Here is a 111,827-nt window from a genome sequence, read left to right as displayed (position 1 = left end):
CCGATACTGTAGTAAAATGCTGGCATCTATCATCTATAATTATGGCAAATTTTATGATGATTTTAAATCCACCCTGAAACTAGGCGCTTACGCAGTTGCAGAGGTTTATGCAGGAATGCATGTAAGAAATGCAACGGCAGACAACTGTATTCCTGTGGCCTTTTCCACATCAGATGCGTCAGAAGAAACACGGCTGTATGCAAAACAGCTGGGTGTGGAACTCATCCTGCCACATGAAATGAGTATGATCATTCAGGCAAAAAAGACAGGCAAAGTATAGTGGCATTGTGGAGCAGATAAGGACATACCTTGGCCTGTTGCATAGTTTGGAAAGATTCATTTTAGGATAGATTGGATAAATATCCATTTCGTTCATGTAACGTCGTGCTTTCCGATGTCCTACATGATATCCTCTAGACTTTAGCTGTGCGGACATTTGTCTTGTACCCCAGGCTGGGTTATCTGTATGGAGATGATCAATGATCTCTTTACAAGCCAGTTCTTCATCGGATACAGGCGTCCTTTGTAATAAATACTTGTACGATTGATATCAAGCAGTTTTGCACCAACAGAAGCGGGTATTTCTTTAGTCGTCAAAAGGTTTTGGACTAAACTTACTCTCGTAGTCAGATCCACAAATTTCTTCAGATTTTTTTGAGCCAGTCAACCTGCATGGTTAACTGACCAACCTTTTTTGCATACTCCGCTTTTTCCTTGCGTTCTTCGGCAAGCTTTTCCTTGAGGTTATCCTCACGCTTGTCATCAAATCCTTTTTCCAGTTGCGGAGCAGATTCGGCTGGATATTATTTTCAACAGCAAGGGTATTGAGATCCTTCTCAAAAGTTCCGTTGCCAAACATAGAAACAGGCAATGACACATAACTTTCAGCGTGCTCTTCCTCCAGTGTGGGCGCCGCAGGAAACAGCACCAAGAAGTGCTACGCTTGTAAACTCTGTCTGAACCTTCTCGGTCTGCTCAGTAGAAATCTGCTGGCCATCATATCTGATCATGCCATTGTCACTCATGGCTAACAGATACTTATATGCAGTTCCTCTAGCAATACCGACCGCATTGGCAATCTCTGTTGTAGACGGTGAGTGGCGATAATTCTTGTAGTATTCCTCTACAAATGCCTTAATAGTACCCATAAGCTCTGTAGATTTATGTCTCATACGCCGCTCCTTTCTAAAGGAAGCAATCTGCTTTCGTTACTTCCTATTTGAAAGTACATCACCACAAACACTTGTTCGCAACACTAATCTACAAAATATCAAAAATATCTGACAGCCGCGAAAATCGTGCACTCCCCCTTTTATGATACCTATGGTAACAAAAAGCCTGTCCTTTTATAGGGACAGGCTAGAACGGCTATGCTATACGATTATCCTTAAACATGTATTGTAACGGGACATTATGATTTTTCGAGTAATTACATATTAGGGCCTTTATATCTTCATCTACATAATCCCAATTAGCATAAACCAATACAGTTGAGAATTTCTCCTGAGCAAGATCTACAGCTTCTTGAATATCCCATATTGAACTAATATTCATATCGTGTACGCATGCAGGCTGCATACGCTTTTCATTCAATTTGCAGAATTTCTCCATTTTTTTGTATTTAAAATGCCTTGTAATTATAGTATCATTTCCCAATAATATTGGAACATACCAATCACCTTTTGCTACTTCCTCAATTGGTTCACAATATTCAAAATCTAAATAATCACTTCCAAAATTATTTGCTATTACATGTTGCTTCGCTTCATTGTAAATCTCCTCAAGAGCGCTAGTCAGTTCTGGAGATGGACTATATATACCATTTATAACTAGCATCAGTTGCCATCTTGATACATTGAATCCATACTCATAACGAAGGACTTTTGACACAAGCTCATAACCTGGAAAAACTATTTTAAATCTGTTTCGTAAGCTCCTATCATTAGCATCGTTCCACCTATAGTCTGATTTAATATTTTTAGAATATACTGGTTCCTTATCATAACGATTTAATACTTCTTCTACATCATCAAGGAATTCACTCGGTGCAATCATTTTTCCATCAAAAACTCTTTTCATATTGAACGGACTAATTTTATATGGACCGAAATAAAAAAGGTAATGTGCCATAAAGAATACATCCAGCCCTAACCTTTTCCTCTTTTCATTAAGAGACAATTGACGTTCAACTATCTTTTTCTTTTCATACTCTGGATCAAATGCCACGCTTTCTGGAATCATAACCTTCTCATATTCAACCGATATGGCATCCAACAAGCATTTTAGCTGTGAAATATTACGAGGGCAATGAACCTTCGTTGTCCAATCCAAAACAGATCTACCAGAAGGCATATTCATTTCATCCTTTTTTGGCAAAGAATCAACATAATTTTGTATACCTTCTTTACCTCGTCTTATATCTAGTTCTGCATTCAAAGCGTCAACATCAATGTAATATGTTATGCCATTATCAATGTAAGTCTTTTCCATAAAATTCATGTCTTATTCCTCCTTCAGATAAAACCCTATCACAAAATCAAGCAAAACATGAACGCGAGATGGTTTTCAAGGAGCGCGACTTACTTTTTTAACATTATTCTAACCTTTTTCATATTTTCCGGCTTCTATTGTTCATCCGAAAAATCAATTTGAAACACGCTATCTATAATTTGATCTAGGCCTTCTATATATTTTTGCTCCTTTTTATCAAATACTCTCATGTATGTACGAATCACCAAGTTGCCTTTTTCATCATGCAGAGTATCCATACTATAATGTACTTCTCGTTCCAAGAGTTTATATAATTCGACGGTGAATATTTTTTCTATATCATTTATAGTTTGATCTTCGCCTCTGTTCTGTTGATATTTTTGTCCAACAAGTGCAAAATGTTCTTTAATCCAGTTCTTATAATTACTGTCTTGTTGATCAATCATTCCAATATATTGGTTCCACTCTTCCGTAATTCCTGAGGCAGTGCTCTTTGCTATTCTTTCATAAATATCCTTATTAAGAATATTCATCATATGAAATTGAACCATTTTATTTAGATAACCAATCAAACCACTATCATCTTTTTCGATTGAATTAATATATGCGAGCGGAGTAATGCTCTTATTTCCAGCTAATAAATTTAACTCTACTAAAAATATTTCAAATGATATAAGAGCATAATTCTCTGTTTTACAAATTGAAATGGCATCTAAATCAGGAGTTCCTAATAAAAGCCGCAGTTGAGATTCTGGAATATTGTTTAACGAAAAGTCCTTCTTATTATCAACTGTAGGTATTTTTTCAGCATATTCTAGCAGTTCAGTTACATACTTCATCAATTCTTGCTTTGAATCATCTGAATTTACAAAAAACTGCAATTGATCATCAACAACAGCTACCGTTCCTCCGCCATCTCGTTTGTTCTCAGAAATAACTTTATCTTTCTCATCTCTTAGTTCTAATACTGTGGACTTCGGCAGATATACATTATTATCGATTAACATCTCAACCGGTACATCTAGTAAAAAAAGAAGGATAAGTGATGAAAACGACAGAATGTAACCTTCCTCATTTATGCAAGCTACATCATTGTCATAATCTATCCATTCTCTAATCAACAATGACGGATCTTTCAAGAATTCATACACTAAAACTATATAATTGGGACGTAAGCTTTGTGATAAAGAAAATAAACTTAATGGTACTTTTGATAAGTCTTTGTAATCTTTAATCAAATCTTGAATCTTGTTATTTCCGAAAGAGTTCTCTTTTAAGAAATTAACAAAGCATTCCCTCATCTTTTCTGGTTCAGAATCTTGAGGTACAGATAGAACTTTTACATTGTCATAATCTATCATTTTTCCAAGACAATATTCGGAAAAACGAGCATCCATAGTTTTTATCTGGACTATATTATACTGAATACTTTCATATTCAATAACCGCCCCAACTTTTTTTCCAATCCAACCTCGCTTTATAGCATTATCTGTTGGTACAATGAATAAATCATCTAAATTAAGCTCTGATTCTAAGTACTCTTTTGAAAGAATTCCCAAGGATACTCTTCTATTACCATCAACTTCATCTGCGATAATACATGTATTTTCATCAGATATTTCAACTACACCATTGCCTTTTATATGATTTGTTGAGAAAAACCAATACGTACCATAAACTTTTGACTTAGTATTTTTATTAAATAATAATGATTTCCAATATATCTTTTTAGCAAGTGCTATATCACCACGCCGTTCATAGGCAACTGCTAAGTAAAGATTAATCTCAGGAGTATTAATCTCTTCTGCTGCTAATAATACCTCCTCAGAAATCTCTCTCTGTAAACCAAGTGAGCAATTTAATATATTGCCCACAACTGCCTTATCCTCCCTACATTCAGGAATAAGCTCATTCAAAATAGAAAGACCTTCAACCGTTCTATCAGTATTTATCAAGGAAAAAGCACGCAGTTTTTTTAATTTATGGTTGACAAATCCCTTAAGTTCCAAGGCCTGAAGAACATTCAGGCACATCTCATATTTTTTCCAATCAAACAAAAGGTGAGCAATTGCTATATCCGTTTGATTAGTAATATAAGACAACTGCCGATTATTCCATTTTTCCACAAGTACTTTCACGTCTTCCTCATCATGAAAAACTTGTATCTTATCAACCAAGAATTCAGCATACCCATTGCACAAAGCTTCATATTGTCTTATTAAAAGCTTTGCTTCATCATATCTATCCTCTTTTAGATAGGTTTCTATGTAAACTATAACTAATTCCGGATTTTGCATAATATCAGAAATTTCACTAATAAGCTGTTTAGCATTATTGGCACTAGTCTTTGCAAAATATGGAATCATAATACGTGGTTTTTTTGTCTTATTCCATATATCAATGACTTCTTTGTTGCTAATGTCTTCTCCATTTTCAAAACGGGCCAGAAAAATACTTTCAGCTAATTCTTCCTTAATTACTTCCGGAATATTTGAAACAATATCATTAACTCTATTGTTGTTACTAACAGATGCTGCTTGTAATAATATACGCCAATAAATCACTTGCAATTCCTTACATGTTTTGACATATTTATTTTTCTCGCCCCGTAGCTTTTCAAATAAAGCTGACGATAGTTTTCTAGCTTCTGTTTCACTTTCACAAGTTATTATAGAATCTTCATAATGCCTAGTATCACTTAACAACTCTACAATAAAATTGGATTCTCTAACACCAATATTATCAATAACCTTAGCAACGCCTAAAATACCCTTGCCAAATATATAAATAATCTGAAGGTTTTTAATCGTCTCATCTTCTTGCTTGAGCCCAGAAAAAGGCGTAATGTTATAGTATTCAACATTATCCTTTACCTCTTTAGACTCACTGAATAGCCATTCATCACCAATACTAATTCTCTCTACTAATTCTTTAAGGTCTCCTGAGACATTGAACGCTTCAATTTCATCTGTTTTTTTGCTCAAATAAGAAAAAATAACATTCTTCCGTACTGCATCCTCTCTTACATTTGGATTTTTTATATCATTTACAGAATGAAAAGTCCTATAGTTTTCACCATTAAGAAGTGCCATATTTAGCACCATATTTACCCAAATATCAAGGCTTTCACTCTTTTCATGAAGAGCAGGTTGTATGCTCTCCAAAATGTAGAATTCGCCGTTCCAAAAACTATCATTAAGAATCTTAAAGATTGCATTCTCTTGGCTAATCTGTAATGATCCCTTGGCGGATATAGCTGCCAATAGTTCATTCTTAGTATCTTCATTTATCGATTCAAAGCTGTTTATAATTTCTTTCGTATTTCTATCATTATTTTGAATAATTTGCTTAGAATCATCAGTCAAACATTTTTCTCTGTACTGCCTATGTTGTAAAAGCAATCCATTTAAGAATCCTCGAATAGCTTTTTTATCTAAAACAGTAATAGGGTATTCTAATTCTTTCTCAATTCTAATCATTTCAGAATTAAGATATTCACTATCAGTTTGATCTACATGCGCTTTCCCGGTATAAATAAAAAGACGTTCTATAGTCTGATCGTTTTTTATGAATTCAGCAAAAACAGGATTAGTTATAACTGTTCCATTATGCTTTATAAAATATGAGTAACAGAACCTTTTTATTTTTCGCCTATGAAATCTTTCTATAACTTTATTTTTAATCTTATTCTTTCCTGATGATATTTCATCATTAAGAAAAAGACTTATTATATTATATGCAATACCTGCAGCCTTACCCCATTCAATAACCAATTTGCGCTCCTCGATTCACTTTATTATTTTTACTATAGTCCTTGTACATACTATATTTTTTCCAAATACCTTACCTTCTTACCATGTGCCTTTGCATAATCAATTTCAGAGCAAGTACTATCACCAATATATCCATTAACATTGATTACAAATATTTCATCTGCCATATCAATCTTGCGTTTATGCATATCATCCAGCATTTCTTTAGTCTTGGTGAGAGTTCCTTCATCCATATTCTCCCAGACTTCCTGATCACCAGAATGTCCAAAGAGACCCACGCTAATAACAATGTTACCTTCCAATGTAAGTCTCTTCTGTGCTTCCATAAACTGTTCTTTAAACCTTGCACTTCCGCAAAGAGTAACAACAGGATACTTACCTTCCATAGCTGTATCTAATCCTCATCAAATGTATCTTTTATGATCTTCTCTATTAGTTCCGTATCTATTCCACCGTTTTCGTCATCATATGTGAAGATAAGATTCTTGCCTTCCACAATGCCATTCTTCTCATAGAACTTCTTCTTATCTTCCCAACGCTTTCTGTACTGAGGATCTGTCATCATGCCGCAATGCTCCCAGTACCAGACAACTCCGGTATCATAATCCTCGACCTTGAAATCAGGGCGCTTAATCTTATCCTCCAGCTTCAATTCGGGCTCGTACTCATAGTCGATATGGTGATAATACAAAGCATTTGCAATAGCCACCTCTGACTTGCTACGTACAAGCTCTCCACGAGCTGTTCTATGAATCAGCTTATCCTCATAGAATTTTCCGGCGACTTCGACAATCTGAGGTCTCAGATCAGGCCCTTCATCCTTAAATACATCAGCAAATAGATCCGTAAACCTTGTAGCTATATCTGAATTTGCATCTGTCGAGTAATTAAGCAGATGATAAGGCTCTTGATTATACAGGATAATAATCTTGTTAAGCTGCCTTGTAAGGGCTGTATAAAGCATTTCCCTTGAAATAATCTGACAGGGTTCAGCCATTACAAGTATGACAGTCTTAAACTGGCTTCCCTGTGCTTTATGCACTGTGAGAGCATATGCAAGTTCAAGTTGTGCCGAGCCACTCTCTTCATCAAAATCCTTCTTGTCAATGGAATACATATATCCAGGCTGTGATGAAAACTCTACATGCATGTAGTTATTCTTGCGTTTCGCAGAATAGTCACCACATGCTATTCCTATTTCACCATTGGCAATATAATTTCTTGCGTCATCATCCTTCGGCCATGCTTCCTTTTGAAAAGTATTGATTACATTAATTACCTTATCACCGTAAACAATACCCTCTGGACCCAGGCTATTAGCAATACGCTTACGCGCTCCCCAGTGTTTTGATACCTCAAGATACTTTTCTCTGTATTTGAGATGAATCAAACGGTTCATATTCATAACGCCCTGAGGCATATTTCTAACCGGAGCCAGAATTTGCCACTTATCAGCCTGCTTTGCCGCGCCAACATTAAAGAATGTGCCATATTCACCGAACTCAGCACCGAGAGCTCTATCAAAGCCTTCCTGATCCTCTACATCTTTCATTCCGATTTCACGAGCCATGATAGATAAGAGTTTTTCTTCCAGTTCCTCTCTGGTGCTCCATTGTTCAAATTCAATATTAGGATTGCCATCACGAAGAATATCCGTAATAACATCGTCATCCGGACGCTCTTCTGTGCTAGTGAACAGCCTTGATAAACGCACATCCATACGGACTTCATCTGCCTTTTGACGACGGTTTACAGTCAGCTCACCATAATGGTCGCAAACCCTCGGAAACCCAGGCTTAAGGTTCATCTTAACCATGTAAACAAGATCTACAAACGGTCTTCCTGCTCCAATCGGAGGAAGCTGGTTTGGATCGCCTACAAAGATTATTCTCTTGGCTCTCTTCAGCGATTGCATCAGAGCTCCAAACATTTCCTCTGTCAACATAGAGGATTCATCTATGATTACGGTATCCGGCACATCCGCAAATTCTTCATCAGACAGAATGTACCGCATATCGCTAAAATCAAATCTTTTACTACGAACTAAAAACTGGGCTACATTAAGCGCTGTGAAGCCCTTACCTTCTTCACCCATGCTCTCTAATAAACGCACTGTTGCCTTACCGGTAGGTGCAAGAAGTAAAACTCCGCCAGCCTTAATATCAGGATGGCTGCACAATACCGAAAGCACTGTTGTCTTTCCGGTACCGGCATCACCAACAAGTACAGATATTCTTGACTGTGCTAGTTCATTCAAAATAGCTGCCTTTTCTTGACGAGCTCTTTCCTCCTGCTCAGAGATAGAAAGAATTTCTCCTGTCTTCTCATCCACTTCATTAAACTTTGAATCAAGATAAGCTCTCCAATCCGCATTAAGTGGAAGTCTCGGAGCATTAAGCCTTCTGCTTATTCTGCGCTCGATAATATCATCGAACTCCTGTATACGAACAAGCTTGTAATACTCAGTTCCATCTTTCATCTCACGCTTCATAATCTCTGGAAGCATGAACTTTTCAACAGCCTTAATAATATCCGGAGTCACTGCGCATTCCGGATCAAGCGTAAGGCTTCTCATTGCGTCAGAGAGATTCGTACAAGGCATAATGGTACTACCATTCTCTGCTGCATTTTCCATTACAGAAACTGCAATAGCACGTACTCGGCGCTCATCATTATCAGAAGTAAGCTTAGAAGGTGCTTCAAGCGGATATTTCACAGCTATTGAAGGGATAGCGAATACCGCTCTATCTACCTTCTTTACAGAAACAAACAATGCTTCCTGTTTTAACCTTGTCTGTTCATAAATGACATACGGGTTCTCTATAATCTCCCTGTCCGAGCAACTGATTCGCTTTTTTTGTCTATCACTTTCTATAAAAAGAACTTTTGCCTGATCAATGCTGATAGACATGCGTGATAACAATCTGAATAAGGTCTTTCTTTCCTCAGACATTGCCTTCCAAGTCTGCTTCATGATGGGCGTAATCTTTGCAAGGTTCTCAGAAAGCACCTTTTCCGGAGCTTCAAACACCGTGTCAACAATATCCCAAATATTATCTTCCTTAGATGCCTGCTCCCTGATCTGCTTGGCAATAAGTACACCAAGCGGTACCTCCATCGCACTAAGCATCGGCCCAAGCCCCGGAAAAGCTCCTCGATCTTCCCATGCTTCAGCAAGTCTTGCATTAAGCCAATCTAGGACATTGGAATAATCTTCATCAAGGCAATCATTAATCTTTTCAAAAGACTTTATGCACGAAAGAATCACGTCAATCATTGCATCATAACTAACGTGTTCAGTTGCATAAGAAAACTCTGCGAATGCATCATCAGGCGCAAACACAGTTATCTCATTTATATCAAACTCGGGATGTTCCTCGGCATATGCCATCATCTCCTGATAAGGGATAACAAATCCGTCCTCATGATCAGGTCTAATCGAATGACATACGTGTGTTTCCCATGTAAGTGAACGAAGTGGCTTTTCATCTGTATGCTTATGCTCTTCAGCTTCAACAATACGCTTAACATGACCCATTCCGATAATTACCCGGCGATGATCCTCTACGAAAGGAACCTGCTTAGAATACGCAACTACAAGAGACTGATCCGGAATCACATCTCCATAAAAATAATCAAATATAGCCTTGTGATTATCTCTTTCCTGAATCCAGTTTGTTTCAAAATTCAACTGAGGCTCTATGCTCTGATCAATCTTTATGCCATAGTTCTCCTGCATGGACTGGATACTGCTTTTCATTAGCCATGCAAAAGGTCTTGATGGGAAAGAGTACGCCGGGTACACAATCTCAGTATCCTGAAAATGACCATGTGTAGCCGGATTGGATTTCTTATACGGATGCACAGTTGTTTTTACAAGGTCTTTGTCAGACATAAAGGCAGAGCCCTCCCCTATACAGGGAAGTTTCTCTTCCAAATGCTCCATGCACTGACCACATATATCTATTTCTTCAGCATCATTGCGATTCTCATAGATATTCTTTAGTCTAAGACATGCGTTATTCTCACCGGGAAACTGGCACACTGTGCCGTTCCATCCATTGTCATGCCATGGTACTCTGACCGATATATGCTGTGCCATACCATTCACTCCATTCTATCAAAGTCCTATAATTTCATATTCCTTACCCTGAAACGTCACTACATCCCCAACTTTATGCCCTTCCAGCGCTTTATGCAGCGGAAACCTATTGGGTTGCAATACATTGTCGTAAATCTCATCATTAGCAAATTTTTTCTTGTAGCTAATAAACTTTCCTGCTACTGCCACATCCTCTTTTTCTGTAGCATCGTCAAACGTTCCTAAATTATTCGGAATATTAAAAGACTCTGCTGCGATAGAATCATCAGTATCTTGAGCTCTCATAGGATGCATCAGTGGGCCGCCAACCTTGCCCTCATTTTCATCCTCTTCTTCTGCAGGCGCTCCATATTCAGCAAGTAGCCGTAATATTTCCTGTATTTCTGCTATATGAGTCTGCGTAAAGTAGAGCGTTGTATCTTCATTAAACTGAATAGAATAATCATCCGAATATTCTTCAATATCAATCGAAAGCAGTGCAGCTCTGATCTGCTTCTTAAATTCTTCCTTATTTCCATCACGCATAGCATGATACTTTGCGGAACATTCTCTGCAGAGACATAGATTCAACTGTGGCATCTCAATTCCAAAATTTGAAATCTGATCAACCTCAATAAATGCTACAGGCTTCCTACACATCTGACATATCTTTGTATTGCTTGAATTGGTATACATACCAATTGCATAAGAACGGTCTGCTTTAGCATTCTTGCTGACACGAATTTGTCTCCATACCTGCTTATAAGTAATAGGATCAGCACAATAGAACTGCTCCTGTACATGACGGATCAGATAATCGATGTTACTAATTCTATTTACAGGGAACTCTTCATCTCTCCAAGCATTTGGATCAAATACTTCTCCGTCGTCATCATCCCAGTCATCATCATCATCATCATTATTCGCTTCAGAAACCTGCAAGCCAAGTTCTCTTGCTAACTGAGTAACAAGAAGCTTCTTGTCTTGTCTATTCAAATTAGCTGCTTTCTGGAATGTTTCCTCAGTCTCATCAGCTTCTTTTTCTATAAAACCAATTATTTCAAAAGCTTTTTTGTCAGCAGTAATATCTTTATAAAGTGCTGTACTAAGTTCAAATCGAGATATATCTTTTGGAACATGAGTTTCAAGTTCGTTATCATATAGCCATTTATATTGGCGAATAATGCCATGTAAAACATAAGCATTTAGTAACTCGCTAGTATACGGAGATAGTTTCCTTAATTTTTTCTTTCCTTGCAGTTTATTAGCTATTTTGGTAACTAAATTGAGTATCTCAACTGACTTTTCTTTTGCTAAATCCTGATCGTAATACTCTTCGATATAAGCAAGGTTCTCTGCAAGTCTGTCGATTCGTATGTTAGGACAAAATTCACCAATAGCATGCCAGTAGGAATCTCCTACTCCATCCTGTGATCTAGCCCCTTCACTAACAGGAGAAGTAATTAATCCTAATTTAGAAAGCGCACTAATAGAAATGCCATTTTCTTCAAAAAAATCTTTATCGATAGCAGACAATCCAAAGTCATCCCAGTTATCAGGATCATCCTGCTCATCATCTTCTACACCTTCTACTAAAATCGGTGCATAATATAATTCCAGATTTATTCCTTCATCAGAAACTGGCACATAACAATCCCCCGGCCTGCAGAAGTTCGCTTTTTCCTCATCCCCTTCAGGCTTTATCTTTATAATAAAAGCTTCCTTCAAAAGTTCTTTTATCCCCGATATATCGCCGGTTTCTTTAATCAACGCAAATATCTGATTGAGATCTTCAACATATTCTTCTGTAAAATCATCATGATCTGCAAATCCAAGGCTATCCTCAATATCAATATATTTCTGTATAACCTTCTCTTTAATGTATTGGAAATTGTTAAACTCCTGGATATGAAATCCGTCCGTCAACACTTTTCCAAACGTATCTGCTATACCTTTGCTTACCAAAGCAGATTGCATCACACTCTTGTATTCACTTGATGCTCCTAGATAAATGGTTGCTTTACCATCTACTTCCGCAGGCACAAGATGGTTAAGGCGATTAAGAATGATTGGCGCCTTTCTAAAAACTTTCCAAGCCTCTTTTAGGTCTCGACGTAATCTCTGCTCATAAGGACCACTTCGCATATACGTAAGTCCGGTATCATATACCGATTCTCTATTATCAGAAAGAAAATCATAGAAATCTTTCAGGTTTTCATATTTTTCTCCAGATGTCGGAACGGTTGAATCGGCAAATACTGACAAATCCGTTGCCAACTCACGTAATCCATAAACCGGTACTTCTAAATCATTTACCAGCCAGCTATAGTACTCGCTGAATTTTGCTTCACGTTCGTTATTAAAAGCCACGAATACCTTATCTCTAAATAGCTGAGAAAAAAGTGGCTTATCTGCAAAATCGGCCATTCGAAAAGGAACCGGAAGAATCATTTCTTCTGGCTTTCTATATGTACCATTTTTATCAGGTAAAAGACCATTCTCTACAATAACATCTGTAATCTTCTCTTTTAATCCTGGAATAGTCTCATTATCCTCTTCATCCTCAAATGCGCCCAGAATGCTTCTTCTCAAGAACACCTGAGTAATCAACTTACGTTCTGCCAAATCCAACATAGATTCCGCTATCAAATCGCCTAATTCATCAAAAAGATCATCATTGAAAGATGAAGGTGACATAAGTTTTTCTCGTGAAACTGCCGTTTCAAATGATCCATGAATCAAAAAAGGTAAATCGGTCTCATCTCTAGTTGGAAAATAAACCCATACCGAAGAACCATCCACCTCATTGATATTATCTGCACGGCTATTAAGCTTATATGCTACGCTTACTTCGGCATTATCCATTTCAGGATGATCGAATACACGCTTAAACTTCAAATAACGTGAGATTTCCTCTTTATCGTCATAATCAGTTCCTTCAATGCGACATGTAATTAACTTCTCGTCTGTTTCATCCTGCTTTAACGTAATATAGGCAAATTTTCCGGTTTCTTTATTTACCCAGTAAAGATTCTGAATGTGCGACAAGAATAAAAGAATCTCGCCATCCAATTCATCAAGCTTCTTTAATACGTCATCTCCGGGAACCGGCACTAATCCGCCGTCCTTACCATACTTTTGAAAAGGAATAACTATCTTGGTTAAATGTTCTTCCTTCGAAAAAGGTACAAATGATCTACCTTCTCCTAATTTACAAATAATGTTCTTCTTTTCGGTCTCATAATCCCAGCCATCTGTAATCTCTACAGGGAGAAGGTAATTTGTAATCTTAAAAGCCTCATCATCAGAATAGATTTCAGGCTGGTAGGTGTATTTGAACACGGACTTAAAGCCCATACCAAATCTACCGATGGTTTGGGCATCATCCCTATCCTTTGTTCCCATGAGCATTGATGAAACGCCCCTAACATCTGCCTCATCAAAAGGCTTTCCGTTATGATAGAACACGAGCTTATCAGGATAATACTCAATAACAACTTTGCTTGCCGAAACTCCTGTACTCTTATCAAAAGCATCTTCCGCATTTTGCAAAAGCTCATATACAAAATGGTTGCTATCTGAATAGTGACCTGCCAAAAGAGCCTCGTATTTCTGAGGATCCTCTGTCATGTCATACCATCCATGTTTGTTTCTATCATAAATCGCTCTATAATCGATTCTTCCCATGGCTACCTTCTCTCCTTATGCCTGGGCTTTACTCAACATGTAAAACACCCTTAACCAGCGGCTGAGTATGAATATCAGCCTTCTGGATTGTTTCTTCCAATACTTTCTTTTGCTCTTCATAATGCTTACGGAGGTTTTCCAACTGAGCATTTCTCATGCGAAGGATTCTTTCATCCGTAGCATTTGCAATCTGTCCCTTAATAATAATTTCACGCTTAGTAGTAGTCTGTCTAAGCTGTTCTACTCTGAAATCACAATCTTCCTTAACCAGCTCTATATATTCTTCCTTTGCAGCCTGCCAGTTTTCGTAATGGATCTTGTCCATGCTATCCCATCTTGCAGAATGTGAAGCATCATCAAATGTAAAGTCAGATGCATACTGCATAAAGTTAAGAACATTATCCCTAACCGCATCATTATCACTTACTGCAATCAACTTAATATCCGGGCGAAGACCCACATATTTCCATGCATAAATTAGAAACTCGTAATCACCTGCAGGGATTGAATCATCGGATACGCTGATTCCAATCTCACAAGGTAACATCTCACTCACATGCTTAGCTGCCTGTAAAACAAGCGGATGCATCTGTGTAAGGAATGTTGTATCTCTATTATCTTTAGCTGTAGTAGCATCATAAGTAATACGAAGCTGTGCCACCGTAGACTTTAGATATGCATTCCAAAGCTTTGTGGCATTATTATTGTTCACAAGCTCCATCTTCTTAAGATCATCAATCAACAGCTGCTTCTTATCCGATGCAATTCGCATGGTTCTAAGTTCATTTTGCTTGTTGGAACGAATGTATTCTCCATCACCAAGGAAATCAATTAAGAATGAATCAACGAGATTGCTAATGCTATCAGGTGTTATCCACTGGCTTTCTGCATCTTGTACATCCTTGTTCTGGATATAATTTGAAAGATCAAAGCCATATAAGGACTTCTCTTCCTGCTCTAAGCGATTCATCTCCTGTACCTTCATGACTTCATTATCAGCCATCTTCTCAATCTTCATTTGACGCTCTTCGTCAGTAAGACCAGGGTCAAGCATAATCTTGAAGATTTGTTCGCTTATATCGCCAAGGATTTCAGCGCAATCACCTATGCTGGCTTCAAATACGCCAATCTTAGAAAGACATCTATCATGAATAACCGCATCAATAGTGCCGTCGGTTATCATGTTGTAAATTCGAACTGACTCACTCTTCTGTCCACGACGATCAATACGACCGATTCTCTGCTCAATACGCATAGGATTCCAAGGTAGATCGTAGTTAATCATGGTATCGCAGAACTGATAGTCCAAACCTTCGCATCCTACTTCGGAGAACAAAAGGACATCCACTGCCTGCTCGTTATCTCTGTCCATGAGAAATCTCTCACGAATCTTGAATCTCTCTTCATCAGGAACAGAACCATCAACCTGCGCAACTCTGTATCCCTTTGCCTGAAGATGCTTCTTTACATAACGAAGCGTGTGACGGAAGGAACTGAACAGAATAACTCTGTTGTTTTCCTCCTTCTGCTTCTGATCAATTACTTCGTAAAGTTTCTCTAACTTAGGATCTTCTTCCTGAAGTGATTCCGTCAGCTTATCCAATTCATCAGCCAGCTCAAAAATAGAGTTTTCAAGTTCTGAGTTCAGATCTATATCTGCCTCGTATAACTCGCCATCTTCCTGAATCTGAGACAGTTTCTTATTCACTATATCCTTTACAAAAGGAGCTAAACCATAAATGCAGCTGGCAGCCTGTCTCATGATGGTACACATCATAAAACGTACAGATCTGCTTCCATGCATCTGTGTAAGAGCATTAGTTTCAAATTCCATCAGGGCATCATATAAATCCTGCTGTGCGCTTGTAAAAGGTACCTTTATCGTCTGTGTGTGTCGGATACAGAAATCCTCAATGTCACGTCTTCTAGTTCGTGTAATCAAACTATTGAAAGAATGTAAACTCTCAATAAGGCTAATAGCCTCTACCTTCTCTTCTCTTGTTATTACTCCCTTGTCAACAAGTTCAAATACCTGTGCGAAGTTCGGATTATGCTGGATTACATTACGTCCCCATGTTGTTTCAAGTATATGAGATATTTCTTCCTTTGCTGTCTCCTGCCAACCCTCTTCCTGATTGCGGACAGCACGAAGCAGACCATTAATATAAGCATTCGGCTCTGCCATGGTCTGAAAAGTATCTTTATCAAGTACAACATCCGGTCTTAACAGGTTCAATAACGTATAGAGGTCATTGTTGCTGTTCTGCAGCGGTGTAGCAGTCAAGAATACAACTGCATCTGCAGCTCTCGTAAAGAGCTCTACACCTTGATACGCCCAGGTGTTTGAGTTACGTATATTATGAGCCTCGTCCACAATAACAAGGTCAAAATGAGGCACAGGATCAAGCTGCAATAAGCCTTTCTGTTTTCTCTTCTTATCACTTGTAGACTCAGTTCCTGCAAGCATATCCTCTCCGAAAAGAGAATATGGAATAATCGTTTTCTTGTGTCGTTCCGGCCATTCGCCATCACGATCTATTTCGGAAATACATTCAAGAAGTTCTTTACCATCAAGCTGCGTAAAGTTTTCATCAAAGCGCTTCATTTCCAGTTCCCACTTACGCTCTGCAACCAGTGGCCTTGGACAGATAATAAGTACAGAATTGATGCTGGAACGTGCTTCCATTTCCTTAAGAATAAGCCCCGCCTCAATAGTTTTTCCAACACCGACATCATCAGCAACAAGGAGTCTTGGGCTGTCTGCTTTAATCATCTTAAGAGCCGGTCTAAACTGATACGGTACAAAGTCAATACGCGCCGAATTAAGCGAATAAAGGTTACTTGAACCCGGATTATTAATCTGATATGCAGTAAGAGCAGAGCGTACTCTTGATAATGCTAAATGAGCATTTGTTACTTCCGGTGCCTTCAGCTGAATCTGCTCACGGTAGAATGTCTGAGGTGCGTTATCCATCCATACAGTAAATTTACCGTTATCTACTGCAATAACAGCTCCTGCTTTAGACGGATCACTAACAAGCGTAACCATGCTACCGGCTACTATATCACCAACTGCAGGAGTCGAATTAGCAAGCGGTACAACGACCTGCTGTACCGATAGTGGAGCTGGCTTATCCTGAATATCCTTGTCTTCCTCAACATCCATGATGAACTGCTCCATATCTCTGGTCTCGCTCATCTTGGCATCAAAGGTCTGCATCAGTTCAATAATGATTTCAACATCACTGATAACCTTTTCCTTGGATAATTCCTCAGAAGAAATGTGAGCCCACGAATTACGAACGCCCATCATATCTCTAATCTTCTGACGTTCCTTGTTATTCACAAACCAAGAGCTTGTAATAACAAACCAGTTACGATCAAACACTCGAAGTAAAGCTGCAAGGTCAAGCCCTTTCAGCTCTGTAATATTCTTCTGATCTACCTGATCTCTCTGTAACTGAGAGAGATTGTTATATACCAAATCTCTCCACCATTCATCAGTCAGTTTCGGCAGACGTGTTCCCAACCATCCGCTCATTTGCTCCGCCAGGCGATGCATAAATGTATTCATTTTCCCAATCATGTAGGAATCGTCCATGACAGCTCCTCCTTCTCTTGCGTAACCCAAGTCTTAGTAAACCATATCTGAGATATCAATATCAATCTCAAACTTATATCTATGCAACTCTTTCTTTTCGTCGTCCTGATCAGCAATAACCAAGAAATACTTCTGATCTCGGCTATAGCGACCACTCTTCAAAGTAAACTTCACCTGAATCAAACGATCCTTTGCATCAGCAGACTTAATGTTTGCCGTAATAGGTACAGGGAAACTTATCTTTGCTCCATCCGCATCTACGAAAAATGCCTGAAGTCTACGAGGTTTAACAGTATCCGTTACAGCCTCCATCTGCATGAAATCAAGCTTAACTTCAATGTTAGTTACTCGGTGATGGAAACTTGAAAGCTCTACATTTACAAGTCCTGTGTCCTGTTTGCCCTTAAATGTATTTACCTTGATAACCGGAACAACCATCTCCTGAAGAGATGATCCCCCATGTACATAATTCTGTCCGCCGCCCGGCATCTTGATAATATCTGCACCGATTGGAGTCGTGACAAAACCAGTATTCAATTTACTGAGGTAAGACATACATCTACTTACAAGTGCGTCATTTAAGATTGGTTCCTCTGACAGCAAATATCGCTTGTTTTTGAAACTTGCTGTAATCTTCTCCATCTTAATCTTGTCGCTTTCAGGTAACTTATCTCGTTTATAGATAAAACCATGATCTGCTGTAATCAGATATCTTGTATTCAAAATATATCCGGTCAGCCTGCGAATCATTGTCTGAATCTCTTCGATTGCCTCCTGACATGCATTAAATACCTCATTGTCAGAGCGCATTCCTTCACCGCGCTGGTCAATCTGGTTCTGATAGATATAAACAAGATCCTTATCCTGAAACATTTCTCGGATTTCAGCCTGTTTTGCCTGCATTACACTGTCAAACTCATAGCAAGCTGACTTTGGCACAACAGTCTGAAGAATCTTCTGTCTCTCAGCTGTGCTGTTTCCACAGTGAAGATCATCAACAAAAATATCAAGATTTCCATCAACTTTAATGGCCTTATTTGGAAGAAGTGACGCCATACCAAGAGTAGTCTCTGAAGGCAACACACTGAGCATATGATCTATCTTTGCATCACACTTCTCATCAAGATCTAAGTTGTCAAGAAGTTCACGTGCACACTCATATCTCATACCATCAGAAATAATTACAACTACTCTTCCACCACCGGATTCACTCATAAATGGTCTTACGAAATGGCTAAAGAACTCTTCCTGTCTGATTTCTGTATAAGCATCATATTCTTCGTCTGTAAGCGACTGATTCCACTTATTTGCAAAGTCAGTAAGATACTTATTTGTGTACATGTTCTCAACAAGGTCTCTAATCTTCTCAATATTCGTATCCATTCCGATACGATCCAAATAGTAATAGAACTTACGGTAATATGTATCAATTAGATATGTTCCACCTACATAATCTTCCACAGCCTCTTTAATAGTAGACTGGTATCTATGTAGTGAAACCTCCTTAAGCACATGATATGCCGCAATGAGCATCTGATATTTTTCTCTATAAACGCTTGAGAAATGATATCCGCTCTTTGAACGGATCTCACAAATTTCCGGTATCGTCGTGCCGGAAATCTTTTCATCAAGCATCTGATCCTCAAGTTTAGCTGCAATCCAGTCAATAATATTGTCATCAAATTCTTTCAGCGCATCTGAAGAAACAACATCAGCAAGCGGAATCTGTGTAATAAGACCAGCAACATTAAGTTCATCAGCAACTTTACTTGCAAATCCGTCATAAAACTCGTTGGATTCCTCATTGTTCATAAGGTTCTTGATGAATACAACAGCGTCATTCTTCTTGCTGGAAACAAAAGTTTTCCATGTCTTAGGCTCGTTGCCATTCATCTGAGCATCCATATAAGTAACAAGCATGGTTACAAGGAACTTCTGAATAGTCGGGTTGGAATCCTTATAACCATACTGCTTCTCGCAGAATCTCCAGAAGACACGGTCGATTTTCTGTGTCTCAAGTTTTTTCATAATGCTGTTATGGTTCCTCTACAGTAACTCCATCAACACCACTCGCACCTTTATTGGCAACTACCTTTTTATAGGCTATGTTCAGATTTTCTTTTGACAAGATCACTTCAATCAATTCCATTGTTGTTACTCCTCTGACTTATCCTAAAATTCATACATAACACCCCTCTAAGTATAAACAGTATTCCTCGGTTACGTTCCTACTTTTCCTGTCCACTCGATTTCTGGCTCATGTATTATTTTAACATAACGATTCGTACTATAAATCGTTTCAGTCCTTCGGCTTTCGCCTACTATGATATCATCTGACTCCCTCTCTAAACCTTTTTCGATCATACCTTTCAGTATGTGAGTAGGGTCTCCCGAGGTAAGACGCTAATCTTTCGTTCCACAACCTCTTGATTTACAACTTTGGTTTATGTTTACCTTTTGGGCTTTGGTTTGTCTAGCAACCTTACCCGCCTTATCAAGTTTCTGTACGTAGGCTCAAGAACTTTGTTACACCACTTCCTTCATCCATACCATTACTGGTACCGACTTGTGGTTCACTACACTTGGCGGTAAATACCCGTGACTGGACTTTCACCAGTAAGATTAGTGCCATGCTCGGCACACTAGAAAATATCAGCCCCATCAAATGATGGGGCTGATATGCAACACGAGCCTAGATCTGGTTCATGTAAATCTGCTTTATTCTGTTATGAGATGCCTCACAACAAAACGACTCACAATAAATTATTTAGCTGCCTTCTCAGCGATTGCTGCCTGTGCTGCTGCAAGACGAGCGATCGGTACACGGAATGGAGAACATGAAACGTAATCCAGACCAATCTTGTGGCAGAACTCAACAGATGAAGGATCTCCACCATGCTCACCACAGATACCAACGTGAAGCTTAGGATTAACCGGCTTACCAAGTTTGATAGCTGTCTCCATTAACTTACCAACACCTGTCTGGTCAAGCTTAGCGAATGGATCGCTCTCGAAGATCTTCTTATCATAGTAAGCATTTAAGAACTTACCTGCATCATCACGGGAGAATCCGAATGTCATCTGTGTTAAATCGTTTGTACCGAAGCAGAAGAAGTCAGCCTCTGTAGCGATCTCATCGGCTGTAAGAGCAGCTCTTGGGATCTCGATCATTGTACCAACCTCGTACTCAAGGTTTACACCGGCAGCAGCGATCTCAGCATCAGCGGTCTCTACTACGATATTCTTAACATACTTAAGCTCCTTAACTTCACATACAAGTGGAATCATGATCTCTGGCTTAACTGTCCAATCTGCATGCTCCTTCTGTACTTCAATCGCTGCACGGATAACAGCCTTTGTCTGCATCTTGGCAATAGAAGGATAAGTAACAGCAAGACGGCATCCTCTGTGTCCCATCATTGGGTTGAACTCATGAAGTGATGCACAGATAGCCTTGATCTCTTCTACTGATTTATTCTTAGCCTTAGCAAGCTTCTCAATGTCAGCGTCCTCTGTAGGAACGAACTCATGAAGAGGTGGATCCAGGAAACGGATGGTTACCGGGCATCCCTCAAGAGCCTCATAGAGAGCCTTGAAGTCAGACTGCTGATATGGAAGAATCTTGTTAAGAGCAACTTCTCTCTCTTCCTCTGTATCAGAACAGATCATCTCACGGAAAGCAGCGATTCTCTCCGGATCGAAGAACATATGCTCTGTACGGCAGAGTCCGATACCTTCTGCACCGAGCTCACGAGCCTTCTTAGCATCAGCCGGGGTATCAGCGTTTGTACGAACCTTAAGAGTTCTGAACTCATCAGCCCAGGCCATAACACGTCCGAACTCACCAGCGATAGAAGCGTCTACGGTTGGAATCAGTCCAGCGTAAATGTTACCAGTTGTACCATCGATAGAGATCTCAGATCCCTCTGTGAATGTCTGTCCAGCGAGTGTGAACTTCTTGTTCTCCTCGTCCATGTTGATGTCGCCACATCCAGATACACAGCAGGTACCCATACCACGGGCAACTACGGCTGCGTGGCTTGTCATACCACCACGTACGGTAAGGATACCCTGAGCAGCCTTCATACCTGTGATATCTTCTGGAGATGTCTCAAGACGTACAAGAACGACCTTCTCTCCTCTTTCAGCCCAGCTTTCAGCATCGTCAGCTGTAAATACGACCTTACCACAAGCAGCTCCTGGAGATGCTCCAAGACCCTTTCCAAGTGGAGTTGCAGCTTTAAGTGCAGCAGCATCGAACTGTGGATGTAATAATGTATCAAGGTTACGAGGATCGATCATAGCAACTGCCTCTTCCGGAGTCTTATGTCCCTCGTCTACTAAATCGCAAGCGATCTTTAATGCAGCCGGAGCTGTTCTCTTACCGTTACGGCACTGAAGCATGTATAACTTCTTGTTCTCAACCGTAAACTCCATATCCTGCATATCATGATAATGGTTCTCAAGAGTCTCACAAACCTTAAGGAACTCAGCATATGCCTCTGGGAACTCCTGCTCCATCTGAGCGATTGGCATTGGAGTACGAACACCGGCAACTACGTCCTCACCCTGTGCATTGATCAGGAACTCACCCATAAGCTTGTTCTCGCCAGTTGCAGGATCACGAGTGAAGGCAACACCTGTACCAGACTGATCATTTAAGTTACCGAATACCATTGGCATTACGTTAACAGCGGTTCCCCAGGAATATGGGATATCGTTGTCTCTTCTATATACGTTAGCACGTGGGTTGTCCCATGAACGGAATACAGCCTCGATTGCAAGCTTTAACTGCTCTACAGGATCGGAAGGGAACTCTGTTCCTAACTGATTCTTGTACTCAGCCTTGAACTGCTCTGCTAATTCCTTTAAGTCTGCTGCTGTAAGGTCAACGTCAAACTTAACACCTCTGTCAGCTTTCATCTTGTCGATGAGCTGCTCGAAGTATTTCTTACCAACTTCCATTACAACGTCAGAGAACATCTGAATGAAACGACGATATGAATCGTATACGAATCTCTCAAACTTTGGATCCGGGTTACCAGCGATCATAGCTGCTACTACATCGTCGTTAAGACCAAGGTTAAGGATCGTATCCATCATACCAGGCATAGAAGCACGTGCTCCGGAACGTACAGATACAAGAAGAGGATTCTTAAGATCACCGAACTTCTTGCCGTTCTCTTTTTCCATCCAAGCTACACCTTCCATAGCCTGAGCCATAATTTCATCATTGATTTTACGTCCATCCTCATAGTACTGAGTACATGCCTCAGTTGTGATGGTGAATCCCTGTGGTACTGGAAGACCAATTTCAGTCATCTCAGCAAGGTTAGCACCCTTACCACCGAGAAGGTTACGCATGGTCATGTTACCTTCTTTGAAGGTGTATACCCACTTGTTTGCCATTTGACAATTCCTCCTAATATTTGTTTATTGTATAAATTCGAAAAACGAATAACATGATCCGTTTTTCATAAAGCTGAGCCGTGAACACAGACTTCACGACTATGCTATACTTATTGTAACACAGAATTCGCATTTCGCAAGCATTTTTTACCATAGTTATGCCCCATGAATCACAGAGCCGGACGCAAACCATCCGTTTTGTAATCCACAGGGCAGACTTTTATTTATGCGATATTAAAATTCAAATTTTTTCTCAAAATATGCATCCAGCTCATCGATTTTAATTCTTTCCTGCTGCATGGTGTCACGGTCACGTACGGTAACGGCTCCATCCTCTTCGGAATCAAAATCATAGGTAACACAGAATGGTGTACCAATCTCATCCTGACGGCGGTAACGCTTTCCGATCGTTCCTCTGTCATCAAACTCACAATTGTATTTCTTTGCCAGCTGGGCATATACTTTTTCCGCACCCTCATTTAACTTCTTGGATAACGGAAGCACACCGATCTTAACCGGAGCAAGTGCCGGATGGAAATGGAAAACGGTTCTTACGTCCGGCTTTTCCTCTGTTCCGATATTTTCCTCATCGTATGCAGCACATAAAAATGCCAGAACCACACGATCAGCACCAAGTGATGGCTCAATAACGTAAGGAATATACTTCTCCCCCTTCGTATCATCAAAATACGTCATATCCTGACCGGACACATTCTGATGCTGTGTCAGATCGTAATCGGTACGGTCGGCAATCCCCCAGAGTTCCCCCCATCCAAACGGGAATAAGAATTCAATATCTGTCGTTCCCTTAGAATAGAAACACAGTTCCTCGGCAGAATGATCACGCAGACGCATCTCGTCTTCCTTAATTCCCAGAGATAACAGCCAGTCACGGCAGAACGCTCTCCAGTACTGGAACCACTCTAAATCGGTACCCGGCTCACAGAAAAATTCCAGCTCCATCTGCTCAAACTCTCTCGTACGGAATGTGAAGTTACCCGGTGTAATCTCATTACGGAAAGACTTGCCGATCTGTCCAATTCCAAACGGAATCTTCTTACGGGAAGTTCTCTGCACATTTTTGAAGTTAACGAAAATACCCTGTGCGGTTTCCGGACGAAGATATACGGTATTTTTTGCATCTTCCGTAACTCCCTGGAATGTCTTAAACATCAGATTAAACTGACGGATGTCTGTAAAATTATGCTTACCGCAGGAAGGACATGGAATGTTATGACTTTCGATAAAATCTACCATTTTCTCATTGGACCATCCATCTACGGATCCGTCCAACTCGATGTTATTCTCCTGTGCAAAATCTTCGATCAGCTTATCTGCACGGAAACGCTCATGACATTCTTTACAATCCATCAGCGGATCAGAAAAACCTCCCAGATGTCCGGAAGCAACCCAGGTCTGTGGGTTCATCAGGATGGCGCAGTCCACACCAACATTGTATGGGTTTTCCTGTATGAACTTCTTCCACCATGCACGCTTCACATTGTTTTTCAGTTCTACACCAAGATTTCCGTAATCCCATGTATTTGCAAGACCTCCGTAGATTTCAGATCCCGGATATACAAAACCTCTTGCTTTTGCTACCTGCACAATTTTGTCCATCGTCTTTTCCATTATGTAATCCTCACATTCTATTATGTATTTTCTGATCCGCCCAAAGGCTGGATCTGAGTTACTTATAAATTATATAGGTATATACCTGACTGAATTCGCCTGTGGCATCATCGGTACTGGTATCTTCCTCATCAAACTGAAACTTCACTTCGGATTCCTGCTCCGTAACATCGATCAGATCGTCATCGGATACCGCTCCTGTCGTTTCCTCAATCTGTGTGCCTGCTGCCTCTGTGGCACTTTCCGTTCCCTCTGTTGTTTTTTCCGCTGCAAGAAGGGACGTTCCTTCTTTGATTGCAATGGTCTGTGCATCCACATAACTGGTATTTGTCGTGGATACATAACAGATGGTTCCTTTTACTTTTACATTTGTATTTCCACGGATTACAACCACTTTGTAGCTGGAGTCATCCAGAAATGCGCTGCTCTCACACGCTTTGATCTTTCCGTTTTTTACGGATGCAAACGATCCGTCAAAAGAATACCCTGCGGCCAGTGCTTCTGCAACACTTCCCGTATACAGTTCCATATCATTAAATTTCTGATAATCTTCGGCTGTACGGTACGCAATGGTAAGCGTTGCCTTTTTTTCTCCTGTGTCGAGTTTTTTCAGCGAAACACTTCCCTTTCCGTTTTTCTCATTATAGGTATCTATTTCATTTTTGACATATTCTTTCAATCCGTCTTTATCATATGTCTTTTCGTCAAAATTTTCCACATCGGTAGACACGATTTTTCCATCTTTCAGTACAAAAACTGTGCTTTCATCCGCTTTGTAAGAAGTGCCGCAACCGGTAAACATTCCTACACTAAGCAGAAATACCAGCACGATCTGACCGAATTTCTTCATGATTTCACAAATCCTCCTCTATTCACAATCCATGATATTATACACTTTTCATATTCCCATTTCAACCGAAAATCGAAAGGGACTTAAAGTCATGATGCACATAATACGCCATATATTCTTTCATAATCATCTTCAGTTCCTTTAGTACTTCCTCTGAAACGGTAAACGAGTATAATCTGGCGACAGGTGTGGATATGATATACTGCATCGTATATCGCGTGGAATCGGAAATATACATGCCCTGTACTTCCTTCGCACAGGTTCTGCAGAAGATGCCTCCCCTTTTCACCGAAAAGAAACACAGGTCTTCTTTCGCATGACAATGCATACAGGCAAACACCTGCGGTCCTTCTCCATTGATGGTTATGGCTTTTAGTTCAAACACTGCACGCACAAGTTCTTTGGAATACCTGCTGTTTTCCAGTGCACGAAACGACTGGTACAAAAGCTTAAGCATTTCCCGCTCATCGTTATTTTCCTGACAATAATATTCCGCGAATTCTGCAAAGTAGAACGCAAGCGATGCAGCATCCAGATCCAAAACCAGTTCACGAAAATAGTTCTGGATGTTTGCTTTGGTAACATTATAGGAATTTCTTCCCTCAAACACTTCGAATTCGCCAAAGGCAAAGGGATTCGTCGCTGCCAGCAGCTGGCTCGACGGTCGTCTGGAACCTCTGGCAAACGCTGTGATTTTTCCCCTTTCCTTTGTCAGAATCGTTATTCTTTTGTCATAATCATTGACAGGCATGGCTGTTAAAACCATGCCCATCACTATCACAGACTGACTCATACTTCTGCTGTTCCTTCTGTCCGTAACCTCCGCCACTTCCTGCGGCATCCGTCACTTCATTCCGATAAGTCAGATAATCGGTAACTTTTCCTGTTGTCCAGAATGTTTCCCAGGTTTTCTCCATTGCACCTTACCTCCATTACTATCGTCTGCAATGGCAGTAATTCTATTCCCGAAAAATATTGGAAACCCATCATCTGATCTTTATCTTTTATTCTTCCTCCCGATACCCGAAATTTTTAATCAGAAAATCACTGTCTCTCCAGTCTTTCTTCACCTTCACCCAAAGTTTTAAATTCACTTTGGCATCCAGCATTTTTTCCATCTCGTAACGCGCATTGGTTCCGATCTTTTTAAGCATCGACCCCTGCTTTCCGATAATAATTCCCTTGTGGGAATCCCGTTCACACACAATCGTTGCGTCGATATCATACATCTTTCCGCCTTTGCGCGGTTTCATCTGGTCGATGGCAACAGCAATTCCATGCGGTACTTCATCGCTTAACGCATGAAGTGCTTTTTCTCTTATGATCTCCGCACAGATCGCACGCTCCGGCTGATCGGTAATCGTATCCTCGTCATAAAACTGCGGACCATACGGAAGATACTTAAAAATAGAATCAATCACGTCATCCACATTCTGTCCGCGAAGGGCGGAAGTCGGAATAATCTCCGCGAAATCATAAATCTTGCGGTAGGTATCGATAAACTCCAGTACCTTGTCTTTTTCCACGGTATCAACTTTATTGATCACAAGAATCACAGGCGTCTGAACTTTTTTCAGCTGTTCTACAATGTGCTGTTCCCCCGCACCGATAAAATTACTCGGCTCCACCAGCCACAATACGACATCCACCTCGTTCAGTGTCTTTTCTGCAACATTTACCATATATTCACCAAGCTTATTTTTTGCTTTGTGAATTCCCGGCGTGTCAAGAAAAACGATCTGTCCACGCTCCATATCCGTATACACGGTCTGGATCCGGTTTCTGGTTGTCTGCGGCTTATTGGATGTGATTGCAATCTTCTGTCCGATCAGACGGTTCATCAACGTTGATTTTCCTACATTTGGTCTGCCGATAATTGTAACAAACCCTGACTTAAAATTTGCTGCTGTCATTTGTATCTCCTTTATCGTGCTATTCGCACAGTCCCTGAATTGAGGTAAACATACCGCTTTCTTCACGGATTGCATGCTCATTTCCCACTACACACAGACACTGATCGGAAAGGATCGAGGCGATCAGATCCGAAAGACTGCGGATATCTGCCGGTGTCGCTGTCAGTATCTCGTCACGCTCTTTCTGGATTTCCTCATAGGTCAGATGTTCCAGATAAGCAGCCATCGAACGGCTTCCCTTTGCTTCCGGGTTTAACGGTGTATCTAAAGCTCCAAACGTGCCAATGATATATTTTGTCATATCACGCTCATCCGGATCAAAGGATGCTACATATTCCGGAATTTTCTCATAGACGGCATTGGTCTTTGCCAGATTCGGGTCCCGGTAAGATACAAAATAACTGTCTCCGGTTCTAAGGAAAGAACTCATACATCCATATGCACCGCCCTTTACACGGATATTCATCCACAGATATTCATAGCTTAAAATCATTTTTAAAATCTTTAAGGTTCCGTGATATGCGTATCCATGGCGGATAAAGTTACCGGATCTTGCCACATACTGGATCTGGGAGGCGTCCGTAAATCCCTCATTTTTCTTAGAAAGCACCGGATGGATTGCAGCCTGCGCCGGTGTTCCTTCCGGAAGTTTCTCCAGATACTTCTGCATGATCGGGGAAGCTTTTTCATAAGAGCCTTCTTCTCCGGTAAAGCTGACGAGCATTCTCTTTCTGACAAATACTTTTTCTATCAGCTGCTGCAGTTTTTCGGCTACCGCCTGCGGATTCTCTTTCATCTGTTCATCCAGTCTGCGGATCATCTGATTGTATGCAATACCAATTGTCGCATCATTATAAAATGCATAAACAGATTCGTAAGAAAGTGCACGCATTGCAGCTACCGTGTGCCCGCTGCTGCTTAAGTTCACCTGCAGTCTGGATTTCACCTGTGCAATCAGTTCAGCCAGTCGTTTGGTATCGTGCAGATCCGAACTGTTTAAGATTTCCTCTGCCAGTTTCATGGCATGCTCCAGATTGCTCTCAAGCACTTTCATGCGGATCTCAAATTTAACTGCCATCGCATCGTGATTTTTCAGATCCGGATACATGCTGACCCCACTGGTAATTCCGCCGGTATAAATATTGATGGCATTTGCAAGATCGGCATAACTGTAGGATCTGGTATTGACATATCCGAGTACCGCGCGCAGAAGTCCAAGGTACGGAACCTCCTCCTCTGCAATGTCATTGCACTCAAACATCAGAGTAATATAATCGATGCCATTTGCCGGTGCCTCATGCCGGACAACCGGAATTTCTCCCATGTTCTCCTCCTTATTGGAAAACGGCATGGCTTCTTTTTTCATATCCTCTCTGCCAAGCATCGGAATTTTCAACAGATCTTCTTCCTTTGACGGTTCTTCCTGATATTCCCGCAGATGTCTGGTCTGGGCAATCAGCGCCTGCACCTCTTCGTCACTCAATCCGGCCTTGTATGCTGCAAGTTTTTCTGCCAGTGCCTGTTCTTTGGCACGGTTAAGCCCCTTCTCCGGCGCAACCACAACCACAGCACCATGCGCATTGTCAAGCAGATACTTCTGAATCAGATCTTCAAAATATCCGGTTTTGATCTGCTCCCGCAAAAACTGTAATGTATCCAGACATTCCAGATGAATAAACGGCTTGGTATCATCAAACAGCCAGCTTTCCATACACTGCAGTCCATACAAAAGTCCCTTCGGAAACTGTCCGTAATCTGCTTCCCGGAACCGGAATTCCGCACTGTTAATTCCTGCAAGAAGGGAATCCTGATTCAGACCTTCCTTTACCAGCTTCTGTAAGGTTTCCTCGATAATCTGCACAAAACGGGTCTGATCAGACTCATCGGCATTCTTAGCGACAATGGAGAACATCGGCTGAAGCATGCCATCCTCAAAAGATCCGTAGACATCTTCCCCGATTCCCGCATCAATCAGTGCCTGGCGTACCGGTGCTCCCGGCGCACTGACAAGGACATAATCCAGTACCGAAAATGCCTGATACAATTCACGGTCAAGAACGGTTCCCACCACTTTATTGTAAGAAAGATACGTGTGCTTCTCCTCCGGTTCATCCTCTGTGATCGGATACGTTCTGCGCTCGGATACTACCGCGTCAAATGGCTTTTGCAACTGGATTTGTGAATGTACTTCCACTTCATTTGCATCATAATGGCTTAAATATTCCTCATCCAGCCAGGTGAGCCGCTCTTCTATATCCATATCTCCGTACAGATAAATATAGGAGTTGCATGGGTGATAATATTTGTGATAAAACGCAAGATAATTTTCATACGTCAGTTCCGGTATTTTTTCCGGGTTTCCTCCGGAATTTTTGCTGTAGGTATTGTCCGGAAACAGTGCTTCCATAATTGCCGTCTCAAGCACTTCATCCGGGGAGGAATATGCCCCCTTCATTTCATTGTATACAACGCCGTTGATGGTCAGCGGTGCATCTTCTGACTCCAGCTCATAGTGCCAGCCTTCCTGCATAAAAATCTCTTTATACTTTGTAATATTTGGATGGAATACCGCATCCAGATATACCTCCATCAGATTTTTAAAATCCCGCTCATTATAACTTGCTACCGGATACAGTGTTTTTTCCGGATATGTCATTGCATTCAAAAACGTATTGAGTGACCCTTTGGCAAGCTCAATAAAAGGGTCTTTGACCGGAAATTTATCCGATCCGCAAAGCGTGGTATGCTCGATAATATGCGGAACTCCTGTCTCATCTTCCGGGGGTGTCCGAAATCCGATCGAAAACACCTTATTGTCATCTTCATTGGAAATGACACACACGCGTGCTCCGCTTTTTTTATGTCGCAGAATATATCCCATGGATTCAATATCCGCAATCTTTCTTACTTCTATTATTTCATATGCTGACAATTTCAATTTATCCATATTTCTCATCCTTCCATTTTTATTTCAACGGAATAGTTTTATTCTTTCCGAATCGATACATCCATCTGTGGGAATGGAATCGAAATTCCATTTTCATCCAGTGCATTTTTCATCTGTTCCAGCAAACGCCACCGCACCGGCCAGTAATCTTCTGTTTTTACCCATACGCGAATGCCCATATCTACGGCACTATCCCCCAGATCCGATACAAAAATATCGACCGGTTCATCCTTTATCACTGCGGTTTCTGTCTTTACCACACCCTTAAGCACTGCTTTAACCTTTGACAAATCCGATGCATAGCCAACCCCGACAGTCAGATCAATCCGTCGCATATCCATATGGCTGTAATTGGTGATACTGCTGTTGGACAGACTTCCATTCGGAATCAGGATCAGTTTGTTATCAATGGTAAGCAGCTTGGTGTAAAAAATGGTAATCTCCTTTACAGTTCCTTCTTCCGATGAAGCATTATCCAATATATAATCGCCTACCACAAATGGTTTCAGCAACAAAATCAGAACACCACCGGCAAAATTAGAAAGGCTTCCCTGCAGTGCCAGTCCCATGGTAAGTCCTGCGGACCCCAGCACGGCAATCACAGAGCTTGTCGTCACGCCAAACTGCCCCAGAATAATCATTGCCAGCACAAAATAGAGCGCATATTTCACAAAAGAACTCAGAAAGGAAACCACACCGGCTTCTACTTTTCCGCGCTCTAAGAAACGGCGCACCATTTTCACCAGCATTTTGATCATCCGGCTGCCTACCAGAAGAATAATCACTGCAATCATCAGCTGAACGAGAAACCCCAGCAGAGATGGTGTCAGATCCTGTAAATATTTCCGGATAATTCCCGGATTTTTCGCCACTTCATTTAACACTTCACTCTCAGTGCTAAGCTGTGTCAGTTGGTCTGTTATTAAAATTCCCAATGTATTTCTCCATTTATGTCCTATAATGCCATTCTTTAAATCTCATGTATGAATAATCCACTGCGGAGTTTCGGCTCAAACCAGGTAGATTTCGGCGGCATGAGACGTCCCGCATCCGCCACAGCAAATAACTCCTGAATGGATGTCGGATACATGGCAAATGCAACCTGGCAGTCCTCATGGCATCTTCTTTCTAACTCTTTCATGCCACGGATTCCGCCGACAAAATCAATTCTTTTATCTGTCTTTGGATCACCGATTCCAAGTACCGGTGCCAAAAGTACATTCTGCAATACCGATACGTCCAGTCCTTCTACCGGATCCTCCGGAACCGACTCCGGGCGCATGGTACAACGATACCATTTATCAGAAAGGAACATGGAAAATTGTCCCTTTTTCACCGGTCGTACATCGTTTCCATTTTCGATTTTCTGCACATCAAAGAGTTCCTGCATTTTTGATAAAAATGCCTCTTCGGTCATACCGCCCAGATCCCGTACCACACGGTTGTAATCCATGATCATCAGTTCCTCATCCGGGAATAAAACGGAAAGGAAATAATTAAATTCTTCTTTTCCGGTATATCCTGGATGTTCTTCTCTCCGCTTAAATCCGACTTTTACCGCAGAAGCAGCTCTGTGATGTCCGTCTGCAATATAGATTTCCCCAATCTGTGCAAATGCATTCCGGATCGTCTGGATATCTTCCGGATCGGATATTACAAAAACACGGTGGCGAATACCATCTTCCGCAACAAAATCATATAAGGCATCCTGTTTCTTTGTCTTTGCCACAACCTCATTGATCACGGCATTGGCACGGTATGCCAGAAAAATCGGTCCGGTCTGTGCACTGCACGTATCTACGTGACGGATACGATCCTGTTCCTTATCCGCACGGGTATTCTCATGTTTTTTGATGACCTGATTCGCATAATCATCAATGGATGCACATGCCGCAATGCCGGTCTGTGTTCTTCCATCCATCGTCAGTTCATATATGTAATAACATTCCCTGTTATCCCGAATAAATGTGCCGTCAGCGATCCAGTCTTTTAACATCTGTGCCGCTTTGGCATATACTCTGTCATCATAGGTATCCACATCATCCGGAAACTGTGTCTCCGCACGGTCAATTGCCAGAAATGATTTTGGATTTTTTGCCACAACTTCTTTTGCTTCTTCTCTGTTATATACATCATATGGTAATGCCGCCACTGCAGATACTACATCTTCTGCCGGTCTGACACATACAAATGGTTTTATGTCTGCCATATTATCCTCCATAAATTGTGCTGGTTTCTATACCTTTCTAGTATAATGGAAAAAATACGTTTATACAAGAAAAAATATGGCGGTTCTTTCGAACCGCCATACAGCAAAATGCTTATCTTTTCTGTTATTTTACAAGGCGTACACGCAATACATCGTCAATTGCCTGCAGTTTTTTCAGCACATCATCGGTAATTTGGGAATCCACATCGATCAGTGCATATGCATAGTCACCCTTTGCCTTATTTGTCATATCTGACACATTGATATCTGCCTCTCCAAGAACGGTCGTATACTGGCCGATCATACCCTTGACATTCTTGTGCAGAATTGCAACACGTCCGGCTGTGGTACATGCTCCCATGTTGCAGTCCGGATAATTGACAGAATGGGTAATATTACCATTCTCCATGTAGTCACGAATCTCACGGACAGCCATAATTGCGCAGTTGTCTTCAGACTCTGCTGTAGATGCTCCAAGATGTGGAGTGACAATACATCCCTTTGCTCCAACGGTTGTAGTATTCGGGAAATCAGAAACATATTTCTTAATCTTTCCTGCAGCCAGCGCATCAACCATTGCCTCTTCGTCTACCAGCAGATCTCTTGCAAAGTTTAATACAATTGCGGTAGGCTTCATCATTGCGATCGCATTGGCATCAATCATCTTTCTGGTAGAATCCAAAAGAGGTACATGGATCGTAATGTAATCGCACTCTTTGTAAATATCTTCTACATTGCTGATATGCTTTACGCTTCTGGATAAGTTCCATGCAGCATTGACAGAAATATATGGATCATATCCATATACTTCCATACCCATATGGGTTGCGGCATTTGCTACGAGCACACCGATGGCTCCAAGTCCGATGACACCTAATTTCTTTCCGGAAATCTCTGTTCCTGCAAAGTTCTTCTTCTGTTTCTCTGCAGTTTTTGCAATGTTATCATCGTTCTGGTTTGCCAGACACCAGTCAATACCACCGACAATATCGCGGGATGCATATAACATTCCTGCAAAAACAAGTTCTTTTACACCATTGGCATTTGCACCCGGTGTATTAAATACAACGATACCTTTGTCAGCACATTTGTCAAGCGGAATATTGTTGACACCTGCACCGGCACGGGCAACTGCAAGCAGTGAATCCGGAAGATCCAGATCGTGCATTGCCGCACTGCGGACAAGTGCTGCATCAGCGCCTGCCAGATCGTCTACTTTTTTGTAATCATCAGAAAATAAATCCAGACCTACCCCAGCGATAGGATTTAAGCATGTATAATTAAACATTTTATGCATTCTCCTTCTCAAATTTCTTCATGAACGCAACAAGCTTTTCTACGCCCTCTTTTGGCATTGCGTTGTAAATGGATGCACGCATACCGCCAACGGTACGATGTCCTTTCAGGTTTACGAAGCCAGCCTCGGTTGCCTCTTTTACGAATTTCGCATCCATATCCTTGTCTCCGGTTACGAACGGTACATTCATCAGTGAACGGTCTTCTTTTCTGACAGTTCCCTTGAACAGTTTGCTCTCATCCAGGAAATCATAAAGGATCTTTGCTTTTTCAATGTTGCGTCTCTGCATTTCCTCTAAGCCGCCCATCTTTTTCAGCCACTTAAAGACTTTACCGCAGATATAAATGCCGTAGCATGGCGGTGTGTTGTACAGGCTGTCTTTGTCTGCCTGTGTCTTCCACTTGAGCATGGTTGGTGTGCCAGGAAGTACATCATCTGTAATCAGGTCTTCCCGTGCAATTACGATTACAACACCTGCCGGTCCGATATTCTTCTGTACGCCACCATAGATGACGCCATACTTTGTCACATCTACAGGCTCAGATAAGAAGCAGGAAGATACATCTGCTACCAGTGTCTTTCCCTTTGTGTTTGGAAGCTTCTTGTATTTGGTTCCGTAAATGGTGTTGTTCTCACAGATATAAACGTAATCCAGATCATCCGGAATATCCAGATCGGAACAATCCGGAATATAAGAGAATGTCTGATCTGCAGAGGATGCAAGCTCAATTGCCTCTCCGTACATCTGTGCTTCCTGATAAGCCTTCTTTGCCCACTGTCCTGTGACAATGTATCCGGCTTTCTTATTCTTCATCAGGTTCATAGGAACTGCTGCAAACTGCTGGGATGCTCCACCCTGTAAGAACAATACCTTATAATTATCCGGAATGTTCATCAGCTCTCTTAAATCTTTTTCTGCATCCTTGATGATGTCATCGAATACTTTGGATCTGTGGCTCATTTCCATAACGGACATGCCGCATCCTCTGTAATCCAACATTTCATCTGCTGCTTCCTGCAGTACCTCCTCCGGCAATACTGCCGGTCCTGCTGAGAAATTGTATACTCTGCTCATTTCAAACTTCCTCCTATATTTTACTATGCTGTTGCTTATTTATTCTTGCTCTCGAAATCTTTTCCATCGAAACATTCATTGATCGGAGCCCCCGGTGCAACCATCGGCCATACCTTGTCATCCGAATCCACAATTGCGTCAATTACAAACGGCGTCTTACTTTCCAATGCTTCCTGAAAAGCTGCGTTAAACTCTTCCTGTGTTGTCACACGCCGGGCAGCTGCGCCCATCGCCTCTGCAATCTTTACGTAGTCCACACCGTCATCTAAAACCGTTGCGGAATAATGCTGTTTATAGAAAAGTGTCTGCCACTGGCGGACCATTCCGAGTACATGGTTATTGACAATCACTTCAATCAACGGAAGCTTTTGTCTGGATGCTGTTGCAAGTTCATTCATATTCATGCGGAAACATCCGTCTCCCGCAATATTGATCACCTGCTTATCCGGATTTGCAGTCTGTGCACCAATTGCAGCGCCAAGACCATACCCCATCGTACCAAGACCTCCGGATGTCAGCAGGGTTCTTGGTTTACTGTATTTAAAATACTGTGCAGCCCACATCTGATGCTGACCGACTTCCGTGACCATAATGGCATCTTTTGCCATCTCATAGATCTTTGCGATCATAAACGGACCACTTAACCCTTCCTTTGGAATGGTCATAGGATACATCTTCTGATAATCCGCAATATGGGAAAGCCACTCGGTATGTTTCTGCTGCTCAAGTTTTTCATTCAGCTTTCCGAGGACGATTGCCACATCCCCGATAATGCTGTGATTTACGATAATATTTTTATTGATTTCTACCGGATCAATATCAATCTGCAGAATCTTTGCCTGTTTTGCAAATTTCTTTGGATTTCCAAGTACACGGTCCGAAAAACGAACACCAACTGCGATCAGAAGATCACATTCACTGACACCGAGATTGGACGTCTTTGTTCCGTGCATTCCAAGCATTCCGGTATAGTTTTCTGATGTTCCATCATATGCACCTTTTCCCATCAGTGTGTCGCAGACCGGTGCATCTGTTTTTTCTACAAATGTCTTTAATACTTCACTGGCTCCGGAAAGGATTGCTCCTCCTCCGACAAATATGTACGGCTTCTTTGCCTTTTCAATCATCTGGATGGCTTTCTTTAAATCATCCTCATTGAATGCCGAACAATCCGGCTGCGGCATTTTTGGCTCTTTCTTTATATACTCTGTTTTGTTGGCAGTCACATCCTTGGTGATATCTACCAGAACCGGACCCGGACGTCCTTTCCGCGCAATGGAAAAAGCTCTGCGAATCGTATCGGCAAGTTTTGTTACATCTTTTACAATAAAACTGTATTTTGTAATCGGTGTTGTGATACCAGCAATATCAATTTCCTGAAAACTGTCTTTTCCAAGGAGTGATACCCCAACATTGCAGGTGATTGCCACGATCGGAATGGAATCCATATACGCAGTTGCGATACCGGTCACCAGATTGGTGGCTCCCGGTCCGCTTGTTGCCATACAGACTCCGACTTTTCCTGTACTTCTGGCATATCCGTCTGCTGCATGGGAAGCCCCCTGCTCATGCGATGTAAGTACATGCCGGATTTCCGGATGTTTGTATAATTCATCATAAACGTTCAGGATTGCACCGCCCGGATATCCGAAAACGGTATCTACACCCTGTTCTTTCAGGCATTCTATAATCACCTGTGATCCTGTCAACTGCATTTTCTAACCCTCTATCCTTTATTTCTCTTCTGGCACTTCCAAGACAGCTCCACGGTTTCCGGAAGTAACCAGTGCAGAATATCTCTTAAGATATCCGGTGGTAACCTTCGGCTCTCTCGGCTGCCATTTTGCACGTCGTGCGGCCATCTCTTCATCCGAAACATCTACGTTCAATGTCATCTCCGGGATATTGATCTTTATGATATCGCCCTCTTCTACCAGAGCAATCGGTCCCCCAACTGCTGCTTCCGGAGAAACATGTCCGATGGATGCGCCTCTGGATGCACCGGAAAAACGTCCATCGGTAATCAGGGCAACGGAACTGCCAAGCCCCATACCGGCAATCGCAGAAGTCGGATTTAACATTTCTCTCATACCAGGTCCGCCCTTCGGTCCCTCATAGCGGATGACAACGACATCACCCTCTACAATCTTGCCGCCCTTGATCGCTGCGATAGCATCTTCCTCACACTCAAAGACTCTTGCCGGTCCTTCATGAACCATCATCTCATCGACAACAGCAGAACGCTTAACCACCGAACCATCCGGTGCCAGATTTCCTTTCAGAACAGCCAGACCACCGGTCTTGGAATATGGATGATCAACCGGACGGATGACTTCCGGATTGCGGTTCACTGCGTTTGCAATGTTCTCTCCGATCGTCTTTCCGGTTACGGTCATACAATCGGTATGTAACAGACCGATATCTGCCAGTTCTTTCATCACTGCATATACACCGCCGGCTTCATTGAGATCCTCCATATAAGTAGGACCAGCCGGTGCCAGATGGCAGAGGTTTGGTGTCTTTTCGCTGATCGGGTTTGCAAAGCTGATATCAAAATCAAAACCGATCTCATGCGCGATCGCCGGCAGATGCAGCATGGAGTTTGTGGAACATCCCAGTGCCATATCTACTGTCAGTGCATTTAAGATGGACTCTTTTGTAATAATATCACGCGCGCAGATATTCTTGCGGAACATATCCATAACTGCCATACCTGCATGTTTTGCAAGTTTGATACGTTCCGAGTAAACAGCCGGAATCGTTCCGTTTCCGCGAAGTCCCATACCAAGAGCTTCGGTCAGACAGTTCATAGAGTTTGCGGTATACATGCCGGAGCAGGACCCACAGGTCGGGCAGACTTTATTCTCATATTCAAGCACATCATCCTCTGTCATGGTTCCTGCTGCGTAAGATCCGACTGCCTCAAACATGGAAGAAAGACTTCTCTTCTTTCCCTGCACATGTCCGGCAAGCATCGGTCCGCCGGATACAAATACGGTCGGAAGATTCAGACGGGCAGCTGCCATCAGAAGCCCCGGTACATTCTTATCACAGTTTGGCACCATAACCAGTGCATCAAACTGATGGGCGATAGCCATACACTCCGTGGAATCTGCAATCAGGTCTCTGGTAACCAGAGAATATTTCATGCCGACATGTCCCATGGCAATACCATCACATACCGCGATTGCCGGAAATACAACCGGTACGCCACCTGCTTCCGCAACGCCGAGTTTTACGGCGTTTACAATTTTATCAATATTCATATGGCCCGGAACAATTTCATTGTAGGAACTTACAATTCCGACCATTGGTTTTTTTAATTCTTCTGCGGTAAATCCGAGCGCATTGAAAAGACTGCGCGCCGGAGCCTGCTGCATACCGCTCCTTGCGTTATCACTTATCATATTATGTTCTCCTTAAACTCTCTCTGCGATCAGGTCGCCCATCTTTGCTGTACCAACCTGTTTAATCCCTTCTGTGCTCTCTCCTGCCTGCGGCATGATATCAATGGTACGATATCCTTCTTTTAATACCTGTTTCACGGCATTCTCAATCGCATCAGCCTCTTTATCCAGATCAAACGTATAGCGAAGCATCATGGCTGCACTTAAAATGGTTGCAATCGGGTTGGCAATGCCTTTTCCGGCAATATCCGGTGCAGACCCGCCACTCGGCTCATATAAACCGAATTTGGTATCATTCAAACTTGCGGATGATAACATACCGATGGAACCGGTCACCATGGAAGCCTCATCGGATAAAATATCTCCAAACATATTCTCCGTCAGAATCACGTCAAACTGTTTTGGATCTTTCACAAGCTGCATTGCACAGTTATCGACAAGCATATGCTCATACGTTACTTCCGGATAATCTTTTGCAACTTCTTCTACGATTTTTCTCCAGAGCCGGGAAGAATCCAGAACATTTGCCTTATCCACGGAAGTTACCTTTTTGCGGCGCTTCATTGCAATGTCAAAACCGCGCTTTGCAATTCTGCGGATCTCATTTTCATTGTAGGTAAGTGTATCGGTTGCTGTCGTCACACCATCTACTTCCTCTGTCTTTCGTGCTCCGAAATACAAACCGCCTGTCAGCTCACGCATAATCATCATATCAAATCCTGTTCCGATGATATCATCACGCAGTGGACATGCAGCCTTTAATTCTTCATATAAATATGCCGGGCGAAGGTTTGCAAACAGATTGAGCGATTTACGCAGCTTTAAAAGTCCTGCCTCCGGACGAAGCTCTGGTGCTAACTTGTACCACGGGGATGTGGAAGTATTTCCTCCGATAGATCCCATCAGTACCGCATCACTTGCTTTTGCTGCCGCAATCGCATCATCGGTCAAAGGAACTCCGGTTGCATCAATCGAGCATCCACCCATCAGGATATCCGTATAGTGAAATGAATGACCGTATTTTTTCCCAATCTGGTCTAATACTTTTTTTGCCTCTGTAACGATCTCCGGTCCAATACCGTCTCCCGAGATCACACCAATTTGACATTCCATTGCTTTTCCTCTTTTCTACTCTGCTGTTTCAAAGTCTATTACCTATTAATATATAGCAACAGGGGCTTCTTTTCAACTAAAAATCCATTTTACTTTTTCATAAATAATATAACCTGAAATTATAATAGATCTTTTTTATTATTCTGAATTGAGAAAGAAATGCAAAAAGGTGCCGCAAATGCGACACCCTCTCTCATGTTCTTTATGATGCAGACTCTGCTTTTTCCACATCTGCAATTGCAGCTTTCTGCATTGGAATACGACAGTTTTTGTTGTTTCCGAACTCTACGATAACGGTATCATCTACAATATCAATAATTGTTCCATAGAAACCGGATGTAGTAAGAACGGTGTCTCCCACAGCTACTTCAGAAAGCATCAGGTCTTTTTTCTTCTGCTCCTTCTTCTGTGGACGAATCATCAGAAAATACATAAATCCGAAGATTACTACCAGCCAGATAATCATACCAAACATGCCCATTCCGCCAGAAGCGGAAGCGCTGCTATTTGCTAAAATTGCGCTCATCAATGTTTCCTCCTATATTCAAATACTAAAACCCATTCTACACAACTTCCGTTCTTTGGGCAAGCCTTTTTGGCTTTTTTAGACATTTTTTATACTTGACTGTCCCATCCGGTACAGTTTTTCTTCTTTGTAGGAAGCAAAATTTCCGGCATCGAGAGCATCCCGGATCTCTTCCATCATGGTATTGTAAAAATACAGGTTATGAAGAACACACAGGCGCATGCCAAGCATTTCCTTTGCTTTTAACAGATGCCGGATATAGGCTCTGCTGTAGTGCCGGCATGCCGGACACTGGCAGCCCTCCTCAATCGGACGCATGTCTTTTTCGTATTTCTGGTTAAACAGATTCAACTTTCCTTCGTTGGTATATACATGTCCGTGGCGTCCGTTTCTGCTCGGATATACACAGTCAAAGAAATCGATTCCGCGCGCTACCCCCTCGAGAATATTTGCAGGTGTTCCCACGCCCATCAGATACGTCGGCTTGTTTTTCGGAAGATACGGAACGGTCTCCTCTATGATCTGATACATCTGTTCATGGGTTTCTCCCACTGCAAGTCCGCCAATTGCATACCCATCCAGATCCAGTTCCGAAATTCTCTTTGCATGGTCCGTCCGGATATCCGAAAAAATTGCTCCCTGGTTAATTCCAAACAACAGCTGCTCTTTATTAATCGTATCTTCCAGACTGTTCAGACGCTGCATTTCTTTTTTGCACCGCTCCAGCCAGCGGGTCGTACGCGCAACAGAATCTTCGACATATCTGCGCTCTGCCACACTCGATGGACACTCGTCAAATGCCATGGCAATCGTCGATCCGAGGTTTGACTGGATCTGCATGCTCTCTTCCGGTCCCATAAAGATCTTTGCGCCATCTACATGGGAATGGAAATATACGCCCTCCTCCTTAATTTTTCGGAGTCCTGCCAGGGAAAACACCTGAAATCCGCCGGAATCTGTCAGAATCGGACGATCCCAGACCATAAACTTATGCAGTCCGCCCATTTCTTTGATCAGCTTGTCTCCTGGACGCACATGCAGATGATAGGTATTGGACAGTTCCACCTGACATTTGATCTCTTTGAGATCCATTGTTGAAACAGCACCCTTGATTGCGGCCACCGTTCCCACATTCATAAATACCGGCGTCTGGATATCTCCGTGCACCGTATGAAACACCGCACGTTTCGCACTGCCTTCCTGTTTTAACAACTCATATGTAGCCATTTTCTGTTATTCCTCTTTCTTTTTATTTACTTTCGAATTCTGCGGATCAAAATACCGTTGGACAAAAGTGTGGAATCTATGTAATGTCGTTCAAGCAGAATTTCTCCCTGCGGCACTACCTCGACATCTTCCTCACAGCAGTTAATCAGCACTTCCACATAACAATCCGGAAAATCCACTTTCTGAAACTGGATCACACGCCTGTACGCTGCATAATCATTCGGAAAATGAAAATTACGGCTTTTTAAGAGCGGTTCCTGCCGGCGCAGATGAATCAGTGTAGATATGATCCTGCTGCGCTCTGCATACTTTCCGGCCTCAATATCCGACCACGGCATACATCTGCGGCAGTCCGGATCATAGCTTCCTTCCATGGCAATTTCTGTTCCGTAGTAAATGCACGGACTTCCCGGCATTGCAAAAAGCACAGCAATCTGTGCAAAATATTCATCCAGATTCTTCACATCCGAGCGAAGCCGCTTGGTATCATGCGAATCGAGCAGATTAAACAGCACATCATTGGTCTGCTGCATATAGCTTGTATAGCAGCGGTTGATTGTATACTCAAAGTCTTCATTCGTCAGGCTCTTATCAATCCAGAAATCCTTGATACTTTGTCCAAGCGGATAATTCATTACCGCATCAAACTCATCTCCGCGCAGCCACGGAAGCGCGTTGTGCCAGATTTCTCCGAGAATATAGATATCCGGGTTGATCTCCTTGACCCGCGCATGCAGTTCTTTGCAGAACCTGTGGGAAACTTCATTTGCCACATCCAGACGGATTCCATCGATTCCGTAATTTTCCACCCAGTTGGCACAAATATCTACAAAATATTTGCGTACTTTCGGATTGTTTGTATTGATCTTTGGCATGGAATCAAAAAAGGCAAATGTATAATACTGTTTCTTCTTTGCCGCCTGCCCGTTTTTATCAAACGGCCATTCATTGATCATAAACCAATCATAATATTCCGACTCCGGTCCCTTTGCAAGCACATCCTGCCACGGTGCGAAATAATATCCGGAATGATTGAACACACCGTCAAGCATTACGCGGATGCCCCGCTTATGCGCTTCCTTCACAAGGTGTTTAAAGGTTTCCTCATCGCCAAAATGCGGATCAATCTTCGTATAATCCGTGGTATCGTATTTGTGATTTGACGGAGCTTCGTTGATCGGTGTCAGATACAGACCGTTGATTCCCAGATTCTGCAGATAATCCAGCTTGTCTGTAATCCCCGCCAGATCTCCTCCGAAACATTCCTCATTGGTCACGCTTCCATGCTCTCTCCACAAAACCACATTCTCAGGATCATTGGAAGGATCTCCGTTGCAGAAACGATCCGGGAAAATCTGATACCATACGGTATCATTGACCCATGCCGGGGTACGCGGTACATCACAGGGATTCATCCATGGGAAAACAAAGCACTGACGGCTTCTGCCCTCCAGATGCATCTGTTCGCTGCTGACAAACCCGTCTTCAAAATAAAACCAGCTTTCCTCCTCTGTCTGAAGTTCAAAATAATACTTCAGACGCTTGTACTCCGGACGCACGGTTGTGGTCCACCAGATCTGATTTTTTAACCGCTTTTTATATATGATCGGCTCCTTTTTCCCATCCCAGTGCTCCCCGCCGCCTAATATTCCCGTGGCAAACGGATCTCCGAGTATAATGGATACCGATTTTACATCGTAACCCGTTTTTATATTGATAATCAGCTCATCCTCATTCAGCGGATAACAGTAATTGTCACTCGCCTGATGATATACTGCGTTAAATTCCATATGTTCCCTCTCTCTTTTTTATGTTTATTTCCTTTAAATATTACCATATCTCTCTTGACTATTCAATGCGATGTTTTTTATAATATCCCTTAGAATATTAACGTTTTTAAGGAGGCATTTATGGCAGGCTCATCATTTGGCAATTTATTTCGTATCACCACATGGGGGGAATCCCACGGCAAAGGCATCGGTGTTGTTGTGGATGGCTGTCCTGCCGGACTCAGCCTCTGTGAAGAAGATATCCAGAAATTTTTAGACCGGCGTAAACCCGGCCAGTCCAAATTTACCACACAGCGCAGGGAAAGTGACACGGTAGAAATCTTATCCGGTGTCTTTGAGGGAAAAACAACCGGTACCCCGATTTCCATGATGGTCTGGAACAAAGACCAACACTCTGCGGATTACAGTGAAATTGCCTCCTACTACCGGCCGGGACATGCCGATTTCTGTTTTGACGAAAAATACGGATTTCGTGATTACCGCGGTGGCGGACGTTCCTCGGGGCGCGAAACGATCGGACGCGTTGCCGGCGGTGCAATTGCGATCAAAATTTTAGAGCAGATGGACATCTCCATACTTGCCTACAGTCAGGCAATCGGTCCGGTGTCCATTGATCCTGCCCGGTTTGATCCCGCAGAAATTTCAAAAAACAAGCTGTATATGCCGGATGCAACAGCCGCAGCAAAAGCCAGCGCATATCTCGAAAAATGTTTACAGGAACAAAACTCCAGCGGTGGCATCATCGAATGTCAGATTTTGGGGCTTCCCGTCGGACTCGGTGATCCTGTTTTTGAAAAACTCGATGCGAATCTGGCAAAAGCAATCCTCTCGATCGGTGCCGTAAAGGGCTTTGAAATCGGAGCCGGATTTGGTGCAGCTACCGCTACCGGGCTAACCAACAACGATGCATTTTGCATGGAGAATGGACATATCTCCAAGAGAACCAATTATTCCGGTGGCACGCTCGGTGGCATGAGTGATGGCTCGCTGTTATTTTTCCGTGCAGCCGTCAAACCGACACCGTCCATTGCAGCAACACAGCAGACCGTCAACAAAGACGGAAAAGAAATTGAGATCAGCATCAAAGGACGACACGATCCGATTATCGTTCCGCGTGCAGTGGTCGTTGTTGAGGCAATGACAGCTATCACGATTTTAGATGCGCTCCTTTCCAACATGACCGCAAGACTTGACCGGATTATTGATTTTTATCAATCTTAACCGAATATTTTTATATATCATTTCATATTTTACGCAAAAAAATCACAGGAGCGCTTTTCGCGTCCTGTGATTTTCTTTTTTAAGCTGAGTATTATTGATTTCTCAATGTCTTTCCCACAGAAACCGTATAATTAGATACAACCGTTGTCTTATCGGAAAGTGTTGTGGTTGCCTGTACAACAACAGAATTGATATTGACAGACATTCCTGAAGTAACGGAATAACTTGCGCCCGGTACACTCGATCCGGTGACGGTACAGTCTGCAATCACTCCGCCATCCATCCCCTGAATGCTCAGGCAGTTCTTTGCCAGATCCAGTGCCGTCTTACAGTTTACGGTAGATACGGTGCGATCTACACTGATCACTGGATTTGCCTGACTGTCGGTAACTTCCAGATATCCCGTAGTTGTAGCCAGTGATGTGCTCTGTCCATCACTTGGATAGAACTTCAGTTCCAGCAGATAAGTACCTGTCTGTGCCTTTGTCACAACATTTCCATTCAGTGAAACCGCAGAAATCGGAATTTCTGATCCACTGCCAATTGCTGCAGGTTCTGTTGAAGATCCACCCTTTGACAGATCACTTCCATAATACTGTCCACCCTTACTGATCCTTACAGATGCAATATTCACATACCGATAGAATACGCCTCCGCGATACTCTGCCAGACGCAGTGTTGTCACTTTTGATGCAAGCAGATCCGATGCAGATGCTCCAGAAGTAATTGCCAGATCAATGACCGGTTTGCTGATATCAACCTTATAGGAAGATGCTCCATTATAAGGAGGAGTCTGTACAACAACGGTAACATTAACGGATGCCTTATGTCCGTTCATTGTCAGGGTCAGGGTATAATTGTAAACACCTGCTGCTCTTCCGGATGCGTCAAATACCATACGGTCGGTTGTCGGATCATAGGTAGCCATAGATACTTTATTGGTACTGTTTTCTACGATCTGGTATGTCTCATTCTCGAGTCTCAGACTCTGTCCATACTGATCTCTTCCCTCAATATTGACATATTCCTTATACCCTGTTGCATAAGCGTTTGACATGGTAATCTGCGTATTATCTGCAGACAATGTTGCAAGGTATGCCGGTTCCGCTACCGTAATCTCGTATACATAAGTGTATTCCTGCTTTGCATAGGTTGCGGTAACGATAATATTTGCGGTACCTGTCTTGATTGCTGTTGCATAAGCAACATTGTTCTTTCCAGGATTTACAAGCAATGTGTCCGGATCGGAAGACTCAAACTTGATGCTGTCATACTTCATCTCGGTATTGTCTGTATCCAAAGCCCGGAAATGTACATAATAATTGCTGCCGGATGCTACATTATGATTGTCCTTGTAATTGGATGCACTGTAATTCGGCACTGCCTCCGAAGAAGTAAGTGTAAGGTTTGTGTTGTTTGACACACTGGCTGCCTTACATACAAAGGTTCCGCTTCCGGTCAGTACCAGATTCGGATCGCTTGCACATTTATAAGTCAGTGTAACCGTTCCGGTATCTCCCACTCCGGTCATATAAATCTTATTATCCTTTGTACGGTAACCATTTGTAATCCGTTCCGTATAAGTAATATCTCCCGGATATGCTGTCTTGACATCAATTCCATTCGCATCAAGAATTTCGTATTCGATTGGTGTCTCTTTTCCGACGGTCACTTCTGTTGTCGCAACTCTAAGGCTGACCGGTCTTCCCACGGATGCGGTAAAGTCATATGTTGACTGTCCATCGGTAACCGTATAGATTGCACCGTCTTTCAGCTGATTATAGGTGGTAAGAAATACCTGTGTTGCGTCATCGGAAAATACAGCCGACTTGATTTCCATCTTTGCACCCGCCTGGGTCCGGATAGAAAAATCTCCTGTTTTCACAAGATTTTTGGCATTTCCGGAATATACAGCCGCTACCTTGTTTGCTGCCATCTGTGCAATTCCGGTCATGGAAGTTGCGACAGTGATAACCTTGCTGTCGGAAACCACTTTATTTCCCGCTTTTGCCTGCACGGTGATGGTATAAGTACCTTCTTTTGCCGGAGTAAATGCACCGGTCTTTGTAATCATGGACGAAACATCATTTCCGTTTCCATCCACAGCAGTCCAGACATTGGTGCTGATGGCATTTGCCGGAGTGATACGGAACTGGAACTGATAGGTCTGTCCCACCTGATATTTCAAGACTCCGTTATCTACAATAGAAATTGTTTTCGGCAGTATTTTAATCTTGGCAGACTTAGTCCTGACCGTGCTCACGCACTTCTTCCCTTTGTAAACTTTTGCAGTTACCATCACGGTTTTATTCTTTGCGGCTGCCTTTCCCTGGGTGCGGATTGTCAGACTGTTTGCAGATGTCTTTCCGCTCACGGATGTCGTTGTTTTCTTCAGCTTTGCATAACTTTTTCCGGTGCCGGAAAGGCTCCATTTTACCCTCTGCCCTTTGGTAAGATTGGTTACGGTATATTTATACACCCCCTTACCGGTGCTGTTTTCATAAAGAACCGTATAATTCTTTACAAATTTCGGTTTTGCTGCCGCATCTGCCTGTACTGGAAATACAGAAATAATCATTGCCAGCGCACACAATACAGCAATCAGTTTTTTGCTTTGCAAACGCATAATCTCTCCTCCTTATCTGGTTCACTCGCTACTTAAGAACAACGTCCTTTTGTCTTATATTAGCACACCCTCTGTGCTTTCGCAATTGTTCAGACAGAGGGTGTTTCTTAAGATTTTTTTAATCCAGGGCGATCGCTTCTTCTTCCCGTCTCCGGAGAATATCATATTCATCCGGTTCCATCCCCAGATCCACATAAAAGATCTGCTGCGGATGCGGACAGGATTCCATCGGCTCTCCCTTTTCATCCATCAGTCCCCGCACCGTAACGGTCACATTGCGTCCGTCCGGTTTCATCACTTCGATCTGTTCTCCGACAGAAAATTTATTCTTTTGTTCCATCCGGTACATTCCCTTTTCATTTTTCGGACCGACAATTCCCAGATAGGTATATCCCTTTTCATACGTGTTGTTATCGTAAATCTGTGTCTCCTCCGAAGGTTTTCCGTAGAAAAATCCCGTGGTAAACTGGCGGTATGTGCAGCTTTTGATCTGTTCGAGATACCATGGCATATTTTCCTGATATTTCTCCGGAGATTCCAGATAATCGTCAATCGCCTTACGGTAAGTACGCGCCACCGTTGCCACATAAAGTGCGGTCTTCATACGTCCCTCAATCTTAAAACTGTCAATTCCTGCTTCCAGAAGATCCGGAATATGCTCAATCATACACAGATCTTTGGAATTGAAAATATAGGTTCCGCGCTCATTCTCATATACCGGAAAATACTCACCCGGACGCTTCTCTTCAACCACAGAATATTTCCACCGGCACGGATGTGTACATGCCCCGCGGTTGGCATCCCTTCCTGTAAAATAATTGGACAGCAGACATCTTCCAGAATAGGAAATACACATAGCGCCATGTACAAATGTCTCTATCTCCAGATCATCGGAAATGTGTTCCCGGATCTGCCGGATCTCCCGCAGGGAAAGTTCTCTTGCCGTTACCACACGGGTAGCACCGAGTTTCTCCCAGAACTGAAATGTTCCGTAATTGGTGTTGTTTGCCTGTGTACTGATATGGCGGTCAATATCCGGGCATACTTCTCCGGCGATCGTAAAGATTGCCGGATCTGCAATGATCAGAGCATCCGGCCGGTCCGGCTTCATGTTCTGCAGTTCCGTAAGATATTCCCGCACACCGTCAAGATCATAATTATGTGCCAGAATATTTGCCGTCACATAAACTTTAACTCCCCGTGCATGTGCAAATGCAATTCCCTCTGCCATCTCTTCCATGGTAAAGTTTTTTGCCTTGGCTCTGAGTCCGAATGCCTCTCCCCCGATGTAGACCGCATCGGCTCCATAAATAACTGCAATTTTTAATACTTCCAGACTGCTTGCCGGAACAAGCAACTCATTCTTTCTCATCGTTTTCTACCTCTACTTTTGTACTGACTGTAATTCCATCTCCCACCGGCAGCACCGCTGTTACCAGATCTTTCCGGTGCGTTAACTCATACAAATATTCCCGCATCCGTTTGTAAATCGTCCGGTTTCTGCGGATCACCGCATAATGGGACTCAATAATGTCTCCATCCTGCAGCACATTATCCGAGACAAGTGTCCCTCCGGTTTTCAGCAGACGCAGAATATCCGGCATAAAATGAATATACTGTCCTTTTGCGGCATCCATAAAGATCAGATCAAACGGCTCGGTGAGTGTCGGAAGGATTTCCGCTGCATCCCCTTCAAGCAGTGTAATCTGCTCTTCTTTCCCTGCTCTCTTAAAATTTTCCCGGGCAATCGGGATTCGCTTTTCATAATTTTCAATCGTGACAATCTCACACGGTACCGGATCATATTCTGCCATCAGAATGGAAGAAAACCCTACCGCAGTACCGACTTCCAGAATTCTTTTTGGTTTTGTCATCGCCAGCAAAAGCTTCAAAAAGCTCTGCATCTCCTTCCGAATAATCGGAACATAGGAATCCAGAGCTTCTCGTTCGACAGCATCCAAAATTCTGGTATTTCCCGTATCCAGGGAATTGATATATGTTACCAGTCGTTCATCTACTATCATATTTATTTCTATTGTGCCTCCGTGCTTTCCACATCCTGCGTATCCGGTACCATCTGCTTTTCTGCAAAGAAACGATACCCGTAATCATAACAGGTCCTGCATAAATGAACGGTTCCATATAAAATCAGCAGGATCAGCATAATAACAAACGCAATTTTAATGAAAGTGAACAAAGCTTTATTCATAATACCCCTATACTTCCATGATAATCGGCATGATCATCGGACGTCTCTTGGTCTCTTTCCAGACGAAATCACCCAGAGCATCTTTTACTTCATTTTTGATCTTGCCCCAATCTGTAATGTTGTGATCCATACAATAATCCATGGTCTTATCGAGAACGGTTTTTGCTTCATCCATCAGACTCTCGGAATTACGTACATAGACGAAACCTCTCGATACGATATCCGGTCCTGCAAGTACCTGTCCGGATCCGTTTTCGAGTGTCATGACGACAATAATAATTCCGTCTTCTGCCAGACGCTGACGATCCCGAAGAACGATATTTCCGACATCTCCGACACCAAGTCCGTCTACCATTACATTGCCAACCGGCACATGTCCGGTCACTTCTGCACCATTCTCATCGATCTCAAGCACATCTCCGGAAGAAAGGATTTTGATATGATCACTGTCATATCCAAGCTCTTCCGCAATCTTCGCCTGTGCAATCAGATGCTTGTATTCTCCATGCACCGGAATCGCGTACAGCGGATTTACCAGAGAATAAATCAGCTTGATATCTTCCTTGCACGCATGTCCGCTGACATGTACATCTTCGAAAATCACATCTGCACCCTTGCGCATCAGTTCATTGATCACACCGGTAACCGATTTCTCATTTCCCGGAATCGGATGGGAACTGAATACAATGGTATCATTTGGCTTAATGGTAACTTTGCGGTGCATGCCGGATGCCATGCGGGACAATGCGGCCATGGACTCTCCCTGGCTTCCCGTTGTAATGATAACCGTCTTTTCATCCGGATAATTTTTCAGCTGATCCACATCAATCAGAATGTTATCCGGCAGGGAAATATATCCCAGTTCCGAAGCGATGGATACAATATTGACCATGCTTCGTCCCTCAATCGCAACTTTTCTGCCAAACTTGTCTGCAGAATTGATGATCTGCTGCACACGATCCACATTGGATGCAAATGTCGCAATAATAATTCTTGTATTTTTATGCTCGGAAAAAATGTTATCCAGCGTTTTTCCTACTGACTTTTCGGAATCTGTAAATCCCGGGCGCTCCGCATTGGTACTGTCACAAAGCAGTGCTAACACTCCTTTTTTACCGATCTCGCCGAAACGCTGCAGATCAATGGCATCTCCAAATACCGGTGTATAATCAACCTTAAAATCTCCTGTATGCAGGACAATTCCTGCCGGGGAATAAATCGCAAGTGCCGCCGCATCCTGAATACTGTGATTCGTGCGGATAAACTCTACACGGAAACATCCAAGATTGATGTGCTGTCCGTATTTGACAACTTTTCTTTTTACTTTTTTGAGCATATCATGCTCTTCGAGTTTGTGCTCGATCAGGGCATTGGTCAGTCTGGTCGAATAAATCGGCACATTGACATCTTTTAAAACATATGGGATGGCACCAATATGATCCTCATGTCCGTGCGTAATAAAAAATCCTTTGACACGATCAATATTTTCCTTTAAATAAGTGACATCCGGAATCACCAGATCCACTCCGTACATGTCATCTTCCGGGAATGCGAGACCGCAATCCACCACAATAATACTGTCTTCGTATTCAAAGGCAGTAATATTCATACCAATCTGCTCAAGACCTCCCAACGGTATAATCTTAAGCTTACTGTTATTCTGTTTTTCCTGTTTTTTCATAAATCCTCCAAATATAATATTCCGCTCTAATATAAAAGCTGTGTTTCTTCATCCGCAAGTTCAGCAAATATTTTCGCGAGTGCAGCAAACTCTGTATCATCATCTACCATCTCGTAAAATACTTCCTCATCCTGTGTCTTTATTTCTTTTAATATATATGCTTCACTGTCCCCGTTTTCATTGCCATCAGAGACAAGTAAGTATCTGATTCCATTCAGCTGTGTCTGTTCTTCCACAGCAAATTCCACCACCTCATTGGTGTCCGGATCTGTAAACTGAATTTTTTCCATTTATTTTTTCCTTGTATTTTTATTTTTCTTCTGGATGATTTGAAAGATAATCCAGATATCCCTGTAATATAAAAATAGCCGCAATTTCATCTACATATTCCTTGCGGTTTTCTCTTCGAATTCCTGTTTCCATCATCGAACGGTCTGCTGCAACTGTTGTCAGCCGTTCATCCCATAAAATAACAGGGAGACCACAGCGTTTTTCAAGCATTTCCTTGAATTCTTTTGTTTTCTCGCAGCGCTCCCCTTCTGTACTGTTCATATTTTTCGGGTAACCGAGCACAATTTTTTCCACCTCGTACTCGCTTACCAGCTGTTCGATCCGCGCCAGTGTCTGCCTGAGCTTCGTTGGAGCTTTCCTTCGGATAATTTCCACTCCCTGCGCTGTAATTAACAGCGCATCACTCACTGCAACACCCACTGTCTTTGAACCGAAATCCAATCCTAAAATCCGCATAATTCTCCCGTACCGGATTATTCCCAGGAATTGTTTTTGATGTATGCACGTAAAACTTCTTCTACAAGTTCGTCCCGCTCTACCTTCATGATCAGACTTCTCGCATTGTTATGACTGGTAATATATGTCGGATCTCCGGACATAATATATCCTACAATCTGATTCACCGGATTGTATCCTTTCTCACTCAATGCACGGAATACGATCTCTAAAACATCTCTTACCTGTAATTCCGGTTCCTTTTGTACTGTAAAATATTGTGTATTATTTAAATTCTCCATATTCGCCGTCCCTGCCCTTGTTCATTCCAACAAGTCCTGTCCCATCTATTGTATACGAAATTGAGGAAAAATACAAGCGCTATAGTTTCATACGGTAAATCTCATCGGTCAGAGCCGCTTCCACTCTTCCCCTTTTCATCACATTATCAAGCGGTTCTTCCGTTTTTGCCGCGATCTTTACATACTCTTTGGTATATCCAGTATACCACGTTTCTCCGTCAACTTCCATTGGTTCCTCAAAGAGTACTTCTTCCTCTTTTCCCACATAATACGCGCGGAATTCCCTCGACATACTTTCCGCAAGTGCCAGCAGCTGGGCACTGCGCTTCGTCTTGATTTCCTCCGGCACCTGATGTTCCATCACTGCCGCACGGGTTCCCTGCCGTCGGGAATATTTAAAAATATGCATCTCATAAAAATGAATGCGTTTTAAATATTCCTTTGTCTGTGCAAATTCTTCTTCTGTCTCTCCAGGAAATCCAACAATAACATCCGTTGTGATTGCCGGATGCGTAAAGTTTTTCCGTAAAATACTGCATGCATTTTCGTATTCTTCCGTCGTATATTTCCGATTCATCCGGGCAAGCGTTGCATCGCATCCGCTCTGCAGTGACAGATGAAAATGCGGACAGATCTTCTCCATCTTTGCCAGTTCTTCTGCAAATGTTTCCGTCACGATTCTCGGTTCCAGCGAACCTAAACGGATACGCCGGATTCCCTCCACCTGATGCACCATCTGGATCAGATGCAGCAGACTTTCCCCGCAGTCAATCCCGTAGGAGCTCAGATGAATTCCGGTCAGTACCACTTCCTGATATCCGGACGCTGCCAGACGCTTTACTTCCTCCAGAACATTCTGAACATTTCTGCTTCTCACCCGTCCTCTGGCATACGGAATAATGCAGTAACTGCAGAACTGGTTACAGCCATCCTGTACTTTTATAAACGCGCGGGTATGCTCTGCTGCATGATCCAGTGTCAGCTCCTCAAATGCCTGTTTTTCGTGGTTAATATCCACCACAGCCTCCACCTTTTCTCCTCTGCCCGCAAAGAAAGCATCCAGCCGCTCTACCAGTTCTTTTTTCTGATTATTTCCGATCAGAATATCAATTGCTTCATCACATTTTGCCTCATCCTCTTTGGTCTGTACATAGCATCCGGCAGCAACAACAGCCGCATCCGGATTCAGCTTTTTTGCCCGGTGCAGCATCTGTCTTGATTTGCGGTCCGCCATATTTGTTACGGAACAGGTATTGATCACATAGACATCTGCTTTCTCCGAAAACGGCACGATTTCGTACCCCGCTTCTTCAAGCATCTGCTGCATAGCTTCTGTCTCATATGCATTCACTTTGCATCCCAGATTGTGTAATGCTGCTTTTTTCATTTTTACTCCTTTATACAATTATCTTCATACATTTCTTGACTTTTCCAATAAAAAATATTACTATCAAAGATATAAACAGCATGAGTTTTTCATGAATATTTTCAAGGAGGTTTTCATTATGAAAACAGTACAGATTTCATTAAATTCTATTGGAAAAGTAAAATCATTTGTTAATACCATCTCTCAGTTTGAATACGATTTTGATCTGATTTCCGGCAGATATGTCATTGACGCAAAATCCATCATGGGAATTTTCAGCCTGGATCTTTCCAAGCCGATTGATCTCGCCATCCATACCGAGGATAATCTGAATGAGATTCTGGAAGCTTTAAAGCCATACATTATTTCCCAGTAATTACTTACAAAATCCCCTGTCTGTATTGCAGACAGGGGATTTTTTGTTTCACGGAAATAATTTTCCAAAAACAGATTATTCTGCATCTACCAGAATCGTCTCTGTCGTATCGATTGCTGTCTGCATCAGTTCGTCTATTTTTTCTTCCAGCCGGCACTCTGATTTTTTAATATGTTTCAGGCTTGGCTTGGTAACCGGATGCTTTGCCACGAAAATCGTACAACAATCCTCATACGGAAGAATGGACGTCTCGTATGTGTCAATTTTTTCTGCGATTGATACAATATCCTGCTTGTCCATGGCAATGAGCGGACGGTATACCGGCATATGACACACTTCATTGGTCACAGCAAGGGACTGCATGGTCTGGCTTGCCACCTGCCCGATACTCTCTCCGGTAATCATACCCAGACATTTTCCCTCTTCGGCAAAATGCTCTGCAATTTTCATCATATAGCGACGCATGATGATAGTCAGTTCCTCATGCGGACATTTCTCATAAATATAAAGCTGGATATCGGTAAAGTTCACCACATGAAGCTTGATCTGTCCGGAATATCTTGCAACTTTCTTTGCCAGGTCAATCACTTTCTGTTTTGCACGCTCACTGGTGTATGGCGGTGCATGAAAATAGGTCGCTTCAAGTGTTACCCCTCGTTTGGATACCATATATCCGGCAACCGGTGAATCGATTCCGCCGGATAAAAGAAGCATTGCACGGCCTGCTGTGCCAAGCGGCATGCCTCCCGGTCCCGGGATCTCTGTGGAATAAATATTGATCATCGGGCGGATCTCGATATGAATCATCACCTCCGGATGATGTACGTCAACGCTGGTTTCCGGAAATGCATCAAGAATCTTTTCCCCAACAGCTGCATTGATCTCCATCGAAGTCATCGGATAATTCTTTCTGGCACGGCGCGCATCCACCTTAAATGTAAAATTTTTGTCCGGATATGTGCGATCCACATAGTCACATACTACTTTTGCCAGGGCATCAAATCCTTCATCTTCAACCAGTACTACCGGACAGATTCCTACGATTCCAAAAATCCTCTGTAATGTTTCTACAGTTTCATCATAATCGTATTCTCCTTCCGTATCCACATAGATACGTCCGTTTTCCTTGCGTACATGGAAGGTTCCCTCTACACGCTTAAGATGATATCTGATATTCTGTACCAGTGCATCCTCAAACAAATAACGGTTCTTTCCCTTAATGGCAATTTCCGCATATTTAATCAAAAATGATTTATACATACTGCTCTCCTTTTTCTAATGTCTTGTATATTTCTGTAGCATCGGAACCAATGCCGCCATCTCTTTTACTGCATAATCAATCTCTTCTTCCGTTGTCTCCACGCAAAAGCTGAACCGGATGGTTGCATCCAAAAACTCTGGCTTTAAGCCAATACTTTTTAGCGTATGACTGACGGAAGGCTTGTTGGAAGAACATGCACTTCCCGCTGACACATAGATCTCTTTATCCTCTAATGCATGAAGCAATACTTCCGCGCGCACACCTTCCGTGCTGACACTGACAATATGCGGTGCATTGCTGCGATCGGTATGGCCGTTGACGTGTACACCCGGAATTTTTGTCACTCCCTCAATAAAATGCTCTCGCAGGGTATACATCCGGTCGATTTTTTCCTCAAAACCAGTATAAATACGTTCCGCTGCTACGCCAAGTCCTGCGATTGCCGGAACATTTTCCGTGCCGGAACGCATTCCCCTCTGCTGTCCGCCTCCGTTTAACAGCGGATGAATTTTCGTCTTGTCTTTGATATATAAAAATCCGCTTCCTTTCGGTCCATGAATCTTATGTCCGCTGACCGAGAGAAGGTCTACATGCATTTTTGCCGGATAAATTCTCATTTTTCCATAGGACTGAATGGCATCCACATGAAAAAGCGTCTGTGGATTACACTGTTTGATCAGTGCCCCCGCTTCCGCGATCGGCTCCACCGCTCCGATTTCATTATTTACCTGCATGAGGGAAACCAGAATGGTATCCGGCCGGATTGCCGCTTTCAGATCGTCCAGAGAAATCACACCATAAGCATCTACCGGAAGATATGTGACTTCATATCCGTGTTCCTCCAGATATGCCATCGTTGCCGACACGGACGGATGTTCAATGGACGTCGTTATCACATGTTTTCCACTTCGCTTGTTTGCCTCTGCCACACCGATAATTGCAAGATTATTGGACTCTGTACCACCTGACGTAAAACAGATTTCTTTTTCCTGTACCTTTAATGTCTTTGCAATTTTTTTTCTTGCATCGTTCATATAATTTTCGGCGATCACGCCTTTGTTGTGCAGGGAAGATGGATTTCCATAATCCTCCGTCAGTAATTTTACCACCAGCTGTGCCGCTTCCTCACAACATCTTGTCGTTGCCGAATTATCCAAATATGCTTCCATTTTTCCCCTTCTTATATATCCAATTCGTATATCAGCATGGAAAGTGTTGCCATTCCTGCTGTTTCTGTGCGCAAAATACGTCTGCCAAGAGAGATCCGATGCATGTCTTTATCCAGCTGCGCAATCTCTTCCGGGGAAAATCCGCCCTCCGGACCGATCATGACTCCGATGGACGCCCCTTCCGGAATCGAGCGAAAGATCTCTCTTGTTGCTTCCATGCCTCTTTCATTCTCATACGGAACCAGGACAACGTCCAGCTCCTTTGCCTCTTCCAATGCCTGTTTCCAGGAAAGTGGCATCTGAATCTGCGGAATCACGGTCCGCTTCGACTGTTTTGCCGCACTCTCTGCAATTGCCTGCCACCGCTTACATTTGCTCTGTGCCTTCTTTTCATCCAGCTTTACCACACAGTTTTTCATGGCAACCGGTATGACGGTATAGACACCAAGTTCCACGGTCTTTTGTATGATCAGTTCCATCTTATCACTTTTAGGAAGACCCTGAAAAAGATACACCTTATGGGAAAACTCTGTTCCCATTTCATCGGTATCCTCTATCTGTGCCCAGACCTCTTCCTCTGTAATTTCCAGAATACGGCAAAAATACGATCTGCCGCTCTGATCGCTGATGCGGATTTTCTCCCCTGTCTTCATGCGCAGCACATGACCGATATGATTGACATCACTGCCCACAATGCAGATCCGATCCTGCTGCACCTGTTCATCTTCCACAAAAAACTGGTACATACCCTGCTCCTACTGTTTCTGTGCGGTAATATTTACCCACTCACCCTGATGATTGATTTCCACTACAGTAAGTCCTGCTGCTTCCATCGCTTCTTTTACTTCGTTTTCCTTAAAATCAATGATGCCGGAAGTGATAAAATAACCACCCTGTTTTAATCTGGCCGGAATGACCGGTGCCATGGCAATGATAACTGGTGCTAAAATATTTGCCACAACAATCTCATATTCCTCTGTCCCAACCTTTTCCTGAAGTTCTTCATCATCAATCAGATTTCCCACATAAAAGGTTCCCAGAGACAAATCGAGATGGTTTACCTGCATATTATCCCTTGTAGAAGTCATGCAGTCTGCATCCAGATCCGTTCCCACGACTTCTCTTGCGCCGAGTTTTAATGCCACAATCGATAAAATTCCACTGCCACATCCCACATCCAGTACTTTCGGATGTTTTCCTTCCACATATTTCTGTAACTGCCGGATGCAAAGCTGTGTCGTTTCATGTTTTCCTGTTCCGAAAGAAATTCCCGGATCGATCTCAATCAGAAATTTATCTTTGTCTTCTTCCTTTAATTCTTCCCAGGTCGGTTTGATTAATATATCATCAATGGTAAAAGAAGTAAAATATTTTTTCCAGTTATTGATCCAGTCAAGATCTTCTGTTTCGGAAGATGTAATGACACCGCTTCCCACTTCCACCATGTCACGCAGTTTCTCGAGTCCGATCTTTACCTGCTTTAAAATCTCCGTCTGATCACTGCCGTCTTCTTCCACATAAAAGCTCACATGGCTGATGCCCTCATCCGGAGGAAGTTCCGGCAGAAAATCAATAAACATATCCGCCTGGTCTTCTTTGGTAAGCGGAATATTGTCTTCAATCTCTATTCCCTCAATGCCCAGATCCATCAGCATGGAACTCATAAAATCCTCTGCTGCGGTCGTTGTCTCAATTGTATATTTTTTCCACTTCATGTTACCATCCTCTCAATTCTACACTAAGGCATACTGTATATATCATACCTTATTTCCAATAAAATTTCAAGAAAACATTGTACATCAAAAAAACCCATGTTATAATATAGGGGTTAAGTTGATAGTTATACAGTTATAGGAGAAAACAATAAATGGATAAACGCAATCTTGTAGAAGGACTTCAGAAAGCATTCAACACCGATGACCGGCAGCGAAATACTTCTGATACCAGTGATGTAGAATATAAAGAGAACACCAATACTCTCTATATCAAAAAACAGAGAACCTACAATATGGAAGAAAACATTCAGTCCGCCACTGCCATGTCAGAGGAGGAGATTTTTAAGCGTCTTCATGAGGAACGACATTAAACATGTTAAACATGCATAAAACAGCCATACGGTCTGCGGACAGACCGTATGGCTGTTTTAATTTTTGTACACAGCACAAAGCTTATGATACTCACTGTTAATTTCCTGAACGGTATTCTTATCCCCATCCAGATTATCCGGATGATAAATTTTGATCAGGTCTTTATAACGTTTCTTAAGAGACTGTCTGCTCTCTACTCCGGAGAAGAACATTTCTCCTCTGATAACAGGCTGCTCTGCTGTCACGGAAAAATCGCTTACCCGCTGATAGAAAGCTTTCTGCTTCTTCACATGTTCTTTCTCTGTTGCAAGTTTCACCAGTTCTTCTTCGAGTATTTTAAATTTCATATTGAAAAGCTTCTGCTGCTGTTCCAGACGGCGGTCTTCAATCTCCACCCGCCGGGTAAATTCCCGCCGTTCACGCTCCAGCGTGCGGCGCTGCTCCTCCAAAGCTTTACGTTCTTCTTCCAGCGTCATCCCCCACATGCCTCCGTATCCGTACACACATGCTGCCAATAATACTAACAGACTCATCATACAATACTTTGTACCAGATTACTATAGGCGATTTGTACTAATGTTCATCGAAAGATTCTTTGATTTTGTCCATAAAACCCTTCTTTTTTTCTTTTCCGGTCTGTGCTCCGCCCTCTTTATTCAGGGAATTTCCCGTCAATTCATCAAATTTACGCAACGCCTCTTTTGCCTCTTTGTTTAAGCCCGTCGGCGTGTTGACAATCAGTGTTACATAATGGTCTCCACGTACTGCCTTGTTTCGGATCGATGGTACTCCTTTGCCTTTCAGGCGGATTCTCGTTCCGCTCTGGGTACCCGGTGCAACGGTATAGATGATATCTCCGTCCACCGTCCTGATACGGATATCCCCGCCCAGTGCTGCAATACCAAAGGAAATCGAAGCATTGGAAAATATATTCATGTCCTGACGTTCAAACGCATTGCTTCTGGAAACAAGAACTTCTACCAGAAGATCTCCTCTCGGACCTCCGTTTCGTCCCGGTTCTCCGTAACCTCTGACACGAACAGACTGTCCATTATCAATTCCGGCCGGAATCTCTACGGTCTTTCGTACTTTCTTTGAGATATATCCCGTTCCCCGGCAATCCGGACATTTTTCACGGATCACCTTACCGGTACCGCCGCAATCCGGACAGGTCTGCACATTCTGCATCATGCCAAACAAAGACTGCTGGGAATATACCACTTTCCCTTTTCCCCCGCACTTGCTGCAGGTTTCCGGTGAAGTTCCCGGTTTTGCCCCGGTTCCGTGACAGGTCTTACATTCTTCTTTATACGGGAACTCAAGTTCCTTAGAACATCCAAACACAGCTTCTTCAAACGTAATACGGACGGTAAGACGTACACTTGCGCCCTGCGCCGGTCCGTTATTGTTGCTGTTTCGTCTTCCGCCACCGAAAAAGTCTCCGAAAATATCGCCAAAGATATCTCCCATATCCATGCCGGAAAAATCGAATCCACCTGCACCGCCGGCGCCTCCATCAAACGCAGCATGACCAAACTGATCATACTGTCTGCGCTTTTCCGGATCACTCAAAACGGCATATGCCTCCTGCGCTTCCTTAAATTTTTCCTCACACTCTTTATCTCCCGGATGCATATCCGGATGATACTTCTTGGCGGTTGTACGGAAAGCTTTTTTTATTTCTGCTTCCGTTGCGGTCTTTGGAATTCCAAGGACCTCGTAATAATCTCTTTTCTCTGCCATAATATTAATCCCTTATAGTACGCATAGGGTTTCCGGAAAACCGGAAACCCCACGCTTTGTCTATTTATTTTCTAAATTAAACCTCTTTGAAATCTGCATCGATGACATCATCATCTGCACCATTTGCTCCTGCTCCGGTGTTTGCTCCTGCTGCAGAACCCATATCAGGACCTGCTCCCGGATTCGGGCCTGCGCCTGTTGCACCCTGTGCTGCCTGTGCCTGCTCATACATCTTTGCAAATACCTTCTGTGCACTCTGTGTCAGTTTCTCCTGTGCTGCCTTTAATTCAGCAACATCTGCATCTGTCATCTGCTCTGCTTCCTTGTGTGCATCCAGAAAAGCCTTTACTGCTGCAACGTCAGCTTCTACTGCTGACTTGTCTGCAGGATCAACCTGATCTCCTACCTGCTTTAATGCATCCTCTGTCTGGAATACAAAGCTCTCAGCTTCATTTCTGGCATCGATTGCTTCTTTTCTCTTCTTATCCTGTGCTTCAAACTCAGCAGCTTCCTTAACAGCCTTATCGATTTCTTCATCTGACATGTTAGATCCGGCTGTGATTGTGATATGCTGCTCTTTGCCTGTTCCAAGATCCTTGGCAGATACATTTACAATACCGTTTGCATCGATATCGAATGTAACCTCGATCTGTGGAACACCACGACGTGCTGGCGGGATACCATCCAGACGGAACTGTCCGAGAGATTTGTTATCTCTTGCGAACTGACGCTCACCCTGTACAACGTTGATATCTACAGCGGTCTGGTTATCTGCTGCGGTAGAGAAGATCTGGCTCTTCTTCGTAGGAATGGTAGTATTTCTCTCGATCAGACGGGTTGCAATACCACCCATGGTCTCGATAGAAAGTGACAGTGGTGTTACATCGAGAAGTAAGATCTCGCCGGCACCTGCATCACCTGCTAATTTACCACCCTGAATAGAAGCACCGATTGCTACACACTCATCCGGGTTTAAGGACTTGCTTGGCTCTTTGCCTGTCATCTGTCTTACCTTATCCTGTACAGCCGGGATACGTGTAGAACCACCAACCAGAAGAACCTGACCTAAATCTGCATTTGTAAGACCTGCATCCTTCATAGCGTTCTGTACCGGTACTGCAGTTCTCTCTACGAGATCATGTGTTAATTCATCAAATTTTGCTCTGGTGAGGTTCATATCAAAGTGCTTTGGTCCCTCAGCAGTAGCTGTGATGAATGGTAAGTTAATATTTGTAGTAGTTGCGGAAGAAAGTTCCTTCTTTGCTTTCTCGGCAGCTTCTTTTAATCTCTGTAAAGCCATCTTGTCGGTAGAAAGATCAACACCCTCTGCCTTCTTAAACTCATCGATCATCCACTGTGTGATCTTGTTATCAAAATCATCACCACCAAGATGTGTATCACCGTTGGTAGATAATACTTCGATGACACCGTCACCGATCTCAATGATAGATACATCAAATGTACCACCACCAAGGTCATATACCATGATCTTTTGTTCTTTTTCGTTATCAAGGCCATATGCAAGTGCTGCTGCAGTAGGCTCGTTGATGATACGCTTTACATCCAGACCTGCAATCTTTCCGGCATCCTTGGTTGCCTGACGCTGTGCATCGTTGAAATATGCAGGAACTGTAATAACAGCTTCTGTAACCTTTTCTCCAAGGTATCCTTCTGCATCAGCCTTTAATTTCTGAAGTACCATAGCGGAAATCTGCTGTGGACTGTACTGTTTGTCATCAATGGCTACTTTATAATCCGTACCCATATGTCTCTTAATGGAAGAAATCGTCTTCTCAGCATTTGTAACAGCCTGACGCTTTGCCGGCTCACCGATGAGACGCTCTCCTGTCTTTGTAAATGCTACAACGGATGGTGTTGTTCTTGCACCTTCCTGGTTTGCAATAACGGTAGGTTTTCCACCTTCCATAACAGCTACACAGCTGTTGGTTGTTCCTAAGTCAATACCAATGATCTTGCCCATTTTCTTTTCCTCCTGCTAAAATTATGATCAAATAAAATTGTTTTGCTAATTTATGATTTACTACTCCATGCGGAATAGGAAATACCTTTATTCGCTGACTACAGCGACCATACTGTGGCGGACCACATTGTCCTTGTAGGTGTAACCTTTTTGTAATTCCTGGGCAACTGTTCCCGGTTCATACTCTTCGCTTTCCACCTGCATAACTGCATTATGGAGATCCGGATCAAATTCCTTTCCCAGTGCCTCAATCGGTTTCACCCCGATGGCATCTAATTCTGTCAGCATCTGCTTATATACTTTATCCATACCGATAACAAAAGCATCATCCTTTTGTTCCTCTGGTACAGCTGCAAGCCCACGCTCGAAATTGTCGATAACCGGGAGAATCTTTTCAATGATTGTTCTTGCTCCCATGTCAAACATCTGCGCTTTTTCTTTTTCCGTACGTTTACGGAAATTATCAAACTCTGCCATCTGACGTTTCAGACGGTCGTTTAAATCTTCGATCTGTTCGTCTTTTTTATCTTTCTTTTTCTTTCCAAAGGCACCCTTTTTTTCGGATTTCTCTTCTTTCTTTGTATCCTTTTCTTCGGCTGCAGTTTCTTTTGTTTCCTCTGCCGCCGTCTCCTTTGTGTCCTTTGTTTCTTCACATGTCTGTTCGGCCTTGGTTTCTTTTGTATCTACTGCCTCTTCTTCCATGACTTTTTTGTTCTCTGCCATGTTTACCACCTTTCTAGGATTGCCCTTTTTCTTTATCAAAAATACCGTCTAACTGGGACTTTAAGTTTTTGAGGTTGTCAACAACATTCTCGTAATCCATCCGTTTCGGACCAACAATTCCGATCGTTCCTTTGACGCCCTCCCCCAGATCATAAGTTGCGGTAACGACACTGCAATCTTTCATCGTCTGTACCGGAGCTTCATTTCCGATATAAACCTGTATTTCATTTCCTTTGCGCTCCCCCTCAGAAAGGGATTCCGTTACCAGATTTACCAGCTCATCTTTTTCCTCAAATGTGGAAAGAAGACCTGCCGCACTCTCTGAATCAGAAAGTTCCGGATATTTCAAAATATTGGTTGCACCGCTTGTGTAGATCTGCAGATCCTCGTTTTCACTCAGCGTCTGTCCCAGTGCATCCAGCACATGGGAAACAATCTCACTGTGCACGCCTGCCTGCTCTTTCAGTTTGGAAATCGTTCCCAGATTGATTTCCTGCAGTGACAGCCCATTCAATGCTGTATTCAGCAGAATGTTCAGTTTCAGTAAAGTTTCGTTGTCGAGCGGTTCTTCCACGTCGATCATCTGATTCTTTACCATGTTGCTGTTCATTACGATAACTGCCAGTATATGTTTCTCATCTACATTGGACAGCTGCATAAACTTTACTTTGTTTCCACTGTAAGTCGGTGCGGAAACAATTGTCGCATAATTGGTGTTGTTTGCAAGCATCTTTGCAACCTTTTTTAATACCTCATCCATCTTCTGGGTTTTTTCTATTACGAAGTCCTTCATTTCTTTGACTTCCCGGTCTTTTTCCTGCATCAGATGATCCACATAAAACCGATAGCCTTTGTCTGAAGGAATTCTTCCTGCTGATGTATGTGGCTGCACGATATAACCAAGTTCTTCAAGATCTGCCATCTCATTGCGGATGGTTGCAGAACTTAAATTCAGATCCGTATATTTTGAAATGGTTCGTGATCCCACAGGTTCACCGGTTGCAAGATAATTACGGATAACTGCATCCAGAATTTTTACTTTTCTTTCATCCAATTCCATATTCTCGTCTGCCATTTTCCCGTCTCCTGTTCCTGAACCTTCACCGGTTGTTTTTGGTTTGTTAGCACTCATTTACTTAGAGTGCTAATATCGTTCTGCTATTAAAATAGCACCAAGGTGTTTTTTTGTCAACACCCTGATGCTATTTTATTTTTATTTTATAATTATATTTTATAAAAGAAACTTCGCCATCACGTAGTTGGCCAGATCCATCCCCTTGTCGGTCAGTGCAATCCTGCCAGCAACCATCTGCAAAAGTCCCTGTTCTTTCAGCTTGCGAAGTGTTTCCAGATACACGGCCTCAATCGGTACCCCAAAGCTTTGCTCAAATGCTGCTCTGGTTACTCCCTCATTCATCCGCAGCCCCAGAAACATAAATTCCTCCATCTGCTCTTTTCTTGTCAGAATCTGTGCCTGTTCCTGTACACAGCTGCCAATCCAGAGATCCTCTGGTACGGCATGCTCCCCGTCTTTTAAAAACTCTGCCGGAGACTTTTCCTGCAGGTGGTCACAAAATTCTCCATACGCATACAGCTGCCGGGTGTTGGTATACCGGACATTTTCCACCAGGGAAGATGCCCCCAGCCCCAGCCCCAGATAATTTTCTCTGGTCCAGTAGCCGATGTTATGTCTGCAGGCATACCCCGGCTGGGCAAAATTGGAAATTTCATACTGCCGGTATCCCGCCTGTTTCAATACATCCTGCGTGGCCTTATAAATGCGGTATACCTCATCCTCGTCCGGAAGAATCTCCGTATGAAGTCCGGCTTCCTGCTTCACTGCGTCAAACTTATACCGTTCATAAAACGGTGTCCCCTTTTCTATGATCAGGGAATATGCCGAAATATGTTCCGGTTTCAGCCGGATCACCGTCTGCAGGGATTCTAAAAATTTGTCCAGCGTCTGGTAAGGCAGACCGCTCATCAGATCAATATTGATATTTTCAAACCCTGCATTTCTCGCCAGCTCATACGTTTTTAAAAACTGATCATACGTGTGAATTCTTCCAAGTGCTTTCAGCTCCTCATTGTTTGTTGACTGCAGTCCGATCGAGAGGCGGTTGATCCCCGCACTCTGATAAACATTCAGTTTCTTTGCCGTCACCGTTCCCGGATTGCACTCGATGCTGATCTCCGCATCCGCCTCCACATGAAAACTCGAAGCAACCTGCTGCAGCACGGTGTAAATCAGATTTTCCTCCAGCCAGCTCGGCGTGCCCCCTCCGATATAAATTGTCGGGACATGATAATCCCCAAGCAGATTTCCGTAATAACGGATTTCCTGCAGCAGGGCATGCACATATCTGATCTGTGTATTGCTGTCTGCCGGAAAGGACAGGAAATCACAGTAATCACACTTTTTCACGCAAAAAGGGATATGAATATATAATTCCAGTTTCTTTTCATTCATAGAATCAGTCTTCATCCAGTTTCAATACACTCATGAATGCCTCCTGCGGCACTTCTACGCTGCCGACCTGACGCATTCTCTTCTTTCCTTCCTTCTGTTTCTCCAGAAGCTTTTTCTTACGGGAAATATCACCGCCGTAACATTTTGCCAGGACATCCTTGCGCATGGCCTTAACCGTTTCACGAGCGATGACTTTTCCGTTTACGGCTGCCTGAATCGGGATTTCAAACAGATGTCTCGGAATCTCTTCTTTCAGACGCTCACACATTTTACGGCCTCTGTCATATGCACTGTCTTTGAATACAATAAAGGATAAGGCGTCCACCATCTCCTTATTAATAAGAATATCCAGTTTGACAAGGTCGGAACGGACATATCCTTTCATTTCATAATCAAAAGAGGCATATCCGCGGGACCGCGACTTTAATGCATCAAAGAAATCGTAAATAATCTCATTCAGTGGCATATCATATTTGATCACGGCACGGGTTGCTTCAATATAATCCATGCTGATATAAATACCGCGGCGTTCCTGACAAAGCTTCATAATTGCCCCGACATACTCGCTGGTTACCATGATCTCTGCCGATACAAACGGTTCCTCCATGTATTCAATCTCCGAAGGGTCCGGCAGATTGGACGGATTGGTCAGGTCAAACACTTCTCCGTTGGTCTTGTGCACCTTATAAATAACACCGGGTGCCGTAGTCACAAGATCCAGATTAAACTCACGCTCTAAACGCTCCTGAATAATCTCAAGATGCAGTAATCCAAGGAATCCGCAACGGAATCCAAATCCCAGGGCAAGGGACGTCTCCGGTTCATACTGTAACGATGCATCATTGACCTGCAGTTTTTCAAGCGCATCCCGCAGATCCGGATACTTGGCAGAGTCTGCCGGATATAATCCGCAGTACACCATCGGATTGACCTTTTTATATCCCGGAAGCGGTTCTGCACACGGGCGGTCGAGCTCTGTCACAGTGTCTCCGACACGTGTATCGCGCACATTTTTAATGCTCGCTGCGATATATCCAACCATGCCTGCGGAAAGCTCGTCACACGGAATAAACTGCCCGGCACCGAAATATCCCACTTCTGTCACCAGATCCTCGGCTCCTGTGGCCATCATTTTGATTTTGGTTCCCACTTTGACGGTACCTTCCTTGATCCGGCAGAAAACAATTACACCCTTATAGGAATCATACAGCGCATCGAAGATCAACGCCTTAAGCGGTGCCTTCGGATCTCCGGCAGGTGCCGGAATCTTTGTCACGATCTGTTCAAGCACTTCCTCAATATTCAGTCCGGTCTTTGCAGAAATACGCGGGGCATCCATCGCCTCGATACCGATCACATCCTCGATTTCCTGTGCGACCTCTTCCGGGCGTGCACTCGGCAGATCAATCTTATTGATGACCGGAAGCACATCCAGATCATGATCCAGTGCCAGATAGACATTGGCAAGTGTCTGGGCTTCCACCCCCTGTGCGGCATCCACAACCAGGATGGCACCATCACACGCTGCAAGACTCCGGGATACTTCATAATTAAAATCCACGTGTCCCGGCGTATCAATCAGGTTAAAAATATATTCCTCTCCATCCTTTGCCTGATAAATGATGCGCACTGCCTGGGATTTGATCGTGATTCCCCTCTCACGCTCCAGATCCATATTATCGAGAACCTGTGCCTGCATCTCACGGCTGGTCAGCGTTCCTGTTTTTTCTATGATTCGATCCGCAAGTGTAGACTTACCGTGATCAATATGGGCAATAATACAAAAATTACGAATTTTGCTCTGATCGATTGACATCTTATTCCTCTTTTTCTTTCTACTATAATTTATCGTTTGATAAGTACGGTCCATCAGATGCTGATAGAACCTACGCAATGTTACATTATACCGAAAACAGGTCTATAAATCAAACATTGACATCCACTTTTTCCATAATACCTGTTTGGTATCATCGTCCGCAAATGCCGAATGCAGCGAAGCCATATAAATTTTCTCACACATCGGCTCTTGAAACATCCCGGCTTCTGCCAGACGCATATACTCATCCGTACAGCTGGTATCGCTGACGGTACGGTTGTCCGTATTGATGGAAAGCAAAATTCCGGCATCGTAAAATTCCCTAAACGGATAGTCTGTAAAATCCGTGACCGCCTTTGTCTGCAGATTACTCGTCGGACACAGTTCCACTCCGATCTTTTTCTCTGCAACTTCCTTCTTTAATTCCTCGTCCCCGCTCATGGCAATTCCGTGACCGATCCGCGATGTTCCCAGTTCAATGGCCGTACGGATTTCTTCCCTGCTTCCACATTCTCCTGCATGGATGGTATATGGCATGCCATATTTTTTTGCAGTGGCAAATACGTCCGCAAACGCTGCTGTCGGGTACGCCTTTTCATCCCCTGCCAGATCACAGGCAACAACACCGTTTCCGAGAAATTCCCGCGCTTCTTTTAACATGGCAATATTTTTTTCGGTTTCCAGATTGCGCATGGTGCAGACAATCATTCCGGTCAGGATGTCCGCTTTTTCTTCTGCTTTTTTCAGGCCATCCCGGACGCTCTCTAAGATTTCCCGGACCGAAAGCCCCTGTTCCATGGAAAATGCAGGTGCAAAACGCACTTCCAGATATTTGACCTGTTCTTTTGCAGCAGAAAGTGCCAGATCCTGTGCTGCTGCCGAAAGCCCCTCCTTCGTCTGCAGACAGCCAAGCGGCAGTTCAAACTTCTCCAGATACTCTGCCAGTGAACTGCAGTCCATCGGTGCCACCAGTTTTTCCCGCAGTTCTTCCAGCCCCAGCGGCTCTTTTTTCTCCTGCTGCATCAGTTTCTGGATCAGGGGCAGGCTCACCGAACCGTCCAGATGACAGTGCAGCTCTATTTTTGGCATATTGTGTGCAATAAATCGATTCATCATCGGCTTTTCCCTCTCTTCTGCAAACTATAACAACGGAAGAAGTGATGTGCCGATCGTATTTGCCGGCATCTGCACTCCAAAATTATCCGCAATGGTCGCCCCGATCACCGCAAATGTATCCTGTGTCGGGAGCGGCCCGCTTCCCTGATCGGATGGCGAATACAAAAGCAGCGGCACCTGCTCTCTTGTGTGATCCGTCCCCTTGTACGTTGGATCGTTTCCATGGTCCGCCGTGATCATCAGCAGATCCTCTTTTTTAAGCAGTGGCATAAGTTCTCCGAGCTTTTTGTCAAACCGCTCGATTTCCTCTCCGTATCCGATCGGATTTCTCCGGTGTCCCCACAGGGCATCAAAATCGACCAGATTGGTAAAGCACAAACCGCAGAAATCGGATTGGGCCAGCGCAATGGTCTGATCCATCCCATGGACACTGCTGGTCGAATGCAGACTTTTTGTAATTCCGTATCCGTCAAAAATATCATGGATCTTTCCGACTGCCAGCACGTCATATCCGGCTTCCTGAAGCGCATTTAATGCTGTTGGCCCGGTCGGTTTCAACGCATAATCCCTGCGGTTGCTGGTTCTGACAAACTCGCCTTTTTTCTTTCCCACATACGGGCGGGCGATCACGCGTCCCACCCTCCACGCATCACGCATCGTCAGTTCCCTGGCAATCTCACAGTAATGATACAGGGTCTCTAATCCCATCGTCTCCTCGTTCCCGCAGATCTGCAGAACCGAATCTGCCGATGTGTACACGATCAGCTTTCCTTCCCTGATTTCCTGCTCGCCGAGTTCCTCTAAAATCTTTGTTCCGCTTTCCGCCCGGTTTCCTATAATTTTTCTGCCGCATCTTTTTTCCAGCTCTGCGATCAGCTCCGGCGGAAATCCATGTTCCGTAAAGGTGATGAAAGGCTTTTTTGTTTCAATCCCCATCATCTCCCAGTGTCCGGTCATGGTGTCTTTTCCGTTACTTTTTTCATTCAGTGCCGCATAATATCCAAGTGGATGTTCCTGCGGCTGTACCTGTTTTAAGGATTTCAGGTTTGCCAGCCCTAAAGATGCCAGGTTTGGAATATAAAAATGTTCCACGGCCTGCGAAATATGCCCTAATGTATCGGCACCTTCATCTCCGAAGCGTGCGGCATCTGCCATCGCTCCCATTCCCATCGAATCGAGTACTATTACAAAAACACGTTTCAATCGTCTGTCCATGATTTACTCCCCTCCCTGTTTCTTAAGATTTTCCGGTCCAAAACTAAAAGGCAGCAGTTCCTCCAGCGTGTGTACTTCATAGTCCTTCTGGGACCTTGCAAGTACAATCTCAAAATCTCCCGGACAGAATTCCCGCATCACCTGTCTGCAGATTCCACACGGACTGCAAAGATCCGTACATTGGTTTTCCTCTGCCGTTTTTGGGTACAAAACACTTCCACCAACGATTGCAATCGCCTGAAATTCCCGCACACCCTCACTGACCGCCTTGTAAAATGCCGTACGTTCGGCACAGTTTGTTGCAGGATAGGAAGCATTTTCTATATTGCATCCCTGATACACAGTTCCGTTTTTGGCCAGAAGAGCCGCACCCACCTGAAAACGGGAATACGGTGTATACGCCCGCTTTCTCGCCTGAAACGCACTCCGGATCAGTTCTTTATAATCTTTCTGCATCTTTATCCTCCTGTATCAGCAATCGAATGGCATCCACAGTTGTAGCGATTGCCTGCGTTGTATCATGCACCTGCACGTTCGGCAGCCCCCTTTTTTCCCGCTCCTGATTGGCAAGGACAAGAAAGCAGGCACCCACACGCACATGCAAAAAACTTCCGGCAATAAAAAGCGCCGCCGATTCCATCTCCGATGCCAGACATCCCATCCTAAGCCATGCCTGCCATTTCTGCGTGAGCTCATAACTTACCGGCATAATCTGTGGCTCATGCTGTCCGAAAAAGGAATCCTTGCTCTGTACAACACCGACATGATGACGTATCCCGCGTTTTTTTGCTGCCTGTACCAGTGCAGTAGTCACTGTAAAATCCGGGACAGCCGGATATTCGACCGGTGCATACTCGCGGCTTGTCCCCTCCATCCGGATCGCTCCGTCTGCAATCACCAGATCTCCGCCAAGTATATTTTCCTGCATTCCGCCGCAGGTGCCTACACGCAAAAACGTGTGTGCACCGCATTTGGAAAGCTCCTCGATGGCAATTGCAGCCGACGGTCCGCCGATTCCGGTGGAAGTCACACTCACCCTGACGCCATCTAACGTTCCGGTGTAAGTCGTAAATTCCCGGTTATCTGCCACCTGCTTTGCATCCGTTAAAAATTCCCCAATCTTTGCACATCGTTTGGGATCTCCCGGCAGGATCACATACTTACCTATGTCCTGCGGTCCCACGCCTGTGTGATACTGTCTGCCTGAGCCTTCTGTATAATCAACCATAAAAATGCCCTCCTCATATAAGTACATTGTAACATTTACAGCCGTTATTTCAACACTTTTGCAAACAGATCTGCAAGTGGTTCCATCGCATTTTTTGCTTCCTCAAACGTATTCGTCTGTGCGCCCACTTCCACCAGCATACTCTTGGGGCAGAAATGCATATTAAAGCGGTACCCTTTTAGATAAATCCGCCTTGTAAAATCCGGATAATATTCCGCAGCGGCAAGCTGCATCTGAAACGAAAACGCCAGATTATCGGAAATATACGGATTTTTTAAATACGGAATATCCCCGGAAGCCGTTGTTCTGCTCAGTCCGTTAAAAAACATGATCTTTGCCATCTTTTTTCCGTTTTGCGTTGTCACCAGACGCGTGTTTTCTCCCACGCCGTCTCTATGTAAATCGATCACTACCTGAATCGATGGATTATCATTTATGATTTTCTGAATCGACGGGGCTGCCTTGGAATATGCATGATCCCGGTCGCCCACATCATATTCTCCTTTATGATGCATGACTTGAAATCCTTCCTCTTCCAACAATTCCGTCAGATAATCTCCCACTCCGACAACACCCGTTTTTTCATCTTTGGAATCGGCATACCGTTCCTGGGAATGGGTATGATAAATTAAAATCTGCGGGCCGTCCACCGACTGGTCAATCCTTAGATCCGGTTTCATCAGCTTATCCACGTCCAGCTGATTTTTCCCGATGGTCGTCGTATTATCAACCTGATAAAAGGTCTGTCTCAGATAATCAAAATCCTGCAGTTTTTTGCGGTTGACAGAAACTTTTTTCCCGGAGGTTTCTGTTTTTTTCTCCGGCTTTTTGGACTCTTTTTGTGTCGGGGTCTCGTCCACATTCTGACTTTCCTGCTGCACTGGCTGTTCCGTTACCGCCTTTTCATTTTCCGCAATGATCTGCTTTGCCTGTTCATTTTCCTCTGCTGCCTGATTCTCATAATACGCCAGGTTTTCCTCCTGTGATTCATACCACAGCCGCTGCTCGTTTTGTGCAATTGCCGGATACATGGAAGCCGTCACATCCCGGTATATATTCGGAATTCCTTCCTCCTGCGCCCCCAATACCCCCGGCACATAGAGATTAAGCACTCCGTTATAAAATTTCAGGGACAGATTCTGCCCCAGAAACTGCACCAGTCCGCCACCCCAGCAATACGCAAAAGCACAGACCAGCACAAAATCTATCGTCACCAGAAAAAGAAGCAATCGTCTCCTCACCCTATCACCACCTTGAGAGAATTATATGCCTTTTCTTTTGTCCCTATTCCTCTTTATCTCCCAGAAGCGCAATATTGAGTCCCTCAGAAATCAGAAAACTTAAATTTTTGATCGAGTCATCAATGTTTTTCGGTGTGACAAAAAGACCATTCAGCTGTGGCGAGAGCAGTTCCCTTGCCAGTTCCTGCCGCTCCCTCTCATCCAGCTTCTGCAGATCCGAAAGCGATAATGCGGAAATAAATTCCGTCATGGCATCCGAGACAATCGTTGCCGCATCCACGACCGTCGGCACACCGAGGGAAATCACGGGAACGCCCACACTTTTGCGGTTGATGGCATTGCGGTGATTGCCGATTCCGCTTCCCGGCGTGATTCCCGTATCCGTCAGCTGGATCGTCCGTCCCAGCCGCCGGATGCTTCTTGCCGCCAGCGCATCGACCGTGATCAGAAAATCCGGTTTCGTCTCTTTTACCACACCCTTTAAGATCTCCACACATTCCATACCGGTCTGCGCCATAACCCCCGGCACGATTCCGCTGACTTTTCCCACATCTTCTCTCTGGAATGCGTACGTTCCGAATTCATTCAGGATGTGGCGGGTGATAAATAAATTATCCACCACTCTCGGTCCCAGCGCATCGGGCGTCACTTCCCGGTTGCCCAGTCCGACAACCAGTGCCGCGACTTCCAGCCCCTTTTTTAAATTTTTTTCAATCTCTTTTCCCGGCAGAAGATTCCGCATGATCTTTGCCAGCTCCAAAGAAATATCCCTGTGGTATCCGGCATCTTCCTCGATCATCTCCGGCGCCTCGATCGTAATGTACGTCCCCTTTGGCCTTCCCATCGCAACAGATGCATTCTCAGTCTCGATCATCACGGTACTGACAATCACTCCATTTTCCCGCCGTTCTTCCAGAACACGGATGCCGCGCATATCTGCCTGGTCTTCCTGCAGCCGCTCCTGTGATTCGAGTGCCAGATCCGTGCGGATCGGATAACTATTTTCCAACATGCCTCTTCCTCCCCTTTTACCATATGCATTTTTGCAGAAATGGTTTCTGGAGATAGTATGTACGGCATAGATTTTTTTATGCCTGAAATTAAAAACCGCAGGGACATTCGTCCCTGCGGTTTATCTGTATTCCTCTGTTTCCGGATCAATTATTTACCAGCGTAAAGAGTTACTAACTTCTTTAAGTGATCATACTCATCCTTAGAGTTCTTCTCAGCCTTTGCAAATAACTCAGCAGCTCTCTCCGGGTTGAACTTCGCAAGAGATGCATAACGGTTCTCGCCCTTTAAGAATGCCTGATAATCGCCTGTAGGCTCCTTGCTGTCTAATGAGAATGCATCTTTGCCTTCTACAGCAAGTGTTGGGTTGTAACGGAAGTTGAACCAGTATCCGGACTCAACTGCTAACTTCTCCTCAGTCTGAGCCTTGCTCATACCCTTCTTGATACCATGGTTGATACATGGAGCGTAAGCAATGATCAGTGATGGTCCCGGATAAGCCTCTGCCTCTGCAAGAGCCTTAACACACTGATTCATATCAGCACCCATAGAGATGTGTGCTACATATACATAACCATAGCTCATTGCGATACCGGCAAGATCTTTCTTCTTTGTCTCTTTACCACCGGCAGCAAACTGTGCGATTGCTCCAGTAGGAGTAGCCTTAGAAGACTGTCCACCTGTGTTAGAGTAAACCTCAGTATCGAATACCATTACGTTGATATCCTTACCAGATGCTAATACATGGTCAACACCACCGAATCCGATGTCGTATGCCCATCCATCACCACCGAAGATCCACTGGGACTTCTTAGCGAGGAAATCTTTCTCCTTTAATACATTCTTGGAAGCGTCACATCCGCAAGCCTCTAATGCTGCTACTAACTTCTCTGTAGCTGGTCCGTTCTCGATACCGGAAGCGAATGTATCATTCCACTCCTTGATGGCATCCTTAACATCAGCCTTATCTGTGTTAGCTGCGATCTCATCCAGCTCGTTCTTTAATCTGTCACGGATTGCTCTCTGAGCAAGTAACATACCATAACCAAACTCTGCTGCATCTTCGAACAGTGAGTTAGACCATGCAGGACCATGACCCTTCTTGTTTGTTGTATAAGGTGTAGAAGGTGAAGAGTTTGCCCAGATAGAAGAACATCCAGTTGCATTTGCAATGTACATTCTGTCACCAAATAACTGGGTAATTAACTTAGCGTAAGGTGTCTCACCACATCCACCACAAGCTCCGGAGAACTCAAGTAATGGCTGACGGAACTGAGATCCCTTAACAGAGTTAAGTTTGAATTTCTCGATAACATCTTCCTTATCCTCAAGAGATACTGCGTAATCGAAGTACTTCTGCTCATCCTCATGTGCCTCGAATCCGGTCATTGTGATAGCCTGTACCTTATCAGGACATACGTTTACACAAGAACCACATCCTGTACAGTCGAATGCGGAAACAACGATTGCGAACTTGTAACCTGGCATCTGGTTGAGATCCTTCATCTGCATTCCTTCCGGAGCCTTAGCTGCCTCAGCCTCTGTCATAGCGACTGGACGGATTGCTGCATGAGGACATACATAAGAACACTGGTTACACTCGATACACTTGGTAGCATCCCATACAGGAACGTCTGTTGCAACACCACGCTTCTCGTATGCTGCTGTACCGGATGGAGTCCAGCCTGTCTCGTATTTCTTAACAACAGATACAGGAATGGTGTTACCCTGCTGTCCGTTGACTTTCTGCTGAATATCCTTAACGAAGTCAACAACTTCCTTGTTGTCTCCCTTAACTTCTACAGAGTAATCATCATCTGTGCAGTTCTTCCAGCTCTCTGGAACATCTACCTTAACGTATGCTGTAGCACCGGCATCGATTGCGTCGTGGTTCATCTTAACGACATCGTCACCCTTCTTAGCATAAGATCTTGTAGCTGCGTCCTTCATAAGCTTGATAACTTCCTCTTCCGGAATCAGCTTTGTCAGAGAGAAGAATGCTGACTGAAGTACAGTGTTGATACGGTTTCCAAGACCGATCTCTTTACCGATCTTTACACCGTCGATGATGTAGAAGTTGATGTTGTTCTCTGCGATGTATCTCTTTACCTGACCCGGTAACTTCTCATCCAGTTCATCAACTGTCCACTGTGTATTGAACAGGAATGTACCGCCCGGTACCAGATCCTGAACCATGTTGTACTTGTAGATGTATGCTGTACAGTGACATGCTACGAAGTTTGCCTGAGAGATCAGGTATGTGGAACGGATTGGAGAATGTCCAAAACGTAAGTGGGAAATTGTAACACCACCGGACTTCTTGGAGTCATAATCAAAGTATGCCTGAGCGTACATATCTGTGTTGTCACCAATGATCTTGATGGAGTTCTTGTTGGCACCTACTGTACCATCTGCACCAAGACCCCAGAACTTACAGTTTGTAGTTCCTTCCGGAGTAGTAACAGGATTTTCCTTAACTTCCAGGGAAAGATTTGTAACATCATCGATGATACCGATGGTAAATCTCTCTTTCTCTGTGTTGTTGTATACAGCGATGATCTGTCCAGGAGTAGTATCCTTAGATCCTAATCCGTAACGTCCGCTTGTAATTGTAACCTGATCGAACTTAGATCCCTTTAATGCAGCAACTACATCTAAGTATAATGGCTCACCAAGAGAACCTGGCTCTTTTGTTCTGTCTAATACTGCAATTCTCTTAACAGTATCCGGAATAGCCTCGATTAAAGCTTCCTTTACGAATGGTCTGTAAAGACGAACCTTAACAACACCGACCTTCTCGCCCTTTGCCATTAAGTAATCGATGGTCTCATCGATTGTCTCACATACAGAACCCATAGCAATGATGACACGGTCAGCATCAGCAGCTCCGTAGTAGTTGAACAGCTTGTAGTCTGTGCCGATCTTGGCATTTACCTTGTCCATATATTCCTGTACGATTGCAGGCAGCTCGTCGTATGTAGAGTTGCAAGCTTCTCTTGACTGGAAGAAGATGTCAGGGTTCTGTGCAGATCCCATTTCTACCGGATGATTTGGATTTAATGCATTCTTACGGAAAGCATCAACTGCATCCATATCTACCATATCTTTCAGATCTTCATAATCCCATGTCTCGATCTTCTGGATTTCGTGAGATGTACGGAATCCATCGAAGAAGTTGATGAATGGAATTCTTCCCTTGATTGCTGCGCAATGAGCAACCGGAGTTAAGTCCATAACTTCCTGTACGGATGACTCACAAAGCATTGCAACACCTGTCTGACGGCAAGCATATACATCAGAGTGATCACCGAAGATGTTCAGTGCATGTGTAGCAACACAACGAGCGGATACGTTGAATACGCCCGGAAGTCTCTCACCAGCTACTTTGTACAGGTTCGGGATCATAAGTAACAGACCCTGGGATGCTGTGTAAGTAGTTGTTAATGCACCAGCTGCAAGAGATCCGTGTACAGTACCGGCTGCACCAGCCTCAGACTGCATTTCTGTAACCTGAACGGTCTGTCCGAAAATGTTCTTACGACCAGCGGTTGCCCACTCATCTGTAGCCTCAGCCATAACAGATGAAGGAGTAATAGGATAGATTGCTGCAACATCAGTAAACGCATAAGAAGCGTGTGCTGCTGCATGGTTTCCATCCATGGTTTTCATTGAACGTTTCATGAATTAGTCCTCCTATTTTTAATTAAAGTTCAAACATAAAAAACATTGAATCAGAATGTCTTCTAACTAAATAATATAGGATGAATGCACCCAAAAATCAAGCGATAGCGACAGCATTTCTTGTTTTTTTACAAATACATCTTTTCAAAGTCGCCAATCGGAACCGGACAATTGCATAAATATCCCTGTCCGCAGGTGAATCCACCTTCTTTGAGGAACTGCTCCTGTTCCTCCGTTTCCACCCCCTCTATAATAATATCTTTATGTAAAATCTTTACCATACGGCCGATTTCGTAAAGAAGATTTTTCTTTTGTTCCGTCATGCCTTTATTAATAAAACTTTTGTCAATTTTTATAACATCTGCAGGCATGTCTGCAAGCACGGAAAGCGAAGAATATCCTGTTCCGAAATCATCAATTGCCACACGAAATCCCATTTCATGCAGCCGGTTCATGCACTTTTCGAGAACTGCTACATTCTTTACCAGTACCCCTTCGGTCACTTCGATCTCTATGTATTCAGGACGTACACTATATTTGGAAAGCACATGCTGGATACGGTTTAAAAATTCCTCCCCATCCGACTCAAAATGACGCCCGGAAAAATTGGTTGAAATCACAATTTTTCTCCGGTGCTGCTTGTCCCATTTTTCGAGAGTTTTTAACACTTCCTCATAAATATAAAAATCAAGCTCTGTGATATATCCTATTTTTTCGAGAGAATCAATAAACACTCCCGGTGGAAGAATCTTTCCATCCGGACGTTTCCATCGTGCCAGTGCTTCTGCCCCATAAACACTCCGGTCACCTAAAATAAACTTTGGCTGCAGATACATCTGGAAATCATCCCGGTATAATGCCTCATAAAATTCCCCGACTATTTTCTGCTCCTCGGTACGCTGGATACGCAGGGAAGGATTATACAGGGTAATATCCCTCTTCCCGGTATTTTTTGCATTTTTCCATGCAAGATTGGCATTTTCGATTGCAAACTCGATGTCCATTTTATTGTCTTCCAGAATATATACCCCTGCCGATACCCCCATTCCACTGTTTGGATACCTGTGATTCTGCATATTGGTAAATCTTTTATTTCTGCTGTGCAGACGATCGATCATTTTTTCCTGACTTTCATCTGCAATCAAAAGCAGAAAAAAATCCGAATACAAACGGCAGCCTGCACGGAAATACTCCTGCACAAAGATATCCTGTGCAAACATTTTAAGGACACTGTCCCCTACTTTATAGCCATAATTTTCATTGATATATCCAAAATTATTGATATCCATATACTCAATGGCATATACTTCATCCGGCTTGGAATGTGCCAGAATTTCAACCACCGCTTCACGGAATGCCTCCTGATTGTACAGCCCTGTCAGCGGATCTTTTTTCTGGATGGAACTGATCTGTTCCCGGCTTTCCGTGACCCGATAGCGCAGGGACACAAAAATAGCCATCATACGGGTCAGTTCCTGAAAAATTTCCAACTCTCCCGGCTGCCACTGCCGTTCTTCGTCCAGTGACACATAAATTACTTCCCCTGTACAGCCCCCAACATATTCAAATTTTCCAACCACAGCAGAAAACGGAGCGTTTTCGTTGTATGTATCCGTTGACTTAAGATAATTTCCCATCCCCGTTGCAAAATTGCTCCGCGAATTTTTAACTATCATATACTCCCCTGGCTGTAGTTCCTTTAGTGAAGGACTTTTCTTTGGAAACGCACTTTTCCCATAAAAAGAGAAATTATTTCCAAAATAATTGGTCATGACCATTCCGTCATTTTCGGTGTTATCCTCAAATACCATAACAAGATCCAGCTGGTATCTTTCCGTAATCCTGTTTAAAAGCATATTCAGCGACCCGTCTATATTTTTGGCGTGCGCCATAAGACTGATGGAAAATGCAAGGAATTCACGGTCTTCTGCGCCCATGTTTTCCCGCCGCTCAATGTTTTTGATTCCGTTTCTGATCATTCCCACATCTTTTGCACCGGCAATCTCATATCCATTTTTGCCCCCCTGCTTGGTACGGTACATGGCATGATCCGCTTTTTCAAACAGGGAACTGTATGTATTTCCATCCCCACCGTTACAGGCGGCCAGACCAATACTTGCCGAGATCCTGTAGTGAATGGAGCCCCCCGTATAAACTTTGCAGAGTGCTTCTCCAAGATTTCCGGCACGTTCCTTTGCCTTCTCGAGTGTTGTGTTCTTCATCAGCACAAGGAATTCATCCCCACCGACCCTTCCGGTCAGATCATTGTTGCGGAAAAAAGATTTGATAATATTTGCAACATCTACGATTACGGTATCACCGAATGTATGCCCGAAATTATCATTGACACCTTTAAAATTATCAATATCAATCAGAAACAATACATGGGTTCCGTCTTCTGCTCCTTCCAGAAATGCATCGGTCTCCCTTTGGATTTCCAGCTTGTTGAGCAGTTTCGTCAGCGGATCTCTCCGCACTTCTTCCTGAAGATTCTTATCTTCATCAATATTAAAACTTCTTCCGATAATCCGGGTGATCCGTCCATTATGGTCTGCAATGCTCTTGTAATAAGTTCTAAACCAGAGATATTTCGGTGTCTCATTTTCCGTATGGATATTAAACCTTGTATCCATACTTCCGGTTTTTTCCTCTGTGGCAGCTTCTTTCATAGCCTTCAGAAAAAGCTCCTGATCCGGTGGACAGAGTGTCAGAACTTCTTCATCCACCGGAAAATATTGTTCGGAATAATCGTATTGTCCCCTCAGTTCCATCAGCCGGTACGAGCGCAGCATCGTCCAGTTTTCCACATCCAGATCAAACGGATATTCCAAAGACAGCTGTTCCATCAGCTCATATTTCTGGTTCAACAGTTTCTGATGTTCTTCCCGTCTTTTTTCCTCATCAATATCCCATAAAAATAAAACCACATATGGTTTTACATCGTAATGTGCCAGAACACTGCACCGCATCTCCACCCACCGGGTTTTCCCATCGGGGCGTACGATACGAAGCTGCATTTTTCCGTTGTCATGTGTCCGGACAACATTTTCCAATACACTGACCAGATTTGCATAATCTTCGTCATATACCATTTTTTGTGGCCTGGTTTCCCGCAGTTCCTTTTCCGTGTATCCAAGTACATCCGTAAACTCTGCGTTTGCCTCTTCCACTCTCCAGTCTGCCCCACAACTGACAATTGCAACTGCGACAGGCAGATCCAACTGTATAAATTCCCTATAATCCATAGCTTTGCCCCAATTTCGTTCAATTCTTTCTTCATTATATCATTATTTCTATACATTTCCAACAAGAAAGCGTTTTTCTTCTTGAAATATTTCCCATGTCATGTTTATAATAGAATTTGTGATTTTATCATAGACAAATTAAGTAAAGCAATGAGGTTTTCGTATGATTAGTGCAAATAACATTACTTTAAGATTAGGTAAAAAAGCCCTTTTCGAAGATGTAAACGTAAAGTTTACCGAGGGGAATTGTTACGGTTTGATCGGTGCAAACGGTGCCGGCAAATCCACCTTTTTAAAAATTTTATCTGGACAGTTAGAACCGACCAGCGGTGACATTGTCATCACACCGGGACAGCGTCTGTCATTCCTGCAGCAGGATCACTTCAAGTATGATGAGTATACCGTACTCGACACGGTTATCATGGGAAATAAACGGCTGTATGACATCATGAAAGAAAAAGATGCCATCTACATGAAAGAAGATTTTTCCGACGAAGACGGTATCCGCGCCAGTGAACTCGAAGCAGAATTTGCAGACATGGACGGCTGGAATGCCGAATCCGATGCTGCCACCCTGTTAAACGGTCTTGGAATTCCGACCGAGGATCACTACACACAGATGGCAGACCTGCCGGGTGCTGCAAAAGTCAAAGTACTTCTTGCGCAGGCACTGTTTGGCAACCCGGACATTCTTCTTCTCGATGAGCCGACCAACCACCTGGATCTTGATGCCATCGCATGGTTAGAAGAATTTCTGATCAACTTTGAAAACACGGTTATCGTGGTTTCCCATGACCGTTATTTCTTAAACAAAGTCTGCACCAACATTGCAGACATGGATTACGGCAAAATTCAGCTGTATGCCGGAAACTACGATTTCTGGTATGAATCCAGCCAGCTTCTTGTCCGTCAGATGAAAGAAGCCAACAAGAAGAAGGAAGAAAAAATCAAAGAGCTGCAGGAGTTCATCTCCCGCTTCTCCGCAAATGCTTCCAAATCCAAGCAGGCAACTTCCCGTAAGCGTGCCCTGGAAAAAATCCAGCTGGATGACATCCGTCCTTCCAGCCGTAAATATCCGTACATTGATTTCCGTCCAAACCGTGAAATCGGAAATGAAGTTCTGACCGTAGACGGAATCAGTAAAACCATTGACGGTGTGAAAGTTCTCGACAACATTTCCTTTATTGTCGGACACGATGACAAAATCGCCTTTGTCGGTGGAAATGAGCTTGCAAAGACAACATTGTTTAAAATTCTCGCCGGGGAAATGGAACCGGATGAAGGATCTTACAAATGGGGAGTTACAACAAGCCAGTCTTATTTCCCGAAGGATAATACCGCCATCTTTGATTCCGATGAGCTGATCGTTGACTGGCTGACCCAATACTCCGAGATCAAAGACGCAACTTATGTCCGCGGTTTCCTCGGCCGTATGCTTTTTGCCGGTGAAGATGGTGTAAAAAAGATGCGTGTCCTCTCCGGTGGAGAAAAAGTCCGTGTCCTTCTCTCCCGCATGATGATCATGGGAAGCAACGTTTTGATCTTTGATGAGCCGACAGACCACCTGGATATGGAATCCATCACCGCATTGAATAATGGTATGATCAAATTCCCTGGTGTCATCCTGTTTGCCTGCCGTGACCATCAGGTCGTACAGACAACTGCGAACCGCATCATCGAGTTTCTTCCGGATGGAAGCATGGTAGACAAGGTTTCTACTTATGACGAATATCTCGAAAGTGATGTTATGGCAAGAAAACGTCAGGTATACAATACAACTGCAGATGAGGAGGCAGATGATTAATCTGTTACCCTCTGTCTGTTTGATAAAAACAGGAAACCCTCTCTGCTGGTCTGTCCAGCAAAGAGGGTTTCCTGCATTTTGAAAACTCATTTTCAACTATTTTAAAACATATCCATAAAAATATTTCCGCTGTTATAATTGTAATTATACGTGCCATTCTTCGTATATGTATTGGATTTTGCGGCTTCTGACTTTGCATAGGACTCTGTCATGGCCGCCTTTGTTGCCACACTGTATGCGTAGGAACCGGTTCCATTGAACAGGTTCTTTATTTTCTCTGTGTCCGCACTCTTAAACGTTGTCTCATCCACCGACAGCTTGCCGGTCTTTTCATCAACCGTAATTCCTATTTCCTTTAAGGCTTTCTCATTGTAAGAAGTCTCATTTTTCATAGAACTTACCGACTGGGAAATGCGGTTCGTCGATGACCTGCCGGCTGTATCCAGCATGGAGTTGTAATCATCCGCAAAACTCTTTACTGCTTTGTAGATCTTGTCCGTATCGTAGCTGCCCCCGGAATCCTTTGTAAACACCTTGTTGTTACTGCGGGTATACAATGCCTTGGCAGAGTCTGTCAGTTCCTTGGCATCGGACTCAATCGCAGCCAGCGTCTTGGTACTGTCTTTTGACGTCGATGTGGTCGTGGCCAGATCCTCGATCGTATTTTTGGTGCTGTCATCCGACTTCGAGGTGCTCTTCGTGGAATCCATTGAAAAATAAGAGCGCATTAATTTGCCATAAGAACCACTGCGAATACTTGCATACTCACTTAAATTGATTCCAAACATGCCGCTTCCTGTGCTTTTCGAAGAACCCAGACTGGAAAATAAAGTACTTACTGACGATGAATCATACATCGAAATTCCTCTCATAGTATCACCTCTTTCACACAATTCTTTCTTTTATCCTATCGCTTTTTCACTGTTTTTACAATACTTTTGTGGTATTTTTCCGTATTTTGGTTATAATTACGAAAAGATAACAATTTCTTTTCGTTTTGTTCATATTTTATTCACAATCAGATGCTATTATAAGAACATAAAAGAAAGCAAAGTTACTAACTTGTTATTTTTTCATAATTCGCCCCATTGTCCATTGGACAATGGGGCACTCCTCTTTTTATTTAAGAAATTTCTTATATATCTTCTATCTGCCAGTCAATTGGCTCGATTCCATGCTCTTTTAGAAACTGATTTGCCTGACTGAAATGTCTGCATCCAAAGAACCCACGATATGCGGAAAGCGGACTCGGATGTGGTGCCTTTAAGATCAGGTGCCTTGGATTTGTAAGCATCGGTATTTTGCTCTGCGCCGGACGTCCCCACAACATATACACAATCGGACGATCCTGCGCATTCACTGCCTGAATGATCGCATCCGTAAACTGCTCCCATCCTCTTCCCTGATGCGAATTTGCCTGATGCGCCCGCACCGTAAGCACGGTATTCAAAAGCAGTACACCCTGATCTGCCCATTTTTTCAGATAGCCGTTGTTTGGAATTTTACACCCCAGATCATCCTGCAGTTCTTTATAAATATTCTGCAGAGACGGCGGAATTTCTTTCTGATCCGGAAGGACAGAAAATGAAAGACCATGTGCCTGATGTTCATTGTGATACGGATCCTGTCCCAGAATCAGTACTTTTACCTCACTAAGCGGTGTAAAATGCAGTGCATTAAAAATATCCTCTGCCGGCGGATACACAACCGTGCGGCTATACTCTTCTTTCACAAACTGATACAGCTGCCGGTAATATGGTTTGGCGAATTCCTCACGGACTGCCGGAAGCCAGTCGTTTGTTATCATTGCCATAATTTCATCCACTCCTATCTACGCACGGAGACACCGCGGTCTGCCAGATAGTTTTTCAGATCCATGATCTCCAGCTCCTTATAATGAAACAGGGACGCTGCCAGTGCTGCATCTGCATGTCCCTCTGTCAGGGCCTCATAAAAATGTTCTTTTGTGCCCGCACCACCGGATGCAATCACTGGAATGGAAACATTGTCTGCAATCTGTCTGGTCAGTTCAATATCATACCCTGCCTTTGTTCCATCGCAGTCCATGCTGGTCAGAAGAATTTCTCCCGCACCAAGTCTGTTAGCTTTCATTGCCCATTCTACAGCGTCAAGCCCGGTATCAATACGACCGCCGTTTTTGTAAACATTCCAGCCGCTTCCATCCTCTCTTCGTCTGGCATCAATGGCGACTACCACACACTGGCTGCCAAACTTGTCCGCTGCATTTCCAATCAGCTCCGGTGTATTGATTGCGGAAGAATTAATGGAAATCTTGTCGGCACCTTCCCGAAGCAGTACCTTAAAATCCTCCACCGTACGGATACCACCGCCTACCGTAAACGGGATAAACACCTTCTCTGCAACCTTACGCACCATGTCTACCACCGTTGCACGGTGATCGGAAGATGCGGTAATATCCAGAAAGACTACTTCATCTGCGCCCGCCTTGTCGTAAGCTGCTGCGACCTCTACCGGATCTCCGGCATCTCTTAAATTCACAAAGTTAATGCCTTTTACCACACGTCCGTCATTCACATCCAGACAAGGAATAATTCTCTTCGTAAACACTATGCATTTCCTCCCTGCAGCTTTGCAAAATTTTTCAAAATCGAAAGTCCAACCGTACCGCTCTTTTCCGGATGGAACTGACATGCAAATGTATTTCCGGATTCTACCGATGCATGAATTGTCGTACTGTACTGTGTGGTTGCTTTCACAATCTGTTCATCCGCTGCTTTCAGATAATAGGAATGTACAAAATATACATACGGATTTTCCTCCAGCCCAGCAAAAAGTCTTCCGTCATTCTGTAAATGCAGAGAATTCCACCCGATGTGCGGAATCTTAAGTCCCGACTGATCCGGAATCCGCAGAATCTGTCCGTCCAGCACATGGAGTCCCTCTACACCCTGACTCTCATCGCTTCCCTCAAAGAGAAGCTGCAGTCCCAGACAGATGCCAAGAAATGGCTTATTTTCCGCTGTCACCTGATGAATCACCTTGTCCAGCTCGTATTTTTTCAATTGTTCCATCGCATCGCCAAATGCACCGACTCCCGGAAGAATCACTTTGTCTGCGGTCTTAATCTCGTGAAAATTACGTGTGATCACACAGTCTTCTCCGAGAAAATGCAATGCTTTTTCCACGCTTTTTAAATTTCCAGCGTTGTAGTCTATTATTGCAATCATATAGGTCTTACTCCTAAATTAACAGTCTCCTGCCTTACTTTCTGCTATTTTTTATCCCAGCCCAAGTTCTTTCAGCTTCTGATGCAGTTTTACCGTATAATCATCCCGCTTTCTGGTCTGGTAGATATCCAGTGCCTCATCCCCTGTCATATCATAATCTTTCAGCAGTGCTTTGATAATCTTTCCTCCGATCTTCTCCAGCTGATCTTCACAGCCATACTCTTTGGCATTTTTCTGGTTCAGGTCATAACGCCCATATGCACATACCAGTGCATCAAGTGCATCAATTTTTGAACCGTAATTATCAAATACGAGATATGCCTGATACTTTTCCGAGACAGCAGCAAGAGTTGCCAGCTGATGATAAAGCTTTTCATCGCGCTCCTTGATCGAAAGCCCCTGCAGCTTACTGTATGCTTCCACATAAGAACCCTGCTCATATTTTTCCTTTGCCTGACTTAAGTTTGCCTGATACCCCAAAAGATTTGTCACAATCATGACAAATGCAAACAATGACACTGCCATAAGAACAATCGCAATCACCGGTCTCTTTGGCAGCGGCGGTGTGTTATCCACTTCCTTAGGTTTTTTCTCCTTTTTCGATTTCGGCGGTTTTGGCTGTTTTGGCTTCTTTTCTTTCTTCGGTTTTTTCTCTTTTTTCGGTTTTTCCTTTTTCTTTTCCGGTTCCCTTCCGGCATCACCGCCTGTACCTTCAAGTTCCTTTAAGATCTGCTGGTTTTCCTCCGAAAGTTCACTGACATCCGCTCCCTGTGTATTTCCGATGTCAACCGCCTGCTTTTCTTCCTCATCATCCTCTCCGAAAATAATCCGGGAAAGTTTCTGCCAGAAGCCGCCTTTTTTCTCTTTTTTCTCTTTCTTATTCTTTTTCTTTTTTTCATTTTTCCCATTGGAAGCGGTTTCTTCTGCCTGTGCCGGTATGTCTTCCTGCTCTGTAAGTTCTGGAATCTTATCTGCCACTTCTTCCTGCGGATTCATTTCCGATCTTGCAAAATCACCGATGGAATCAGTTTCTTCCAAAGGTTTTCCATCTTGATCAGAAGAAAGCATATCCCCCAGATCCGATAAATCCTGATCTCCAGAAAGCATATCCATAAGATCCGAATCCGAAAGCCCTGACAGATCCAGTTCTCCATCCTCTTCTTTTGGCAGATTGCTGTCAAACGTTCCGACTGCATCATCAAGTGTATTCACCTCGAAATCATCCGCATCGGGTGGTATTGCAGTTTCCAACGGACTTTTCCCCTGAAAACCGATTTCTTCTTCCTTTGCTGCATCCCCTGTCGAAAAATCATCCTGTGGAATATTATCGAGCAGATCATCCAGGGAAGCGTCAATCTGTGTGGCTTTTTCTTCCTGTTTTTTTTGATTCAGGCTCTCGGTATACTCCGGAATATCTTCCTTGAGCAGTTCTTCCTCAAACTCCCTCAAAAAATCTTCTTCATTTTTCGCTTTTGCCTTTTCCTTCGTTTCTTCTTCTCCAAACAATTGCTTTTCAAAATCATCTCTCAGAACCTGTTTTGCTGCCGGCTGTTCCTTCGGATGTTCCGTTTCTTCTCCATGCATGGAATTTAATAATTGATCCAGATAATTTTCCGATGAGTGGTCTCCCATGTGTTTTTCTCCATTCCATCTGTTTATTCCATAAACCTGCAAAGGGATGTGATGAAGCCATCACACCCCTTACTGTTTTGCCGGAATTTATTTGTTTCTCTTTGCAAGTAATTCATCAATGGCATCTACAAGACTTCCGATTTCAGGTTTGGTCAGCTGTGCATCTGCACCAAGCGACTCCCCTTTTCTTCTCATTTCCTCATTTACAAGAGAGGAGAAAATGATAACCGGAAGATGTTTCAGTTTGTCATCTGATTTGATCAGCTTCGTAAGACGATGTCCGTCCATCTGGGGCATTTCAATATCGGTAATGACACAATGAACGTTCTCGTCCAATGTCCCCGCCTTTTCAAATTCCTGAATCTTGTCCCATGCTTCCTGTCCATTACATGTAACAATCAGTTTTTCGTATCCTGCTTTTTTCAGGCAGTCCGTAATCAGACTGCTCAGCAACGGAGAATCCTCTGCAATCAGAATTGGATCCTCGCTCCGGCTTCTCTCCCCAATCTGTTCAATATCATTGACCCTGAGACCGGTTTCCGGACTGATGGATGATACAATTGCCTCAAAGTCAAGAATAACAACCAGTTTTCCGTCCATCTTGATCACACCAGTTGCAACACTTCCGTCTTCTCCATTAATCGTAGAATCCGGTTTGATGATCTCATTCCATGATACACGGTGAATTCCTACCACCTGATCCACATGAAATGCCACATCAAGTTTATTAAAATTCGTGATAATAAACAGACCTTCCTGTCCATCATCCTCCATGCCAAGACACTTTTTTAGATTGATGACCGTAATCATCACCTCGCGCGGCATAAAAATGCCTTCTACACTCGGATGTGTATTCGGTACAGGAGTAACCTTCTGGTATGACAAAATCTCCCTGATCTTTGCCACATTGATTCCGTAATGATTATCTCCTAATGTAAACTCTAAAATTTCTAATTCGTTCGTCCCTGACTCTAACAGAATATTTGTATCCATATACGTCCTCCCGTACTTTTCTGTATTGGTAACCCCTTATGTTTATTATATCATATTTTGTAAAATTTGGGGGCATTTATTTGTATTTCAGAGAATAAATTGTATCTTTTATTTCTGCATACAGTGTCTCACCCGAAATTTTATCAGCCTGGTCTTTCGGAATCTGAAACAGTAAAACCGCTGTTTTCTTCTTTCCGCCCCTGATGGTTTCCCCATAAGAGGAAAGACTTCTGGTTCCGAGCGAAGCAGTCTCCTTTATCCTGTTTTTTCCGTCAAAACATGCATAAAATGTAATACCGAGTTTTTCTGTATCCAGCCTGACCTTTTTCTTTCCCTTATTTTTAATTTCAAACTTCATCACAACAAGTTTGTTTCCATCCTCAGGAGTTACTGCAAAATAGTCTCCCTCCTGATAGATATTCTGAACCCTGTATCCTTTGTAAGAAACGGTCAGACCCGATGCATGTCCGATTGCCTCGGCGATCGGCATCGTCTCCATCTCCTGTGTCTGGGTTTCTCCCATGGCATCTGACGCCATGTTGTTGTCCGTACTCTGGGTATTCTGGCTCTCCGGCATCTGGCTGTCCTGTTTTTGTGTTTCCTGTGTCTCTTCGGATGAAGCGGCTGTCATTCCGTCTTTCTGCTCAATATTATACTTTGCAAGAATATGCGCCGAATACTGCACGACCAGATTTTCTTCGTCCTCTGACAAATCATACATCTGGGTTCCACAGCCTCCCAACAGGAGTATTGCTGCCACTGCCATCACAGGCAGACTTATTTTCTTTTTCATGCTCTTTTACCCTCTTGTCACTTTTGCCCTATAATCTATGTTTTATGGTATCATATTCTGAAAAATAAGACAATCTTTTCTTTGCATTAATTATTGGTCTCCAATTCCATCCAAAACTCCACACCGTCCGGGTGATTGACTGCACCGCATTTCTGATGAAAAGAATCCATGATTGCCTTGACAATGGACAATCCGATTCCGCTTCCACCATATTCACGTGTTCTTGCTTTGTCTACTTTATAGAATTTCACCCAGATCTTGTCAAGATCCTCTTCGGGAATCGGGTCACCGGTATTAAACACACTCGTACGTACCAGATGGTCATGTTTTTGAAAACGAATGGTAATCTTTTTTTCTCCTGCCGCATGGTTCATGGCATTGGTCAGGAAATTCGTAATCACCTCTTCCACCTTAAACTCATCCCCCCAGACATATACCGGACCTTCCCTGTAAAATTCGATATTCACCTGTTTTTGTGCCGCCATAATGGATGCAGACTGGATCACACCGTCAATCAGCTCCGTGATATCAAACCGTGTCATTTCCACGGTATCATTGCCAAACTCCAGCTGATTGAGGGTCAGCAGCTGCTTTACCATATGATTCATCTTTTCCGATTCATCCATAATCACATCACAGTAAAAATCACGGCTCTCTGCATCATCATTGATGCATTCTTTTAATCCTTCCGCATATCCCTGTATGAGTGCCAACGGTGTTTTCAGCTCGTGTGAAACATTCGAAAGAAATTCTTTTCTCATTTCATCGATCTGTTCTTTTTTCTCGATATCCTGCTGCAGGCTGACGTTTGCTGTCTTTAGTTCCGAAATCGTCTCTTCCAGTGTCTCCGACAATTCATTCATGGAATTTCCAAGTTCATCAATTTCCCGGCTCACATGACGTACCGGTATATACTTTGCATCAAAATCCAGCTGTGTCATCCTTCTTGCGATATCGGATAAGGCATGGATCGGATGGGAAATCCCTTTCGAGAGAACGATGATCAGAATCACGCTTAAGATGATGGCTCCCATGCTCACCATTACAAAAAACTGGTTTGTTATGCTCGCACTTTCCCGAATGCTTTCCACCGCCGCACGCATGTAAAGATTGTTTCCATTTTTTAAAGTTCCCAGAAGAACCAGATACTCCGACTGCAGCCGTTCATCGGTCTGCCGAAGCAGCGTATAATCCTTTCCGGATGAAAGCACCTGCACACGGCTGCGGTCACTTCCATACAGCCAATCCTCCATCTGCATCTGAAAACGCTGTGCACTGCTGTAGGAACTCCATATCAGGTTTCTGTCCTGATCTGCAATAAGCATATTGATATTTCCGTTTGCACAGATTCTCTCGAACTGCACATACGCATCATCACTGGAATCCCCCTGCTTTTCACAAATCAGCCTTACCTGGTCAAAACTGCTCTTTAACTCTTTTTCCTTATGAAAAATATAATATTTTTCCAAAAAAGTGGTATTAAAAAACCAGCACATCGCAACCGTTCCCGCAACAATGACAACCATCGTCAAAATCAGCTGCCACGTCAGGGAAGTCTTTTGTTTCTTTTCCATTTAGGACACCTCAAACTTGTAACCCATTCCCCATACGGTTTTTATATAACTTCCACATGCCCCGAGTTTATTTCTCAGTTTTTTTACATGTGTATCAATCGTCCGTGCATCCCCAAAATAGTCATAATTCCACACACTGTTTAAAATGCGTTCCCTCGAGAGGGCAATCCCCTGATTATTCATAAAATATTCCAGCAGTTCAAACTCCTTGAAACTGAGTTCTACCGGATTTCCCGAAATTTTCACCTCGTGTGCTGTCTTATCCAGAATAATCTCTCCTGCCGTCTTAAAATCGGCCGCATCACCGATCTTATTCGTCCGGCGCAGAATCGCTTCGACACGTGCCACAAGAATTTTCGGTGAAAACGGTTTGGTTATATATTCATCAACTCCAAGGTCAAATCCCATAAGTTCATCACTCTCATCACTTTTGGCCGTGAGCATGATGATCGGGACTTTGGATGTCTGACGGATTTCCCTGCAGACTTCCCAGCCGTTCATCTTTGGCATCATCACATCCAGAATCAGCAAAGCGATCGCTTTGTCTTTATAAAAAATATCCAGTGCTTCCTCTCCATCTGCTGCTTCTAAGACTTCATAGTTCTGCCGGGTCAAAAAATCCCGCACCAGCTTCCTCATCCGGCTCTCATCATCTACCACAAGGATCTTCACTTTTTCCATCTCTATTCTGCCTCCTGTTCCGTCAGTCTCAATTCCCTCTCCTCAAGCTGGCTTTCCCGTTCATCCAGCTGTTTTTCCCAGATTTCGTATTTATCAATCACCTTATTTTCATAGTTTAAAATCGTCACATTATCTTCGCTGAGCCACGTAATCACAAGCATCCCAATGATGCCAAGTGCAAAAACAACTGCGAAAAATGTACTGATGTGAAACAGTTTCTGATAATCCCGGTTCTTCTTCCGGCGGTTTTTACTGACCACATGCTCTTTGTTTTTCTGTCTTTTTTTCTTCTGCTTTATTTCCTCTTTGCTTCTTTTTTCTTTCGAAACCATTCCTTCTGGTTCATACACCGTGATCGGAAGAATATCTTCTCTCCGGATATAGGGAATGGTATACAGATATTCCTGAAGCCTGTGCAAAAAATCATATCCGACCGGCGTGACAAAAATTTCTTTTAACACCAGTTTGTTATATAACGCCAGCACAATATCCGGATCATCCATTCTCGTATTTTTCCGGATATACCCGATGATCTCTACCTCATGTTTTGCTGTATGTTCCTGTTCTTTTGTTTCAAATGCGTAGCCTTCTACCTGATACATAACTTATCCTCTACCATTTATAAGCACTGCTGGCATCCCGTTCGGCGATTTCGCCGTCCTGATATGCCTGAATCAGTTTTTTCAGTTCCTCAATGCGGATCATCATGCGCTTACCAACGTCTGTATCACCCACCAGAATACGTTTATCCCGGTATTCCACTGCTTCCTGATGCGATACAATATCCAGTTCATCTCTTACCGCCTCGTTTGACCAGTCAAACGGTTCATGGGCAGAAAGCGTCAGTCCATAAGAATTGTACGTCAGTGTATATCCTGCAATTCCCGTTTTTCTCCGGTATGTTTTTGAAAATCCACCGTCGATCAGGATCAGTTTTCCATTACACTTGACCGGATTTTCGCCGGCAATGCGCTCTACCGGGACATGTCCATTGATGATATGCACAAAATCCCCCGTCAGCCCGAATTCTTTAAGTATATTATCTGCCGTTTCCTCTTTGTCAAACAAATGATAATACGCATTCTTACTCTCATGATGCATGGACTTGTCCGCAAGAAAATACCGCTCAAACGTTGCCATCTTACTCCGTCCGTACAAAGGAGAATCCGGTGCCGTCCAGATATACCACATGATATCCCTTCCTTTTTCCCTTTCTTTTTCATCCAGAGAGAAAAATGCCTTGCGGACATAGGATTCCAGCACATCATAGAGTGCTTTTCCACTGTATTCCCTGCCATATACATTTACCTTCTTAAATGTCCCATCCGGATTCAGCGGCACACATCCATGATAAAGCAGATTTCCGTTGTAGACTTTATACATGCTGCCCCGTTTTAGCAGAAGCCGCACATGGCGCTGCAGTTTCTCACAGTGTATAAACGAGGTGCGCAGCCGGTTCATGACTTCCTGTTCCTCAGGTGTCAGATCATACGGATGTTCCGGATCAATGGTAGGAAAACTGGTATCCAGCATGTCATAGGTTTTTCCATCAATTTCCACTGTTTTGTTCTCGTAATTAATACGGTGCAGCAGACAGCGGTTTTCCATACCATACTCCGGCCATTTGTGGATCAGCTGTCCTTCCAGTTTAAACCTTATGATGGCAATTGCCTTATGCATTTTCCGGTTCATCAGCGTTTCTTTCTTGCTGCGTTCCTCATCCGTGGAATCTTTCAGTATAAACTGTCTGCACGGATCATCGCGGTAAGCATCCATGGCAAATGTTGCAAGCGGAACCATATTGATGCCATAACCATCCTCAATCAGATCCAGATTCCCATACCGGATACTTGTCCGGATTACAGATGCAATGCAGGCAAGCTGCCCGGCTGCTGCCCCCATCCATACCATATCGTGATTCCCCCACTGGATATCAAACGAATGATATTGTTCCAGCTGATCCATAATCCGGTCCGGTGACGGACCGCGGTCATACACATCCCCGAGAATATGCAGATGATCAATGACCAGCCTCTGCACCAGTTCCGCCAGTGCCACAATAAAATTATCTGCCTGCCCAAGTTCCAGAATGGTGTTGATAATTGCCTCGTAATAGGCCTCTTTATTCAAAACCTCCTGCTTTTCCGTAATCAGTTCCTCGATTACATACGCATAATCCTCCGGCAGCGCCTTGCGCACTTTGGATCTGGTGTATTTGGAAGATACTGTCTTACACACCTCGATCAGCCGGTACAGTGTGATCTTATACCAGTTCTCGATATCGTCCTCGGTCTGACGCACCAGCTCGATTTTTTTCTGTGGATAATAAATCAGTGTTGCCAGAGACATCTTATCTGCCGTACTTAACGTATGCCCGAATACGTCATCAATCTTTTTGCGGACGGCTCCAGACCCGTTTCTCAATACGTGGGAAAACGCTTTAAATTCCCCATGTATATCCGACAAAAAATGTTCCGTGCCTTTTGGCAGATATAAAATAGACTGCAGATTGATAATTTCCGTAGATGCTTTTCCAATCGTCGGATACAGTTCTGCAAGCTGTTCATAATAATGTAACCGTTGTTTTTCCACTTATAATACCCCTTTTCATGAGCATACATCCGCTCATTATTCCTATGAAACAGTTTACCATAATTTCCTGCTTTTGTGCACTCGTTCACATAAAAAACAAAAAAAGAACTGTATGCCGGACGCATCAGTTCCCTTTTATGTATTTATCCTATACCTTTCGTTTTTCCCCTTTCTTTTTATTTTGACTGAATTTGACTTTTTATTTACATATTGATTATATCTTTCCTATTTTCTCAATTCGGGGCTAAATTTTTTTATATTTCCGGCGACTTTTGTCGGTCAGGGGTCAGAAATGGTCCTTATCCGGAAACGCGATATGTCATTTGACCTTTTTAACGTTTATTATTATAATAAATTTGATATTTCATTCGGAGGTGATGGTTCATGCTGACACGCGAACAATTATCCAGAAATCTTGGAACAAATCTGGAAAGAGAGCGCTTTAAACTCGGCTATTCACAGCAGGATATGGCAAAAGCACTGGATATGTCCCTTTCCTCGTACAAAAGACTTGCCAATGGGGATACCGGAAAAGTCGATGTCTATAACGTATATAAGCTCAGCCAGCTTACCGGAAAGATGTTCTATGAATTATGTGGCGAATCCTCTGATTTATTCCAGACCTATGACCGCATGCGCAGTCTTTCGCCTACACAGTTACATTTTATTGAATCCCTTGTACAGTTTGAATTCGATTTTTCCAGAAATCTGGAAACGGTTCCATCGGTTTCCCGCGAGGACTATACCACTATGATCATTCCAAGTGGAAACATGCACGATGGAATGGTGTATGATTCCTGTTCTCTCGAAAAAATCAATATTTCCGGATACCGCAAACGCTATGGAAACCAGATTGATTGTGCACTTCTTGTCACAAGTGATCATATGTCCCCTGTCTATCATGCAAATGATATTTTATTAATCGCTCGGGATCCCATACGTGATGGCGACACCGGTATTTTTATTAACAAAGTGACCGGTCTTCTTTACATCCGCCGCCTTCGCCAGACAGATCCCTGGCGCTTAGAACCTCTCACCTATTACGGACAGACGTTTTATATCGACAGTAATAACGCATCGGAGATGTCCCACTGGATTATCTTTGGTCACGTTATTTCCAAAACCCGTGGATAATTCTTATTCATGCACAACAAAAGGCGCCATCAGATACTTCTGATGACGCCTAATGATTTTCACACTCCATTGGACTGCTCCTCACTTCATCTTTTGTTCTATATCCATTCTTCTTTTGTTTACCGAAATGACGTTCTGGACAAATCACCTTTTATCCGTTCCTCTTTGTCCGCTCTCTTTTGTACTCTGTCACTGGTTTCCATTCCCGAATGTTTATTCTTTCATCAAGTGAAGCCTGATGACCTGTGTTTGGTTGCTCCCTGCCAATGGCTTATGTTCCCTTTGGACTGTACCTCCTTACATTAGATTTCACGTCCAGGGCTTTCTCGTCACCCTTCGTGATGGCTGCTTGTTTTTTGTTGTCTTAAATATAACACGCATTTTACATTATGTCAACCTGTTTTTTTATTTCTTTTTATTTTTCCTTTACATTTCTCATAATTGTCTGTTTTATTATATTTTTTCAGATAATTTATTTTTTTAAAAAAGAACGTGCTTTCGCACGCTCTCTTTTTGTATTTATGCCGGCATAGCCAGATAGTATCCCTGAAACAGATCCACTCCCAAAGACCGTAAAAAATCACACTCTTCTCTTGTCTCCACACCTTCCGCAAGCACCTGCATTCCTCTTTCATGGAAACTTTCCAGATATGTACGGACGTTCTCCTGTTTTCTGGCATCGTTGTCAATTCCACAGATCAGGGAGCGGTCCAGTTTTACGATATCCGGTGTATACAGATATACAGCATTCATATTGTTTTCACCCATGCCAAAATCATCCAGCGATACCTTCCAGTGCTTATTCTGGACCATCTCACTTTTTCTGACCCACTCGCGCAGGGAAACTTTCGGATACTCTAAAATCTCAATGATCCTTTTTCCTTTCTGGTTTCCAAAATAAGTATCAAATGCTTCTGCCTCATTCTCCGTAAAACTTTCCGATGGGAAAGAATTGATACAGAGATATTCCTGATATCCCCGCTCAATATACGCCTGTGTTGCACCAAAAAAAGTGGCAACTTCCAGTATATGCAGTTTCTCATCCCTGGCAAATTCATCAATCAGCTGCCCCACCGTCATCTTCTTTGGTCTCATCAACGCTTCATATGCATATATTCTCACACAATCTTTATAAAAGATCGGCTGGAACACATATTCAATCTCAAGTCCTTCTAAAGCTGCCTTCACTTCATTGTCCAGCGGTAATTTTTCATATGCTATCATAAATCTGCTCCAAATTTTTTACTTCTGTTTTTTATCTACTAATTTTTAAAAGAATGGATCGGAGCCGGAATACGTCCTGTACGGTTGATAAAGTCATCACAGGAGTATTTGTTTACCGGCATAACCGGGGCATATCCAAACAATCCTCCAAATTCCACTCTGTCTCCCACACCTTTTCCCACAGCCGGAATCAGACGTGCAGCGGTTGTCTTCTGGTTCACCATTCCGATTGCCATCTCGTCTGCAATCATTCCGGAAATGGTTGTTGCCTTTGTATCTCCCGGGATGGCGATCATATCCAGGCCTACCGAACATACACAGGTCATTGCCTCTAATTTTTCAAGGGAAATTGCGCCTGCCTCTACCGCGTTGATCATCCCCTGATCCTCGCTGACCGGAATAAAAGCACCACTTAAACCACCCACATAAGAAGAAGCCATCACGCCGCCCTTCTTTACCTGATCATTGAGCATGGCAAGTGCTGCAGTGGTTCCCGGTGCACCTGCATACTCCAGACCGCACTCACAGAGAATATCCGCAACACTGTCTCCGATTGCCGGAGTCGGTGCCAGGGAAAGATCCACGATACCAAACGGAATGTTTAACATCTTAGATGCCTCCTGTGCCACCAGCTGGCCGACACGGGTAACCTTAAATGCCGTCTTTTTGATCGTCTCACAGAGAACCTCAAAATTCTCTCCGCGTACTTTTTCCAGCGCATTTTTTACAACACCCGGTCCGCTGACTCCGACATTGATGATCGCATCTGCCTCGGTCACTCCGTGGAAAGCTCCTGCCATAAACGGATTATCGTCCGGTGCATTGCAAAAGACCACCAGCTTCATGCAGTCTGCAGAATCGTTGTCCTTTGAAATTTCTGCCGTCTGAAGAATAATCTCGCCCATAAGCCGTACTGCGTCCATGTTAATTCCCGTCTTGGTGGATGCCAGGTTTACGGAACTGCATACACGTTCAGTACTGTGCAGTGCCTGTGGAATAGAACGGATCAGAAGTTCATCCGCTTTCGTCATTCCTTTAGATACCAGTGCGGAATATCCGCCGATCAGATTGACGCCGACCGTCTTTGCTGCACGATCCATAGTTGCGGCGATTGTAGCAAAATCCTCCGGTGTCTTACAAGCCGAACCGCCCACCAGCGCAATTGGTGTCACAGAAATTCTCTTATTTACGATTGGAATGGAATAACTTTTTTCAATCTTTTCTCCGGTCGCTACCAGATCTTTTGCCACGGTTGTAATCTTGTTGTAAATATTCTGATTCAGACGATCCAGATCCGAATCAATACAGTCAAGAAGACTGATCCCGAGTGTGATGGTTCTCACATCCAGATTCTCCTTCTCGATCATTTCGTTGGTTTCCTGTACTTCCCAGCTGTTAATCATTCTTTGCTTCCTCCATGTTTTAGATACGATGCATTTTTTCAAAAATTTCTTCGCGCTGGCATTTGATTGAAACGCCTATTTTTTCTCCCAATGCATCCATTTCTCCGGAAATCTCTGCAAAGTGCTTCTTTGCATCTGCCATATCCACAATCATCATCATATTAAAAAATCCAGAAACAATCGTCTGTGAAATATCAAGCACGTTTACGCCGTTGTCAGCAAGATAAGTACATACCTTTGCAATAATACCGACGGTATCTTTTCCTACTACTGTAATGATTGCTTTGTCCATTGTTTTTTCCATAATATAAACTCTCCTTTTTACTCTGCACGAATTACAGGCGAAACCGCATTTCTTTTTGCCACATACATCGGGAAATCATCCGCTTTGTACGGATTATCCCCCATCGTAACTTCCAGACGCACTGCTTCATACGCCAGTTCCTCGTAATTATTTTCCTTGCTTAAATGGCCCAGTACCACTGTGCCGAATTTATCATGAAGAAGTTCACAGAGCAGCTGGCCGCTCCGCTCATTCGACAGATGTCCCCTGTTTCCCATAATCCTGCGTTTCAGCGGATAAGGGTATACGCCCGTTTCAAGCATATGAATATCATGATTTGCCTCCAGCAGCAAAGTATCAAGTCCCTGCAGCTGCTGCACAATCTCATCATCATAATTTCCCAGATCGGTTACTACCGCAAAGGTACGGTTTCCTTTTTTTATCCGGTATGCCACAGGATCCGCCGCATCATGTGAGATATGGATCGGGGTAATCGTCAGGTCTCCGATTACAAAATCTTCCTGCGGAACAATTTCATGAAATAATTCCGGGTCGATCTTTCCCACAGACGGCGTGTTCTTAATGGCTTCAATGGTTCCTGCCGTCGCATACATCGGCAGCCCATATCTTCTTGCCATAACACCAAGTCCCGCGATATGATCCAGATGTTCATGTGTAACCAGAATCCCATCCATATCCTGACTCTTTAAATCTACCTCGTTTAATCCATTCTCAATCCGCTTTCCGCTGATCCCCGCATCAATTAACACATGGTGGTTGTCCGAGCCTACACAGATACAGTTTCCACTGCTGCCACTTGCAATACTGCATAATTCTAACATACTATTTCTCTTTCCAGTAAATTTCTACCCGGTCTCCATTATTAAGCGGCTGGGAAAATTCAGCTTCCATGCCATTTACAAGCGTTGCAATTGCACGTCCGTTTCCGGCGTTGAGATCAAACGTGATCCGGTCAAAAACATCCACAAATATGTAATCTTCTTTTCCCGTAAGTTCCACCGTCTCGCCATTTACCGTGACAACACAGACCGTATCTTTTTTCTCCGACTCAGCCGCCTTGGCCTCCCCGGAGGTTTCCGGAGTCATTTCTTCCCGCGATATTTCCGCGGAATCTGTAACCCCCTCTGTTGCATTATACCGATTCTCACTCTCTGACGCAACCCCGAAGCTTAACGGTGTCCAGTCAATGGAGAAATTTTCGTATACCAGGGTCTCCATCCCCGCTTCCCTGTTATTGACCAGAATTTCACTGTCCGGGTCAATTTCCACGTCCATAAATTCTGCAATCTGTGCAACGGTATAAAAATTCCGGGTCTCGATGGAATCTCCCTCCTGAATTTCATAGGAATCCGGTTCAAGGCTTCCGTTTACCTCGACAAATTTCGGACATACCACGTTCTGTCCATTGATCACAAACGAAATCACGGACTCGTGATACTCCGGAAGCTGTCCGATGGTATACACCGCATTATCTCCTGCCGTTGATGGCTCAATCGTAATATCGGAATTTGGCTCCAGCGGTGTGTTGATATTTGCCGGTTGGCCATTCATCGTCACTATGGCGGCCTCCCCAGCCTCTCCTCTTGCGATTCTTGCGCCTCCATTCACGGTGAAATTGATCGGCATTCCGCGTTTCGGAAACAGCTGGTCATTCGGAAATCCCGCCTGCATTGCCGCATCCACAATGGTAAGTCTGTTATTATCATACAGTTTCAGGCGTTCTCCGTTGAAGCGGACCATAATAAAATTATTTTTCTGTTCATAATAATTCAGGCAGATTCCAATCGGTGTGACAAGCAGCGGATCTTTTTTGATATCTTCCTGCTCAAATGTCACTTCTTTAAGCACTTCTTCGCCTCTTAATGCCACACGCTCCGTCGGCAGATCCAGATGCCCGGCAAGTTTTTCCGTAAATCCGTGAATCTTTCCGCCACCACCGACAACAAAGCAGGCGCTTACGGTTTTATCCCCATTCAGTTCCTTGATCTTTGCAGCCACCTCGGAAGTAATCTTCTCCACCGTCGGGGCAACCAGCTCCCAGATCTCCTTGGATGGAATGGTATGGGAAATACTCATAATATCCTCATATGTCACTTCATCCTCACTCGAAGATGCCAGTTTCATTTTCTCTGCAGTCTGAAAATCAACCAGATACTGCTGCACGATCAGCTCGGTCAGTTCATCCCCTGCATATGGAATCATACCATAAGCTATGATACTTCCCTCTCTGGTGATGGAAATATCTGATGTTCCCGCTCCGACATCGACCAGCGCAATATTTAACATCCGGAAATTTTCAGGGATTGCCACATTGATCGCCGCAATTGGCTCCAGTGTCATATTGGCAACCGTCATTTTAGCCTGACCGACTGCGGAATACAGCCCGTCCACAACATCTTCCGGCAAAAATGTTACGATAATGTCCTCACCGATTTTATTTGCTTTATGTCCTTCAATACTGATAAATACTTCTTCGTTTAAATAATATTTCACAACCGAATATCCGACACAGTAAAACTTATATTTTGTGTCATTCTGTTCCCGCAAAATATCCTGTGCCTGCTCTACCCCCAGAAGATTTAATGTGTGGATATCTTCTCCTGTGACGACCGACTCCTCCGCATACTCATACTCCACATGCGTAGTGACGGTTTTTAACACACGGCCGGCGGCTGCAATACACACTTCCGAAAGCGGTGCATCCAGCTGCGCCTCCAGCTCTGCTTTTACAGCGGAAATCGTACGCGCCACTTTTCCAATATCATGAATCTGTCCATCCAGCATGGACCGTGTCTCATGCTGTCTGACATACTGTGCCTCTACAATAAAGGCTCCATCTTCTGTCCGGTGTCCGACCGTTCCCACCACATTGCGGGTTCCTATATCCAAACCAAATACGTTATTCATATGCTTCTCTCCTCAGCGCTTCCTCTGTCTGTGTCAGTGTTTCTTCCAGTGTCCCGTTATTATCTATTACCACCCGGCAGTGTCTGCGGTATTCCTCCTCGCTCAGCTGGCTGGCAAAAATCCGGTCCACATGTGCATCGGAATACCCTCTTGATGCCTTCAGACGAGCTCTCCGGTTTTCTTCTGTAGTATAAATATACCAGAGTTCATCACAGATTTCATCATAATGTTCCTCGATCAGAAGTGCAGCTTCCAAAACCAGCAGAAAAAGTTTTCCAGCCCGTTCCTCTGCCTCTTTCTGCTGCAGAACATATTCCCGGACCGCCGGATGTACAATGGCATTCAGTTCTTCTCTTTTCCGGTCATCGGAAAAGATGACAGCTGCAAGCTGCGCACGGTCAAACGATCCGTCCGGCTGGTAAATGTCTTCCCCGGCAAATTTTTCTTTTAACTTTTGAAAACATTCCGTCCCCGGCTGCATCAGATCATGTGCAATCTCATCTGCCAGCATAACCCTGATACCCGGCTTTGACGCAAGATGTGCGAGTATGGCAGATTTTCCTGCTCCCACCCCTCCTGTAATTCCAATAAACCGCATTCCATCACCTCCCGGGTTTGTTCCTTTTCGTATATTTTTCTTAATGAGCCTCATACCAGTCCTGTCCGCATGCCGTACCGACGGCAAGTTCCACTTTCAGATCGGCTGCTTTTTGCATTTCTTCTTCCAAAAGTGCAATGACCTTTTCCTTTTCTTCCTCCGCAGTCTCAATCAACAGTTCATCATGTACCTGCAAAATCAGACGCGAACGGAAAGGTTCCCGGATCAGACGGTCATGTACCCGGATCATGGCAATTTTGATAATATCCGCCGCCGTTCCCTGAATCGGGGCATTCATGGCGACACGCTCGCCAAACTGTCTTGTCATAAAATTACCCGATGACAGCTCCGGAATCGGACGGATGCGTCCAAACAAAGTTCTTGTATATCCCTTTTCCTTTGCCTGTGCTACGGTGTTGTCCAGAAATTCTTTGATCCTCGGATATGTTTCAAAATAGCTGTCGATAAATCCCTGCGCTTCTTTGGTTCCTATATTTAAATCCTGACTCAGTCCATAGGCACTGATGCCGTATACAATTCCAAAGTTTACAGCCTTGGCATTTCTTCTCTGTAAGTCTGTCACTTCATCAAATGGTACATGAAATACTTTGGATGCCGTACTTCGATGAATGTCCTGATTTTCGCGGAACGCCTCAATCAGCTGCTCATCACCGGACATATGTGCCAAAAGCCGCAATTCAATCTGTGAATAGTCGGAATCGACAAACAAATCTCCCGGCATTGGATGAAATACTTTTCTTATCATCTTTCCAAGTTCCATCCGGATCGGGATATTCTGCAGATTCGGATCTGTACTGCTCAATCGCCCGGTTGCCGTGATCGTCTGATGGAACGTTGTATGGATTTTTCCGGTTGCATCAATAAAGTTTGACAGACCATCTGCATAGGTAGATTTAAGTTTGGAAAGTTTCCGGTATTCCAGAATATCTGCAACAATCGGATAATCTCCAGCAAGTTTTTCCAAGACTTCTGCAGAAGTCGAAAAACCGGTCTTTGTCTTTTTTCCATTCGGAAGCTGCATCTTTTCGAAAAGAATCACGCCGAGCTGTTTCGGAGAATTTATGTTAAACGTCTCTCCCGCTTCCTCATAAATTTTCTGTTCCAGTTCCCCGATGGAAACCGACAGTTTCTGACCATACTCTTTTAATGCATTGGCATCGATACAGATTCCATCCTGTTCCATATCCGATAAGACAAACACCAGAGGCATCTCGATTTCGCGCATCAGCTGCTCCATCCCATGTTCCTTAAGTCCTTCCTTAAGAACTGCGGCTGATTTCCATGTAATATAAGATTCCCAGCAGGCATACCGGAGCACATCCGCTTCCTTTTCCGTGATGACATCCCCCGGCATCTGTTTGCCAAGCAGATCTGTTCTCGACGGAATCATCAGTCCCAGATAGTCTTTTGCAATATCCTCGTATGGATACGCTCCCTTGAGTGGATTGAGCAGGTATGCTGCAATCGTACGGTCAAAAAAACGGGTTCTCATTTCTTCCGGTACATTGTGCAGATCAAAAGCAGCCAGCGCCGGCTTTAAATCTGCCGCATACAGTTCCTGTCGTTCCAGCAGATCCTGTTTTAATTTTTCTGCCGGAAGTTCCTGTGAAGCCACCATAAGATAATTGTCTTCTTCCGAAAACGAAATGGCAAGCCCGGCAAATTTCTGTTCCTCTGCGGTATCAAACAGGGAAAGCTGCTGGTTTTGTACTCCCTGCTCCACCACATAAAAGCCTGCCGCTTTTCCCTCGGCTTTTTTCCAGATCCGGTCTGCCGTCTTCTGATCCTTTACGATCTGAAAACTTTCTTCCGCATGGTTTTTTGGTGCGTCCACGGTAAACCGGTTCAAAAGATTTTTAAATTCGAGTCTCTTACACAGCAAATAGGCTTCCTCTGTATACAGAGAAGCCTTTCCGTCTATCTTTGCATTGGCAAAATCATAATCCACCGGAACATCTGTGATGATGGTTGCAAGTTCTTTGCTCATCACTGCCTGATCCCAGTATTCTACAATATTTTTGGATGCACGCGGTGGCTTTACCACATCCGCATGTGCATGAACTTCCTCAATGCATCCATACTGTCCGATCAGCGCAGTCGCTGTTTTTTCTCCAATTCCCGGCACACCCGGAATATTGTCTGCCGTATCCCCCATCAGGGCTTTTACGTCGATAAATTCCTTCGGTGTCACCTGATACCGTTCTTTGACATCTGCCGCCAGATAATCTTCAATCTCTGTTCCGGTACGCTTCGTCTTTGGAATACGAATCCTGACATGATCCGTAGCAAGCTGCAACAGATCGCGGTCCCCGGATACGACAGAAACTTCCATCCCGGCACGCTCTCCCATTCCGGCAAGTGTACCGAGAAGATCATCGGCTTCGTATCCTTCCATCTCAATGGTACAGACCCCCATCGCCGCAAGCATTTCTTTCATCAGCGGAACCTGCTGCCGCAGGGCATCATCCATCGGTTTTCGTGTTCCCTTATATGCCTCATACATTTTATGACGAAAAGTTGGTGCATGAACATCAAATGCAACCGTCAGATAATCCGGCTGTTCCTCCTCTAATATTTTAAAAAGAATATTCAAGAATCCGTACACGGCATTGGTATGCAGACCTTCGGAATTTGTCAGATCCGGCAGTCCAAAAAATGCACGGTTTAATATGCTGTGTCCATCAATCAGCACCAGCTTTTCACTCATTACTTTACATTTCCTTCCCGGCCACGGTTTATATTGCCCGTGTTGCCTCCTTCAGCCATGCCAGTTCCTCTCCCTGCAGATACGGGGAAACAACTTTGTATACATTGGCATGGTAATCATTCAGACGTTTCTTTTCAACCTCCGTCATCTGTTTCGGATCGATAGCATCCAGATCAAACGGAACATAGGTCAGATTTTCAAAATACATAAACTGACCATATTCATTTTTTTCGCCTTTTTGGCATACTAATTCGTTTTCCAGACGTATTCCGTATTTTCCTTCGATATAAATTCCCGGTTCATCCGTAGTTACCATTCCTTCTTCAAAAACAGCTCCCCCCGGACGATCCTCAGTTCCTTTATAGCGGAATGCATTCGGTCCTTCATGCACATTGAGCACATATCCCACACCGTGTCCGGTCCCGTGTTTAAAGTCAAGTCCGGCTTCCCAGAACGGTTCACGCGCGATAATATCAAGATTCATCCCGCTGCATCCATACAGGAAACGGGCATTTGCCAGATTCATATTGGATCTGCATACACGGGTAAAATCCGCTTTCATCTCTTCTGTCACCGGTCCGAGTGCAAATGTTCTCGTAATATCTGTCGTACCTTCCAGATAATGTCCTCCGGAATCCACCAGAAGAAGTCCCTCCGGTTTCAGTGGAACATCACTTTCCGGTGTTGCTGCATAATGTACGATTGCTCCATGATCCGCATACCCGCAGATCGTATCAAAGCTCAAATCCAGCAGGCCTTCCTGTTCTCTGCGGAGACTCTCCAGATAATCCGATGCGGAAATTTCCGTCATTGGAATTTTCCCCACATTTTTCTTCAGCCAGTACATGAATCTGCACATTGCCACTGCATCTTTTACATGGGCTTTTCTCGTATTGGAAATCTCTGTCTCATTTTTGACAGCTTTCATCTCCAGCGTCGGATCTTCTGCATCTATTATCTGTGCAGACTCCGGCAGATTATTACATATTTTTGTATTAACCACAGCGCGATTAAGCAGAATCGTCTGATTCTCCAGTGTTTTTACATACTCATAAAATGCCTCATACGGACGCGTGGTAATTCCATTCTTCTGCAGATATTCCCGCAGGGTATCATCGGCACCTTCTTCCTGCAGGAACCAGATGCACTGTTCCTGTGTCAATGCCAGGTAGGAAAGAACAACCGGTACATAACTGATGTCATTTCCACGTACATTCAAAAGCCACGCAATATCATACAAAGAAGCCAGCAAATGCACCTCTGCACCTTTTTCCTTCATTTTTTCACGGACTGCGGCAAGCTTATCTTTTGTACTTCTTCCACTGTATGCTTCATCCAGAATCCACACAGGTTCTTTGGACATCGGCGGACGATCTTTCCAGATCTGTCCGATCAGATCCTCCTGTACATAAAGTTTTCCGTGTTTCTTTTCTGCGATCTGCTGCAGTTTTGCACCCCATCTTCCATTGACAACCCTTCCGTCAAATCCGATGGTTTCTCCCTCTTTCAGCGTCTGTTCCACATATTCATCAACCGTAGGAACATGTTCCTCTCCCATACGGTACAGTGTGACCGTTGTTCCTTCTAACTGTTTTGCCGCCTGCACAAAATATCTTCCGTCTGTCCACAGTCCGGCCTTAGTCCGTGTAATCACTGCTGTTCCGGCCGAACCGGTAAATCCGGTAATAAATCTTCTTGCTTTAAAATATTCTCCAACATACTCCGATTCATGAAAATCAGCGGTTGGCACAATATAAACTGCAATGTCCCTTTTTTCCATTTCCTGTCTGAGCGCAGCAAGTCTTTCCGGTATCATTGCATGTCCTCCTTCATCTCAAAAAATTTCGTATCAAGTTCTGGATAAGAACGTTTCAGGGAAATCGGTTTTCCGGAACGGTTCAAAAAGCAGTGGCTGCTTCTCGCCGTCGTCCGCAGTTCTCCGGTTTCCTTGTCCGTCATCACATACTCGACTTCCATCTTAATTCCGTTATATTTCACCAGCTTCGTCTGAATCACAACGGTATCATCAAAATGTACCATACTGTGATACTCTACCGCAATGGATAAAACTGGACTGATAATTTCCATTTCTTCCATCTGTTTATAGCTCAGCCCCATCTGATCCATCAGATCCATTCTCGCTTCTTCCATCCATTTCACATAATTGCTGTGATGAATGATGCCCATCTGATCCGTTTCGTAATATTTTGCATGATGTTCATACGGGCGTAATTTTATACCGGTCTGTTGTCCGGCAACCTGTATCTCGTTTCTCATATCAGACACCTCCTGTACAGAAACTTAACATCTATATTATGCCACAAGCAGACCAGAAATTCAATGAAGTTTCATGGTTTCCCGGTGGTGTTCCGGCACTGCATGAACCGTAACGTTTACTGTTCCTCATACACCTCTTCATAATCGCTCTCATCTGCAAATAAAACATACTTTCCGTCCAGATATCCCATATATCCGTTTTCTACCACATATCCCTTCATATTTTGTCTTCTTCCTTTCTTTTATTTCCCGTTCTTTTTGGTTGAAGACAGTATCTCATATTCAGTGTCCGATAAATGGTACACAAAATCCCCCGGAAATTTCCGGGGGATGAAAAACTACTTATTTTTCTTTTCTTTTTTTGTCGGTGGAATACTGTATTTGCGTGCATACGAATCAAAGCACTCCAGATAAGCATCGTCTTTCATGTGACGGACGCTCTTTAAATACTCATGGGTATCAAATTCCGAAGTCTCCGTCTCAATCATTGCTACCGCAACATTGGAACAGTGCGCTGCGATTCTTTCCAGATTCGTCAGCAGATCATTAAACGCAAATCCCTGCCGGAATTCACATTTTCCTTCCCGCAGTCTGGTTACATGCCGGTTTTTGAGATCATTGCACAAAATTCCGATCAGTTCCCGCAAAGGCTCGATTTTTGCAGCCAGCTCCAGATCATCCTCGCAGAAAGCATCGACTGTCAGATCGACAATCTCCCTGACTGCTGCCTCAAGCACGGAAAGTTCCTTCTGTGCCGACTCAGAAAACGTAATCTTCTTTTCCGAAATTTCATTTGCAACTTTAGAAATATTGACTGCATGATCTCCCAGACGTTCAAAATCGCTGATCGTGTGCAGGAATTTGGACACCTGCTGCATCTGGACGGTAGACATCTCCTGTCCGGTCAGCTGCATAAGATATGTGCCAAGCTTGTCCTCGTATTTGTCAATCAGGTTTTCTTTTTCCTGTACTTTATTGTACTTATCCTGTGAATAATCTCCTAACAGCGAAAGTGCACGGTTAATGTTCTTGCGTGCCTTCTTTGCCATGCCGTTGACCGCCGTATGGCTCTGTCCGATGGCAAGTGCCGGATATGCCAGAAATCGTTCTTCGAGGAGATCGAAATCTGCCTGCTCTTCCAGATCCTCCGGATCGTCTTTGATCAGACGGAATACCAGTTTCTCAATCAGATTAATGCACGGAAGCAAAATTATGATTGTTGCCAGACGGAAAATAGAGTTCATCATGGCGATCTTGATCGGGCTCATCGTCATATTCAAAAACTTAAAGTGTACAAAAGCATTGACACTGTAAAAGACAATCGACCAGAAAATCATACCGAACAGATCGTTCAGCAGATAAATCAGGGCTGTACGTTTTCCGTTTTTATTTGTACCGATGGAAGAAAGCAGTACCGGGCAGGCCGCTCCTACTCCAATTCCCATCGTAATCGGAAGTGCTGCCGCAAAACTGATACTTCCGGTCACGGACAATGCCTGCAGAATACCAACGGATGCGGAAGCACTCTGTAAAACTGCAGTAAACGCAATTCCCACAATAATTCCCATAAACGGATTTTCAAACTTTGTGAGAAGATTGACGAAATGCGGGTTATCTTTCAACGGGGAAACTGCCCCGCTCATCGTCTGCATTCCTACCATGAGGATTGCAAAACCAAGCATGATATCTCCCACATTTTTGTAGTTTGCCTTTTTGACAAACATCTTAAAAATAATACCGATAATCGCAACAACGGCAGAAATGGTTGCCGTGGACAACAACTGTGCGATACCGCTGGATCCATCAATATAGGAAAGACAAAGAATCCATCCGGTAACACTCGTACCGATATTTGCTCCCATGATAATTCCAATCGCCTGTGCGACTTTCATCATTCCCGAATTTACGAATCCGACAACCATGACGGTCGTTGCGGAAGATGACTGAATAATCGCTGTAACTATCGTTCCAAGAAGTACACCTTTGATCGGTGTATTTGTGAGCTTATACAATACAAGCTCCAGTTGGTTTCCTGCCACACGTTTGAGTCCGTCTCCCATCAGAGACATTCCATAAAGAAATAGTGCAACACCACTCAGAAGTGTCAGGACAATCATTATGCCATTCATATCTGTTTCCTTTTCTTGTTCTTCTTTTTTTTACATGCTTCGATTTATTATAAAACACTTCTCATGGTTTTTACAATCACTTTACTCAAATTTTATGTTTTTATTTTTGAAACAGACTCCGGATCATATCAAACAGCTTTTCAAAAAAGGCTGCTATCTTCTGTCCGATATTCTTGTCCGCAAGCTGATTCTGCAGCTGGGAAGCCCATGCAGATGCCTGATTTTTAATGGAATCCCAGTTCAGGTCCAGTCCCTGCAGTTTTTTCATCAGACCAAGAAGTTTCTGCTTGTCATCATCCGATAACTTCAGATCATATTTATCCGCAAGTTTTTCAATCGCCTGTTCAATCTCCTCCGGCGTTTTGATCTTTCCACTGGCAATCTGCCCTTTCAGATCTGCAATCATCGCCTCCACATCATTGGAATCGCCGTCAATGCTCTGCTCAAGATCTCCGGTTGTGACAAGTTCATCCATTGCAGCATCCACAACCGATTCATCCAGTTCCTTTCCGGTCAGTTTTTCATATGCCTCAAACGTTCCGACCAGTGCTGCCGTCCCGGAAAGCGGAAACGGTCCCGCAACAATCACATTGGCATCTTCCACCCCTGCAGTGGCAAGTGCGTTCTTGTACATGCCCGCCGTACAGTAATTAATGTTGTATGTGGATACCTTCAGCCCGTTACCGGAATCTGCCAGGGAAACCAGCACGGAAGAAAGCGCTTTCGTTCCGATCTGTTTTTTCGGAACATAAGAATCCAGATACTGATGTTCTTCTGCATTGCTCACATAAACCACATCATATTTATCAAAATCCGCCGCTTCGATCCCCATATAAGATAACACGGTATGCTGCTGGTCTGCAGTCAGATCCGCTCCGAGCGCCAGATATGGCTTGTCGTCCAGTGTAATTTCCACATCATCCCCGTTATCTTCCTGTGCATCCTCTGCCTCTGTCGCATACACCGGTGCCGGAACTGCTGCACTTCCAAGAACCATGCCTGCCACAAGAATACCTGCCATATATTTTTTCAAACCTTTCATTTTTACCTCCATTCATAATCCAGAACAAATGTATTTCCCTGCACATGTGCTTTTGCCATGGCCCCGGTAACAACCGGCATCATAGGAGCCATGTGTCCGATGTCCAGATCCATGATCACCGGAACCTGATACTCTGCCAGCAGATCGGTTACTGCCCGGTAATGATCAATCCCGAATGCTTCTTCTCCGAAACACACTGGCCGTCCGATCAGAAATCCCTTCACATGCGAAAACCATCCGGCCTCTTTCATCTGCCAGATGGCACGGCGGATGGACATCACATGCAGATCACAGGCTTCCAGAAACCAGAGAAATCCATCCTCTTTATACCGCTCCTGAAATTCTTTTACGTGATCAAAGCGCGTACCGAGAAGGTTTACCAGACAATCCATACATCCGCCGATCAGTCTTCCCTCCATTGTAACATTTTCGGCTCCCTGTGGAAATACTTTCAGTTCCACAGGCTCCGTCACATGATACGGCGCCAGCGGATGTTCTTCATCTTTGACAGATTCTTTCTCCCACAGATCATAATTATGCACACGGGTAATCTTTCCGCAGAGCAGATCCAGTGCGTCCTGCACGGCCGGATGCCACGGTTCCATTCCAAACGCGGCTGCGCACGGTCCGTAAATGGCGGCCGTATCTGCAATCGTTGCAGATAAGAACGTAAAATTGGTATTATCGGAAAACCCCATATACCACTTTGGCTTCGCCTGCGCAATCCCTGCGAAATCAATATACGGAACAACTTCACACATCAGCTCCCCGCCACCGCAGGAAATAATGACGTCATTTTCGGTTCCGCAATAGCTTTCATTCAGTTCTTTGCCACATAATGCCGGGTCGTTGCTGATCCCGATTCCCTTATCCACCAGACAATTCGGCCCCATCTGTGTATGATATCCCATCTGCCCAAACCGTTCTCTTGCATGTGCAAATGCTGTATAATAAGGTTCTGTCGCACAGCCGAATGACGGCGCGACAAATCCGATCGTTCCATGTTCTTTTAAAAATTCCGGAAATCTCATATTCACTCTCCTTTTTCGTTTCAGGCTTTTCCTGTTTCCTCATTATATAAGAAAAAAGACCGCAGTGCAATCCACTGACGGTCTCTCATACACAGTAACCACAAATATTTATCCCGCATACTGCGCAAACTGATAACGGAATTTCTGTAAAAAATACAGATAGTAGGATTTCATATTAAACCACAGGGAAAAATCCTTGCGATAATGAAATTTTGTAACATATAAAATTCCCTGACGATTGCACCATATATAAATATCATTCAGCCCAAGCCGCTTGATTCCGCGGATATTGCGCAGAAAGGTCTCAATTTTTGATAACTCTCCCTCATCACGGGCATACAGATGAAAAATGGTATTCGGGCATTCGATCAGAATATGTCCTGCCGGCTTTTCTGCCATATCATATACCTCCCTGATTACTCCTCTTATATGTATCTATGGTACTACAATATCTGTCAAAAAACCAGTCAATTTTACACATTTTTCCAATTATTTCACACGCCTTCTGCATTTGAAAAATCCGGAATAAAACTTTCTTTTGCCACCCCCGGCTCCTGAATGAAAGCCTGGGTAATTCCAAGCGCAATCGCAGCGTCCACATAGCGGTCATATGTGCGCCGGCTCACCCGGTGCGCAAGTTCCGGATAATCTCTGACATGTTCTAGCGGCGTGTACTGGCTCATCAGACTCACATAGATTTTATTCTGGTATGTTTCATATAAATACCGGACAATGTTTCTGGCATCTTTCAGACATCCGGGCAAAAGCAGCTGGCGCACAATCACACCCCTCTTCATCACAGCTTTCTCGCAGGCTTCCTTCGGCACGTCTTCGCCTCCTTTTTCTTCCCACGCAAACACCGGCCGGGGCTGCTGACGCACCATCTCTGCAATTGCAGCCTTTGCTGTCTGCGGATAATCTGGTGCATGGGAATATTTTGCCGCAAGAAACGGGTCCATATACTTAAAATCCGGAAGATAAATATCCACGATTCCTTCCAGTGCCTTGATGGTATCCACATTCTCATAGCTTCCCGTATTGTATACAATAGGAACCGCAAGTCCCTGCCGTCTCGCCTGTTCTACCGCCCGGATGATATGCGGCACATACTGCCCCGGTGTAACCAGATTGATATTGTTCGCCCCCTGTTCCTGCAGTTCCAGAAAAATCTCCACCAGCCGTTCCGGTGTGATTTCTTTTCCCGCAGTCCCCTGTGCAATCGACTCATTCTGACAAAACACACAGTGCAGGGCACAGCCGGAAAAAAAGACGGCTCCCGAACCTTTTGTTCCGCTGATACACGGTTCTTCCCAGAAATGCAGAGCCGCCCGTGCTACCTTTAATGTCTCTGTCACCCCACAGATTCCAGTTTTTCCCTTACTGCGCTGCGCCCCGCATGTGCGCGGACACAGCATGCAATTGTCATAGAAATTATGATTTTTCATTTGTTTCACTTGCGATTCCTTTCCAAAACCTCTACAATGAAGTACACATACATTATATCATTTTAAGGAGCTACATATGAATCAGTCAAACTGTATGGTCGCACAGTCAGGCGGCCCAACCGCAGCAATCAACGCCAGTCTCGCCGGAGTCATCTCCGGAATAAAAAAGTCCGGCAAGTACGACACCTGCTACGGGGCAATCAATGGAATCCTCGGTATTTTAAATGAGCGTTATCTAAATCTTTCCCAGATGATCCCGGATGAAAAAACCCTTAACCGGTTAAAAGTTACACCGGCCATGTATTTAGGTTCCTGCCGGCACAAACTTCCGGACTACAAAGATGACGACTCTGCTTATGTATTCATCTTCAACCAGTTTGCAAAATTAAACATCAAAGCCTTTTTCTATATCGGTGGCAATGACTCCATGGATACTGTACTTAAATTATCCGATTATGCCGCCAAAATCAAGAGCGACATCCGGATTATCGGAGTTCCAAAGACCATTGACAACGATCTATGCATGATCGACCACACACCCGGATTCGGTTCTGCCGCCAAATACATTGCATCCACAATGCTGGAAATTGCACACGATACGTTTATTTACGCGGTAAAAAGCGTCACTATCGTAGAAATTATGGGGCGCGATGCCGGATGGCTCACTGCTGCCAGCGCCCTGGCGCGAAATGACTACAACACTGCCCCGCATTTTATTTATCTCCCGGAAGTTGCATTTGACAAAGAGCAGTTTCTGACCGATATCCGGAACAAATTAAAAACATTAAACAATGTGATTGTTGCCG

At 43.6% G+C, this 111,827-nt stretch carries 86 protein-coding genes (1 of these 86 only partly in view); 7 read left to right on the top strand and 79 right to left on the bottom strand.

Features of this window, described 5'->3' with window-relative positions; translation table 11 throughout:
• The coding region (locus DXD06_RS17065) for a hypothetical protein (protein ID WP_158569505.1) at nt 1-280 on the top strand (280 nt) is incomplete at its 5' end.
• Here DXD06_RS17065 and DXD06_RS17975 read toward each other — a convergent pair.
• From DXD06_RS17975 to DXD06_RS08325, 26 genes are all read right to left on the bottom strand, one after another.
• Nucleotides 179-436 (bottom strand): hypothetical protein, encoded by a 258-nt coding sequence (locus tag DXD06_RS17975; RefSeq protein ID WP_243000953.1) that lies wholly within the window; start codon nt 434-436, stop codon nt 179-181. The genes DXD06_RS17065 and DXD06_RS17975 overlap by 102 nt on opposite strands.
• A 448-nt stretch (nt 437-884) precedes the next feature.
• Complete coding sequence (locus DXD06_RS08445; RefSeq protein ID WP_243000949.1) at nt 885-1,172, bottom strand: LexA family protein; 288 nt, start codon at nt 1,170-1,172, stop codon at nt 885-887.
• A 196-nt stretch (nt 1,173-1,368) separates the two neighbouring features.
• Entirely contained in the window at nt 1,369-2,499 is a 1,131-nt protein-coding gene (locus DXD06_RS08440) for a hypothetical protein (RefSeq protein WP_117831330.1), read from the bottom strand.
• Between the two features lie 125 nt (nt 2,500-2,624).
• A complete protein-coding gene (locus tag DXD06_RS08435) occupies nt 2,625-6,263 on the bottom strand; it encodes a PIN domain-containing protein (RefSeq protein ID WP_117831329.1) in 3,639 nt (1,212 codons plus the stop codon).
• Between the two features lie 50 nt (nt 6,264-6,313).
• A complete protein-coding gene (locus DXD06_RS08430; RefSeq protein ID WP_117831328.1) occupies nt 6,314-6,649 on the bottom strand; it encodes a hypothetical protein in 336 nt (111 codons plus the stop codon).
• Nucleotides 6,650-6,657: 8 nt separating this feature from the next.
• The gene (locus DXD06_RS08425; protein WP_117831327.1) at nt 6,658-10,365 is read right to left on the bottom strand and encodes an AAA family ATPase; all 3,708 of its coding nucleotides are present in this window, start codon (nt 10,363-10,365) and stop codon (nt 6,658-6,660) included.
• A gap of 18 nt (nt 10,366-10,383) precedes the next feature.
• A complete protein-coding gene (locus DXD06_RS08420) occupies nt 10,384-14,031 on the bottom strand; it encodes a sacsin N-terminal ATP-binding-like domain-containing protein (RefSeq protein ID WP_117831326.1) in 3,648 nt (1,215 codons plus the stop codon).
• 28 nt (nt 14,032-14,059) lie between these two features.
• Nucleotides 14,060-17,572: an SNF2-related protein gene (locus DXD06_RS08415; RefSeq protein ID WP_243000946.1), complete on the bottom strand. Its 3,513-nt coding sequence runs from the start codon at nt 17,570-17,572 to the stop codon at nt 14,060-14,062.
• Between the two features lie 93 nt (nt 17,573-17,665).
• Nucleotides 17,666-19,660 (bottom strand): BREX-1 system phosphatase PglZ type A, encoded by a 1,995-nt coding sequence (gene pglZ, locus DXD06_RS08410; protein WP_243000943.1) that lies wholly within the window; start codon nt 19,658-19,660, stop codon nt 17,666-17,668.
• Nucleotides 19,661-20,395: 735 nt separating this feature from the next.
• Nucleotides 20,396-23,041 carry a pyruvate, phosphate dikinase gene (gene ppdK, locus DXD06_RS08400; RefSeq protein ID WP_055262810.1) on the bottom strand — a complete coding sequence of 882 codons (2,646 nt, stop codon included), beginning with the start codon at nt 23,039-23,041 and terminating at the stop codon, nt 20,396-20,398.
• A 234-nt stretch (nt 23,042-23,275) separates the two neighbouring features.
• Complete coding sequence (locus tag DXD06_RS08395) at nt 23,276-24,673, bottom strand: glycine--tRNA ligase (RefSeq protein ID WP_022045860.1); 1,398 nt, start codon at nt 24,671-24,673, stop codon at nt 23,276-23,278.
• Nucleotides 24,674-24,731: 58 nt separating this feature from the next.
• The gene (locus tag DXD06_RS08390) at nt 24,732-25,523 is read right to left on the bottom strand and encodes a hypothetical protein (protein WP_055262812.1); all 792 of its coding nucleotides are present in this window, start codon (nt 25,521-25,523) and stop codon (nt 24,732-24,734) included.
• 61 nt (nt 25,524-25,584) lie between these two features.
• Nucleotides 25,585-26,316: a DNA repair protein RecO gene (gene recO, locus DXD06_RS08385; RefSeq protein WP_117831341.1), complete on the bottom strand. Its 732-nt coding sequence runs from the start codon at nt 26,314-26,316 to the stop codon at nt 25,585-25,587.
• Complete coding sequence (locus DXD06_RS16955; protein WP_147343617.1) at nt 26,261-26,440, bottom strand: YqzL family protein; 180 nt, start codon at nt 26,438-26,440, stop codon at nt 26,261-26,263. Before DXD06_RS16955 ends, recO begins: the two co-directional genes overlap by 56 nt.
• 87 nt (nt 26,441-26,527) lie before the next feature.
• Nucleotides 26,528-27,436, bottom strand: coding sequence for a GTPase Era (era, locus tag DXD06_RS08380; protein WP_022045856.1), 909 nt, complete (start codon nt 27,434-27,436; stop codon nt 26,528-26,530).
• 19 nt (nt 27,437-27,455) lie between these two features.
• On the bottom strand, nt 27,456-30,383 hold the full coding sequence (locus DXD06_RS08375) for an insulinase family protein (protein ID WP_117831324.1): 2,928 nt from the start codon (nt 30,381-30,383) through the stop codon (nt 27,456-27,458).
• A 38-nt stretch (nt 30,384-30,421) separates the two neighbouring features.
• Nucleotides 30,422-31,318 (bottom strand): mechanosensitive ion channel family protein, encoded by an 897-nt coding sequence (locus DXD06_RS08370; RefSeq protein ID WP_207747478.1) that lies wholly within the window; start codon nt 31,316-31,318, stop codon nt 30,422-30,424.
• Nucleotides 31,319-31,353: 35 nt separating this feature from the next.
• Entirely contained in the window at nt 31,354-32,592 is a 1,239-nt protein-coding gene (locus DXD06_RS08365) for a DUF1015 domain-containing protein (protein WP_117831323.1), read from the bottom strand.
• Nucleotides 32,593-32,716: 124 nt separating this feature from the next.
• Entirely contained in the window at nt 32,717-33,880 is a 1,164-nt protein-coding gene (locus DXD06_RS08360) for a phosphoglycerate dehydrogenase (protein ID WP_022045852.1), read from the bottom strand.
• A gap of 1 nt (nt 33,881) precedes the next feature.
• Nucleotides 33,882-34,964, bottom strand: a complete 1,083-nt coding sequence (serC, locus tag DXD06_RS08355) for a 3-phosphoserine/phosphohydroxythreonine transaminase (protein ID WP_022045851.1) — start codon at nt 34,962-34,964, stop codon at nt 33,882-33,884.
• Between the two features lie 35 nt (nt 34,965-34,999).
• Nucleotides 35,000-36,679, bottom strand: a complete 1,680-nt coding sequence (gene ilvB / locus DXD06_RS08350) for a biosynthetic-type acetolactate synthase large subunit (RefSeq protein ID WP_022045850.1) — start codon at nt 36,677-36,679, stop codon at nt 35,000-35,002.
• 18 nt (nt 36,680-36,697) lie between these two features.
• On the bottom strand, nt 36,698-38,371 hold the full coding sequence (ilvD, locus tag DXD06_RS08345; RefSeq protein ID WP_022045849.1) for a dihydroxy-acid dehydratase: 1,674 nt from the start codon (nt 38,369-38,371) through the stop codon (nt 36,698-36,700).
• A gap of 12 nt (nt 38,372-38,383) precedes the next feature.
• Entirely contained in the window at nt 38,384-39,484 is a 1,101-nt protein-coding gene (gene leuB / locus DXD06_RS08340; RefSeq protein ID WP_022045848.1) for a 3-isopropylmalate dehydrogenase, read from the bottom strand.
• A gap of 202 nt (nt 39,485-39,686) precedes the next feature.
• The gene (gene yajC, locus DXD06_RS08335; protein ID WP_022045847.1) at nt 39,687-40,010 is read right to left on the bottom strand and encodes a preprotein translocase subunit YajC; all 324 of its coding nucleotides are present in this window, start codon (nt 40,008-40,010) and stop codon (nt 39,687-39,689) included.
• Between the two features lie 78 nt (nt 40,011-40,088).
• Nucleotides 40,089-41,237, bottom strand: a complete 1,149-nt coding sequence (tgt, locus tag DXD06_RS08330; protein WP_117831322.1) for a tRNA guanosine(34) transglycosylase Tgt — start codon at nt 41,235-41,237, stop codon at nt 40,089-40,091.
• A gap of 26 nt (nt 41,238-41,263) precedes the next feature.
• Nucleotides 41,264-43,027 (bottom strand): glycoside hydrolase family 13 protein, encoded by a 1,764-nt coding sequence (locus DXD06_RS08325; protein ID WP_117831321.1) that lies wholly within the window; start codon nt 43,025-43,027, stop codon nt 41,264-41,266.
• A gap of 120 nt (nt 43,028-43,147) precedes the next feature.
• On the opposite strand from DXD06_RS08325, the gene aroC reads away from it, so the two are divergent.
• The gene (gene aroC, locus DXD06_RS08320) at nt 43,148-44,248 is read left to right on the top strand and encodes a chorismate synthase (RefSeq protein WP_117831320.1); all 1,101 of its coding nucleotides are present in this window, start codon (nt 43,148-43,150) and stop codon (nt 44,246-44,248) included.
• 91 nt (nt 44,249-44,339) lie between these two features.
• Here the strand turns inward: aroC and DXD06_RS08315 are convergent, their stop codons facing one another.
• The 9 genes from DXD06_RS08315 to mtaB all read right to left on the bottom strand — a co-directional run bounded on the left by DXD06_RS08315 (nt 44,340) and on the right by mtaB (nt 53,179).
• The gene (locus tag DXD06_RS08315) at nt 44,340-46,874 is read right to left on the bottom strand and encodes a hypothetical protein (protein WP_117831319.1); all 2,535 of its coding nucleotides are present in this window, start codon (nt 46,872-46,874) and stop codon (nt 44,340-44,342) included.
• 118 nt (nt 46,875-46,992) lie between these two features.
• The gene (locus tag DXD06_RS08310; RefSeq protein ID WP_117831318.1) at nt 46,993-48,246 is read right to left on the bottom strand and encodes a peptidase U32 family protein; all 1,254 of its coding nucleotides are present in this window, start codon (nt 48,244-48,246) and stop codon (nt 46,993-46,995) included.
• Nucleotides 48,233-48,898, bottom strand: coding sequence for an O-methyltransferase (locus tag DXD06_RS08305; RefSeq protein ID WP_022046438.1), 666 nt, complete (start codon nt 48,896-48,898; stop codon nt 48,233-48,235). Before DXD06_RS08305 ends, DXD06_RS08310 begins: the two co-directional genes overlap by 14 nt.
• 8 nt (nt 48,899-48,906) lie before the next feature.
• The gene (locus DXD06_RS17060) at nt 48,907-49,083 is read right to left on the bottom strand and encodes a hypothetical protein (RefSeq protein WP_022046439.1); all 177 of its coding nucleotides are present in this window, start codon (nt 49,081-49,083) and stop codon (nt 48,907-48,909) included.
• Between the two features lie 7 nt (nt 49,084-49,090).
• The gene (locus DXD06_RS08300; RefSeq protein WP_117831317.1) at nt 49,091-50,764 is read right to left on the bottom strand and encodes a ribonuclease J; all 1,674 of its coding nucleotides are present in this window, start codon (nt 50,762-50,764) and stop codon (nt 49,091-49,093) included.
• A gap of 26 nt (nt 50,765-50,790) precedes the next feature.
• The gene (locus DXD06_RS08295; RefSeq protein WP_022046441.1) at nt 50,791-51,054 is read right to left on the bottom strand and encodes a DUF1292 domain-containing protein; all 264 of its coding nucleotides are present in this window, start codon (nt 51,052-51,054) and stop codon (nt 50,791-50,793) included.
• Nucleotides 51,055-51,073: 19 nt separating this feature from the next.
• Complete coding sequence (ruvX, locus tag DXD06_RS08290) at nt 51,074-51,511, bottom strand: Holliday junction resolvase RuvX (protein WP_022046442.1); 438 nt, start codon at nt 51,509-51,511, stop codon at nt 51,074-51,076.
• A 17-nt stretch (nt 51,512-51,528) separates the two neighbouring features.
• A complete protein-coding gene (locus tag DXD06_RS08285) occupies nt 51,529-51,792 on the bottom strand; it encodes an IreB family regulatory phosphoprotein (RefSeq protein WP_022046443.1) in 264 nt (87 codons plus the stop codon).
• A 79-nt stretch (nt 51,793-51,871) separates the two neighbouring features.
• Nucleotides 51,872-53,179, bottom strand: coding sequence for a tRNA (N(6)-L-threonylcarbamoyladenosine(37)-C(2))-methylthiotransferase MtaB (mtaB, locus tag DXD06_RS08280; RefSeq protein WP_117831316.1), 1,308 nt, complete (start codon nt 53,177-53,179; stop codon nt 51,872-51,874).
• 118 nt (nt 53,180-53,297) lie between these two features.
• Here mtaB and DXD06_RS08275 point away from each other — a divergent pair, with 118 nt between their 5' ends.
• Nucleotides 53,298-53,534, top strand: coding sequence for an HPr family phosphocarrier protein (locus DXD06_RS08275; protein WP_022046445.1), 237 nt, complete (start codon nt 53,298-53,300; stop codon nt 53,532-53,534).
• 75 nt (nt 53,535-53,609) lie between these two features.
• On the opposite strand, the gene thiI is transcribed toward DXD06_RS08275, so the two are convergent.
• The 4 genes from thiI to prmA are packed head-to-tail and all read right to left on the bottom strand — an operon-like array spanning nt 53,610 to nt 57,679.
• Nucleotides 53,610-54,794, bottom strand: coding sequence for a tRNA uracil 4-sulfurtransferase ThiI (thiI, locus tag DXD06_RS08270; protein WP_117831315.1), 1,185 nt, complete (start codon nt 54,792-54,794; stop codon nt 53,610-53,612).
• Nucleotides 54,795-54,809: 15 nt separating this feature from the next.
• Nucleotides 54,810-55,964, bottom strand: a complete 1,155-nt coding sequence (locus DXD06_RS08265) for a cysteine desulfurase family protein (protein ID WP_117831314.1) — start codon at nt 55,962-55,964, stop codon at nt 54,810-54,812.
• An 11-nt stretch (nt 55,965-55,975) separates the two neighbouring features.
• The gene (locus tag DXD06_RS08260; protein WP_117831313.1) at nt 55,976-56,710 is read right to left on the bottom strand and encodes a 16S rRNA (uracil(1498)-N(3))-methyltransferase; all 735 of its coding nucleotides are present in this window, start codon (nt 56,708-56,710) and stop codon (nt 55,976-55,978) included.
• 9 nt (nt 56,711-56,719) lie between these two features.
• Entirely contained in the window at nt 56,720-57,679 is a 960-nt protein-coding gene (gene prmA, locus DXD06_RS08255; RefSeq protein ID WP_117831312.1) for a 50S ribosomal protein L11 methyltransferase, read from the bottom strand.
• A 152-nt stretch (nt 57,680-57,831) separates the two neighbouring features.
• Here prmA and DXD06_RS08250 point away from each other — a divergent pair, with 152 nt between their 5' ends.
• Entirely contained in the window at nt 57,832-58,050 is a 219-nt protein-coding gene (locus tag DXD06_RS08250; RefSeq protein ID WP_117831311.1) for a hypothetical protein, read from the top strand.
• A 57-nt stretch (nt 58,051-58,107) separates the two neighbouring features.
• Here the strand turns inward: DXD06_RS08250 and DXD06_RS08245 are convergent, their stop codons facing one another.
• The 15 genes from DXD06_RS08245 to DXD06_RS08175 form a co-directional block, all read right to left on the bottom strand.
• Entirely contained in the window at nt 58,108-58,587 is a 480-nt protein-coding gene (locus tag DXD06_RS08245) for a molecular chaperone DnaJ (protein ID WP_147343616.1), read from the bottom strand.
• 37 nt (nt 58,588-58,624) lie between these two features.
• A complete protein-coding gene (dnaJ, locus tag DXD06_RS08240; protein ID WP_022046451.1) occupies nt 58,625-59,794 on the bottom strand; it encodes a molecular chaperone DnaJ in 1,170 nt (389 codons plus the stop codon).
• 76 nt (nt 59,795-59,870) lie between these two features.
• A complete protein-coding gene (gene dnaK, locus DXD06_RS08235; protein WP_022046452.1) occupies nt 59,871-61,775 on the bottom strand; it encodes a molecular chaperone DnaK in 1,905 nt (634 codons plus the stop codon).
• Nucleotides 61,776-61,862: 87 nt separating this feature from the next.
• Nucleotides 61,863-62,498: a nucleotide exchange factor GrpE gene (gene grpE / locus DXD06_RS08230; RefSeq protein WP_117831309.1), complete on the bottom strand. Its 636-nt coding sequence runs from the start codon at nt 62,496-62,498 to the stop codon at nt 61,863-61,865.
• 13 nt (nt 62,499-62,511) lie between these two features.
• The gene (hrcA, locus tag DXD06_RS08225; protein ID WP_117831308.1) at nt 62,512-63,573 is read right to left on the bottom strand and encodes a heat-inducible transcriptional repressor HrcA; all 1,062 of its coding nucleotides are present in this window, start codon (nt 63,571-63,573) and stop codon (nt 62,512-62,514) included.
• A gap of 156 nt (nt 63,574-63,729) precedes the next feature.
• Nucleotides 63,730-64,968, bottom strand: a complete 1,239-nt coding sequence (hemW, locus tag DXD06_RS08220) for a radical SAM family heme chaperone HemW (protein WP_117831339.1) — start codon at nt 64,966-64,968, stop codon at nt 63,730-63,732.
• A gap of 4 nt (nt 64,969-64,972) precedes the next feature.
• On the bottom strand, nt 64,973-66,784 hold the full coding sequence (gene lepA, locus DXD06_RS08215) for a translation elongation factor 4 (RefSeq protein ID WP_022046456.1): 1,812 nt from the start codon (nt 66,782-66,784) through the stop codon (nt 64,973-64,975).
• Between the two features lie 102 nt (nt 66,785-66,886).
• Entirely contained in the window at nt 66,887-67,900 is a 1,014-nt protein-coding gene (add, locus tag DXD06_RS08210; protein ID WP_055262846.1) for an adenosine deaminase, read from the bottom strand.
• Nucleotides 67,901-67,924: 24 nt separating this feature from the next.
• On the bottom strand, nt 67,925-69,115 hold the full coding sequence (locus tag DXD06_RS08205) for a phosphopentomutase (RefSeq protein WP_117831307.1): 1,191 nt from the start codon (nt 69,113-69,115) through the stop codon (nt 67,925-67,927).
• Nucleotides 69,116-69,118: 3 nt separating this feature from the next.
• On the bottom strand, nt 69,119-69,571 hold the full coding sequence (locus tag DXD06_RS08200; protein ID WP_117831306.1) for a cytidine deaminase: 453 nt from the start codon (nt 69,569-69,571) through the stop codon (nt 69,119-69,121).
• A complete protein-coding gene (gene udp / locus DXD06_RS08195; protein WP_117831305.1) occupies nt 69,555-70,343 on the bottom strand; it encodes a uridine phosphorylase in 789 nt (262 codons plus the stop codon). Before udp ends, DXD06_RS08200 begins: the two co-directional genes overlap by 17 nt.
• 44 nt (nt 70,344-70,387) lie before the next feature.
• Nucleotides 70,388-71,584, bottom strand: coding sequence for a stage II sporulation protein P (gene spoIIP, locus DXD06_RS08190; RefSeq protein ID WP_226947253.1), 1,197 nt, complete (start codon nt 71,582-71,584; stop codon nt 70,388-70,390).
• 43 nt (nt 71,585-71,627) lie between these two features.
• Nucleotides 71,628-72,596: a GPR endopeptidase gene (gene gpr / locus DXD06_RS08185; RefSeq protein WP_117831304.1), complete on the bottom strand. Its 969-nt coding sequence runs from the start codon at nt 72,594-72,596 to the stop codon at nt 71,628-71,630.
• 149 nt (nt 72,597-72,745) lie between these two features.
• The gene (nifJ, locus tag DXD06_RS08180) at nt 72,746-76,276 is read right to left on the bottom strand and encodes a pyruvate:ferredoxin (flavodoxin) oxidoreductase (RefSeq protein WP_117831303.1); all 3,531 of its coding nucleotides are present in this window, start codon (nt 76,274-76,276) and stop codon (nt 72,746-72,748) included.
• A gap of 128 nt (nt 76,277-76,404) precedes the next feature.
• Nucleotides 76,405-79,521, bottom strand: coding sequence for a diguanylate cyclase domain-containing protein (locus DXD06_RS08175; protein WP_117831302.1), 3,117 nt, complete (start codon nt 79,519-79,521; stop codon nt 76,405-76,407).
• 163 nt (nt 79,522-79,684) lie between these two features.
• Here DXD06_RS08175 and DXD06_RS08170 point away from each other — a divergent pair, with 163 nt between their 5' ends.
• Nucleotides 79,685-81,325 carry an ABC-F family ATP-binding cassette domain-containing protein gene (locus DXD06_RS08170; RefSeq protein ID WP_055068235.1) on the top strand — a complete coding sequence of 547 codons (1,641 nt, stop codon included), beginning with the start codon at nt 79,685-79,687 and terminating at the stop codon, nt 81,323-81,325.
• Nucleotides 81,326-81,426: 101 nt separating this feature from the next.
• On the opposite strand, the gene fliD is transcribed toward DXD06_RS08170, so the two are convergent.
• The 11 genes from fliD to DXD06_RS08115 form a co-directional block, all read right to left on the bottom strand.
• On the bottom strand, nt 81,427-82,197 hold the full coding sequence (fliD, locus tag DXD06_RS08165; protein ID WP_117831301.1) for a flagellar filament capping protein FliD: 771 nt from the start codon (nt 82,195-82,197) through the stop codon (nt 81,427-81,429).
• A 263-nt stretch (nt 82,198-82,460) separates the two neighbouring features.
• Nucleotides 82,461-83,138 (bottom strand): uracil-DNA glycosylase, encoded by a 678-nt coding sequence (locus DXD06_RS08160; RefSeq protein WP_117831300.1) that lies wholly within the window; start codon nt 83,136-83,138, stop codon nt 82,461-82,463.
• A gap of 14 nt (nt 83,139-83,152) precedes the next feature.
• Nucleotides 83,153-83,914, bottom strand: a complete 762-nt coding sequence (gene hisF / locus DXD06_RS08155) for an imidazole glycerol phosphate synthase subunit HisF (RefSeq protein WP_022046469.1) — start codon at nt 83,912-83,914, stop codon at nt 83,153-83,155.
• On the bottom strand, nt 83,914-84,534 hold the full coding sequence (gene hisH / locus DXD06_RS08150; RefSeq protein WP_117831299.1) for an imidazole glycerol phosphate synthase subunit HisH: 621 nt from the start codon (nt 84,532-84,534) through the stop codon (nt 83,914-83,916). Before hisH ends, hisF begins: the two co-directional genes overlap by 1 nt.
• 51 nt (nt 84,535-84,585) lie before the next feature.
• On the bottom strand, nt 84,586-86,166 hold the full coding sequence (locus DXD06_RS08145; RefSeq protein ID WP_117831298.1) for a hypothetical protein: 1,581 nt from the start codon (nt 86,164-86,166) through the stop codon (nt 84,586-84,588).
• Nucleotides 86,167-86,253: 87 nt separating this feature from the next.
• Nucleotides 86,254-87,159, bottom strand: a complete 906-nt coding sequence (locus DXD06_RS08140) for a chemotaxis protein (protein ID WP_022046472.1) — start codon at nt 87,157-87,159, stop codon at nt 86,254-86,256.
• A 76-nt stretch (nt 87,160-87,235) separates the two neighbouring features.
• Nucleotides 87,236-87,952: a DUF4352 domain-containing protein gene (locus DXD06_RS08135; protein WP_117831297.1), complete on the bottom strand. Its 717-nt coding sequence runs from the start codon at nt 87,950-87,952 to the stop codon at nt 87,236-87,238.
• A gap of 86 nt (nt 87,953-88,038) precedes the next feature.
• Nucleotides 88,039-89,526 carry a sensor histidine kinase gene (locus tag DXD06_RS08130; protein WP_117831296.1) on the bottom strand — a complete coding sequence of 496 codons (1,488 nt, stop codon included), beginning with the start codon at nt 89,524-89,526 and terminating at the stop codon, nt 88,039-88,041.
• Nucleotides 89,527-90,207 (bottom strand): response regulator transcription factor, encoded by a 681-nt coding sequence (locus DXD06_RS08125; RefSeq protein WP_117831295.1) that lies wholly within the window; start codon nt 90,205-90,207, stop codon nt 89,527-89,529. It abuts the gene before it with no gap.
• A 2-nt stretch (nt 90,208-90,209) separates the two neighbouring features.
• Nucleotides 90,210-90,809, bottom strand: a complete 600-nt coding sequence (locus tag DXD06_RS08120; protein ID WP_055068228.1) for a hypothetical protein — start codon at nt 90,807-90,809, stop codon at nt 90,210-90,212.
• A 10-nt stretch (nt 90,810-90,819) separates the two neighbouring features.
• Nucleotides 90,820-92,799: a fructose-1,6-bisphosphatase gene (locus DXD06_RS08115; RefSeq protein WP_117831294.1), complete on the bottom strand. Its 1,980-nt coding sequence runs from the start codon at nt 92,797-92,799 to the stop codon at nt 90,820-90,822.
• A 384-nt stretch (nt 92,800-93,183) separates the two neighbouring features.
• On the opposite strand from DXD06_RS08115, the gene DXD06_RS08110 reads away from it, so the two are divergent.
• Nucleotides 93,184-93,933 carry a helix-turn-helix domain-containing protein gene (locus DXD06_RS08110; RefSeq protein WP_117831293.1) on the top strand — a complete coding sequence of 250 codons (750 nt, stop codon included), beginning with the start codon at nt 93,184-93,186 and terminating at the stop codon, nt 93,931-93,933.
• Nucleotides 93,934-94,452: 519 nt separating this feature from the next.
• Here the strand turns inward: DXD06_RS08110 and DXD06_RS08105 are convergent.
• The 14 genes from DXD06_RS08105 to DXD06_RS08040 all read right to left on the bottom strand — a co-directional run bounded on the left by DXD06_RS08105 (nt 94,453) and on the right by DXD06_RS08040 (nt 111,021).
• Entirely contained in the window at nt 94,453-95,157 is a 705-nt protein-coding gene (locus tag DXD06_RS08105) for an EAL domain-containing protein (RefSeq protein WP_022046479.1), read from the bottom strand.
• A gap of 38 nt (nt 95,158-95,195) precedes the next feature.
• Nucleotides 95,196-96,560: a PFL family protein gene (locus DXD06_RS08100; RefSeq protein ID WP_022046480.1), complete on the bottom strand. Its 1,365-nt coding sequence runs from the start codon at nt 96,558-96,560 to the stop codon at nt 95,196-95,198.
• 19 nt (nt 96,561-96,579) lie between these two features.
• Nucleotides 96,580-96,864: an ACT domain-containing protein gene (locus DXD06_RS08095; RefSeq protein WP_022046481.1), complete on the bottom strand. Its 285-nt coding sequence runs from the start codon at nt 96,862-96,864 to the stop codon at nt 96,580-96,582.
• A gap of 17 nt (nt 96,865-96,881) precedes the next feature.
• Nucleotides 96,882-97,685: an MBL fold metallo-hydrolase gene (locus DXD06_RS08090; RefSeq protein WP_117831292.1), complete on the bottom strand. Its 804-nt coding sequence runs from the start codon at nt 97,683-97,685 to the stop codon at nt 96,882-96,884.
• Nucleotide 97,686: 1 nt separating this feature from the next.
• Entirely contained in the window at nt 97,687-99,771 is a 2,085-nt protein-coding gene (locus DXD06_RS08085) for a cell division protein FtsA (RefSeq protein ID WP_055068226.1), read from the bottom strand.
• Nucleotides 99,764-100,369 carry a dephospho-CoA kinase gene (gene coaE / locus DXD06_RS08080; RefSeq protein WP_022046484.1) on the bottom strand — a complete coding sequence of 202 codons (606 nt, stop codon included), beginning with the start codon at nt 100,367-100,369 and terminating at the stop codon, nt 99,764-99,766. Before coaE ends, DXD06_RS08085 begins: the two co-directional genes overlap by 8 nt.
• A gap of 40 nt (nt 100,370-100,409) precedes the next feature.
• Nucleotides 100,410-103,097, bottom strand: a complete 2,688-nt coding sequence (gene polA, locus DXD06_RS08075; RefSeq protein ID WP_117831291.1) for a DNA polymerase I — start codon at nt 103,095-103,097, stop codon at nt 100,410-100,412.
• A gap of 28 nt (nt 103,098-103,125) precedes the next feature.
• Nucleotides 103,126-104,913 (bottom strand): aminopeptidase P family protein, encoded by a 1,788-nt coding sequence (locus tag DXD06_RS08070; protein ID WP_117831290.1) that lies wholly within the window; start codon nt 104,911-104,913, stop codon nt 103,126-103,128.
• Nucleotides 104,910-105,374, bottom strand: a complete 465-nt coding sequence (locus DXD06_RS08065) for an acyl-CoA thioesterase (RefSeq protein WP_022046487.1) — start codon at nt 105,372-105,374, stop codon at nt 104,910-104,912. Before DXD06_RS08065 ends, DXD06_RS08070 begins: the two co-directional genes overlap by 4 nt.
• A gap of 338 nt (nt 105,375-105,712) precedes the next feature.
• Nucleotides 105,713-107,503, bottom strand: a complete 1,791-nt coding sequence (locus DXD06_RS08060; protein ID WP_117831289.1) for a Na/Pi cotransporter family protein — start codon at nt 107,501-107,503, stop codon at nt 105,713-105,715.
• Between the two features lie 100 nt (nt 107,504-107,603).
• Nucleotides 107,604-108,545 carry a DUF1002 domain-containing protein gene (locus DXD06_RS08055; RefSeq protein WP_243000940.1) on the bottom strand — a complete coding sequence of 314 codons (942 nt, stop codon included), beginning with the start codon at nt 108,543-108,545 and terminating at the stop codon, nt 107,604-107,606.
• A gap of 2 nt (nt 108,546-108,547) precedes the next feature.
• Nucleotides 108,548-109,576, bottom strand: a complete 1,029-nt coding sequence (locus DXD06_RS08050) for a S66 family peptidase (protein ID WP_055068220.1) — start codon at nt 109,574-109,576, stop codon at nt 108,548-108,550.
• A 108-nt stretch (nt 109,577-109,684) separates the two neighbouring features.
• A complete protein-coding gene (locus DXD06_RS08045) occupies nt 109,685-109,975 on the bottom strand; it encodes a hypothetical protein (RefSeq protein WP_022046492.1) in 291 nt (96 codons plus the stop codon).
• A gap of 95 nt (nt 109,976-110,070) precedes the next feature.
• Nucleotides 110,071-111,021: a radical SAM protein gene (locus DXD06_RS08040; RefSeq protein ID WP_117831287.1), complete on the bottom strand. Its 951-nt coding sequence runs from the start codon at nt 111,019-111,021 to the stop codon at nt 110,071-110,073.
• Nucleotides 111,022-111,097: 76 nt separating this feature from the next.
• On the opposite strand from DXD06_RS08040, the gene DXD06_RS08035 reads away from it, so the two are divergent.
• A protein-coding gene (locus DXD06_RS08035) for a 6-phosphofructokinase (RefSeq protein ID WP_022046494.1) crosses the window boundary here: on the top strand, nt 111,098-111,827 show its 5' portion. Its footprint extends 515 nt past the window's final position; 730 of the gene's 1,245 nt are visible here — the first part of the coding sequence; its start codon is at nt 111,098-111,100; its stop codon lies beyond the right edge, outside the window.

The sequence above is a fragment of the Roseburia sp. TF10-5 genome (genome assembly GCF_003462365.1).
Classification (GTDB): Bacteria; Bacillota; Clostridia; order Lachnospirales; family Lachnospiraceae; genus Roseburia; species Roseburia faecis.
The sequence above is the reverse complement of the archived record's forward strand: the minus strand, read 5'-3'. Positions and strand labels throughout refer to the sequence as shown.

Bases quoted from the DNA above. Each gene is read 5' to 3' on its own strand.
- DXD06_RS17975 (WP_243000953.1), bottom strand. From the start codon at position 436: ATGTCCGCACAGCTAAAGTCTAGAGGATATCATGTAGGACATCGGAAA.
- DXD06_RS08445 (WP_243000949.1), bottom strand. From the start codon at position 1,172: ATGAGACATAAATCTACAGAGCTTATGGGTACTATTAAGGCATTTGTA.
- DXD06_RS08440 (WP_117831330.1), bottom strand. From the start codon at position 2,499: ATGAATTTTATGGAAAAGACTTACATTGATAATGGCATAACATATTAC.
- DXD06_RS08430 (WP_117831328.1), bottom strand. From the start codon at position 6,649: ATGGAAGGTAAGTATCCTGTTGTTACTCTTTGCGGAAGTGCAAGGTTT.
- DXD06_RS08425 (WP_117831327.1), bottom strand. From the start codon at position 10,365: ATGGCACAGCATATATCGGTCAGAGTACCATGGCATGACAATGGATGG.
- DXD06_RS08420 (WP_117831326.1), bottom strand. From the start codon at position 14,031: ATGGGAAGAATCGATTATAGAGCGATTTATGATAGAAACAAACATGGA.
- DXD06_RS08415 (WP_243000946.1), bottom strand. From the start codon at position 17,572: ATGAGCGGATGGTTGGGAACACGTCTGCCGAAACTGACTGATGAATGG.
- pglZ (WP_243000943.1), bottom strand. From the start codon at position 19,660: ATGAAAAAACTTGAGACACAGAAAATCGACCGTGTCTTCTGGAGATTC.
- ppdK (WP_055262810.1), bottom strand. From the start codon at position 23,041: ATGGCAAACAAGTGGGTATACACCTTCAAAGAAGGTAACATGACCATG.
- DXD06_RS08395 (WP_022045860.1), bottom strand. From the start codon at position 24,673: ATGGAAAAGACGATGGACAAAATTGTGCAGGTAGCAAAAGCAAGAGGT.
- DXD06_RS08390 (WP_055262812.1), bottom strand. From the start codon at position 25,523: ATGAAGAAATTCGGTCAGATCGTGCTGGTATTTCTGCTTAGTGTAGGA.
- recO (WP_117831341.1), bottom strand. From the start codon at position 26,316: ATGAGTCAGTCTGTGATAGTGATGGGCATGGTTTTAACAGCCATGCCT.
- DXD06_RS16955 (WP_147343617.1), bottom strand. From the start codon at position 26,440: ATGGAGAAAACCTGGGAAACATTCTGGACAACAGGAAAAGTTACCGAT.
- era (WP_022045856.1), bottom strand. From the start codon at position 27,436: ATGACAGCAGCAAATTTTAAGTCAGGGTTTGTTACAATTATCGGCAGA.
- DXD06_RS08375 (WP_117831324.1), bottom strand. From the start codon at position 30,383: ATGGATAAATTGAAATTGTCAGCATATGAAATAATAGAAGTAAGAAAG.
- DXD06_RS08365 (WP_117831323.1), bottom strand. From the start codon at position 32,592: ATGGCAGACATAAAACCATTTGTATGTGTCAGACCGGCAGAAGATGTA.
- DXD06_RS08360 (WP_022045852.1), bottom strand. From the start codon at position 33,880: ATGTTTAATTATACATGCTTAAATCCTATCGCTGGGGTAGGTCTGGAT.
- serC (WP_022045851.1), bottom strand. From the start codon at position 34,964: ATGAGCAGAGTATACAATTTCTCAGCAGGACCGGCAGTATTGCCGGAG.
- ilvB (WP_022045850.1), bottom strand. From the start codon at position 36,679: ATGCAGTTGACAGGATCACAGGTGATTATAGAATGCCTGAAAGAACAG.
- ilvD (WP_022045849.1), bottom strand. From the start codon at position 38,371: ATGATAAGTGATAACGCAAGGAGCGGTATGCAGCAGGCTCCGGCGCGC.
- leuB (WP_022045848.1), bottom strand. From the start codon at position 39,484: ATGGAATGTCAAATTGGTGTGATCTCGGGAGACGGTATTGGACCGGAG.
- yajC (WP_022045847.1), bottom strand. From the start codon at position 40,010: ATGAGCGCAATTTTAGCAAATAGCAGCGCTTCCGCTTCTGGCGGAATG.
- tgt (WP_117831322.1), bottom strand. From the start codon at position 41,237: ATGGCTACATATGAGTTGTTAAAACAGGAAGGCAGTGCGAAACGTGCG.
- DXD06_RS08325 (WP_117831321.1), bottom strand. From the start codon at position 43,027: ATGGAATTTAACGCAGTATATCATCAGGCGAGTGACAATTACTGTTAT.
- aroC (WP_117831320.1), top strand. From the start codon at position 43,148: ATGGCAGGCTCATCATTTGGCAATTTATTTCGTATCACCACATGGGGG.
- DXD06_RS08315 (WP_117831319.1), bottom strand. From the start codon at position 46,874: ATGCGTTTGCAAAGCAAAAAACTGATTGCTGTATTGTGTGCGCTGGCA.
- DXD06_RS08310 (WP_117831318.1), bottom strand. From the start codon at position 48,246: ATGAGAAAGAATGAGTTGCTTGTTCCGGCAAGCAGTCTGGAAGTATTA.
- DXD06_RS08305 (WP_022046438.1), bottom strand. From the start codon at position 48,898: ATGATAGTAGATGAACGACTGGTAACATATATCAATTCCCTGGATACG.
- DXD06_RS17060 (WP_022046439.1), bottom strand. From the start codon at position 49,083: ATGAATAAAGCTTTGTTCACTTTCATTAAAATTGCGTTTGTTATTATG.
- DXD06_RS08300 (WP_117831317.1), bottom strand. From the start codon at position 50,764: ATGAAAAAACAGGAAAAACAGAATAACAGTAAGCTTAAGATTATACCG.
- DXD06_RS08295 (WP_022046441.1), bottom strand. From the start codon at position 51,054: ATGGAAAAAATTCAGTTTACAGATCCGGACACCAATGAGGTGGTGGAA.
- ruvX (WP_022046442.1), bottom strand. From the start codon at position 51,511: ATGCGGATTTTAGGATTGGATTTCGGTTCAAAGACAGTGGGTGTTGCA.
- DXD06_RS08285 (WP_022046443.1), bottom strand. From the start codon at position 51,792: ATGGAGAATTTAAATAATACACAATATTTTACAGTACAAAAGGAACCG.
- mtaB (WP_117831316.1), bottom strand. From the start codon at position 53,179: ATGAAAAAAGCAGCATTACACAATCTGGGATGCAAAGTGAATGCATAT.
- DXD06_RS08275 (WP_022046445.1), top strand. From the start codon at position 53,298: ATGAAAACAGTACAGATTTCATTAAATTCTATTGGAAAAGTAAAATCA.
- thiI (WP_117831315.1), bottom strand. From the start codon at position 54,794: ATGTATAAATCATTTTTGATTAAATATGCGGAAATTGCCATTAAGGGA.
- DXD06_RS08265 (WP_117831314.1), bottom strand. From the start codon at position 55,964: ATGGAAGCATATTTGGATAATTCGGCAACGACAAGATGTTGTGAGGAA.
- DXD06_RS08260 (WP_117831313.1), bottom strand. From the start codon at position 56,710: ATGTACCAGTTTTTTGTGGAAGATGAACAGGTGCAGCAGGATCGGATC.
- prmA (WP_117831312.1), bottom strand. From the start codon at position 57,679: ATGAAGTGGAAAAAATATACAATTGAGACAACGACCGCAGCAGAGGAT.
- DXD06_RS08250 (WP_117831311.1), top strand. From the start codon at position 57,832: ATGGATAAACGCAATCTTGTAGAAGGACTTCAGAAAGCATTCAACACC.
- DXD06_RS08245 (WP_147343616.1), bottom strand. From the start codon at position 58,587: ATGATGAGTCTGTTAGTATTATTGGCAGCATGTGTGTACGGATACGGA.
- dnaJ (WP_022046451.1), bottom strand. From the start codon at position 59,794: ATGGCAGAGAAAAGAGATTATTACGAGGTCCTTGGAATTCCAAAGACC.
- dnaK (WP_022046452.1), bottom strand. From the start codon at position 61,775: ATGGGCAAGATCATTGGTATTGACTTAGGAACAACCAACAGCTGTGTA.
- grpE (WP_117831309.1), bottom strand. From the start codon at position 62,498: ATGGCAGAGAACAAAAAAGTCATGGAAGAAGAGGCAGTAGATACAAAA.
- hrcA (WP_117831308.1), bottom strand. From the start codon at position 63,573: ATGGCAGACGAGAATATGGAATTGGATGAAAGAAAAGTAAAAATTCTG.
- hemW (WP_117831339.1), bottom strand. From the start codon at position 64,968: ATGAATGAAAAGAAACTGGAATTATATATTCATATCCCTTTTTGCGTG.
- lepA (WP_022046456.1), bottom strand. From the start codon at position 66,784: ATGTCAATCGATCAGAGCAAAATTCGTAATTTTTGTATTATTGCCCAT.
- add (WP_055262846.1), bottom strand. From the start codon at position 67,900: ATGATGAATCGATTTATTGCACACAATATGCCAAAAATAGAGCTGCAC.
- DXD06_RS08205 (WP_117831307.1), bottom strand. From the start codon at position 69,115: ATGGACAGACGATTGAAACGTGTTTTTGTAATAGTACTCGATTCGATG.
- DXD06_RS08200 (WP_117831306.1), bottom strand. From the start codon at position 69,571: ATGCAGAAAGATTATAAAGAACTGATCCGGAGTGCGTTTCAGGCGAGA.
- udp (WP_117831305.1), bottom strand. From the start codon at position 70,343: ATGGTTGATTATACAGAAGGCTCAGGCAGACAGTATCACACAGGCGTG.
- gpr (WP_117831304.1), bottom strand. From the start codon at position 72,596: ATGTTGGAAAATAGTTATCCGATCCGCACGGATCTGGCACTCGAATCA.
- nifJ (WP_117831303.1), bottom strand. From the start codon at position 76,276: ATGAAACGTTCAATGAAAACCATGGATGGAAACCATGCAGCAGCACAC.
- DXD06_RS08175 (WP_117831302.1), bottom strand. From the start codon at position 79,521: ATGGATTATAGGGAATTTATACAGTTGGATCTGCCTGTCGCAGTTGCA.
- DXD06_RS08170 (WP_055068235.1), top strand. From the start codon at position 79,685: ATGATTAGTGCAAATAACATTACTTTAAGATTAGGTAAAAAAGCCCTT.
- fliD (WP_117831301.1), bottom strand. From the start codon at position 82,197: ATGAGAGGAATTTCGATGTATGATTCATCGTCAGTAAGTACTTTATTT.
- DXD06_RS08160 (WP_117831300.1), bottom strand. From the start codon at position 83,138: ATGGCAATGATAACAAACGACTGGCTTCCGGCAGTCCGTGAGGAATTC.
- hisH (WP_117831299.1), bottom strand. From the start codon at position 84,534: ATGATTGCAATAATAGACTACAACGCTGGAAATTTAAAAAGCGTGGAA.
- DXD06_RS08145 (WP_117831298.1), bottom strand. From the start codon at position 86,166: ATGGGAGACCACTCATCGGAAAATTATCTGGATCAATTATTAAATTCC.
- DXD06_RS08140 (WP_022046472.1), bottom strand. From the start codon at position 87,159: ATGGATACAAATATTCTGTTAGAGTCAGGGACGAACGAATTAGAAATT.
- DXD06_RS08135 (WP_117831297.1), bottom strand. From the start codon at position 87,952: ATGAAAAAGAAAATAAGTCTGCCTGTGATGGCAGTGGCAGCAATACTC.
- DXD06_RS08130 (WP_117831296.1), bottom strand. From the start codon at position 89,526: ATGGAAAAGAAACAAAAGACTTCCCTGACGTGGCAGCTGATTTTGACG.
- DXD06_RS08125 (WP_117831295.1), bottom strand. From the start codon at position 90,207: ATGGAAAAAGTGAAGATCCTTGTGGTAGATGATGAGAGCCGGATGAGG.
- DXD06_RS08120 (WP_055068228.1), bottom strand. From the start codon at position 90,809: ATGTATCAGGTAGAAGGCTACGCATTTGAAACAAAAGAACAGGAACAT.
- DXD06_RS08110 (WP_117831293.1), top strand. From the start codon at position 93,184: ATGCTGACACGCGAACAATTATCCAGAAATCTTGGAACAAATCTGGAA.
- DXD06_RS08105 (WP_022046479.1), bottom strand. From the start codon at position 95,157: ATGATAGCATATGAAAAATTACCGCTGGACAATGAAGTGAAGGCAGCT.
- DXD06_RS08100 (WP_022046480.1), bottom strand. From the start codon at position 96,560: ATGATTAACAGCTGGGAAGTACAGGAAACCAACGAAATGATCGAGAAG.
- DXD06_RS08095 (WP_022046481.1), bottom strand. From the start codon at position 96,864: ATGGAAAAAACAATGGACAAAGCAATCATTACAGTAGTAGGAAAAGAT.
- DXD06_RS08090 (WP_117831292.1), bottom strand. From the start codon at position 97,685: ATGTTAGAATTATGCAGTATTGCAAGTGGCAGCAGTGGAAACTGTATC.
- DXD06_RS08085 (WP_055068226.1), bottom strand. From the start codon at position 99,771: ATGAATAACGTATTTGGTTTGGATATAGGAACCCGCAATGTGGTGGGA.
- coaE (WP_022046484.1), bottom strand. From the start codon at position 100,369: ATGCGGTTTATTGGAATTACAGGAGGGGTGGGAGCAGGAAAATCTGCC.
- polA (WP_117831291.1), bottom strand. From the start codon at position 103,097: ATGAGTGAAAAGCTGGTGCTGATTGATGGACACAGCATATTAAACCGT.
- DXD06_RS08070 (WP_117831290.1), bottom strand. From the start codon at position 104,913: ATGATACCGGAAAGACTTGCTGCGCTCAGACAGGAAATGGAAAAAAGG.
- DXD06_RS08065 (WP_022046487.1), bottom strand. From the start codon at position 105,374: ATGAGAAACGAGATACAGGTTGCCGGACAACAGACCGGTATAAAATTA.
- DXD06_RS08060 (WP_117831289.1), bottom strand. From the start codon at position 107,503: ATGAATGGCATAATGATTGTCCTGACACTTCTGAGTGGTGTTGCACTA.
- DXD06_RS08055 (WP_243000940.1), bottom strand. From the start codon at position 108,545: ATGAAAGGTTTGAAAAAATATATGGCAGGTATTCTTGTGGCAGGCATG.
- DXD06_RS08050 (WP_055068220.1), bottom strand. From the start codon at position 109,576: ATGAGATTTCCGGAATTTTTAAAAGAACATGGAACGATCGGATTTGTC.
- DXD06_RS08045 (WP_022046492.1), bottom strand. From the start codon at position 109,975: ATGGCAGAAAAGCCGGCAGGACATATTCTGATCGAATGCCCGAATACC.
- DXD06_RS08040 (WP_117831287.1), bottom strand. From the start codon at position 111,021: ATGAAAAATCATAATTTCTATGACAATTGCATGCTGTGTCCGCGCACA.